Genomic DNA, 113,896 nt, shown 5'->3' on the forward strand with positions numbered 1-113,896 from the left:
CAGTGCCGTCCAGCGTGCTTCCCAATCAATCAGTTTAGCTGTAGGGAAGGTAAAGGTCAGCTCGCAACCCCAGCGCTGATAGCGGAAAGTAGTGGGCCTAAAGCTATCGCGTGTATCGGCCAGCACCGCCAGGCTCACCACATCTACCCCGTAACGATCACGTAGTCGGTATTGGTAAGTATACATTCGCTCAGCAAAGGCTTCCTCCGGCTCACCCTGTACCTCAACGTGGATCAGCACCCACGTTTCACTGCCGTTCCGTGCATAGACCTTGATCAGCTTATCGGCGTAACGCCTGCCACTGTTGGCATCCGCCGTGATCTGCTGTAACTCCTTGTCGAGAAAGCTGAAGCCTTTCGACCAATCCACTTGTTCATGAATGTCTGGGAACAACAGATCCAAAAATTCCTGGAAATACCCTTCCAGCGCCATCTTCCAAGGACTGTCGTGGTCGGCAGGTCGGGACGTATCCGCTTCGCTCATGCAAGCTCCTATTTCACTACTCAAATGCTAGCACAGTGACACTTTTCAAGCGCTACTCCCCTTTATGCTCTCGCTTGCTACGTCAACAAAAGAGAGCTCTCCTGGTGAGAGACAGCCGCGTGGCTAACTCAATCTTTCTTGGTAAGTTGCTCTCTCAACTGCTTGGGCACTTGCTTAATGATCAAGCGATCCTGGGCAGCGTCGTACTCAATGCTTGAACCGAGCAGATGGGAGTCAAAACTAATCGAGACGCCGCCCGCACGCCCGGTGAAGCGGCGGAACTGGCTCAAGGTGCGCTTATCGGGGGGGATTTCCGGCGAGAGCCCGTAATCGGCGTTGCGGATATGCTCGTAAAACGCTTTGGGCTGCTGTTCGTTGACCAAGCCGGAAAGCTCATCCAGGGTCATCGGTTCGCCCCGACGCAGCTGTTCATTGGCGTAGTCCACTAGCGTGTCGGTTTTTTCACGGCTCACTTCGTCGTCGTAATCCTCTTTCTCGACGTAGTCGCTAAACGCTTTTAGCAGCGTGCGGGTTTCTGCCGGGGCATCCACTCCTTCTTCCATACCCAGCAATGCAACCAATCCTTCAGCGAGTTTTTTGCCACCACGATCTTTTAGGAATGAAACATACTGCGCACTCGGGGCATCGCTCTGCCACTGGGTAAGATTGATGCGCGCGGCCAGCGTCAGCTGGCTGGTATTGAGCTGTGCGGCGGGCACCGCGTGGTGCTCAGCATTAATGCCAATACCTTCGCGCTGGTGCACCAAAGCTATCAACAGGGTTTCCGTATCGCCCTGGCGCTGGTGGCTGATCACTAGGTAACCACTGACTGACAGCTGCTCTTGAAGCTGCTTGGTCAGCCGTTCGGCCAGTGCCATAGAGAGCTCAGCAAAGCTCTGTTCACCGGCAAGGTAAGCGCGCAGCCACACCGCAAGCGGCCCTGCTGATTCGCCCTCGTCGGCAAAGCGCCCCCAGCCTTTGGGCTTGGTGTTGTAGGTGTCGTTCAGCGCACCCACTAGGCTTGTCATTACCGGGTCATCGCTGGGAGCCGCCTGTTCTTGGGGCGCAGCGGTTAGGGTTAGGCGCTCACCGTCTAGCGTCGGGTCAAGGCGGTGCACAATACTTTGCAGTAGTGGCATAAGGGTCTGCTAGCATCCAGAAGTTAAACGTAAATTAGGGTTTAAGGCGGTAACCGGTGCGAAAAATCCAGCCAATCGTGGCCAAGCAAGCGACCAGGAACAGGGTGATCATGCCAACGCTGGCCGCTAGGCTAACATCGCTAATACCGTAAAAGCTCCAGCGAAAGCCGCTCACTAGGTACACCACAGGATTGGCTAAGGTGATGGTTTGCCAAAACGGCGGCAGCATATCAATAGAGTAGAAGCTGCCGCCCAAAAAGGTCAGCGGCGTGATCACCAACAGCGGCACCAGCTGTAGCCGGTCAAAGCCATCCGCCCATATACCAATGATAAAGCCGAGCAGGCTAAAGGTGACCGCCGTTAGCACGAGGAAGAAGAGCATCCAAAATGGATGAGCAATCTCCAGCGGCACAAAGAAGTTTGAGGTCGCCAGGATAATCAGCCCCAGCAGTATCGATTTTGAAGCTGCCGCGCCCACGTAGCCAATCACAATCTCTAAATGTGAAATAGGCGCTGAAAGCAGCTCATAGATACTGCCGGAAAACTTCGGGAAAAAGATACCGAAGGAGGCGTTGGAAACGCTTTGCGTCAGCAGCATTAGCATAATCAGACCCGGCACGATAAAGGCGCCGTAGCTAACCCCATTGACCTCACTGATTCGCGAGCCGATCGCGGCACCGAACACAACAAAATAGAGCGATGTGGAGATGACGGGCGAGACAATGCTCTGCAGTAACGTGCGGCGCGTACGGGCCATTTCGGCCATATAGATGGCGCGAACGGGGTGAAGGTTCATGCGCGCTCCTTAACCAAATCGACAAAAATATCTTCAAGCGAGCTTTGCCGAGTATTGAGATCTTTAAAGGTGACCCCTTCCCGCTCCAGCGCAGTTAAAAACTCTGAAATCGCGTGACCGTCCTCTTCCTGGCTGCCATCGTAGGTATAAATCAATTCAAACCCTTCAGCGGCTAAGCTCAGTTCAAAGCGTTGTAGGTTCGCAGGTATCTCTGTCAGCGGGCTGTGTAAGTTCAGTGTTAGCTGCTTGCTGCCCAACTTGCTCATCAAGGCGGCTTTCTCTTCTACCAGCACCAGTTCACCGCGATTAATGACGCCGATGCGGTCGGCCATCTCTTCGGCTTCTTCGATGTAGTGGGTGGTCAATATGATCGTCACGCCGTTATCGCGCAGTTGGCGCACGACATCCCACATCTCACGGCGCAGTTCAACGTCGACCCCGGCGGTGGGCTCATCCAGAAATAGAATGCGCGGCTCATGGGAGAGCGCTTTGGCGATCAACACACGGCGTTTCATGCCGCCCGAGAGCGTCATTAGCCGGTTGTTGCGCTTATCCCAGAGCGCCAGCGACTTGAGCACTTTCTCGATATGCGCAGGATTAGGCGCTTTGCCAAACAGACCACGGCTGAAACTGACGGTGTTCCAGACGGTTTCAAACGCTTCGTTGGTCAGCTCTTGGGGCACCAATCCAATGCGTTCACGGGCCTGGCGGTAGTGGGTAATATTATCGAACCCATCGACCATGACATGGCCTGCGGTGGGATTGACCAAGCCACACACCACGCTAATCAGCGTGGTTTTGCCTGCTCCGTTGGGGCCGAGCAGGGCAAAGATTTCACCACGCTGAATCGTTAAATCAATGTGGGTTAACGCCTGAAAGCCACCTTCGTAGGTTTTGTTCAGGGCGTTAATGGTAATAATCGGGTCGTTCAAGGCGTACTCCTCACACCGCGGTTGAACAACCGCGGTGCTTGACGGCCTTTTAGGCAGAATTAAGTGCGGCTGGTGACTTCGAGCAGGTGATAACCAAACTGGGTTTTCACCGGGCCGTGCACTTGGCCGACCTCGTCATTGAAGACGACCTTATCGAACTCAGGCACCATTTGGCCGGGGCCAAAGCTGCCGAGGTCGCCGCCTTGGCGGCTGGAGGGGCAGCTGGAGTGCTCTTTGGCGACTTCAGCAAAGTCACGGCCGTTTTCGATTTCTTTCTTGAGTGCTAGGCACTGCTCTTCGCTGCTGACTAAAATGTGGCGGGCGCTGGCTTGTGTCATAAGTTGCTCCTGACTAAGTAGGTTCTGAGGGTCATTCGGGGCGGTAGTTTATCACGGCTTACCCAGGGCTCCGCTATAACGCAACGCTTCACCGACACTGGCCAAGGCGCGTTCGTGCGCGTTTACCGCTACGGGCCCGCGAGCACAGCTAACGATCACCCATGGCCCTTCGGTGGTTGTCTCAACGTTGGCACGCTCGGCAATACCGGCATCGCAACTGCGCCGCTGCTGAGTGCCGGTTTTATGGGCAAAGTTTATGCCTTCCCCTAGGCCCGCTTTAAGACGCCGCTTACCAGAACTGGTTCGCTGCATCACCGCTAACAGCGTTTGCCGCTGCTCGGCGCTTAAGTCATCTGTGCCGCCGTGCAGGCTAGCTAGAAGGTCGCCAAAAGCGCGTAAGGTGCCCACGTTTTCGCCGGTGGCTTCGTAGGCATCAAACGCATGGTCGTAATCGGGCTGGGTAAAGGATTCTGTGCTAACGCCTAGCGCGCGGGCCAACGCCTGGGCACGCTGGCTTACCGCATGCTGGCGCAGAGCGATAAAATCCATTCCACCAAGCGCGCGCGCATCAGGGTGAAGCTCGCCATAAACACCCTGGCGCACACCGACCAATTTTGAGATAGGCCCGATCTCGTCAGGGTTGCCGCCGCTTGCCGCGATCATGGTACGAGCGCGCTCGTTGACGGCATCCAGCCCCACTCGATCAATCAACATATCGGTAGCGGTGTTATCGCTGACGGTGATCATCTGCTCCATCAAGTAACGGATGGAGATAGGCGTACCGGGGTCGTGCCAATTGGTGGGGCCCGCGCCATCGACAAAGTCACTCTGGGCAAGCATTAGCCGCTCATCCAGCGTCAGGGTGCCTGCCTGACGTTCGGCCAGCACTTGCGCCGCCACCGGTATTTTAATCAGCGAGGCTAAATACCAAGGGGCATCGGCACGCCAGGAAAACCCTTCACCACTGGCGAGATTTTGTACATAAACGCCGAGCTCGCCCTCAAATACACCTTCAATGGCCTTTAAGCGCGCGGTTAAATCGCCCTGCCAGGCGCTCTGCTTATCGACTTCATAGTACCAATTTGTATTGTACCCATCTGCATAAATAGGGAGCGCAACCAGCAGCGCTACTGCCATTAGTCCACATTGTATCCAGTGTCGCAAATCGTAAGCTCCAGCAGTTATTAATCGCTCTTAACGGTGATTCGTCATCCAGCGGGTCATCCAAATCCACGCCGCGGCGCCAAGTATCAACAGCCCGCCCACGCCAAGCGCCTGTGGATAGGTGTACATTCCCTCGCCTTCCCACAAAAAGCGCAGTACTAAGAAGATCATCACAATATGGAAAATGAATGCTTTCAGAGCATCGGAACCGACAATCGTCAGCGGCCTTAATACCTTGGCTGCTTTGGCGCCTCCGGCTAACGCCAGGGCTAACAGCACCAAGGCGCCGCCTAAGCTAAACAGCATGAACTCAAGCCCCGGCGGATGCTTACCGACATTGTTGGCCACGGCGAGCATCGCCGCGTGCACATCACCATTGGAAAACGCCAGCGCATAAAATGCTGCTACCATTAGCGCGCCCAGTCCTAACAGCGTGAGTACTAAGCGACGGCGAGTGGTCGGTTCAAAATAGCAGCGAAGTAGTGCTTCACCGATAAGCAGCCCGATTAGAATCATCGGTGCGCGGCTGATCTGCCCCCAGGCATAGTGGTCTTCATGATCCACCAGCAGCGCTTTCAGAATATCGTTGCCACCAAACGTAAGACTCTGCAGCCAGACGGTCAGCGCGGTTAACGCACCAATCGTTGCGAGTCGACTCCAGAGCGGTGCCCGCGCCCATAGCGGTAACATCAGCGGCACCCAAAGCAGCGCAATGGCATAGAAACCTAAGATTTCGACCCAAATCGCAAAGCGCCCATAGAGCAAGGCATCGACGATCTCGTTAGGTGGGTAGTAGGGAAGCATTTCAAAGATAGTCAGCGCCTTGTACCAAAACCATACTTCTACGGCGCGGAGCCAGAGTTTGAGCCGTCGTTTAGGCCAGTCTTCGCTCTGAGTGTGAGCAAGAAATGCCACTGCCAGCGCAATGCCAAACACTATAATAAACAGCGAAGAGGAGAACTTGGTCAGAAAATGAATCGGCACCATTCCCCAATCAGGCACATTACGAATACCGACGAGACCACTGACAGCATGGCTTACGATCATCAAGCCAATGGCTAAGCCACGCGCCAAATCAATCGCTTCTATACGGCCTTCCGCTTTGGGCAGTTGGGGCTTGTCTGTCCATTTCAGAGGCATCCAATTCAGCGGCATCGAAACATCCTTGTGAGGGAGCAATCAATAAAGTGTTATGCAAATGGATGCTCAACACCACTGCTGTTTTAAACTATCAACGCACGCTGATTAAAAATATTGATGGCCTACACAAAGATGCCCCGCAATTGGCGGGGCATATTCCGACTCATCCTTGAGCCCGAGAAAAGTTATTCCTTAAAGATTGCAATTACCAGCCGGAATCATCCTCCTCTTCATCGGTGGCGGGTACTTCTTGCTCCTCTTCCTCTTCTTCGTAAGTGAATTCTTCCTCTTCCTCTTCGTACTCAGTACCTGCATCCTGACCTTTATCCTGCTCAGTGTCGTAGCTGTTGTAGGTACCTTCACCTTCCTGCATCGGCTCTTCCTGCGGGGTAGGCTCTTGCTCTTCGCCACTGCCTTCCATTTCGGCAAAAGCTAACGGGCTGGTCAGTAGACCAAATGATACACCTAGGATGCCAAGCTTCTTGAGAGAGTCCGTCTTCATCATGATACTGCTCCTATATAGCTTTACTGCTTTAACGTTGGTGCGAGCATTGCACCTCGGCTTTAGAGTTAAGAGCGCCAGTTCATCCTACCTGTCACGCTCTCCCTCTTAACGTTGCAGCGCCCGTGCCACCTCTCCCCAATAGCAAATAAAAATCATTGTTAAACAATTGCTTATATGCCTCAATAGACCAACAACTTCATGATTTTATTAACAAAAACTAGCACCATGCTGTTTAAAAGAGGCACATGATCCCCGATTGAGCAGGTAATCGGGGCAATATAACGACTTACTCATAAGCTATTTCTTCAAGCTCTTTCCCGCACGTTTCTTTGACGAAGTAGATAACAAAGAAGACAGGGGCAATGGCACTGATCGCATAGAAGGCGTAAGCACCAATCGCGCAGCCCAGCAGCATCAACGCCACATTGAAACCAGTGCCTGCGCTATCGAAGTTAAAAGAGGCCTGTAGGCTACTAAGTCGTTTGATAGCTAAACTGACACGTCATCGAGGTTGCCTGGTCAGAGGCCAGTTCAACTAACCCCTCGGTTAAAGATGAGACGCTATGGTGGGCATCTACCACATGGCTTACGGGCTCGAAACAGAAAAAATCCGCTTGAGCATGGGGAGAGAAAACCAGATAGCGGGACATGGTGGGTACAGTAGTGAGCTCAAGTTCCACACCGCGAGCTGGCCATTCTATTCGTGCTTGGCCTTTCCAACCGGTAAAGAGGTTGTCGATTAAGCGTTCGGGTAGCGCTTTCCCATTACTGAAGTTCCAGGTGGACTCCGGTGTCAGGCGGTGCCATTCACGTGGCAGTTGCTCTTTATCAACCTCCCAAACGCCTTCCGCTAGCGCTGTAATCCGAGTATCGCCAGTGCGGGGAAACCAAGGATGGAGGCCCAAGCCATAAGGTGCAGGTTGGTCGCCTAAATGCGTCACGCTAAGGGCTACTTCCAACCGGCTATCTATCAGGCGATAGCTCAACTCAGCGTGATAATCAAAAGGAGGCTGTTCATTAGAACGCAGTTCAAGCTGCAGTGTGCGCGCACTTTGTGACACGACCTGCCAAGACCGCTGCCAGCCATCGCCATGAATGGGCAACGGCTCATTCTCAAGGTTTTTCACAAGGGGATAATATTGCCCACGCCACTCAAAGCCACCCTTCGCAATCCGGTTTGACCACGGTATCAATGGGTACATCGCCAGTTGATTCGGATCTCGTTCATCAATGCTACCTGGGCGCATAAGCGCCACGACTCCTGCCTGCGTCAATGCATCAAAACGTACTACTGAGCCTCCCACTTCCGGGTTCACTACTAAACGCAGCAGGGCATTTTCTAGGGTGATCGTCGTCATTTTTTACTGCTCCTAGACAATACTCTAGCGACTGTGTGGACGCTTTTGTACCACGTCATCAGGCACTCGCTTTCCATCGGCATCAAACGCGTGGAGTTGGGCCTGCTGGGGAGTGATAAATAGCGTATCGCCATGGCTAAGATCGACATCGCCAGAAAGGCGGACAGTGAGCGGGCCGGTCTGCTCGCTATCCACATAGGCGAAAGCGTCAGCGCCCAGCTTCTCGATGAATCGCACACGCCCTTTCCACTCGCCCTGCTCGCTGCTCACCTCTAGATGCTCGGGCCGTATGCCTAGAGTGTTGGCTCCGTAAGCCGCCGCTAGGGCACCTTCGATCAAATTCATTTTCGGCGAGCCAATAAAACCCGCCACAAACAGCGTTTCGGGGCGTTGATAAAGCACCATGGGCTTGCCCATTTGCTCGATCTTCCCGGCGTTCATCACCACAATGCAGTCGGCCAGTGTCATCGCCTCTACCTGGTCGTGGGTGACATACACCATGGTGGTCTCGAGCCGCTGATGCAGTTCGGCCAACTCGACCCGCATGCGGTTGCGTAACGAAGCGTCCAGATTAGAGAGCGGCTCGTCGAACAGAAATACGCCGGGGCTGCGAACAATGGCACGACCAATGGCCACCCGCTGGCGCTGCCCACCGGATAACTCGGCGGGTTTACGCTCGAGCAGATCCTCAAGGTTGAGCAAGCGTGCAGCCTCGGCCACTTTGGCTTCCCGCTCTTTGGTGGGTACTTTTGCCAGCCGCATGCCGAAGTCGATATTGCGAGCGACCGTCATGTGCGGGTAAAGCGCGTAGGACTGGAAAACCATGGCAATGTCCCGGTCACTCGGCTCGGCAGTGGTAACGTCTTCCCCGCCGATAGTGATCGAGCCCTGAGTGACGGTCTCCAGGCCCGCAATCATGCGCAGCAAAGTGGATTTTCCGCAGCCAGAAGGCCCAACCAGCACGGTGAAAGAGCCATCTTCGATATGCAGATTTAAATCAGGGATTACCGTGGTTTTGCCATGAAACGTCTTTTCGATGTCGCGTAGTGTTACTTCAGCCATGAGCTTATCTCGTCTCTGAAAGAGGGGCGCGGCGATAGCAAAACGCCTGGAAATCGGCGGGGGTGCCACGTCCACTAATGTCGTGGGCGGCCATACCTAGAAAATTGCCAGTGAAATAGCCGTGGGCGCGGCCGCTGCCTTCGTCGGAAAGCAGGCCAGCATCTAACGCTGGCCCAATCAGTTGCCAGGGCTGATCTCCCTCGGCATAGCGAAAGCGCAGCTCGCGGGCGTGGATATCCAGCCCAAGCCGAATAGTGGCATCAGGTTCAATGCGAATGCCTTGTTCAGCGATACTCAAGTTCCCGTTCGGCCAATCATCCAGGCAACTGATAATGCTGAGCACCTTGTCGCCTGCATCGTTCAAGGTCACCGCTAAATAGTGGAACTTGAAGCGGTTGTAGTAGGCGATAAGCCCGGCAAACTGCTGAATATCCTCGGGTTCAAAGGTGAGTGTCGTTTCGGCACTGCAGTGAATGCTGTCCTGACGGCGCGCCACTAGCGCCTGCTCAAACCAGGAACCTACCGATTCACGGCCAAAAAGACGTAAGTAGCCGGGTCGTTCGGTAAGCGAAAAGAGCCGTTCCGGGTAGGGGGTACGCAGCCACTGAAACACATCAGGCAGCGTTGCTGATTTGAAATCGTAGTGCTCCGCATGAACAGGCGGCTTCTGCGTCACCCCACTCATCGCTACCTTTACCGCTGGTGCATTGTCCTCATCAGCGAGCCGTAGCCAGCCATCTTCACCCCACTCCACGCGCTGAATAGCAGTCTCGCGCCCCATCGGCGATAGCCGGGTGCCTAGCAAGGGGCGGCTGCATAAATGCACCAGATAAGTATCACCTTCAGGGGAGTCGACCAGATCTGCATGGCCAGCCCGTTGTAGCGGGTTTTCAGGATCATCTCGACTCGTCAGAAGTGGATTGTGGGGATGTACCTCGTAAGGGCCTGTCAGCGTTTTGGAACGCGCCATGGTCACTGCATGCTGGTAACCCGTTCCGCCCTCGGCCACCAAGAGGTGGTACCAACCATCGCGCCAGTAGAGATGCGAACCTTCTGTGAGCTTCATTTCGGTACCGGCAAAAATATTGGTGATGTCCCCCACCAAGCGGCGTTGCTCAGGATCATACTGTTGCAGCACTATTCCGCCGAAACGATCCCGCCCTTCGCGCTGGCGATAGTCCCACTGCAGGTTGATCAGCCACTTGCGGCCGTCAGTATCGTGAAACAGCGAAGGGTCAAAGCCACTTGAATTCAGGTAGACCGGATCGCTCCAGGGCCCGTCGATATGCGGCGCTGTCACCACGTAATTATGGCCATCCTTGAAGTTCCCTTCATAACGCTTCATGTCGGTATAGACCAGCCAGAACAGCCCGTCGGCGTAGCTTAAGCAGGGCGCCCAGATGCCGCATGAGTCCGGATTGCCGCGCATGTCCAACTGGCTGGCACGGCTCAAGGGCCGCGTGACCAGCGTCCAGTTAGCCAAGTCACGGGAGTGATGAATCTGAACACCGGGATACCACTCAAAGGTCGAAGTAGCGAGATAGTAGTCGCCGTCTACCCGACAAATGGAGGGGTCGGGGTTGAACCCGGCCAGAATAGGGTTATGGATGACATCGTTCATTATGGATCCTCCTTTATCCCTTAACCGAGCCGCCGGTCAGGCCAGCCACGATGTACTTCTGGGCGGCGAGAAAGAAGATAACCGCCGGAATGATGGTCAAGGTCACGAAGGCTAGAATCATGTTCCACTGGGTAAGGTACTCCCCTTGGAATTGCATCATGCCCAGTGGCCAGGTGTAGATAGAGCGGTCGTTGAGCACGACTAACGGCAGTAGGAAGTTGTTCCAGCTCTGCACAAAAACAAACACGCCCACGGTGGCCAGAATGGGGGTCGAGAGCGGCAGCGTGAACGACCAGAAGAAGCGTAAATAGCTACACCCATCGACATAGGCCGCTTCAAAAAGCTCTTTGGGCAGTTGGTCGAAGAAGGCCTTAAAAAGCAGGATGGCTAACGACAAACCAAACGCCGTCTGGGGCAGGATCACCGCCCAATAGGTATCCAGCAGGCCCAAATCCCGCACCTTGATAAACAGCGGTAGAATGGCCGCCGCAAAGGGAAACATCAGGCCGAGCAACAGATAGGAGAGGATCATCTTGGCGCCGAAGAAGCGGATCTGCGAAAACACATAAGCCGCTGCGGCCCCCACCACCAGGGTTAAAAACACCGTCATTAACGAGATGAAGAAAGAGTTACCCAAATAGCGCCAGAAATTGCCGTCCAGCAAGATGCCGATGTAATTACCGGCATCCCAACTATCAGGCAGCCACAGCGGATTGGTACGCAGCTCTGAATTCCCCTTGAAGCCACCGAAAAACGCCGCTAACAGGGGGCCAATCACCACGCTCGCGACCACGATCAGAATGATCACGCGCAGGGTGTTCCGGGTAGTGATACTTTTCATGCCTTACTCCCCTTGCCGGTGGTGCGTTGGTAGAAGAAGGCAATGCCGATAGCGAGCACAAACAGCACAACCGCAGCGGCGCTACCAAAGCCAATATTGAGCCGTGAGAGACCGAAGCTGTACAGGTAGGTAACGATGGTATGGGTCGAGTTAGAGGGGCCGCCGTTGGTCATCGGGATGATAATGTCGAAGATCTGTAGCGAACCGATAATGGCAAAGAAACCACTCACCACGATGGCATGCTTAATCAGCGGGATTTGTACAAAAAGCGCCACTTGGCGGGGTTTAGCCCCTTCAAGCTTGGCAGCTTCAACCAGATCCTTGGGCACGCTCTGCAGGGCGGCAATGTAGATCATCATATGGAAGCCAAAGTACTTCCAAACGATCACGGTCATAATCGCCGGAAACGCCCATTGATGGTCGGCCAACACATACACCGACTCCTGGCCCATAGCATGCAACAGCGAACTGGTAATGCCGTAGTCGCCGTCAAAAACAAAGCTCCAGATGAGCCCCGCGGCCACTTCCGCCAAGATGTAAGGCAGGAAAAATACCAGCCTAAACAGGGTATTGGTAGGCGTCTTACGGTACACCAACAGTGCTAACCCCAGTGCCAGGGGCATCTGAATCAACAGCGATACCAGTATCAGTTTGGCGGTATTCCACAGCGCGGTATGAAACACCGAGTGATCGAGCAGGCGCTGATAATTTTGCGAGCCGACAAAGTCACTGGGCGCACCGTAGCCATTCCAGGAAAAGCCGCTGTAATAGACGGCATCCGCTAGCGGCAGAATGACGAACAGCGAAAAAAGGATTAACGCCGGTGGAAGCAGGATTAATAGCGCGGTGAATTTACCGCTCACCAAGCCTTTCTTCACCCGGTCAGCATTCCCTCTCCGCGGCACGGCGGTTCGGTCAAGCGTGGTCATGGCAAACTCCGAGACAGAGCGTGGATGAGCACGGGCGGTAACACGCGTGCTCTTTTAGCGGGCAGATCATCTAAACTGCCAGGCTTCATCAACCTGGGCAGCAGACTCTTCCGGGGTGATCACGCCTTGCGCCAAATCGCCGCTAATGTCGTTGATGGTCGCGCCCACGGACGTTCCCAGCGCTTGATCCAGGAACACTTGGTGGAAGGCAGATTGCGCAAGAATTTCCGCGACACGGCGGGCATAGGGAGTTTCAAGGGCTTCAGCTGAGCCCTCGGCAACCGGCACAAAGATGCCTGTCGCGGCGGCTTTACGCTGGTTGTCTGCATTGAGCAGAAAGCGCAGAAAGTCGACCGCTTCATCGGGCGCATCACGGGTGACAGCAAAACCGTTCATCCCCCCAAAACTCTGTGCGTTGCCCTCACCACCTTCGACCTCTGGAAAAGGGATAAATAGCAAGTCGTCATCCGGGACACCCTCGCCACTGACTGAGCGCTGCTTGGAAGGAAGATAATCCCAGTCACCCATCACGTGGAAGGCGGCCTCACCATCGCCAAACATCCCGCTGGCGCGCTCGTAGGAAGTGGCCATAAAGCCTGACTGAAAAGGATCAAGATCAACAAGCGACTGAAGCATCTCGCCTGCGCGCACAAAGGGTTCGCCGTTAAAGCCGCCGTTATCACCGCTTTTGGCCGCTTCAATGCCGTCGCCACCGGCAAGGCGGGTGACTAAAGAGCCCCAATAGAAGTGCAGCGGCCAGCCATCCTGACCACCGACCACCAACGGCGTTATGCCCTCTTCCCGCAGCGCCACCACGGCGTTTTCAAAATCCTCCCAGGTCGTGATCGCTTGCGCATCCACTCCCGCCTGTTCTGTCAGGGCAGTGTTCGCCCAGATACCCACCACCGTAGCGTAGAGCGGCGCGCCATAGACGCGATCATCGAGGGTAAAAGCGCGCACTGCAGATTCTGGATAGATATTCTGCCAGCCATCGCGCATCGGCTCGCTCAGGTCGCGGACAAATCCCGCATCCACCTGATCGCGCAGCCCCTCACCGCCCCAGGTGTAATAGATATCCGGGCGCTGGCTGGACTGCAGCATGGTGGGCAGGCGCGTTTTGTACGCCTCGTTGGCAAGGTATTCGAATTCGACATCAACGTCAGGGTGCTCCGCTTCATAGGCGGCAACCACTTCCTCGTAGTAGCGCTTTTCGGCGCTGCTGCTTTCAATCCTTAACACCGTCACCGTGGTATCGGCGGCTGCGGTTACTGACCCCAAAGCAGCAACAGCGGCAACAACCAGCGCTAAGTGACGAGGGCGTGAACAGGGCACGTTGTATTTGTTAGATACGTGCATGAAATTCTCCTAATGTTATTTTAAAGCTTGCTGTTGAGTCGTCTCTCAAGCCCAGCCAGCGTCCACCGCCAGCTCCTGACCGGTAATGGCTTGGCTTTCGGCGCTGGCTAAAAACAGCACGGCGGGGGCGATATGTTGGGGCTCAAGGCGAATTTTTAGACACTGGCGCTCTTGAATGGTGATTTCGTCCTCGGGACTAATCCACTTTTCGAGCTGCCGTTCGGTCATCACTGCGCCGGGCACCAGCGTATTGACGCGGATATTGTATTCACCCAGGTCGCGGGCCAGGCTGCGGGTTAAGCCATGCACTGCGGCTTTGGCGGTGACGTAGGCGGGCAGGCCGCCCAGCGCCATTTGTACGCTGACTGAGCCAAAGTTAATGATCGAACCACCGCCCACTTTCATCATCTGTTCAGCCGCCGCCTGGGCGGCAAAGAACATGGGTCGTAGGTTGAGCGACATGCGTTCATCCCAGTAGGCAGCATCGACATCCTGCCAACGGTGACGATCATCGCTTGCGGCATTGTTCACGAGCGTATGGATCGGCCCGACGTTTTGGCCGGTATCGGCGATGACCTTTTGCAGGCTTTCCACATCGCGAATATCGCAGTGGTGGTAAAGCGGTGGCTCCCCGGCTGCGGCACTAAGCTCGGCGACCAACGCCTCGCTGGCTTCGTCGTTGATATCGACAAATACCACCCGTGCGCCCTGATGATGAAAGGCACGGGTCAGCGAAGCACCAATGCCGCTGCCGCCGCCGGTAATAAAGACCACACGCTGCTCAAGGCACCCATAACGCGCTAAGGGCTGGTTCATAGCGGCTCTCTCTTGATGTTGTTGTTATCTCAGGCGGCCGTCTTCACATATCCACCCACTGACCACCGGCGGCGGACGATGCCAGTGCGCGGGTAATAAACGTTAAGCCATCGACACCGTCGGCCACGCCCGGCGTTTGCATGGCCAGCTCATCAGCGTGGTCACCCCGTTGGTGGGCGTGAATTTGCACGGCGAAATCGCGATAGAGCTGGGCAAAGGCTTCGAGATAGCCTTCCGGATGCCCCGGTGGAATTCGTGCAGCCGCCATGGCGGCGTCGCCTAGGCCTGGGCCGTTGCGCGTAAGGATTCGTGAGGGCTCTCCCTGGGGCGAATGGACTAACTGATTGGGCGTTTCCTGGCGCCAGGCAAGGCCACCTTTGCTGCCATAAACGCGAAGCTGCAGCCCGTTTTCGTTGCCCGGCGCGACCTGGCTCGACCACAGCATTCCCCGGGCTCCGCCCTTGAAGCGCAGCAGCATATGGACGTTGTCATCCAACGCTCGCCCTTCGACAAAGGTGTGCATATCGGCGGCGAGTGATTCCAGTTGTAACCCGGTGACATAACGCGCCAGGTGATACGCATGAGTGCCGATATCGCCCAAACAACCTGCCGGGCCGCTGCGTTTGGGATCGGTGCGCCATTCGGCCTGCTTTACGCCGCTCTCTTCCAAGCGGGTGGAGAGCCAATCTTGCGGGTACTCCACCTGGACGACGCGAAGATCACCCAGCTCACCGTTGGCCACCATCTCGCGCGCTTGGCGAACCAATGAGTAGCCGGAGTAGTTATGGGTCAAGCCAAAGAACAATCCCGTCCGTTCCACCAGCTCCGCGAGGGTTTGCGCCTCTTCCAGGGTGATCGTCATCGGCTTGTCGCAGATGACGTGAAAACCCGCTTCCAAAAAGGTGCGCGCTACGTCGAAGTGCACATGGTTGGGGGTCACAATGGCGACCACGTCAATACCATCCGGCCGCTTGCGTTCAGCTTCGGCCATGGTTTGGTAGTCGGGGTAGGCGCGATCGGCGTCCACATGCAGTTCTACGGCGGCGGACCGGCTGCGATCAGGGTCAGAGGCAAAAGCCCCGGCAACCAATTCGTAATGGTCATCCAACCGTGCGGCGATGCGGTGTACGCCGCCGATAAACGCCCCCTTGCCACCGCCGACCATGCCCAGGCGCAGCCGACGCGGCGTGTGGTTTTGATTGCTCATGTCGTATTGCCCTCCGCTGTCGTTGAAATAACGGGATTGAATTAATTGGATTGAATTAATTGAGTCCCAAAATGCGGCGATTGGCAGCGTCGTCAGACCCACCGCTGGCAAAGTCGTCAAACGCCCGCTCGGTGACCTCAATAATGTGATCGCGAATAAAGGTTGCGCCTTCACGGGCGCCGACTTCTGGATGCTTCAAGCAGCACTCCCACTCCAGCACCGCCCAGCCGTGATAGTCGTTAGCCGCCATCCAGGAAAAGATCGACTTGAAGTCGATTTGGCCATCGCCCAGGGAGCGGAAGCGCCCCGCGCGCTCCGTCCACGACTGGTAGCCGGAGTAGACGCCCTGTTTGGGGCTGGGGTTAAACTCGGCGTCCTTAACGTGAAACATCTGAATATGCTCGCGATAGACGTCCAGAAAGCCGCGGTAGTCGAGCTGTTGCAGAATTAGGTGGCTAGGGTCGTAAAGGATGTGGCAGCGCGGGTGGTTACCGACCCGCTCAAGGAACATCTCAAAGGTGATGCCATCGTGCAGGTCTTCGCCAGGATGAATCTCGTAGCAGAGGTTCACACCGGCCTCGTCAAAGGCATCCAGAATCGGGCGCCAGCGTTTCGCCAGCTCGTCAAACGCGGTTTCAACCAAGCCCGCCGGGCGCTGGGGCCAGGGATAGATGAACGGCCACGCCAGCGACCCGGAAAAGGTGCCGTGGTCAGTTAAACCAAGGTTTTGCGACGCCTGGGCGGCCAGCTTTAGCTGTTCGACGGCCCACGCCTGGCGCGCTTTGGGATTACCCCGCACTTCGGGCACCGCAAAGCCATCGAACATCTCATCATAAGCGGGATGCACCGCCACTAACTGGCCCTGAAGGTGGGTGGAAAGTTCGGTGAGTGCTAAGCCGTGCTGGGCCAGAGTGCCTATCACCTCATCACAGTAAGTGCGGCTCTCGGCAGCGCGTTTTAAATCGAATAGGCGGGCATCCCAACTGGGAATTTGCACGCCCTGATAACCCAGCCCCGCCGCCCAGCCAGCAATGCTGTCGAGGCTATTAAAAGGTGCTTCGTCACCGGCGAACTGGGCGAGAAAGAGCGCAGGCCCTTTGATTGTTTTCATAGGACTCTCTCACTATCGTTTGGATTAAGTGCTTGGGTAGGCGCGGGAAGGAGTAATGCTTGTTACCCGCGCCTATTAATCACTACGCAATCAATAAGCGATCAGAACGGCGAGTCGGGGAAGTAGTACTGCTCGGCGTTCTCCTGGGTAATCAGCGGCGAGCCTAGAATGTACTCACCCAATACCGGGCCATTGGAGACAAAGTGCTGTACGGTCAGATCCATGGCGGTGGCAATCATGGCAGGCGGATAGAGTACGTCCACCGGCACCAGCTCATCACCGTCCATCACCCGTTTGATAATGTCCTTCATGCCCGCCCCGCCGACGATAAACAGCTCGTCTTCACGATCCGCTTGGCGCACGGCTTCGATCACCCCTAGCGCGATATCGTCATCCTGGGCCCATACGGCATCAATATTGTCGAAGCGCGATAGGTAGTCCTGCATCACTTCAAAGCCATCGTCGCGGTTCCAGTTGGCGTGCTGCATATCGAGGATGTTGACCTCAGAACCTTCGATCGCCTCTTGGAAGCCTTGCACCCGCTCATCGTCGATCACCGTGGGAATACCGCGCAGCACCACAATGTCGCCCTGATCATCAAGGCGCTCGCGGATATACTCACCGGAGACGCGGCCTAACTCATGGTTATTGCCCGCGACATAGAGATCCTGGATCCCCTCTTCCGTCAGACCACGATCCACCACGGTCACGAACACGCCGGACTCTTTAACCCGGCGCACCGGATCGGTCAGCGGACCAGACTCAAACGGCAGCACCACCAACGCGTCGATGTTGCGCAGCGATACCAAATCCTCCAGATCATTGGCCTGCTCCCCCGCTGTGCCCGCCGTGGAGATAGTGATCTCAATGTCAGGATAGAGCTCCTCGAGGCGTTTTTTGGCCTCCTCGGCGTGGTAGTTAACGCCCCCTGTCCAACCATGGGTGGCGGCGGGAATGGATACACCGATGGTGACCTCCTGAGCAACCGCGGCGCTGGAAAGCCCTATCGCTGAAGTGAGTGCTGCGGTAGTGACGCAGGCCTTCACTGCTGTCTTGATGGTTAGCATGGTGATGCTCCTTTCGTGTTTGTACTTGTTATGTTGCGTGCTGCTTGTCGTTGATGTTGCGCTGATGGCTAGTGAGTTTATGGTCCTGTTTTCCTCCACGATGCACGCTGCAGATAAACCGCCACAATGATGATGATCCCCTGCACCGTGCCGTTGAGATAGTTGGAAATGGCGTCGGTCAAATTGAGAATATTGCCAATCATGGTGAGCATGATGGCGCCCACCACCGTGCCCCAGATGCGTCCATGCCCACCCTTCAACATGGTGCCGCCAATAATCACCGCGGCAATCGCTTCAAGCTCCCATAGCACCCCGGTAGCGCCCGAGGCAGAGCCCAAACGCGGCACATAAATAATCGTTGCCAGCGCCACACACACGCCCTGCAGCATGTAGGTCAGGGTTTTCACGCGATCCACATGAATGGCACTGTATTCGGCAACTTTCTCATTAGAGCCGATGGCAAAGCAGTAGCGACCAAAGCGCGTATAGTTGAGCAAGATGTAGCCAATAACGGCCACTGCCAAAAATACCCACACAGGTATGGTGATGCCCAAAAAGCTGCCGTAGTACACCGGCCGGTAGATATCGCGCACGGCCCAATCCAGCGTCAGCGTTCCGCCATCAGAAAGGTAGGTAACCAGCGAACGATAAATACCCATGGTGCCAAGGGTGACGATAAACGCCTCAATTTTGCCCTTGGTTGTCACGATGCCGTTGATAAAGCCTGCGCAAATCCCCAACAGCAACGAAGCGCCAATCCCCAGCAGTATGGTGGTCCACCCCGCACCGAACTGCTCGACGAGGCTATTCATGAGAATAATCATCACCCCGGCAATAAAAGCCGCCATGGCCCCCACCGAAAGATCCAACCCACCGGCGGTAATTACAAACGTAGCGCCGATGGCGATGATGCCGATAAAGGCACTGCGGGTGAGCATGTTCGAAAGATTATCCAACCCCAGAAAAGCCGGGTTAACCAGCACGCCCAGTAGCCCTAAAGCCACCAGCGCCACAAACGGCCCCCAGGTTTTCAGGTCAACCGCGAAGCCTTTTTGAGTAATCATTTTATTAGCTGCTTTATTAGTCGTTTTGTTATTAGCCATGACGCTGCTCATCGACCCCGACTCCTTTAATACCGGATGCGTACTGCATAATTTCTTGTTCATTAATTTGCTCGCCTTCAAGTACGCCAGTGAGCACGCCTGCGCACATCACCGCCACACGGTGGGAGAGACCGATAAGCTCGCCCATCTCGGAAGAGATCAAAATGACCGAGCAGCCCGACTCGGTTAGCTCGTGGATAAAGTGATAGATCTGGTGCTTGGTGCCCACATCGATACCCCGGGTCGGCTCATTGATAATCACGACTTCCGGGTCAATGGACATCACTTTGGCGAGCAGCAGTTTCTGCTGATTGCCCCCGGAGAGTTCCGAGGCGGTGCGCACTGCCGTCCGCAGGCGGATATCAAAGCGCTCAATGGCCTGCTGAAAGGCCTGCTCTTCACGGCGGCGGTCGATTAATGGGTGGCAGTGAGCACGTAAATTGAGCAGGGTGACGTTGGAGCGCAGATCCATGTTGAGCACCAAGCCTTTGCCCTTGCGGTCCTCGGTGAGATAGGCAATTCGCTGATGCACCGCATCGCGAAGATGGCGCAACACCACCGGCTGCCCGTTGCGCAGCACTTGACCGGCACTTTTTCTGCGTAGGCCCAGCACCGCTTCAATCAATGCCGTTCGCCCGGCGCCGACGATGCCGCCGAATCCCAGCACCTCTCCCCGGCGCAGCGTAAAGCTGGCGTGCTTGACGGCGCCGGGCACCACGAACTCCCGTGCCTCCAGCACCACCGGTGCATCCGCCAAAAGGTGCGTACGCGGGGGATACATCTCGTTAATCTCCCGGCCCACCATCAGTCGCGCCAGCTCTTCCTTGCTGCGCCCCGCCATCGGGCCGCTATCGACCAAATGGCCGTCACGCAGCACCGTCACACGGTCGGCGATCTGCTCAATTTCACGCAGCTTGTGGGAGATATAAAGAATCGCAACGCCACGCTGGCGCAGGCGGGCAATCAGTGCGAACAGCACCTTTACTTCGTTTTCGGTCAGGGTGGCGGTGGGCTCGTCCATAATCAGCACGCGCACATCCCGGGTGATCGCCTTGGCGATCTCCACCATCTGCTGATCAGAGGTGCTGAGGTATTTCACTCGAGCGCGTGGATCGACGTCGGTTTCGAGTTCCGCCAGCGCCTCACGGCTAAGTTCCCGCATGGCTCGCCGATCCAGAAAAAGCCCCCGGCGCAGTTCGCGACCTAAGAAGATGTTCTCTTCCACGCTGAGCTGTTCCGCCAACGCTAGCTCTTGGTGGATCATCACCACACCGTCGGCCTCGGCTTCACCGCTGGAGCGGTAGTGACGCTGGCTGCCCTCCACTAGCACCTCGCCCGAGGTGGGGCGAAGGTAACCCGCCAGAATTTTTACCAAGGTGGATTTACCCGCGCCGTTCTCGCCCAACAGGGCATGCACTTCGCCCGCCTTAAGGTCGAGATCAACGTCGAATAACACTTGGTTTTCGCCAAACGAGCGGCAGAGTTTGCGTGCTGATAAGAGCATGGAGCTACCTGTTGTTACTGTTGTTATTATGCGTTTAAGGCTTACCAATATTATTTGCTGTCGTGCGATGCTTTATTTACTTTAGGTGCTAAAATAAATAAATGCATATGCAACTTAGGTCGCATTTTGCGATTTTTCACCTCGAACAATAACGGCATTTTTTATGGCGCTTCCGTCGACTGATACCAGCCGCTATGACAACACGCTGGCGGTAATCCGTACCCTGCGAGACCAAGGACCGGTTGCACGTGTTGACCTGGGTGCGCTGAATGGCATCAGCTCTGCAACGGTGACCTCCATCAGCGCTGAACTACTCCAGCAGGGGTTGATCACGGAACGGCCACCCGAAACACCCCGTCCCACCGGGCGTGGCCGACCAAAAACCTTGATTGAACTCGACCCTAATGCCGCCTGCGTGGTGTGCATCAAGCTATCGATCAATGAGATTCAGTTGGTGGTGGGCGATTTTTTGGGCCAAGTACGCCATAGCGAGTACCACGCGGTGCCCACCCTGATGTTGAGCGCCGAGGACCTGGAAACGCTGCTGGAAGAGAAGATCAGCGCTATTTGCGCGCAACAGCTAAAGGGATTTCAACGCTTGGCGGGGATCTGTTTGGCAGTGCAGGGGGTTGTCTCGTCGCAAAGCGGTACGATTATCTGGTCTCCCGCTTTAAGCTTTCGTAACGCGCCAATATCGGCACGTCTTGCCGAGCGTTTTCACTGCAGCGTGCTGCTGGAAAACGATGCTAACTGCATCGCCAGCGTACTGGCGGCACAGCCCGCCTATGTAGACTGCCCCAACTTAGTGGTCATTATGCTGGGCTACGGCATCGGGATGTCGGTGCTGATTAACGGCGTGCCTTATCTAGGCGCTAATGGCTCAGCGGCGGAGTTTGGACATAGCAAATACCACCCGGATGGCGCCTTGTGCGCCTGCGGCCGACGAGGCTGCATTGAAGCTTATGCCAGCGACTACGCGCTCTACCGCGCCGCCGCCGACCATTTAAACCTCCCCGCTGGCGATAGCGCCCACCCTTCAGAGCAGCAGATGCAGGCGCTGACCCAGCTGGCGTTGAACGGCGACCCGTCGGCGCAACGCATCTATGCCGAGGCGGGCCGGGCGCTGGGTATCGGTATCGCCAATGTGCTGGCGCTATTCAACCCCGATCTAGTGTTGATTACCGGTTCCGGCGTGCGTGGTTTTGACGCCATGCAAGCCACCATGCACAGCGCCATTGATGAAGCCCTGGTGGCCGAACTGAGAGGCACCACCCGCATCGAAAGCTGCGCCTGGGATCGCGACATGACCTGCATGGGCGGCATCGCCATGGCGCTACACGCTACCGATGGCGAGACGCTGTCGGAGAGTCAGGCCAGCTTCGTCAGTTAATGCGAATGACGCGGCACCTCGGAACCTCGGCAGCCCACCAGGAAGTCGAAGTCGCAGCCTTCGTCGGCTTGAAGCACCCGCTCGATATAGAGCTGTCGATAGCCGCCCTGGCTGGCAATCAGCGTCGAGGCGGCGGTGGGGTCGCTTTCGGCCAGACGCGAAGCCAGCTCTTCGTCACTGACCTCCAGATGCAATCGACCGCTTTCGCAGTCGAGCTCGATCCAGTCGCCGTTACGTACCGCGGCTAGCGGGCCACCGGCGGCGGCTTCAGGTGCCACATGCAGTACCACGGTGCCGTAGGCGGTGCCGCTCATGCGGGCATCGGAAATACGCACCATATCGGTAATGCCTTGGGCGAGGATCTTGGGCGGCAGGCCCATATTGCCCACCTCGGCCATGCCGTGATAACCGCGCGGGCCGCAGTGTTTCATGACCAGAATGTCGTTGGCTTCCACGTCCAGGTCTGGGTCGTTGATGCGCGCCTTGTAGTCGTCGAAGTCCTCAAACACCACCGCACGACCGCGGTGCTGCATCAGCTCAGCTGTTGCCGCCGAGGGCTTGAGCACCGCGCCATTGGGGGCGAGATTGCCCCGAACCACGCAGATGCCGCCGTCCGCGGTGAGCGGGTTATCCAGCTTGCGGATCACTTCGTCGTTATACAGCGGGGCGTCCTGAACGTTTTCCCACAGGGTTTTGCCATTGACGGTTAAGGCGTCCTTGAACGGCAGCCGGTCGGCCTCGCCCAGACGCTTGAGCACCGCAGGCAACCCACCGGCGTAGTAGAACTCCTCCATCAAGAACCGCCCTGAGGGTTGCAAATCGACCACCGTGGGGGTACCGCGGCCCACTCGACTCCAGTCGTCCAGCGTCAGATCCACACCGATGCGCCCGGCAATCGCCTTGAGGTGAATCACCGCGTTGGTGGAGCCGCCAATCGCCGCATTGGTACGGATGGCGTTGTCGAAGGCTTCCTTGGTGAGAATTTTGGAGAGCCGCAGATCTTCATTGACCATCTCGACGATGCGGTTACCCGAGAGGTGCGCCAGCACGTAGCGGCGAGAATCGACTGCCGGAATCGCCGCGTTGTGGGGCAGCGACGTACCCAGCGCTTCGGCCATGCAGGCCATGGTGGAGGCGGTGCCCATGGTGTTGCAGGTGCCCGCTGAACGGGACATACCCGCCTCGGCGGCCATGAAATCGTGCATCGATATTTCGCCTGCCTTGACCTGCTCGGAGAGCTTCCACACCACGGTACCGGAGCCAATGTCCTTACCTTTGTGCTTGCCGTTGAGCATCGGCCCGCCGGTGACCACGATGGTGGGGATGTCGCAGCTTGCCGCGCCCATCAGCAGCGCCGGGGTAGTCTTGTCGCAACCTACCAGCAGTACCACCCCATCCATGGGGTTGCCGCGAATGGCTTCTTCCACGTCCATGCTGGCCAGGTTGCGGGTGAACATGGCCGTGGGGCGCAGATTGGATTCGCCGTTGGAAAAGACCGGAAACTCCACCGGATAGCCGCCCGCCTCCAGGATGCCCTGCTTCACGTGCTCCGCGAGCTTGCGGAAGTGGGCGTTGCAGGGCGTCAGCTCCGACCAAGTGTTGCAGATCCCGATGATAGGCTTACCTTGAAACTCATGATCGGGAATACCCTGATTTTTCATCCAACTGCGGTACATAAAGCCGTTTTTATCAGCCGTACCAAACCATTCAGCGCTGCGTAGTGGACGTTGACGTTGGCCCATGAAGTTAACTCCTTGTTTTAGTTCGGTGACAGCTGACGGCCTAGTGGTATGTGTCGATGGCTGTTTTGAATTTGCACGACACTAAACCACCTTCAAGAGATAGTCGACCATACAAAAGTATATGTTGAACAATTGCTCTTAATGTTCAACATTACCCTCTCCATATGGGTCGCTGACCCCGTTCACCTCCACTTTCTCCACAACAAGAATCTTGAGGAATAGTGCCATGCTCACATCGAAATACAGTTTGCTACTCACTGGCTCAGCGCTGCTGCTAGGCCTTTCAACGGCTCAGGCGGCCGAGTACGAGTGGAAATTTCAGGCGTCAGAAACCTCGGGCGAGCCCAGCTTTAAAATCAAACAGGAATGGGCTGAGAAGATCACGGCGATGACCGATGGCCGTGTTGAGATTGAGGTAATGCCGATTAACGCCGTGGTTGGCCCCACCGAAACGCTCTCGGCGGTCAGTGCTGGTATCCTGCAGGGTCATATGACCGACCCCAGCTACTTCTCTGGCCAGGATCCCGCGTTCGGCATGCTCGGTAACCTTGTTGGCGCTTGGCAGAATCCCTACGACTTCTTGGAGTACATGAAGTACGGCGGCGGCGAAGAGCTGTACAACGAACTAGTCGAACCTTATGGCGCGCATTTGATCAGCGCAGCGACCTTTCCGCTGGAGTCAGTACCCTCCACGGTACCTATCGAATCCATCGCCGATTTTGAAGGGCTTAAGATCCGCGCCCCCCAAGGCATGGTGTACAACATCTTCGAGCGCATTGGCGCCACGCCCGTCAATCTGCCGGGCTCTGAGGTATATACCGGTCTGGAAAAAGGTGTGATCGACGCCGCTGACTCCACGGTGCTCTCCAACAACGACGCCATGGGCCTGCACGCCTTCGCCCCTTACCCGCTTTACCCTGGCTTTCACTCCATGCCAATGATCGCTGTCTCGATCAACAAGGATATCTGGGATGGCCTACCCGAGGAGCTACAAACGACGTTAAATACCGCCTTTGACGGCATGGCCTACGACTTGATTGCCCGCCTCAAAGAGCAGGATATTGAGACACTGCAGCGGCTTCAGGATGACCCAGACGTTCACCCCTTCAACTTGCCCGAAGAAGAGCGTAAGAAATTCCGCACCGCGGCTGAGCAGGAGTGGAAAGAGTGGGCGGGTGAAAATGAGATGACCCAGAAAGTCTATGACTCGGCGACCGCCTTTTTGCGTTCGCGCAATCTGCTCTAACGCTCTGTTCTCAATTTTCTGCTCTCAACTCTGCCTCATTAACCTAACCAACGCATCGCTCGGGAAACATCCCGAGCGATGCGCGTAGAGTCGCGCCATGTCTCAAAAAACGCCTGACAATCAATCTTCTTCGCCGGACACACAGGATCTCCCCGGGATCCTCGAAGCGGTGGAGGAGGTATCTCCCGAACGTAATGCGCTTGACCGATTGATCGCACGTGGCGGCCACGCTGTTTCCTGGTTGGTGCTGGTGGCAATGGGTATCAGCGTCGTCGAAGTTTTTATGCGTTACGGCTTTAACAACCCGACCTCGTGGGTGCACGAAACCGTCGTGTTTCTAATCGCCGTCATCTTTGTGCTGGGCGGACCAGCGGCCATGGCGCGCAATAGTCATATCCGCGTCAAAGTGCTCTACGACAGCGCCGGGCCACGCTTGAAATGCTGGATGGACCGCTTCAACGACCTGCTCACGCTGATTTTCTGCCTGTCAATGAGCTACGCCGCTTTTCATATGTTCTGGGGAGCGTCGCATAACCCGCTTGGCGAATGGTCACTGGAGCGCTCCGGCACCTCTTGGAATCCGCCGTTTCCAGCCATGTTGAAGGGCATGATTCTATTTGCTCTGGCATTAATGACTCTCCAGGCCACCCTGCACCTGTGGCAATCGCTTAAGGCGAAGCCCGCCACCACCACTGAGGAGCCTCGCTGATGGATATCTCAACCGCAACGATCCTCATGGTAGGGGCAATTTTCGCGCTGCTGGTCACCGGTTTGCCGCTGGCGTTCATTACCGGCTTGGTGGCGATGGCGTTCACCTTCGGCTGGTTCGGCGAAGCGGCGCTGCCGCTAGTTACCAGCCGCGTCTATGGTTTTATCACCGAGTATTCGCTGGTAGCGGTGCCCATGTTCGTGTTGATGGCATCGCTGCTGGATCGATCCGGCATCGCTAAAGATCTGTTCAACGCCATGCGCGTTTTCGCTGGCCGCTTGCCGGGCGGCGTTGCTGTGCAAACCATCGTCGTGGCGTTTTTCCTGGCTGCACTCTCGGGCATTATCGGCGGTGAAATCGTACTGCTAGGTATTTTGGCGTTGCCGCAAATGCTGCGTCTCGGCTATGACAAGCATCTCTCCATCGGGGTAGTGTGTGCCGGTGGTGCCCTGGGCACCATGATGCCGCCCTCAATCGTACTGATTATCTACGGTCTGATCGCCAGCGTATCGATTGCTGACCTGTTCGCCGCGGCCGTGACGCCAGCGGTAATTCTGATGGGGTCTTATATTGCCTATGTACTGGTGCGCTGCTTAAAAAATCCAGCCCTAGGGCCGCCGTTAGATAAAAATGCTCAAGATAACCCCTTCGCCACCAAGCTGGACGCGGCGAAAGCCATTTTGCTGCCTGGGCTGATTGCCTTTTTGGTGCTAGGCACTATCTACGGCGGGGTCGCCTCGGTCACCGAAGCGGCAGCCATGGGCGTCTTCGGCGTACTGCTTGCCACCATTATTCGCGGCGAATTCACCCCTGGCATGCTGCATCACAGCCTGGGCCAAACCATGAATACCTGCGGCATGATCATCTGGATCGGCATCGGCGCCGCCGCTCTGGTGGGCGTCTATAACCTGATGGGGGGCAACCGCTTTGTCTCAAGCTTGATTCTGGGGCTTGATGTAGCGCCGATTGTGATTATCCTGGTAATGATGGCGATTATGCTGGTGTTGGGGCTATTCCTCGATTGGATCGGGATTGCCATGCTGGCACTGCCAATCTTTCTGCCCATTGTTATTCAGCTCGGTTTCGACCCGATCTGGTTCGGCATTCTGTTCGCCGTCAATATGCAGGTGTCGTTCTTGTCACCGCCCTTCGGGCCCGCCGCTTTCTACCTTAAAAGCGTGGCACCCCCGGATATCAGCCTGAAGGATATTTACCTATCCGTACTGCCCTTTATGGCTATTCAGCTGTGTGTACTCGCGGCGCTATTGATGTGGCCGCAACTCGCCATCTGGCCGCTTTGATAACGACTACAATAGGTTTCATAAGGAGATCACTATGCGACTGATTCAGTGTGACTACCAAGGCCAAGTTCGCGCCGCGCTGGTAGAGAGTGAACAGCAAGTTAGGCTGCTCGACTGCGACACCTATACGCTCGCCAACCGCGCCATTAACGCTGGTCAGTCACTTAGTGACTCTGTGACCGCCGCGCTGACCGACACGCGTTTGGATTACCAAGCGTTAGTAGACGATAAGCACCTGCTGCCACCATTGACCCATTCCGATCCGGCCCACTGCCTGGTGACCGGCACCGGCCTCACCCACCTAGGCAGTGCCGACACCCGCTCGGCGATGCATGCTAAAGCCCAAGCTGCGGAAGAAGATCTAACCGACTCCATGCGCATGTTTAAGCTGGGGGTGGAAGGCGGCAAACCCAACGCGGGCGAGATCGGCGCGCAACCTGAGTGGTTCTACAAGGGTGATGGCCAGTGTGTGGTAGCGCCTGAAGCAGCGATCCCGTCGCCAGCGTTCGCTCAGGATGCAGGCGAGGAACCCGAACTGGCAGGCCTTTACGTTATTGGCAAGGACGGTCTACCCTGGAGAGTCGGGTACGCGCTGGGCAACGAGTTTTCTGACCATGTCACCGAGCGCTTTAATTATTTATGGCTGGCTCACTCCAAGCTACGCGCCTGCAGCTTTGGGCCCGAGCTATTGATTGGCGAGCTGCCAGCCCATTTAGAAGGCTCCAGCTCGATTCAACGTAACGGCGAGACCGTATGGGAAAAGCCTTTTTTGACCGGCGAAGCCAATATGGCCCACAGTCTGGCCAACCTTGAATACCATCACTTTAAGTACCCAGGTTTCCGGCGCCCTGGCGATATCCACGTACATTTTTTCGGCACTGCTACGCTAAGCTTTGCTGACAACATCAAAGTGCGCGAAGGCGACCGCTTTGAGATCCGTATCAACGAATTTGGCCGGGCTCTGCGTAATCCGCTCCAGGTGGAGGCAGACGCACCGGCGGTTACCGTTCAATCGCTTTGACATAGTCTTTTTAACACAACCGTTTTAATACTATTTTTTAGCACCAGCAGGAGGTTATATGAATTTGGAAGGCAAACTACTAATTGGTCAGCAGGCCATTAGCGGCCAACAGGCTGACATTCAAGCCGTTAACCCCGCCACCGGCGAAACGCTAAGCCCCGCCTACCCTGGCGGCAGCAAAGCCGAAGTCGAGCAGGCCTGCGCGTTAGCCGAGGCAGCATTTGATAGCTATCGCGAAACCGGCCTAGAAGCGCGGGCAACGTTTCTTGAGACGATTGCCGCTGAAATCGAAGGGATCGGTGATGAGTTGGTTGAGCGCGCCATGGCCGAAACCGGCCTGCCCCGCCCGCGCATAGAAGGCGAACGGGGTCGTACCTGTGGCCAGCTTCGTCTGTTCGCCTCAGTAGTACGCGCCGGGGAGTGGCTGGATGTGCGTATCGATCCGGCCATGCCCGATCGTGAGCCGCTACCGCGCGCCGATCTGCGTCAGCGCCATATCGGCCTGGGCCCGGTGGCGGTGTTTGGCGCCAGCAACTTCCCGCTCGCCTTCAGTGTGGCCGGTGGCGATACCGCCTCTGCGCTGGCGGCTGGCTGCCCGGTCGTGGTTAAAGGTCACTCTGCCCACCCCGGCACTTCCGAGCTGGTAGGCCGCGCCATTCAGCGCGCCGTGGCCGCGTGCAAACTGCCTGAGGGCGTCTTCTCACTGCTGTTTGGTTCTGGCAAAGAGATCGGTCAGGCACTGGTTGCTGACCCGCGCATTCAAGCCGTTGGCTTTACCGGTTCACGCAGCGGTGGCACGGCATTGATGGCCACGGCCCAAGCGCGGCCGCAGCCGATCCCGGTCTACGCTGAAATGAGCTCGATCAACCCAGTGTTTCTGCTGCCGGAAGCGCTCAAGGCGCGCGGTAAAGCGATTGCCGAAGGGTTTGTCGGCTCGCTCAACATGGGCGCTGGGCAGTTCTGCACCAACCCTGGGCTGGTCATTGCGGTGGAAGGCCCTGAGCTGGATGCCTTTGTTGCGGCGGCCGGTGAAGCTATTAAGGGTAGTGCAGGCCAAACCATGCTGACACCGGGCATTCATGACGCCTATCAGCAGGGCGTAGGTCGCCTCGCAAGCCATGCTAAAGTAACCGAAGTGGCGCGTGGCCAGGCAGGTGAGACAGCTCACCCCTGCCAAGCGGGCCTATTCGTTACCCAGGCGGAGGCGTTCCTGAGTGACCCCGAGTTACAAGAAGAAGTGTTCGGTTCCACATCGCTGGTCATCGCCTGTGCCGATGCTCAGGAAGTAGCCCGTGTGGCGGCTCAGTTGGAAGGCCAGCTCACCATTACGCTGCAGATGGATGACGGTGACTTGGCGACTGCCAAGCAACTGCTGCCGACGCTAGAGCGCAAAGCGGGACGCATTCTGGCCAACGGCTGGCCGACGGGCGTAGAAGTATGCCACGCCATGGTACACGGCGGCCCTTATCCGGCGACGTCGGATTCACGCACCACCTCGGTGGGCAGCGCGGCGATCTTCCGCTTCCTGCGCCCGGTGTGCTACCAGGCGCTGCCGGAAGGCCTACTGCCTGAGGCGATTCGTGATGGTAACCCGGCTGGCGTATCACGCTTGGTCGATGGTAAGCGTGAATAAACCAGCGTCACTCAAGACGTTACTCAATGAAGGCGTCGGTGGTTTCTCGATGACCGTATAGAAACGCATCGGCGACTTGGCGCAGCGGGGCAACATCCACCTCGCTGCGCCTGTTTGCGACTAGCTCAGCAAAACGTGCATAGAGGCCTTGATACTCGCGCTCTTCGGCTTCCACCACGAGTTCGCCGTCAATCATCAAGCAGCAGCCGCCTTGGGTAAGACTCAAGCGACTGCCATCACTACTCTCGACATGCATATCCCAGGTGGGCGGACCGCTCTGACGAAAGTCAAAGGCTGCCGCAATGGCTGCGCCTTCAGGGTCTGTAAAGGAGAGCTCCGCCGCAATCGGCGTTTGCGCATTGCTCGGCACTAGCAGCCGCGCTTGTTGCAGAAAAAACGGTTGAGGTAGGATTTCGGTCGCAATCGACAGCGCGTTAATACCGGGATCAAACACGCCCATGCCACCAGGCTGCCAGATCCATGCCTGACCCGGATGCCACACCCGCACATCCTCCTTCCACTCGATCTCAACCCGCTGCACCTGACGGTCGGCTAACCACTGCTGTGCGTGCGCTACGCCGGGCGCAAAGCGCGAGTGCCAAGCCGCGAACAGGCTGACGCCTTGTTGCTTAGCGCAGGCAATTAAGTCCTCTACTTCGCTTAACGTCGCCCCTGGCGGTTTTTCCAGCAGCACGTGTTTACCACGCATCAACGCTGCTCGCGCCTGTGAATAGCGCAAATGCGTTGGCGTACAAATGGCGACGGCGGTGATGTCAGGATGTACGTCAAGCATCGCCTCCAGGCCTTGATAAGCGGGTAAATCCGGCAGTGAGGCGTGGGGGTCTGCCGTGGCAACAAGGTGGCAGTTTGGAGTAGCGGCGATTGCCGGTAGGTGTTGGTCGCGAACAATCTTGCCCACGCCCACCAGGCCAAGGGTGAAGTCAGACATACGCTTGCCTTTGTTTTAAGGGAAAAATCGTTTTAATGGAAGAATCGCTTTAACGGAAGAAACGAATCAAGAATCGCTTAACTGAATGTGGCTGAGAGGGGTCAGGGTCAATGCGTGTTATGAGGCAACTCGACACTGCGGCCCAGTGAGCTGGCGCTGTGCTCTAAGCCCAACGCAGCGGCGGTGCCCGCCAATACAGCTTGAGCCGCTAAAAATGCTTCGCGGGGGCGGCGCAGGCGAATGCTCTCCATCAGCTGACGATGACGCTCCAGGCTTTCATCGGGGTCAACGGCATTCTCGTTGGACATGGACACCAGCATAAAGATAGAGGGCCGCAGGATATGCGATAGCTGCGCCCAGACAATATTGTGGGTCGCTTTGAAGATCGCCTCATGGAAGGCAACATCACACTCGCTATGCAGCCGCCGCTCCTCTTCGCAGGTGGCATTGCGCAGGTTCTGCCCCAGCCCTTCAAAGGCTTCTTCGATGGCCACCAGATCACGCGCTTTAGCGCGTTTGGCGGCGGTCATCGCCACATAGGGTTCTACATCCAAACGAAAGGCGAGGATTTCGCGCTGTATTTCCGGATTGGGGGCGGCGTAGCGGGTCAGCCAGTCGGTCACCTGAGCGTCGAGAATATGCCACTCTGAATACTCGCGCACTTTGGAACCATGCCCAGAGATACGCTCGATAATGCCCGCCTCCACCAGTTGGCGCAGGTCGCTGCGCACCGCCGAGCGATTGATCGCAAAGCGTTCACATAGATCCATTTCACGCGGCACAAGGTCGCCGGGATGATAGCGTCCGCCAAAGATCTCCTCGGCGAGGTATTCGGCGATACTGGGGCGAGCGGCTGGCTTGCTGAGAGATGACGTCACTACGTTAAGACCCTATTTCGATTCCTGCCCATCATAACGTACTTGACCGGTCTACTGTTATCGGTGAAGCAGGCTCAAATCCGGCGCGCATTCTTAGTTCAAGTCGCCGTTCATAAAGGCCCTTCGCACTCAGTGTGCCCAGTACCAGAACGCCACCGACCATAGCGATCGGCGCGGGTTGTTCACCTATAATCCACCAAGCTAATAGCGTTCCCACCACCACTTCAAGCAATAGCAGTAGGCCAACTTCGGCAGAGGGTAGATAGAGCGGCCCGCGCTGCAGCAGTGTCACACCGCAGGGCACGATAATCAGGCACAGCAGGATCACGACGGCGAGCTGGTTGGTGGCTGGTAGGCTCGGTTCACTCCCCGCCAGCCAAAACAGCCCCGCCGTGCTGCCGACAATCAGGCCGTTAAACACTAGCATCGGGCTCATATCCACCCCCGGCCGCGTGCGGCAGAGAGTGAAGTTAATGGCCAGGGTGGTTGCTGCCATCAAGGCGAAAGCGTTCCCCACCCACGAGCCGGCTCCCGCATCGTCCAGTGCGATCATCGCAATACCGACCATGCAGAGACAAATCGCCAGCCAAGTACGCCTGGGCAAACGCTCCTTGAGGATAATCCAGGAGAGAACGGCGGCGATAATCGGCGAACTGGCCAGTATCATCAGCACGTTGCCTGCCTTGGTGTACTGGTTGCCCAGCACGAAACCACAGGTGGTCAGGCTGAATAGCAGCGCCACGGCGATGCCGGTCCAGCCACAGCGACGGTAGGCTGCCAGCGTGCCTCGGCCATAGCGCGCCAAGGCAATCAGCAGAAAACCCAGCCCGGAGAGAAAACCGCGCCACATCAGTATTTCCGCATCGGGCAGGTCAGCTACCTTGATCAGCAAGGCATCCGGCGCCATGATTATCGCGCCGCCGCCGGTCAACAGCAGCCCCTGCTGACGATGCGAAAAGGTACTCCAACGACTCATGGGTGGTAACGATTCCTTTAGTGATTGTCTCTAGGCGGATGCCGACGGGCGACATCGCGATACTTGGTGGCGGGTTCCAGGGTCATCCCGCGATCCAGCGGCTCGACCATACTGCGTTGGATCTCTTGCCAAGGAGTCTGGTGGCCGGGGTAGCGGTAGCCACCCTGTTGAGCTAAGCGCTCGCGACGTGCTTCCAGCTCACTGGCTTCAATCAAAAGCTGTACCTCACCACGTTTGAGATCGACCCGCAGCCGATCACCGCTTTCCAGCAGCGCCAGGCCGCCGCCGGTAGCGGCTTCTGGGGAGGCATTAAGAATCGACGGCGAGCCAGAGGTGCCTGACTGGCGGCCATCGCCCAGGCACGGCAGCGATTCGATGCCCTGTTTGATCAGCGCCTCTGGCGGCTGCATGTTGACGACCTCGGCACCGCCGGGGTGGCCAACCGGGCCTGCGCCGCGCATCACCAGAATGGTACGAGCATCAATGTTCAGCGCCGGGTCATCAATGCGGGCGTGGTAATCCTCCGAGCCGTCAAAGACCACGACCTTACCTTCAAAGGCTTCCGGGTCGCTGGGATCATTCAGGAAGCGATCGCGGAAATCCCGGGAGATCACGCTGGTTTTCATCAATGCGGAGTCGAACAGATTGCCCTTGAGATTGAGGAAGCCTGCATGATTCACCAGTGGATCGTTATAACGGCAAATCACGTCGATATCCTGGGTTTCGCGACCCTGTAGGTTATCGCCTATCGAGCGGCCATTCACCGTCAGCGCATCACTGTGCAGTTTACCCGCCGTGTGTAACTCGTGGAGAATCGCGGGAACGCCGCCAGCGCGGTGAAACTCTTCGCATAGGAAAGCACCGGCAGGCATCACATTAGCCAGCAGCGGGATTTCATGGCCCAGACGCTGCCAGTCATCATTATCCAGCTCGATACCCGCATGGCGGGCAATTGCATTGATGTGCACCGGCGCGTTTGAAGAGCCGCCCAGCGCGGAACACGCCACAATCGCGTTTTCAAACGCTTCGCGGGTCAAGATATCCAGCGGGCGCAGGTCTTCCCAGACCATATCGACAATCCGCGTGCCGGTGTCGTAGGCGACCATCGCACGCTCTTTATAGGGCGCGGGAATCACTGCAGAACCGGGCAAGCTCATGCCCAACACTTCCGCCATGGAGTTCATGGTGGAGGCGGTGCCCATGGTATTGCAGTGGCCAATGGAAGGTGCCGAATCGCTGGCGCGGGAAAGGAACTCCGCGTAGTCGATATCGCCCGCTGCCAGGCGCTTACGTAGCTCCCAGATAATCGTGCCCGAACCCACCCGCTCGGCGCCGCGCCAGCCGTTTAGCATCGGCCCACCCGAAAGCACTATCGCGGGAATATTCACCGTTGCCGCTGCCATCAGCGCAGCGGGGGTAGTCTTATCGCAGCCGGTGGTTAATACCACGCCGTCTAACGGGTAGCCGTGGAGCACTTCCACGATGCCCAAATAGGCAAGATTACGATCTAACGCCGCCGTGGGTCGGCGCACGTTCTCATGAATAGGATGCATGGGAAATTCAAACGGCACGCCGCCTGCGGCGCGGATACCGTCTTTCACCCGCTTCACCAAATCAATATGGTGGCGGTTACACGGGGTTAAATCCGAACCCGACTGGCAAATACCAATAATCGGCTTACCGCTGGTCAACTCCTCCAGCGTGATGCCGTAATTGAGATAGCGCTCAATGCACAGCGCCGTGGTACCGGGGTGATCAGGGTTATCGAACCAGTAGCGTGAACGCAGCTGCTCAGGCGTTATGCGTTGAAAATTGGCCATGGGGACACTCCACGCCTAAAGTAAAGGTTGTAAGAACGTTTATAAGAACAGTTTTAAAAACTGCTATAAGAACGAAAGAAAGATTGCCACGAAGGTACGCTTTCTTTATTGCGGCGTCGATACATACAAAAGTATATGTTGAACATATACGAAAAACGTTACACATTCACCTAAGGGTCGCGGTGCTGACGCGTTAAAGCCAGCGCCGCTACCAGACAACAACAACAGCCACCACGCTGTAGCTCGCTTAGAAGACTAGACTCCCTTAGTAAAGCGGCCTACAGCACGCCAGGAGAATGACGATTATGCATCATCTTTGGAAGCGCACTCTGTTAGTGACCGGCGCTACGCTGCTCAGCTCAGGCATGGTTTACGCGCAAACACCCGATCTATCCGACCCGCCGGAGATTGAGGGCGACACCGTAGGTGACCACGGTAGCGTCACGTTACGCATGGGGCTTGGGTTGGCCGAAAGCTCGCCACAATACCTCTCTAGCCAATATTTTGCGGATATTCTTGACGAGCGCAGTGAAGGGCGCATTACCGTTAATATTTTCCCTAATAGCCAGCTTGGCGATGACGTGCAGATGATGGAAATGCTGCAGACCGGTACGCTGGATATGACCTATCCTTCTTCTTCTCCCGCCACGGGCTATGTTGAAGAACTGGCGGTTTTCGACTTACCGTTCTTGCTGCCCACCCGTGAAGCGGCCGTTAAGGCCATGCGCAGCGATGCTGCCCAGGAGATGCTTGACGCGTTCGATGGCACCGGTTTGAAAGCACTAGCGTTCTCTGAAAATGGTTTCCGCCAGCTCTCCAATAGCGCCCGGGAAGTCACTTCACCAGAAGATGTGGCGGGTCTAGATGTTCGCGGCTTGTCGATTCGCACCATGGAAAACCCGGTGCACTTAGCCATTTGGGAAGCGTTGGGCGCCAACCCCACCCCCATGGCATTTGGTGAACTGTTCTCTGCCATGGAGCAGGGCGTAGTGGATGGTCAGGAAAACCCCTGGAGCACCATTCTGACGTCCAATTTCCATGAAGTGCAGGATTATGGCTCCGAAACCCGCCACGTCTATACGCCCTTCATCAAAATGATCTCTCAGCGTACTTGGGACGAACTCGACCCTGAATATCAGGAACTTGTTCAGGAAGCCGCGCTGCAGGCTGCCGATTACGAAATCCAACTTTCCAGCGAGTACGACGACTGGGCGCGGGATCAGCTTGAAGAGCGTGGTATGCAAATCACCCGTCTTAATGACGAGCAGATTGCCGCTTTCCAGGAAGCCGTGCAGCCTGTGTACGAAGAGTGGGCACCGCGCATTGGCGAAGATCTCGTAGCAGAATTCCAAGAGATTGCTGAGTCGACAATGACTGAGTAATGCCATCCCTGCCGCCGAATAAAAAAGGCGGCAGGACTATTTATATGGCTTATAAAGCATTAAGAAGCGTCCGAGAGGCGCTTTTTTAGTTGCATATAAGTGCCGTAGTGACGGTCAAGGTGGCGTCGCATGGCCGCCTCGGCCGCATCCGGGTCGCGGGACTCAATGGCAGCAATGATTTCGGTGTGGGCAGCGGTCGCGGCTTTATCTTCATCTTTTTGCTGCAACACCAGCGCACGGCGATCATCAAGCCATTCGGAAAGCGCCACGTGAATGGCATCGAAGATGGGGTTACGGCCAATGCTGGCCAACACGCCATGGAAGTCATTGTCGGAGCGCTTGAAGCGAGCCTCGTCACCAATCGCATCGCGATTATCCGCCAACGCAGCATGAAGCCTAGCAAGGTCCTCTTCGCTGGCATGGCGAGCCGCATAGCGAGCCAACGAGATCTCGAACATGGCCCGCGCTTCCTGGAAATACTGCTGGCCATCTGGCTTGGAAAGCAGCTGTCTGGTGACGCCAGAAAGCCTGGCCATCACTGCATCGGCGGTGGGACGAATCACCCTGGCGCGTGTGCCACTGTTAATCGCGATAAGCCCAAGCTGTTGCAGGTGGAATAGCGCTTCGCGCACAGCGGGTCGGCCGACACCAAACTGCTCCATCAGCTCCCTCTCTGAAGGCAGTTGATCGTTTTCACTCAGCCGCCCCTCGAGAATCTCGGCCTCAAGCTGTTCGGCGACCTGTTCGGACAGCGTTTTACGCTCGATCCGGTATCTGCTCATAGGCAGTCACCCCTGGTTAACCTGGAATTCGCCGCCATTTTACTGCATTTCTCGTCATTATCCTTCAAACCAGCTGAGAGAGCGGCGTTATTTGGTACTGCTCGGCGATCTCGGCATAGAGTATTTGATTGGCAGAATCAAGCGGAATGCCTTCGGCGTCGCGCTGGGCCTGGCAGCGCCATTCACGATCCCCAGGCGCCATTACCTGGGCATTGGGTGCAGCAGGCTGGGCACGCAGGTCGGCTAGGTACTCGGCCATTCCGTGCGCAAAGGTGCCCGCCTCCACGAACGCATCTGGCTTCATGACCAGGAAGAAATGCCCTACCCCGCGTGGCGTCGACATGTCTGGCCCGCCCATGGGCAGCAGCTTGAAGCCATGCTGCATGCCCGACAGCATCGAACTCAGAACCTCCACGATGCCACCCAATCCCGCGCCCTTGAAGCCGAAGCCGCTGCCGCCCAGCGGCAACAGTGCAGCCACTTCGCTAGGAACGCGGCTTACCTGCCCGGCAGCATCCGCCGCGACTTGATCCGGCAGTTCGCGGCCAATCGCACCGAACTGCTGCACGCGATTCCAGGGCACCGAGCTGGTGGCCATATCCAGCAGGTACGGCGCCTCACCCGCCACCGGCGCCGCAAAGGCGATGGGGTTGGTGCCGTGAAAGGGCTTGGCGCCCTCATGCAGCAGCACAAAAGGGTCCGAATTGCAGAACGCCATGCCGAGATAACCGCGCTCGGCCGCTGCCAACGCATAGCATCCCGCCGCCCCGAAGTGCGACGAGTTGCCCACCGCGACGGCGCCCATCCCCACCGTCTCGGCCATCGCCATTGCGTGCTCCATAGCGGTGTATCCCGCCAAGTGGCCCAACCCGTCATCCGCATCTAAAAAGCCCGTGGCCGCTAGGCGCTGGTTAAACACCATGTTGGGGGCGCCGTTAATACGCCCGCCTTTGAGGGCCTGCAAATAGTGGGGCAACAGCCGTAAACCGTGGCTATCGGTCCCCATCCGCGAAGCAGTGACAAGGGCTCGGGTTACTGCATCCGCTGATGCCTGACCAGCTCCCGTAGCCGCCAACGCGGCTTGCATAAAACGGCTAAGGTCTTCACGGTTCACGCGAAACTCTTGCAACGTACCTGGCAACGTATCACTCATGGGTTAGATACTCCTGGTCTTAATATTAATCCGTTACCGGCACAACCTAGCGATAAATAAGTGTGGGTAGCCACATGGAGATCGCCGGAATAAAGGTCACCAATAGCAGGCAGATGACCAAGGGAATCAGGAACGGCATGGTGCCGCGCATGCAGCGCTCGAAGCTGACGTTAGAGACCCTGGAAAGCACATAAAGCACCATGCCGACCGGCGGGGTTAGCAGCCCTATCATTAAATTGAGCACCATGATCACCCCAAAGTGAACCGGGTCGACGCCCACGGCAACGGCCATGGGCAGCAGCACCGGCACCAGAATAGTGATTGCGGCGATGGTTTCCATAAAACAGCCAACGATAATCAACACGATATTGGCCATCATCAGCACGGCGAACTTGCTGTCAGCAAAGGGGCCCATTAGGGCAATCACGTTCTGGGTGACCTGATTGCTGGTGAGGATCCAGGCAAAAATCGATGCTGAGGAGACAATAAACAGGATGACCGCCGTGGTCTCGATGGTTTCCATACTGACTTTCAGCAGCTTGCGCCAAGTCAACGTGCGGTAAACCACCACGCCCAGAAGCAGCGCATAGAACACCGCCGCTACCGCGGCCTCAGTGGGTGTAAAAGCCCCGGTGATGATCCCGCCAACAATAATGATCGGCGTCATCAGCGATAAGAAAGCCCGTTTGAAGGTATGGCCAAGCACGCGCATCGAGAACACCGCGTCGCGCTGATAGCCGCGCCGACGCGAGATAATAAAGATCATCAGCATCAGCATGGCGCCCATCAGCAGTCCTGGAATCAGCCCCGCTGCGAACAGCTGGCCCACCGAGGCCGAGGCCATCACGCCGTAAATCACCATGGGTAGGCTAGGTGGAATAATCGGGCCGATGGTAGAGGAAGCAGCGGTAATACCTACCGCGAACTCCTCATCGTAGCCAGCGTCTTTCATCGCCTTGACTTCAATCATGCCTAGGCCGCCGGCATCCGCCACAGCAGCCCCCGACATTCCGGAAAACACAATGCTGGCACCAACGTTGACGTGACCCAGGCCACCGCGCATCCAGCCCATTAGGGCCTTGGCGAAATTGAAGATCCGCTCGGTAATGCCGCCGTTGTTCATCAAACTACCGGCAAATATAAAGAACGGAATCGCCAACAGCGGGAAGCTGTCGATGCCGTTGATCATGCGATGGGCCACCACGATATTGGGGACTTGTCCGGTAATCAGCACAAACATCAAGCAGGCGCCCGCTAGGCTGATGGCAATCGGCACGCCCAGCACCAGCATGGTGAATAGCGCGAAAAACAAAAAAGCAAGATGGTAGCCCATCAGCGGTAAGATCACGCAGCCCAACACTGCCAACGCCGCCAGCAGCGGGGACACCAGTGGCGTCTGCCAGCGCATCAAGGAAATTCGGGACATGGGAAACCTCTCAATGAAAATGGCACGACCGGAAACCACCCTTCACGCATCATTGGTACGATCCCGATACTTCAAATAAAGCCGCTGCACGGTGCGAAACGCCATCAGTACAAACGCCCCGCACACGGTGAAATAGATAATGCTCTTGGGTAGGTCGATGGAGACCATCAAACTACTGGTGCGGGATGCCAGTTGGTAAGTCACCCATGCCATCGCTATATAGAAACTAAGACTTACGAGGTTAACGAGCCGCTCCAGCAAAAGGGCTTGCCACGCAGGCATATAATGGTAGAAAAACTCCACCATGATATGGCTGCCATTGCGGGCAGCCATCACGCTACCCATAAAGCCCACTCCGATCAGCAAATAGCGGGCTATCTCCTCAGTCCATCCAATAGAGTCACCCATTACGTAGCGGCTAAAAAATTGGGCAAACACCACTAAAATCAGCGCCCAAAAGAGGATAAGGGTCACCAAATCTTCAATCCGGTAATCACTTAGCCTAAACGGAGCATCATCAAAGGCGGATTCAAAATCGATCATGGGATCGCCGATTGGCGCGTCGTCTTCTCGCGTATCATTCATGGCACCAAGCTCCAGGCACTCCGCCCGATCAAGAGCGGAGTGCTGCTAACCAAGGGTTGGATTACTGGCCGATAGCCTGAAGACGCTCGTAGGTTTCCTCATCCCACGTGGCAGCGTCGCCATTGTGGGCAGGCACTACGGCTTCACGAAAGATGTCGCGATCCACTTCGTTAACCGTGTTGCCCTGCTCCTCGAACCACGCCACCAACTCTTCCTCGGATTTGAGGATATCCTTAGTGTTGTTCTCGGCGGCTTCCTGGAAAACCTCGCGGAATATTTCACGATCCTCTTCGGAGAGCTGGTTCCAACGTGGGCCGCCGACAATAGTGATTAACGAGTCGGTGATATGGCCGGTCAGATTGATGTAATCCTGCACTTCGTGGAAAGCCTTGGCACGAATGGTAGGTAGCGGGTTTTCCTGTGCGTCTACCACGCCTTGTTGCAGTGCTAGATAGACCTCGTCAAAGGCGATGGGGGTGGGGTTTGCGCCAACGGCTTCGGGCATCATCATATACATCGGCGCGTTGGGAACGCGGATCTTCAGGCCTTCCATGTCCGCCGGCTCGTTGATTGCCTCATTGGAAGTGACATGACGCTCGCCATAGTAGTTGAGCGCCAGGGGAACGTTGCCTGTTTGATCCTGATAGCCCTGGGAAATCTCCTTGAATAGGTCACTGTCGGCAAAGGCCTGCCAGTGATCAAAGTCGCGGAACATATAAGCAGCACCGGCAATGCCGATAGGGCCGTAAGCGCGTCCAGCAAACTGTGTGCCGGTATAAATAACGTCCACAGTGCCTAGTTCAAGCCCTTCGTTAATGTCCTCTTCTTTACCTAACGATGAGGCAGGATGCACCTGCATGGTGTAGCGGCCATCGGTTCGTTCCTCGATCTCATCAGCGGCCCATAGCGCCCATTTGTGGAAGGGCTCAGAGGTTTCATAAACGTGGGCGAAGCGCAGATTTTCGGCGGCCTGAGCCGCAGCGGTAAAACCTATGCCTGCAGCGATTAGAGTGGCGGTCAGCAAGCGGGCCATTTTGATATGGCGTTGGCTTTTGTGGCTCATCGTGTACTCCTCACAACCATTGGATTTGTTGTTGGTTATAGTGCGAGTGGCAGTAGCAACGTAACCGATCATAGTGCTATATACGTGTCATACCACCCTATTTCAAACCTAGTTGGTCGCCCACCATTGCGCAACCCTCCCGATAAGGGTTTTCATCATGTTGATGACTACTAAGACGGCGGAGTGAGCTGTTCATGTAAACGCACTAGCAGCTGTGGATCGCCAAAGCCGCCCGCTTTCGTCATCACCCGCCGCCGCGAGTCCCCATCCATACATCCCAGCGCGACCCCTGGCGACCACTCAGCCTCTACGTTGATGTAGCTCACACCCTGCTGCGAGAGCACGGCCATGGCAATATCGCCTCCGGTTAAAAGCAGCAAACTCGATTCCTCGCCTCGCCAAGCAGACGTCATCTCAGCCACGTGGGCAGCCATCGCCTCGGCTACTTGGCTTGCCGTTCGCTCTACATCTTTTCCATCTTCTCCAGGCACCACGGCACAGACACCCATTGCAGAGTGGAGATACGTGTCACCACTGGCCTCAATAACAGCCAAAGCGGGTAAGCGCAGGCGCAGTTGCTGGAGCTGTTCGGCAGCGCGCGGGCTTCTAGATCCTACGGCATAAAGCACATTTTCGACGTTATTTAGCGAGCGAAAAGAAGCATCGGTCGATCCGCAAAGGTTCTTGGCCAGTGCCGTTGCCAGCCCCGCTGCACCCGCCATGGCCCAGTGATTGCCAGCACTCAGCACGCACTGATAGAGCGCTGAAAGCGCCTCATCGCTTTCGGCATCGGCGATGCAGTCTCCGCTAGGGAGCGGAACCTCACGTCCAGATTGATAGCGCTGTAGCGGCAAACCGCTGGCGGCAAATGCCAGATCAATCGGGCCGACCAGGGGCGTAGATCGGGCATCCTTTTGATAGGTGGTATCAGCCAGTGGAGTGCCATCCACCCACACTTCGGCATGACGCACTGTTCGCCCCTGGGCCGGTACGGCGGGTGCCATCAACAGGGGAAAACCAAGCGCTTCTCGCAGTGCCATGCACTCTGCAATTACCTGACCACGCAGGGTCGAATCGACCTTTTTGAACCACTGATGCGGCGCTACTCGCGTGAGCAAACGCACTGTTTCGCTCACCCGAAGCGCTGCCTCCTCGGATGGCAGATGGCGGGATTCGGTATTCACGGCAATGACCTCTGGCCACTGGCCTTGCCATGCCTTCAGTGTTGTTGCTAAAGCCTCCAGGCTGATCACCACGCGGGCATCTGCCCCCCGCGCGGCGAACGGGGCGGCAGTGTCTAGCGCGCCGGAAAGATCATCGGCAATAATTGCCAATCGGCAGCCGTTCATGCCTTGGCGCCACTGGCTAACCGCCGGGCGTAGGCAATGGCTGATCCCATGTTGGTGGCATCGGCTTTGCCCTGCCAGGCAATATCAAAGGCGGTGCCGTGATCCACCGAGGTGCGCTGAAGCGGCAAGCCGAGACTGACATTCACCGTGGTATCAAAAGCAATCAGCTTGACGGGGATATGGCCCTGGTCGTGATACTGGGCAATCACCAAATCGAATTCGCCTTTGGAGGCGCGGTAAAACACCGTATCCGCAGAGATAGGCCCGCTCACATCAAATCCGCGCTCGCGCAAGCGCTCCACCGCTGGAGCGATACAGCGGCTATCTTCGTCGCCAAAAATACCCCCTTCGCCACAGTGGGGGTTGAGGCCTGCCACGGCAATGCGCGGAGCCTTCATGCCCAACGCGAGCAGATGCGCATGCCCCGCCTCAACGGTGGCAATGATGCGTTCGGGGGTCACCCGGTCGATCGCATCGCGTAGTGACACGTGGGTGGAAACATGCAGCGTCGAGAGCGTCTCAGATGCCAGCAGCATGAACGACGAGGGCGCACCGGTCAGCGATGCCAGCATGCCGGTGTGGCCATCGTAATGGTGCCCTGCTTCATGCAGCGCCGCCTTGTTCAGCGGCGCGGTGACAATCACCTGCGCTCTCCCCGCCTGTATCAACTCTACGGCTTTCTGAACGCAGCGAAACGCCATATCACCCGCCCCGGCACTGATTTGACCATCGGGAATGTCAGCACCTTCCGGCATCTCGACCACACCGACCGCCACATGATCCTTACCGCTTTCTGCCTGCTCTAGTGGCACGAATTCAAGCGCGGCACCAATACTCGCCGCTGCCCGGCGATAAATCACCGGGTCACCAATGACCATCGCCGTGGCGCGCTCAGCAGCGGACATGGCACTCAAGGCGCGGCAAATGATCTCCGGGCCAATACCGGCAGGATCGCCCATGGTGATCGCAATGTCATAACAGCGTGGGGAGCTATTCATGGCATTAACTGCCCGCCGTTGACCTCGATGATTTGACCCGTGACATAGCCACTGAGGGTATCGGTCGCCAGAAAAACGTACGCACCCACACACTCTTCCGCCGTGCCTAAACGGCCCATTGGGATCGATGCCCGAGCGGCGTTTAGATGAGCATCGCTGGAGTGGCGATCATGGAAGTCGGTGGCAATCGTACCGGGGGCAACGGCGTTAACGCGGATATTATCTCCCGCCAGCTCCTTAGCCATATTGCGGGTAATCGTACTCACAAAGCCTTTGGCAGAGGCGTACAGGCCAGCACCGCCCCCACCGCCATTGCGCGCGGCAATCGAGGTGGTGTGAATAATATTGCCGCCGCCTGCGCGACGAAAATGCGGCAGCGCCGCCCGGCTGGCCATAATCACTGAACGGACATTGAGATCCATGACCCGGTCATACTGGTCATCGTCCATCTCCTCTAAGCCAACACGGCCCATCATGTCCCCCGCGTTATTGATCAACAGGTCTAAACCGCCCAAACGCTCGGCGGCATCGTCGACGAGTTTTTGGGTTTCGCTGGTGTGGCTAACGTCAGCTTTAAGGGTAAAAGCGTCCCCACCCGCATCGCGAATCGCCTTGGCCACTGCTTCCGCGGGCGCTTCACTGCTGTGATAATGCACCGCGACGTGCGCTCCCAACGCCCCCAACTGTTTCGCCACTGCTGCGCCAATACCCCGGCTGGCACCAGTGATCAGCACGCGTTTACCTTTCCACTCGTCTAACATGAAATTCTCCTTAACACTTTTTGTTTTATGGTGAGAGCTGTGCTTAGCGACACTGTCTTCATCTAGATAGATTTAACTATCGACCCGAAATAGAACGGTGCGCTAGAGTAAGCCATGAACTGGCATACCTGTCATACAACACGACATCTATAACATGATAGGCGATGGCGTGTTTAGCGCCAGTCGCCTACCACTGCTAACAAACTAATTCTAAGAACGAATGGAGAAGCACATGAAGCCACTTTCATCGACGGACACACTTCCCGCCGACCTGGGTAACGCGCTGCTGGTTGGCCGCGTTTGGCTGGAAGGCAGCCATCCCGGCCCTGCGCTAGTGACTGTCAACAACGGTCAGGTGATCGACATTACCGAATTCGGCCCCACCATGGCTGATCTGCTGGAACGCGACGACCTACAAGCGGTAGTGCAGCGGGCGGAAGGCCCCAATCTGTGCAGTGTTGAGGCACTGTTAGAAAACTCTCAGCTACCCCAACCACAAGCGCCCTACCTGCTTGCGCCTTGTGATGTGCAGGCCGTAAAAGCGTGCGGCGTCACCTTTGCTGTCAGCCTGTTAGAGCGAGTGATCGAAGAGCAAGCGGGCGGCGACCCGGCGCGGGCGGTGGAGCTTCGCGACGATTTGCAGGCGCTGATAGGCAAAGATCTTTCTAAAATCAAGCCAGGCTCTGACGAGGCGATGTCGCTGAAAAAGGCACTTCAGGCGCGCGGTGGCTGGTCACAATATATGGAAGTCGGCATCGGCCCCGATGCGGAGGTGTTTACCAAAGCCCAGCCGCTCTCATCAGTAGGCTTTGGCACGCCGGTGGGTTTGCATCCCTCCTCTCAGTGGAATAACCCCGAGCCGGAAATCGTCCTGGCGGTCGATAGCCGCGGCCAGGTGCGCGGCGCCACCTTAGGCAACGACGTCAATCTGCGCGACGTCGAGGGGCGCAGCGCCCTGTTGCTCGGCAAGGCGAAGGATAACAACGCCTCCTGCTCACTCGGCCCGTTTATCCGTCTATTTGACGACCACTTCGATATCGACAGCGTGCGCAATTGCCAGGTATCGCTACGTATCGAGGGTGAAGACGACGACTTCTTGCTCCAGGGCGAGAGCGACATGCGCGAGATTAGCCGCGATCCTCTGGATCTAGTGCAGCAAACCATTGGCGCCCATCACCAATATCCAGACGGTTTTATGCTGTTCCTGGGCACCATGTTCTCGCCGATTCAGGATCGCGACGGGGAAGGCCAGGGGTTTACCCACCACCAGGGTGATCGCGTCACTATCGCCACCCCTTCGCTAGGCGCCTTGGTCAACCGGGTAGGCCGCAGCGATCAGTTACCGCCCTGGACCTACGGCATTCGCGAACTGATGCGCCACTTGGCGCGCCGCTGATACTGACAATCAACACGCCACTCATCGCACCGCCAAGGAGAGCACAATGACAACGATTACTCGCGTCGACATTCAAGACATTCGCTTCCCCACCTCGCGTTCGCTGGATGGCTCGGATGCCATGAATGCTGCGCCAGACTACTCTGCCGCCTACGTCATCCTACACACCGATGACGGCAGCCCAGAGGGGCACGGTTTAACCTTTACCATTGGCCGCGGTAACGAGATCGTGGTCACAGCGCTCCAGTCGCTGGCGCCACTGATTGAAGGTAAAACGCTTTCCTCAATTACCGACAACATGGGCACCTTCTGGCGGGAAATCACTGGTGACAGCCAGCTACGCTGGATTGGCCCCGATAAAGGCGCGATTCACCTGGCGACCGCCGCCATCGTCAACGCCGTGTGGGATATGTGGGCGAAAAAAGAAGGCAAGCCGGTGTGGAAACTGCTGGTGGATATGACGCCGGAACAGCTGGTGCGCTGTCTCGACTTCCGTTTTGTGACGGATGCATTAACGCCAGAAGAAGCGATCTGCCTGCTACGCCGCCAAGCCCCCGGCAAAGCGGCACGAGAAGCCGAAATGCGCAGTGATGGCTACCCCGGCTACACCACCTCCGCAGGCTGGCTGGGTTACAGCGACGAGAAAGTGCGCGGCCTGGCGCGTGAAGCGCTGGCCGAAGGCTGGACGCACTTCAAACAGAAAATTGGCGGCGACATCGAAGAGGACGCCCGCCGTGCAGCGCTGCTGCGCGATGAGATCGGCTGGGACAACGTGCTGATGATGGACGCCAACCAGGTGTGGGAAGTCGACGAGACGATCACCAAAATGCGCCGCCTGGCCGAGTTTGACCCGCTATGGATCGAAGAACCCACCAGCCCTGACGACATTCTCGGCCACGCCGAGATCCGCCACCGTGTGGCACCCATCGGCGTCGCCACCGGCGAGCACTGCCACAACAAGGTGATGTTCAAGCAGTTCTTCCAGGCGGATGCCATCGACTACTGCCAGTTGGATGCCGCACGCTTGGGCGGGCTAAATGAGGTTATCCTCGTGGTGCTGATGGCCGCTAAATTCGGTGTACCGATTTGCCCCCATGGCGGCGGCGTAGGGCTATGCGAATACACTCAACATATCTCGCTATTCGACTACATTGCGGTATCCGGCAGCCTTGAAGGCCGCGTACTGGAGTACGTAGATCACCTTCACGAGCACTTTATCGACCCGGTAGTCATCAACCGTGGCCGCTATCAGGTGCCCGAAGCGCCGGGGTACAGCATTGCCATGCACGCAGAATCCCAAGCACAGCACCGCTTCCCAGAGGGTGCAGCCTGGCAGGAAGAGCGTTAATGACCGACACCACCACCTTTCTAAATGAGTTAACCAGCCTGCTCGGCGAGCGCGGTTTACTGCGTGAACCGGACGCCATGGCGCGCTACGTGAGCGATTGGGCAGGCGATACGCTGGGCATGCCGCTGGCCGTGGCTCGCCCGGCCAATACCGCTGAAGTCGCCGAGGTAGCAAAGCGCTGCTATGCACAAGGTGTCGCGATGACACCCCAGGGCGGCCATAGCGGCTTAGTGGCAGGCGCCTTGCCCGCAGCCAATGGCCAGGAGCTGGTAATCAGCTTAGAGCGCTTAAATAGCGTGCGGGCCATTGATCCGGTCAATTTCACTATCACGGTAGACGCGGGCTGTATCCTTGAAAACGTTAAGCTGGCCGCCTTTGATCATGATTGCGACTTTCCCCTCTCGCTAGGGGCTCAAGGAAGTTGTCAGATTGGCGGTAACATCGCTACCAACGCAGGCGGGCTTAACGTGTTGCGCTACGGCATGATGCGCGAGCTGGTGCTGGGCCTTGAAGTAGTGCTCCCCGACGGACGTATCTGGGAAAGCCTGAATGCGTTGCACAAGGACAATCGCGGTTACGACCTTCAGCAGCTGTTTCTGGGTAGCGAAGGCACCTTGGGCATCGTCACCGGGGCGGTGTTAAAACTATCACCGCGCCCAACCCAAAACCGGACGGCGCTGCTGGGACTGCCCTCCGTTCAGGCGGTGATTGATCTTTATGGTTTGGCGCGCCGGGAGTGCTGCGATCTGCTAACGGCTTTCGAGCTGATTCCCCGCCGCTGTATAGAGCTGGCGATTGAAGCGACGCCAGAGCTACGCGATCCACTTGGAGACGCCTACCCCTGGTACGTGCTGATGGAGGTCGCTGCCACGGGGCCAGTCGATCTGAGTGCCTTGCTGGAAGCGCTGCTGGAAACCGGCATGGAGCGCGAGCTGGTGCTGGATGGCGCGCTAGCCTCTAGCGATACCCAGTCCGCCCAGCTGTGGCAGTTCCGCGAAAGCATGCTGGAAGGCCAACGGCGGCGCGGAGAGCATCTGCGCACCGATATCTCGGTACCCATCTCGGCGATTCCGGACTTCGTGAGCCGGGCAAGCGAGGTGGTGATGGCGGCGTCACCCGAGTGCGACATTATTGCCTACGGCCATGTAGGCGACGGCAATCTGCACTTCAATATCCTACCGCCCACGGCAATGGCGGATAGCGATAAGAAAGCCCATCTGCACGAGCTTGAAGAGCGTCTTTTTGAGGTGCTGGATGACTTCCACGGCAGCATCAGCGCTGAGCATGGCATTGGCCGCACCAAGCAAGCGCCTTATTTGGCGCGGCTATCGCCGATTGAGCGGGAGATGGTCAGCGGCGTTAAAGCGCTATTCGACCCCAAAGGATTGATGAACCCAGGAAGGATTTTGCCTGCTGGGGAGTAATCCCCAGCATGGTTCATCACTATTTGGTTCATTCGTGCTTGAATCGCCCCGCTAGACCGCGCAGCGCATTGGCGTAAAGCAGCGTATCAATCCCGACACCAACGAAGGTACAGCCCGCGGCGAGATAGCCGCGGGCTGCCTGCTCGTCCACCGTGACAATACCCGCTGCCTTGCCCGCAGCGCGTATCTTGTTAATGGCGTCACTAACCGCTTCTGTCACTTCAGGGTGGTTGGCATTGCCGAGATGCCCCATAGACGCCGACAAATCCGCCGGGCCAATAAACACCCCATCGACACCGTCTACTGCAGCGATAGCCTCCAGGTTAGCAAGCGCCTGGGGGCTCTCCACCTGCAGCATAAGGCAGATTTCATCATCAGCGCGGGAGAGGTAATCTTCTGCCTGCCCCCAGCGCGAGGCGCGTGCCAGCACATGACCAACCCCACGAATACCGTGAGGCGGATAGCGTGTGGCCGCCACCAGTTCAGCCGCTTGTTCGGGAGTCTCGACCATGGGGATGAGCAGGTTCTGCACGCCAATATCCAGGTAGCGCTTGATCAGCACCGCATCACCAGTGGGTGGACGTACCACCGGGTGGCTTTGATAGGGGGCCAGCGCCTGCAGCTGAGCAAGCAGGCTAGCTAGATCATTAGGGGAATGTTCCGCATCGATCAATAGCCAGTCGAAGCCCGCCGTGGCGGCAATCTCAGCGGTGTAAGCACTGGTCAAGCCGAGCCAAATTCCTGTTTGGGGTTGGCCCGCCAGTAGCTGTTGCTTAAACGCGTTGTGCGGCATTTTCATACGGGTTCCTTCTGAATTAGTACCCCATGATATCTGGCAGCCAAGTGGCCAACCCTGGCACGGCAATCAACAGCAAAATGGTCGCTATGATCGGCAGCAGGAACGGTAGTATCGCGGTCACCACTTGGCCATAACGCAGCCGTGTAATGCCCACCATTAAAAACAGCACCGTGCCAAATGGCGGCGTAATGACCCCCACCGATAGCGTGATCACCATCACGATACCGAAGTGAACAGGGTCTAATCCGGCGCTTAGCGCTGCGGGCACCACAATGGGGGTAAAAATCAGGATGCTTTCGATCACTGACATAAAGCAGCCGATCAGCAAAAAGAACAGTGCAAAACAGAGTAGCAGCGCAAACATCGGCATATCGATGCTGGCGACCTGACCCGCTAACGCCTGAGGAATGCCCATGCGCACCAGTATCCAGCCATAAAAGCTGGAGACCGCAATAATCAGCAAGATAACTGCACTGAACATCAGCGTGCGACTGAAGGCGTTATAGAGATCCTTCCAATTCAAATCGCGGTAGATCAGTCCACCTAGAATGATCGCGTAGAGCGAGGCAATAGCGCCCGCCTCGGTGGGCGTGAAGAAACCGCCCCAAATACCACCGACGATAATCGCTGGCATCATCAAAGGCAAAATAGCGCGTTTACCGGTGCGGACAACTTCGCAGGCGTCAAAAGGCGTGGGTTTAGGCATCACCACCCTACCGCTGGCAGACAGCAGCACGGTCATTCCCATCAGCAGCAGTGCCATCAAGATACCTGGCAGTAGCCCCGCCATAAACAGCCCACCAATACTCACATTGGCCAGCCAGCCATAAACAACGAGCGCGATACTGGGCGGCAGAATTGGCCCGATTACGCTGGAGGCGGCAGTGATGCCGGTTGAGTAACCCAACTCGTAGCCACGCTCTTTCATCGCCTTGATTTCGATACTACCCAGCCCGGCGGCATCGGCCACCGCGGTGCCCGACATCGTGGCAAAGATAGAGCTGGCCACCACGTTGGCGTGTCCCAAACCACCCTTGGTAAAGCCCACCAGCGCGGTAGCGAAATCGAAAATGCGCGTGGTGGTGGAGCCAATATTCATAATATTGGCGGCCAGGATGAACAGCGGAATCGCCAGCAGGGTAAAGTTATTGAGGGTTTGCACCATGCGCAGCGGGAGTAACTCGACGGGTAGCCCGCCGGCACCGGTGGCGAATAACGCGATAAACGAGGTCACGCCAATGGCGACCACCACGGGCAAGCCAATGGCCATCAGAACTAACAAGCCACCGACGAAAATCAGTAGTTCAGTCATGGTTGTGAGACCTCCTCTTCATGGGACGTTTCCAACCACACCACCGGGCCGCGCAACGTTTGCCAAAAGGCAATGAGTGCCATGCCCACAAAGCTGAAAAAGATGCCGTAATAGAGATAGCTGAAACTGATACTTAACGAGACGGTTTTATTGTTGGCGCTCATGTCCGACATGATCCAAGCCCCCCAGGCGGCCAGTGCAAAAAAGCCGCAGGAGATCAGCGCAGTGAGACGGTACTGGATATTCTTACCCAGCCCAGAAAGCTTATGGCTGAACAGGTCGACCACCAGATGCTCGCTGCGTACCCAGGCGGATAGCGACCCGAAGCCAATCGCGTAAATCGCCAGCATAGACGCCACCTCTTCGGTCCAGGGCATCCCCAGCCCCAGCAGGTCACGGGCAATTACGGCCGCCACGATCAGCAGCAGAATGGCTGCCATAAGCGCCACGCCCACCCCATCGCACAGGCGTGTAACGCCGCGCAGCGTATAGAAAGCAATTCGATCTGGCCCCTTGCTGGGCGCTACCGCGTCTTCCACTGGAGAACTCCTTACCCTGACTGCTTTTTAGTCTTACATGAAAACTTATTTGTAATGAAGAAAAACGACGGCCCGATGGGCCGCCGCAATTTCTGTTCAGCGCGTTTTACTCGCTGTCGTTACCCAGCGCATCTTCACGAACGCCCTCGGCCATGTCAGCCATGACACGATCGATAGCCGGTAACGCTGCCTCGCGGAAAGGCGCAACATCCGGCTCAATGACGGTCATGCCTTCATCCTGCAGGGCTTCCAGATAGAACTCGTCGAGTTCGCGTTCTTGCTCTGAACCATACTGGCGTGCCACCTCAATGGCTTCTTCGATCAGCGCTTGATCTTCCTCTTCTAGACCATCCCACCAGCGAGAACTAGCTACCCAGCTCCACGGAAACTGCACATGGCTGGTCATGATTAGGTAGTCCTGCACTTCCCATAGACGACGGGTATAAGGCGAGGAGAGCGAGTTCTCGTGGCCATCGACCTGGCCGGTCTGCATGGCGAGATAAATCTCTGGTGCCGGTACGTTGACTACCTGAGCCCCAATCTCTTCCCACACTTCCAGCCATACCGGCAGCGAAGGCAGGCGCAGGCGGAAGCCATCCAGATCATCTGGGGTATGTATCTCTTTATTGGCGGTCATGTGGCGGGGCCCGCGATGCTGCAGGCCAAAATATTTCAGGCCGCCCTGGCTTTCTGCTTTCTCGACCAGCGCTTGGCCGGAAGGGCTCTCCATATAGGCGTCGACTTCATCCCAGGTAGTGAACACAAAGGGAACCGTAATAGCGTCGTATTCAGGCGCATACTGTTGACGCCAGTTACCACCGGTTAGGGATAGCTGGGTTTGGCCCAGGTTAAGCAGTTCCAACACGGCATTCTCACCGCCCAGAGAACCCGCTAAAAAGGGGCGAACTTCAAAGCGCCCGGGGGCCTGTTCCTCTAAATATTCCGCAAAGCGTTCCACGGCAGCGCTTTCCGAACCGCCTTCGCTCATGGTGTTGTTGACTTGAATTTCGATGGGGTTAGCTAAAACGAACGGCGCCGTCGTTAGCATTCCTAGGGTAGCCAGCGTGGCAAGCAATTGTTTCCGCATGGGATGACTCTCTACGGTTGTCGTTATTGGGTGTGGTTCTTTATAGCTCCTGTAGGCAAGAGCTTTATGTCGCTTGCCTGATCTTGAAACAAGCAGCCGAAGGGCTCAAATCGACGTTCAAGAAGGATGACTTCGTTAAATACGATGGCTAGAAACGCCGGTATGACGCGCTTTTTAACCGAGGCGCTTGCGGCCATACGACCAAAGATGAATACCTGACCGCCTTCGCTGCTCTTTCAAAAGCCCTCTCAATAGGCTGTGAAGGCATACTTCAGCGCCGCTGCTCAAGGCATTTTGCCACCACAAGATATTTGCCAGCTTTCACGAAGCACGAAGCCATTTGCAGACTTTTGCAATTAGTCCTCGCCCGCCTTCTGGGTAAGGTGGTCTACCAAGTGTCGCGCAGTGACATGCAAAGAGGCGTAGCGGCGCATGCCAATCACCAGCTCACGCTGGGCCCAAGGGTCGCTAAGCGGAATGCTTTTGAGCTGTAAATCCCCCAGATCACGATAGATGGTCTGCTCAGGGAGTACGCCAACGCCCATGCCGTGGTGAATCATCCGGCAAATAGCGTCAAAGCTACGTACCTGAATGCGCATACGCAGCGCTTTGCCTGCCAGGTTAGCTTGTTCATTCAACAGCGATTGCAGCGAGGCGTCCTGCTGTAAGCCAATAAAGTCGAAAGCCAGCGCTTCATTAAAAGCGATGCTTTCACGCTCAGCCAAGGGGTGATCAATGGGCGTCATTAACACGAGTCGGTCATGTCGATAGGAGAGCTGCTGGAGGTCAGGCGCTGCCACATGCCCGGCGAAAATGCCGATATCGGTTAATCCATCACGGACGGCGGCAATGATTTCGCTACTGACTCGCTCCTGAAGGTCGATCTTAATTTCGGGATAAAGCCGGGAGAAAGCGCTGAGATCTTGGGGAAGAAAAGCAATGATCGCCGAGGTATTGGAGTGGATACGCACATGGCCGCGCACGCCTTCGCCGTACTCGCTGAGTTCCGCATGCAGGCGCTCGATGTTATCCATAATGCGCCGGGCATGGTGCAAAAATGCCTGACCCGCAGGCGTGAGCTCCACACCCCGCGGACGGCGATACAGCAGCGTCGTGCCGACCAGCGCTTCCAGGTCGCTTATTCGCTTGCTCACTGCAGCGAGTGCTAAGTGCTCTCGCTCGGCAGCGGCGGTCAGGCGGCCTTCATCCGCTACGGAAATAAACAGTTTGAGGGTGACAAAATCGAAGCGGCGCATGACACATGACTCCCATAAGACAGGCGGATTATGCTAACGCACACCTTCGCTAACCACGAACCCTTTGTTACCGATTGCCTAATTGTCGCCCTGGATCGGCTCACGCATGCTGACAATAAATGATGATAACGACAAATAGAGGAAAGCCTTAATGAATGCTCCCGAAGCCCGCCAGCTTCCGCTCCAAGGCTTGAAAGTGCTTGAGCTTGGTCAACTGATTGCGGGGCCTTTCGCCACCAAACTGCTGGGGGAATTCGGTGCCGATGTGATCAAAATCGAACCGCCAGGCACCGGCGACCCACTTCGCAAATGGCGAATGATAGAGGATGGCACCTCGCTTTGGTGGCACGTCCAGACCCGTAACAAGCGCTCGGTGGCGCTGGACTTGCGCAGTGAAGAGGGCCAAAAGCTGGTGCGCCAACTCGCCGCCGAGGCGGACGTGGTAGTGGAGAACTTCCGCCCCGGCACGCTAGACAACTGGGGGCTGGGCTGGGAAGCACTCTCCAAACTCAACCCTCGGCTGATCATGGTGCATATTTCCGGCTATGGGCAAACCGGGCCTTACCGCGATAAGCCCGGTTTTGGCGTGATTGGTGAAGCCATGGGCGGGCTGCGCTACCTCACCGGCCAACCGGGCGAGCCTTCGGTGCGCGTTGGCGTGAGTATTGGTGATTCACTTTCCGCGCTCTATGCCGTGATTGGTACCTTGCTGGCACTCCAAGAGCGCAACCGCAGTGGCCTGGGCCAAGAGATCGACGTCGCGCTGTATGAGTCGGTGTTTGCGATGATGGAGAGCCTGCTGCCTGAGTTCGATGCCAGCGGCCAGGTTCGCGAACCGAGCGGCAGCGCCCTCCCCGGCATAACCCCTTCAAATGCCTACCGCTGCCAAGGCGGCGATTACGTGCTGATTGCCGGCAATGGCGACAGTATCTTCAAGCGCCTGATGGGCGTGATTGGCCGTGAAGACTTAGCCAACGACCCGGCCCTGGCCCATAACGATGGGCGTAGCCAGCAAGCCGAAATGATTGATGCCGCGATTCAAATGTGGACGGAAGAGCGCCCACGGGATGCCATTTTACAGGCACTGGATGACGCCCGCGTGCCCGCAGGCTACCCCTACACTGCCGAAGATATCGCCTTTGACCCTCACTACTTGGCGCGGGAGATGATTCAAACCTTTACACGGCCTAATGGCGAACCGCTAAAAGTACCCGGCGTATTGCCAAAGCTTAGCGCTACGCCAGGGCGAATCGGCGACGGCGGCCCCACCCTTGGCCAGCATACCGACGACGTGTTGGATGAGCTGGGTATTGATCACGAAACCCGCGCCAAGCTGCGCCAAGTGGGCATTATTTAGGGAGTGTTTTTTATGAAGTTGGTAACACCTTGCCCCACCAAAATCGAGATTAACGAAGTTGCCCCCCGGGACGGCCTGCAGATTGAAGCGCGGTTTGTGCCGACGGAAGAGAAAATCCGCTGGATCGATGCGCTCTCTACCACTGGCCTACGGCGTATTGAAGCAACGTCGTTCACATCGCCTAAAGCGATCCCCAACCTGCGCGATGCCGCTGAAGTGGTGACCGGCATTCAGCGCCGGGAAGGGGTCGATATCACCGTACTGGTGCCCAACGTCAAGGGCACCGAGCGGGCGCTCGCCTGCCAGGTGGATGAGATCAATCTGGTGATGTCGGCCAGCAATAGCCACGGGCTGGCCAATCTGCGCATGACGCCGGAACAGTCGCTAGAGCAGTTCGCGGCGATTGTAGAAGTCAGTAAAGAGAGCGGGGTATTTATCAATGCCTCTCTATCCACGACCTTTGGCTGCCCCTTTGAAGGCGAGGTGCCCGAGGCGCGGGTACTGGAACTTGTTGAAAAGCTGATTGGCCTTGGCATTCAGGGCGTCACACTCTGCGATACCACCGGCATGGCCAACCCTGCCCAGGTCAAACGCCTGTGCGAAACCGTGCTTGAACGCTGGCCGGAAACGCCGTTCACGCTGCACTTCCACAACACGCGCGGAATGGGCTTAGCCAATGCATTGGCGGCTTGGCAGGCGGGTATCAGCCGCTTCGATTCCTCCTTAGGCGGGCTGGGCGGCTGCCCCTTTGCTCCGGGTGCAACGGGCAATGTATGCACCGAGGATCTGGTGCATATGTTTGAGTCCATGGGCGTTGATACTGGCGTCGATCTGGATGCACTGCTGGAGATCGCCGCCACCCTCCCCGACCTTATCGGCCACGATGTGCCGGGGCAGGTGGTAAAAGCCGGGAAATCGACCCGGCGTTATGCGATGCCGCCTAATGCTCAAACCTGAGAGTTAGGCAGGCCCAATCACATGCTTCACTTCAAGGTAAGCACTTAGCCCCCAGGGGCCAAGTTCACGCCCAATGCCGCTACGCTTGAAGCCACCCCAGGCGGTTTCGGGTAGCACCAACTGCTCGCTGTTGTACCAGATGCTGCCAGCCTTGAGCTGGCGGCCGATGCGTTTTGCCCGCTCAGGGTCACCGCTGATCACCGTTGCCGCCAAGCCAAAGCTGCTGTCGTTGGCAAGCTGAATGGCTTCGGCTTCACTTGCCACGCTGCGTGCGCAGAGCACCGGGCCAAAAACCTCTTCTTTCCATAGGCGGCTCTCGAGCGGCACGTCGCGATAAAGCGTGGGTGCCAGGAAGTAGCCCTGGGCAGGCAGCGTGCGGTGTTGACCGTCGCGCACCACCGTAAGACCTTCCTGCGCAGCAATATCCAGATAGCGCTGCACCGCGTCGCGCTGTTTGGCGCTAGTCAGCGGGCCTAAGTCGGTGCCTTCGGCAAGCGGGTCGCCCAGCGTAATCGCATCCATACGCTCTGAAAGCGCAGCGTAGAGTGCTTCTGCTACGTCTTCGTGCACCAATAAACGAGAGGTCGCAGAGCAGATCTGCCCGGCGTTGAAGTAGATGCCGGCCATTACCCAGTCAGCGGCTTGGGCAGGATCAGCGTCTTCCATCACCAGAATCGGAGACTTTCCACCCAGTTCCAGCGATACGCCAGCGGTGCGAGCGCTGGCCGCTTGCATCACCGTTTCGCCTACCCGGTTACTGCCCGTAAAAGAGATTTTATCTATGCCAGGGTGATTTGTGAGCGGTGCACCGATGCCTTCGCCGTCGCCATTGAGCAGGTTCAGCACACCCGCGGGTAGCTCAACCTCTAACGCAATTTCTGCAAGCACTTGCTCGGGTAGCGGCGTCACTTCCGAAGGTTTTAGCACCACCGTACAGCCAGCGGCCAAAGCGGGCGCCAGCTTCCAGGCGCTGGTGACCAGCGGGAAATTCCACGGCGTTATTAATCCCACAACGCCAGCGGGGTCGTGGTAAGTGCGCGCCTCAACGCCCTCCATTTCCACATTAACCAACTCCCCCTGACGGGCATCCAGCGCCTTGGCCTGCTTGGCATAGTAGCGGTAGCAGGCAATCGCATCGTCCAGATCAATACCCGCTTCCGCCAGTGGCTTACCGTTATTGGTCGCCGAAAGCGTCATCAGCGCCTCCCGACGGGCTTCCAGTGCATCGGCAAATCCATCAAGGTAGTTTGCACGTGCGGTACCGCCCAACGCCTGCCAAGCAGGCTGCGCCTGCTGGGCCGCCGTTACGGCGGCGTTTACATCCGCGGCATCCCCCGCAGTAACCTGAGCAATGCGCTCTTCGCGGTAAGGATTCATCACATCGAGCAGTCGAGTGCCCGCTGAAGCGACCCACTGGTTATTGATAAATTGCTTGTTGATAAAGCGATTGTTAATACACTGCTCGCTGAGTGACTGCATGGAAATATCCTAGTCAGAAAATGTGCACGCACGCTGCCAAGCAGCGGCGTCAATTTCGATCAGTAAAGGCCCACTCGCTTCGCGATTGGCGAGCGCCTCGGCAAACTCGGCGGGGCTTTCTACCAGTATGCCGGGGCAACCAAAGCCTTCAGCCAGGGTGAGAAAGTTGGGTGCCTGAATATCCACGCCCAAGCGGGCCACGCCATTAGCATCCATATAGCGACGAATCTCTTCGTAGCCAGCGTTGTGCCAAAGCACAATCACTACGGGCAGGCGCTCTTCTACCGCCGTTGCCATTTCCGAGAGGGTAAACATCACCCCACCATCACCAACGAGAGCCACCACGGGCAGATCAGGCCGTGCCAGTTGGGCACCCAACGCCGCCGGTAGCCCATAGCCCAAGGTGCCGTAACCCGTTGAGGCATTGAAATAGCGCCGGGGTGCTGGCTGACTGACCAAGTGGTTACCGGCATAGACCGGCGCGGTGGAGTCGCCCACCAGAATCGCCTCGGGGAGATAATCAGCCAGGTTTTTATAAAGCGGCACAAAGTCGGCAAAAGCAGGATCGTTTACCAAATTAAGCGCGCCCAACGCTGCGGCGGTTCGCTCAGTGCCTTGACGCTTCAGTGGTTCGGGGAAGTGACCAAGCAGAAGCTCCAAACTTCGCCCTGCATCGCCCACTAGGCCAAGCGTGGTGCACTGATTGCGAACTAGCTGCTCAGGGTCGAGGTCGATACGAATCAGCGTGCCGTTGAGGTGAAAGCCGCCATCAAAAACGACGTCATAATCGGTCTCACCCAACTCGGTACCTATCGCCAGAATCACATCGGCGTTGGCGGCTAGTTCACGAACCGCGGGCAGTGCGGCATTGGCGCCCAAATCCAGCGGGTGGTCGCGGCCTAGCAGCCCTTTGGCATTAATCGTCGTTACCGTCGGGGCATCGAGCTTTTCTACCAATGCTCGCGCTGCTTCCGGCGCTGAAGCGCAGCCTCCGCCCAATAGCACCAGGGGCTGTTTCGCCGCTTGAAGCAAGCGTGCAGCCTCGACCAAGCCTTCTGGATCAGGCACCGCGCGATAAAGCGTAGGCGCTTGCCAACTGGCCGGCACATCCACCGGGGCATTAAACAGATCGATAGGGATTTCAATATGCACCGGGCCTGGGCGCGCGCCGTTGAAAACGGCGAAGGCGCGGGCCAACACCTCGGGCAGTGTATTGGCATCCAACAGGGTGTGGCTAAACCGCGCCACGCCGCTGATCATCTGCTGTTGGCTGGGCAGCTCGTGCAGCCGCCCTTGGCCTAAGCCCAAGGTATCGCGGCGGTTGACGCTGGAGATCACCAGCATGGGGATGGAGTCCGCCAGGGCCTGGCCCATGGCGGTGGCAATGTTAGTCATGCCCGGCCCGGTGATAATCAGGCATACCCCCGGTTGGCCGCTGGCGCGGGCATAGCCGTCGGCCATAAACCCCGCGCCCTGCTCATGGCGCGGGGTTATATGCTGCACATCGCTGCCTTCCAGACCACGATAAAGCTCTATCGTATGCACGCCGGGGATGCCGAACAGGGCGCTCACCCCGTAAGTCTCCCGCAGCAGCCGAATGAGTAGCTCTGCACAGGTCATGGCGGGTTGTTTACGTGCTTCTTCAACGCTCATTACAGTCCCCTTAGAAGAAAAATGTATGGGCCATAAAGGCGATGATGGGCAGCGTAATCGCGGTACGCAGCAGAAAGATGGCCACCAGTTCCCAGAGTTTGATGGGGATTTTCGACTTGAGCAGCAGCGCGCCTATTTCAGACATGTAAATCAGCTGGGTCAGGGAGAGACAGGCAATCACAAAGCGAGTGAGCTCGCTTTCAATATTGGTCGCTAATACCGCCGGTAGGAACATATCGGCAAAACCAACCAGCGTGGCGGGTGCTGCCGCTTCTGCCTCTGGAATACGCAACAGTTCCAGCACCGGTACCATCGGGTAAGAGAGCCATGTAAACAGCGGGGTAAACTCCGCCAGAATGAGCGCCACCGTGCCAATGGCAAACACCAAGGGTAGTAAACCTAGGAAAATATCCATCACGTTGAGCAGCGCCAAACGTGCTAGTTCGCGAGGACCGGGAGCACCAGCGGCGCGATTGGTGGCTTGAATCAAGCTATAGCGGAACAGGCCGACTTTTTCGGTACGTTCTTCGTTTAACTGACAGCCGACCGGCTCATAGTAATCATTGGACTTGCGCGATAGCGGTGGGATTCGCGGCACAATGACCGCAGCGATTAACCCTGCCACCACGACCGTCGTGTAAAACTGCACAAATAGGTGGTTAATATCGACGAAGCTCGTCACTAACAGCGCAAAGGCGATGGATACCACAGAGAAGTTGGTAGCAATGACAGAGGCTTCGCGGCCATTGTAATAGCCCTGCTCATACTGCTGCGTGGTAATGAGCACACCCACGGTACCCGACCCCATCCATGAGGCAGTGGCATCAATGGCGCTGCGTCCCGGCAGGTTAAAAATTATCCGGAACGGCTTGCGTACCATGCTGCCGATAAACTCCATAAAGCCAAACTCGACCAGAAACGGTAGCAACAGCGCGGCAAAGAAGAAGAAGGTTAAGAGCACCGGCGCAAGATCATTGAGCATGACGCCACCGGTAAAGGAGGCAGTGACGAATTCAGGCCCAAACTGGAAATAGGTCATCACCGCAAACAGTGCGCCTATTACGCGCATAGCCAACCACAGCGGCCCAACATGAAACATCTCATGCAACATGCCTTTTTTGGCCCAGGCTGGATCAGCCAGTTTGGCATAAACAGTGATTATCACTGACAGACAAAGCACGACTACCGCGATAGCAGGCAGCGCTGAGCCTAATAGCGTTTGCAAGCCTTCCGCCATGAGGCCCATACCAATATTGATGGTATCGCCAAATTGAAAAGGGACGAGAAACAGCAAAACCCCAATTAAAGAAGGCACTATAAACTTCAGTAAATGCGCCTGGGGGATCGGCCCCGACGAGGTCGGCTCTTCGGTCTTAACGTTGCTATTCGACATAGGGTTCACCTATTGGAAGTGATTATTGGAGGTGGGCTGGCGGCGTCCTGGCAGGAAGTAGACCTTCCTGCCATATGTCTTTTTATTAGCGCCTTATCAGGTCGGCGCCTTTTAAATCAAAACTGTCTTAAGAGCGGCTTAGTCGCCACGCTTCACGCCCGGCAGGACGCAGAGCATTTCATACAGCAGCGTGGCGCCCATCAGTGCGGTGTTGCCGCTGGGGTCGTAGGGCGGGGATACTTCCACCAGATCACAGCCGACAATATTCAGGCCCAAGGCGCCACGAACAATTTCCAATCCCTGAGTAGACGTTAGGCCACCCATCTCTACCGTGCCGGTACCGGGGGCAACGGAGGGATCCAAACCATCAATATCGAAACTGATGTATACCGGAATATCGCCCATCTGTTCGCGCACTTCCTGCATCAACGGCGCTAGCGAGCGGTACCAGCACTCCTCAGCGGGAACAACGCGGAAACCTTGATCGCGGCACCAGTCGAAATCCTCAGCGGCGTAACCAGTACCACGCAGGCCGATTTGCACGACCTTACCGTGGGCCAGCAAGCCCTCTTCCTGAGCACGACGAAACGGCGTGCCGTGGGCAATCGGCTCGCCGAACATATGCTCGTTTACATCGGCATGGGCATCGATATGAATCAATCCCACCGGGCCATGCTTTTTGGCCATGGCGCGTAGAATTGGCAGGGTCAACGTGTGCTCGCCGCCCAGGGTCATCGGAATGCAGTCATGCTTCAGCACGTCGTCGTAGAAAGCGGTGATGATGTCGACACTTTTCGGCAGGTGAAAGGTGTTGATGGGTACGTCGCCAATATCGGCTACCTGGAGGCTTTCAAACGGCGCGGCGCGGGTTGCCATATTGTAGGGGCGCAGCATGCGCGACTCATCGCGGATCTGGCGCGGCCCGAGGCGCGTGCCGGGGCGGTTCGAGGTACCGATATCCATGGGAATGCCGATAAACGCCGCATCTAAACCTTCAGCGGTGTCTTGGGTAGGCAGGCGCATCATGGTGGCGGGGCCTGCAAAGCGCGGCATGGTGTTGCCGCCCAGCGGCTGGTTGAACTCCGACATACACATCTCCTTGGATTTGTTGTGACGATTTAGCCTATGCAACTTTCCTGACTTTCAGCATTAGCTATCTCCTATAGGCGTTGCACAGATCATGCCAAGTCGTAGATCCCTATAAAGCGGTGGGATTACCAGCCAAATGATGCAAAAATGAATCAATTTGACGCTTAATCAATTCATTATTGAATCAAAGATTCAATAATGAATTATTTGAAGGGAGTCGATGGCAGTGAGTGAAATAGACAGACGTGTGCTGCAAACCATTGTAGAGACTGCTAACGATCACTTCTTTATCGTCAGTGGCGATGGACAAATAGTCGATATTAGCCCAGGGGCCGAAGCGGTTTACGGGGTATCACGAGAAGAACTGCTCTCCAGCAGTGTGCAGCAGCTGCAAGCGGCCGGGGTGCTCAAGCCCTCTATCACCATGGAAGTGATGCGCACCCGCCGACCAGCGCAGCTAATGCAGGTCACTGGAACAGGCCGCCGGGTCATCGCCGAAGCTTACCCTGTGTTCGTCAATGGCAAGCTAGAGCGCATTATCAGCCGCTCGCGGGATTTAACCGACTTACAGCTATTGCAGGACGAATACGCGCTGCTGCAAAAACGCTTTAGCGAACACTTAAAACGCAGCCAGGCCGCCCCGGATGCGGAAGAGCAGGCGCTGGATGATGCCCTGGATAACCTGCAGGTGCGCAGCAGCGTCATGCGTGAAATTGCGCTACTGCTCAAGCGGGTCGCCCCGTCAGATGCCAATGTGCTGATGCTGGGTGAATCGGGTGTGGGTAAAACCGCCTTTGCCAAACAGCTACACCGCTGGAGCCAGCGCTGTGACGGGCCGTTTATTGACGTTAACTGCGCGGCGATTCCTGAGAATCTGTTTGAGTCCGAGATGTTTGGCTATCAGCCCGGCGCTTTTAGCGGTGCGGCGCGGCAAGGTAAGGCGGGACTGTTGGAGCAGGCCGAGGGCGGCACGCTGTTTTTGGATGAAATAGGCGAACTGCCGCTGCTAATGCAAACCAAACTGTTAAAGGTCATTCAAGATGGCAGCCTGACTCGGCTGGGTGACACTCGCTCCCGCAAGGTCAACTTTCGCTTGGTTGTGGCCACTAACCAAGACTTGGCTAAACAGGTTGAGGCTGGGCGGTTTCGGTTAGATCTTTACTACCGTCTCAATGTCATCCCGGTCACCCTGCCACCCCTTCGCGACCGCCGGGAGGATATTCCCGACCTTGTCGAAGCGTGTTTAAACCGGCTGAACCAGCGCTATGGGCGGCAAAAAATTCTCGACACCCGCGTTTGGTCAACCCTGATGGGCAGCGAATGGCTGGGCAACGTTCGTGAGTTGGAGAACTGGTTGGAACGGGCTTGGCTTTCCAGCCCCACCGATCAAATCGAGGTGCCTGCCGCTCAACCATATACCGATCAACACCATGCCAGCCTGCCGAGCTCGTCACCAGCAACGTCGATACCCGCGCTTGAGCCTCATGAAACACTTAAGCAGTATATGGCCCGCTTAGAGCGGGAAACGCTTGAGGCGCTGTGCACCACTCACCCCAGTACCTATGCCATCGCCGAGCGGCTGGGCATCAGCCAGTCCAGCGTGGTGCGTAGGCTTCAGCGCTATGGCATTAAAGTCGCCAAATGATTTTCTGCTTGACACAGCGGTTGTCATAAACGATCCATGTAAGTGTCATACAACGGCAACACCTTCAACACAAGCTGAACCAATAACAACCAACAGCCGGTGATGTGTGTGCTATGTCAAACCAATCGCGTATCCGCCTGGAACGCGTCACCAAACGTTGGGACGCGACCGCTGCTGTCGATGATATCTCCTTCGACGTCACGCCTGGGCAATTTGTCATTCTGTTAGGCCCTTCGGGCTGCGGCAAATCTACCACGCTGCGTATGATCGCAGGCTTGGAAGAGGCCAGCGGCGGGCATATCTATATTGGAGAGCGTGATGTGACACGCCTGCCACCCGGTGACCGTGGGCTGAGCATGGTGTTTCAGTCCTATGCACTGTTCCCGCATTTAAGTGTTGCCGACAACATCGTGTTTGGCCTGCGCAGTCGTAAAGTACCCAAAGCCGAACAGCGCGAACGGCTCGCCAAGGTTGCCGAGCTGGTCGATCTCACCGATTACCTGGCCCGCAAACCTGCCCAGCTCTCCGGTGGCCAGCGACAGCGAGTGGCACTGGCGCGCTCAATTATCTCCGAACACCCCATTTGCTTAATGGATGAGCCGCTCTCCAATCTGGATGCGCGGCTGCGAAGCGATATGCGCAGAGAAATCAAAGCGTTGCAAAGTCGCCTAAATATGACGGTGATTTACGTCACCCACGATCAAGTTGAGGCCATGAGTATGGGTGATCGCGTCATTCTGATGCAGCACGGCAAAATCGTGCAGGACGGTACGCCCGACGAACTTTATAACCGCCCCGCCAGCGCCTTTGCCGCAAGCTTTATTGGTAGTCCAGCGATGAATCTGCTGCCGTTGGTGGCCGGTGAGACTGGCGCCGTCATCGAAGGTGAGCCGAGCACGCCGGTGGCGCCAATGGAGGCCGCCGGTGGACACTTGGGCGTGCGCCCAGAAGATATTGAGCTACGGCCAGCGGCGTCGCCAGGCGTACCCGCCAAGGTAGTAAGTGAAGAGTACTTGGGGGCAGATACCATCGCCTATGTCGAGGTGGGCTCGCATACCCTGCGCGTTCGATTAAGCGGCAAACCGCTATTGAGCGGCCAGCCATGTAGTCTCTATTGGGCGTCCAAGAACATACACCTTTTCGATGCTAACGGCCTACGGCGCGATGATATGCCACCAAGCGATTTCGCTCCGCCAATCCGCAGCATTCCTCGTCCACCGGCGGTGGGCTCTTTCCAACACTGATCGCTTTTCAACCTTGATTCAGTCCTGACACTTGTGGAGTCTCTTATGCGTTCGCGGATCCCTTTTGCGATGACGGCCCTGGCAGCGGGCTTGTTGAATGCCGCCCAGGTCAACGCTGATAGCGTCGATCTCACCATGTACTACCCAGTGTCGGTGGGCGGTGCGCTCACCGACGTGGTGGATAATCTGGTAGAGGAGTTCGAAAGCGAACACCCGGATATTAACGTGGAAGCGATTTACGCCGGCAACTACGACGACACTCGCGTACGGGCAATGTCCGCCATCGAGGCTGGCGATACGCCGCAATTGTCAGTTCTTTTTTCAATCGACCTTTATGAGCTGATTGAGCAGAACGCCATTGTGGCCTTCGATGATCTGGTCGAAACCGATGAAGAGCAAGAGTGGCTCGACAGCTTTTACCCTGGTCTGATGGAAAACGGCCAGCTAGATGGCAAAACCTACGGCATTCCCTTCCAGCGCTCCACCATCGTGCTGTTCTGGAACAAAGACGCCTTTGAAGCCGCCGGCCTAGATCCCGAAACGCCCCCTGAGAACTGGGAAGAGATGGCTGAAATGGCCACCACCGTGCGAGAAGCCTCCAATGGCGAGCAGTGGGGTGTGATGGTGCCTTCCACCGGCTACCCCTACTGGATGTTCCAGGCCTTCGCGTTTCAGAACGGCCATCGCCTGATGAGCGAAGATGGTACTGAGGTCTATTTTGACGACCCCGCCGCCGTTGAAGCGCTGGAGTACTGGGTGTCGCTGGCCACCGAGCACGATGCCATGCCCGATGGCACCATCGAATGGGGCACGCTGCGCCAAAACTTTATCGAGCAATCTACGGCGATGATGTGGCACACCACAGGCAACCTAACGGCCGTACGTAGCGAAGCTGATTTTGACTTTGGCGTTGCTATGCTGCCAATGAAAACCCAGCGCGGCAGCCCCACCGGTGGCGGCAACTTCTACATTTTTGAAGATGCCAGCGAAGAAGAGCAACGCGCTGCGATGACCTTTATCCGCTGGATGACCGATCCCGAGCGCGCCGCGGCCTGGTCAATTGAAACCGGCTATATGGGCGTTAGCCCCGCCGCTTATGAAACCGATGCACTGAAAAGCTATGTGGAAGAGTTCGCTCCAGCAGCCGTGGCCCGCGACCAGCTTGAACATGGCACTGCTGAGCTTTCCACGTATCAGGGTGGCCGCGTGCGTCGTGCTTTGGATAACGCCGTACAAGCCGCGTTAACTGGCCAGATGTCACCGGAAGAAGCGCTTAGTCAAGCGCAGCAAGAAGCCGATGGCGTGCTGCGCCGCTACGCTCGCTAATCGTCATATTTATCTCTATTTGCCGGGGCATGCCCCGGCTTTTCCCACTTGCGGTACTTAACCATGTCCTTCACCAACCACCGCAAAATGCAGCTCTACGGTGCGCTTCTGCTGCTGCCCGCCGCCATACTGCTGGCCACCTTCGCTTACCTGCCCACCATCGCCACGGTGATCAACAGTCTGTTTTTACCTGGCTTTCGCGGTGCACCCACCGAGTTCGTGGGGCTTGAAAATTATCAGGTGCTTTTTGATGACCCGACGTTTTGGAAAGTAGCTCGCAACAACTTAATCTACGCCGTCGGTACGATTCCGACTTCTATCGCGCTGGCATTGTGCATGGCGCTATTTGTTAACGGAAAACTGCGTGGGCGCGGCGTTGTCCGCATGGCCTACTTTACGCCGACCATCCTGCCCATGATCGCCGCTGCCAATATTTGGATGTTTTTCTACGCGCCGCAGATTGGCCTATTTAATAAGCTGCTTGGCGCGTTAGGTTTTTCGGGCGTGAACTGGCTCGGCGACCCAAGCGTGGCTCTGGGATCAGTGATCGTAATGTCGGTGTGGAAAGAAGCCGGTTTTTTTATGATTTTCTACCTCGCCGCACTGCAGGGTATTGCGCCTGAACTCAAAGAGGCTTCTGACCTTGAGGGCACCAGCCGCTGGAGCTTTTTCTGGCGGGTTACCTTCCCACTGCTGATGCCCACCACGCTGTTTGTGCTGATTAACGCCTTAATCAATGCGGTCAGAGTCGTCGATCACCTGTTTATTTTGACCAAGGGCGGGCCCAACAACGCGACGAACCTGCTGCTCTATTACGTCTATGAGAACGCGTTTTCGTTTTTTGACCGCACCACCGCCGCCACCATCACGGTGGTTATTCTGCTGGTCCTCGCGGTCGTCGCCACGCTTAAGTTCACGATTCTAGATCGCAGGACGCACTACCAATGAACACGACCACATCCTATGCGCCCCGCTCCCGTTTTTTCTCAATTCCAGCGCTGGAAACGGTGGCCGCGTGGCTGCTGGCGGTTATTTGGATTTTTCCACTGCTGTACGCCTTTTGGGCCGCCTTCCACCCCAGCGAATTTATGGTGAATTTCGAACTTTTCGCCCCGCTCACGCTGGATAACTTCACCAATGCCTGGGCTCAGGCACCTTTTGGACGCTACTACCTGAATACCTTTGCCCTCGTCACTGGCGTTGTATTTGCCCAGTTTGTGGTTTGTACTCTGGCGGCGTTTGCCTTTGCGCGCTTTCCGATTCCCGGTAAAAACGTGCTGTTTATGCTGGTGCTGATTCAGCTGTTCGTATTTCCCGAAGTGCTGATCGTCGAGAATTATCGTATTGCCAGTGAGCTGGGGCTGATCAACACCATTACCGGCATAGGCCTGCCCTACGTCGCCAGCGCTTTTGGTATTTTTCTGCTGCGCCAGACGTTTAAAACCATTCCCCGGGAGCTGGAAGACGCTGCTCGGATCGAAGGCTGCAACTGGATGGAGATCTTATGGAAGGTCTACGTACCGCTGGCCAAGCCGACTTATCTTGCTTATGGGCTGGTTTCGATCAGCCACCACTGGAATAACTTTCTATGGCCATTGGTGGTCACTAACTCGGTGGAAAGCCGTCCGCTAACGGTCGGGCTAGGCGTTTTCTCCGCCCCGGAAACCGGCGTCAACTGGGCAACGGTGAGTGCCGCAACGTTACTGAGTATCGCCCCTTTGCTGGTGGCTTTCCTACTCTTCCAACGCCAGTTTGTGCAGTCGTTCCTGCGCGCCGGGATTCGCTAAGCAAAACCCCGTGAGTTTTCGTGCGACAATTCTCCCTCAAGCACGCGATAAGGAGAGCATTGATGCACGGCGACCCACACCCGGCAGCCCTCAAGGTACTGCAGGAAGTATTCGGCTACGACAGCTTTCGCGGCCCGCAGCAGGCTATCATTGAGCATGTGATCGCCGGAGGCGATGCGCTGGTGCTGATGCCAACCGGCGGGGGCAAGTCGCTGTGCTATCAAATCCCGGCGCTGTTGCGCGAAGGCACCGCGATTGTGGTCTCGCCGCTGATTGCGCTGATGCAGGACCAGGTAGCGGCACTGGAACAGAACGGGGTCAGGGCGGCTTACCTCAACTCCAGCCTCGATTATCACGAGGCGGTCGAGATAGAGAACCGCCTGCGGGCGGGCGAACTGGATCTTTTATATGTCGCGCCCGAGCGGCTGGCCACGCCGCGTATGCAGATGCTTTTGGAGCAGAATCAGATCGCGCTGTTCGCTATTGATGAAGCCCACTGCGTCTCCCAGTGGGGCCACGATTTCCGCCCGGAGTATCGCCAGCTTTCCCATCTGCATCAGCGCTTCCCCCAGGTGCCACGCATCGCCCTCACCGCCACCGCCGATGTGCCCACTCGGCACGACATCATGGAGCATCTGCAGCTCCAGGAAGCGGCGCTTTATAATAGCGGCTTTGACCGGCCCAACATTCGCTACCATATCGCCGAGAATCAGGGTAACGCCAAGGAACAGCTGCTGCGCTTTATCCGCGAGCACCACGACGGCGAGGCGGGCATCGTCTACTGCCTCTCCCGGCGCAAGGTGGAAGAGACCGCCGCCTGGCTGGAGCGTCAGGGGCTGACCGCACTGCCCTACCACGCCGGGCTCCCCGCCGAGCAACGCCAGCAGCATCAGACCCGCTTTTTACGTGAAGATGGGGTGGTCGTGGTCGCCACCATCGCCTTCGGGATGGGCATCGACAAGCCGGACGTGCGCTTTGTCGCTCACCTTAACCTGCCCAAAAGCATTGAAGCCTACTACCAAGAGACCGGTCGCGCCGGGCGTGACGGCCTGCCCGCCGATGCCTGGATGGCCTACGGGCTTCAGGATGTGATTACCTTGCGCCAGATGCAGCAGGGCTCCAGCGCCGCCGACCAGCAAAAGCGCATCGAGCAGCAAAAGCTAGATGCCATGCTGGGGCTGTGTGAAATCATCAGCTGTCGCCGCCAGGCGCTTTTGCACTACTTTGGCGATCACTTGGACGACCCTTGCGGCAATTGCGACAACTGCCTTACCCCACCCGAGACCTGGGATGCCACCGTAGCCGCACAAAAAGCGCTGTCGTGCGTCTACCGCACCGAGCAGCGTTTCGGCGTGACCTATCTCGTGGATGTTCTGCTGGGCAAGCGCAACGAACGTATCACCCGCTTTGGCCATGACCAACTCAGCACCTTCGGCATTGGTCAAGACCTCACGGCCAGCGAATGGAAAGCGCTCTTTCGCCAACTAATTGCCAGCGGCTTTTTGAGCGTGGATATGGAAGGACACGGCGGCATTAAGCTCACTGCCAATGCCAAGCCGGTGCTGCGAGGCGAGCAGAACCTCACCCTGCGCAAGCCAAGCAAAGCAAACCCTGCCCGACGGGGAAGCAAAGGCGCCTCAGCCACTCTGAGCCATGGCGCGCTATGGGAAGCCCTTCGCCAGCACCGCAAGGAACTTGCCGAGGCGCAGGGCGTGCCTGCCTACGTGATCTTCCACGACGCCACCCTGGCCGAACTGGTCGAGCAGAAGCCCCAGAGTATGGAGGCACTGGGCGCGATTTCAGGCATCGGCGCGCGCAAGTTGGCGGATTACGGCGAGGGCTTTCTAGCCGTTATTCTGGCGCATCAGGAAACCGAGCAAAACAGCTGAACCGGCGCGCCCTCAAAAAGCTCAAATGGTCGCTATTTTCAAAAATCGCTCACTTGGTGTAATCTAACCATAAGTGAGGAGGGAAATAGATGGCTATTCAGCACAAAACAGCCGACAAGCGTCGCGAAATGGGGGCCGCAGCGATGCGTACCTACCCCAGCATTTCACACAGCTGGGGGTTAAAAGAGAGTGAAGCCGCTCTTCTATTGGGAGTACCTGATTCCACCTATCGGCGTTGGAAGCAGGCACCAGAGAATGCCCGCCTGGATGCTAATCATCTAGAACGGATGTCGTTGATTCTCGGCATCTACAAAGCACTGCATATACTGTTGCCCAACAAAGAAGCGGCCAACAGTTGGTTGCAGAGATCCAACAGCAACCCTCTTTTCGCCGGTCACTCGCCAATGGAGCGTCTGTTAAATGGGCAAGTCTCAGACCTCTACGTTGTTCGCCAGCATTTAGATGCAGCGCGTGGTGGAGGCCATGCATGACATTCCCGCTGAGCAATGTCACGTGGCGGCCCAGTTACCGCGTTATCCCCTCGCGTTTCCCACCGATTGATTTATTCGAAGGCGTCAATAGCAACGCTGATGACTGGGGCTTACTTAATGAGTTGGAGGGTGAAACCTCCGCAAGGCTTCGTGAGGAAGCGGGAGCCATCCATCTAGTCCGCGATGACGACCGCCGCTACGGCCCCGGCTGGACGCCAATCATGGCTGCCTTCTGCCACTTCCCCGCTACCGGTTCGCGTTTTAGCGATGGCACTTTTGGTGCCTACTACTGCGCACTCACCGAAGCCACCGCCATTGCCGAAACCGTTTACCACGCAGAACGCTTTATGGGGGAATCAAACGAACCGCCCATGATGCTTCAGCAACGTGTTTATCTGTCGGATTTAACAGGCCAACTACTTGATTTACGTGGGCAGGATGCTGCCCAAACGCTTCTCACGACGGATAGCTGGGCAGCCGGGCAAACCTTAGGTAGACAAGCCTGGGAGGAGCAAACGACTGGCATCGTTTACCCAAGCGTTAGGGACCCGGAGGGGGAGTGTGCTGCTGTGCTACGACCTCCCGTGCTCTCTGCGACAAGGCAAGGGCGTCATCTCGGGTATGACTGGGATGGTCAGCGTATCCGCCATGTCTACGAGCTCACGCTATTGGGCTAACAATTAACTTTCGCCCCTATTTTTCGCTCCGTCTCTGACAGTGCTCACCGCGTGCGATCGCAGCGGCATCAAATACGCCGGTATCCAACACCCAGGCAGTGACGAGCTTGGCGGGGGTGACATCAAACGCCGGGTTCCATACCGGGGCATTGTTGGGCGCCCACACGACCTCACCAAACGCGCCTGCGGCGCCGCGCACCTCAGCGGGATCACGCTGTTCAATAGGAATGTCCGCGCCGGTGGCGCAGGCAGGATCTACTGTGGTGTAAGGGGCCACCACATAGAACGGCACCTGGTGGTAGTGAGCGACCACCGCCAGCATATAAGTACCCACTTTATTGGCGAAATCGCCGTTGGCGCAGATACGGTCAGCGCCCACCATTATTTTATCCACCTTGCCTAACGCCATCAGGCTCGCGGCCATACTGTCGGTAATTAACTGGTAGGGAATGCCTAGATCAGCCATTTCCCAGGCGGTTAAGCGACCACCTTGCAGCAGCGGGCGGGTTTCATCCACATACACATGAAGCTCTACGCCGCGCTGTGTGGCCACCGCCAGCGCGCCAATTGCAGTGCCCACGCCTGCGGTGGCCAGCGCCCCGGTGTTGCAGTGGGTGAGCACACGATCCCCCATTTTCAGCAAGTCAGCGCCCCGTTCGGCCATCTGTTGGCACAGCGCACGATCCTCTGCAAACAGCGCGGCGGCGCGCTCGGCTAGAGCATTGGCGCCTTGCTCAAAGCAGGCTTCCATGGCATCCAGGCAGTACATTAGATTGACGGCTGTCGGACGCGTGGCGCGCAGGCGATCGCTAACTTCCTGCCAATCATGTTCTGGATGGCGCGCGGCGTACTGCGCCAGCACGAAAGCAGCGCTCAAACCAATCAGTGGTGCGCCACGAATGGCTAGGTTCTTAACCGCCCCCTGCCACGCCTCGGGAGATTCACAGGGCACCCACTTTTCAGCTTGCGGCAACTGAGTTTGATCCAAGTACTCAAGCGTATCGGCATGGACCCGCAAACTGCGTGACTGAAGTTGAGGCATCGATGGACTCCTTGAGCACTTGATCGGAACAGCTACACGGCTTATCAGCCGCGAAGCTTATCATATAGAATGGCTGCCAATAGAAGAGGCGACGCAGACCTTATGATGACGCTACAAACTGAACTGCTGGCCGCCATTTCATGGGCGGCGCAGCAAGGCTGGACGCCTGCTACCGGCGGTAATTTTTCCGCCCGCACCGAGGCTGGCTACCTAGTCACTGCCTCTGGCCGGGATAAAACCCGCATTCAGGCCGATGACCTATTGCTGTGCGACCTGGATGGCAAGGTACTATCAGGGGATGGTAAGCCGAGCGCTGAGAGCGATCTGCATGCCGCGCTCTACCGCTTAGACGCTTCGATTAACTGCGTGCTCCACACTCACACCGTGGCCAGCACGGTTCTATCGCGGCGCTTTCCAGAGGGTGTCGAGCTAAGCGGCTTTGAAATGCAAAAAGCGCTACAGGGCAACGCTACTCACGACGAGACCATCCATTTGCCCGTCGTGCCCAACTCCCAAAATATGGAAGAACTGGCCGAGCATGTGCGCCTCGGCTGGCCGATGCCCTGGGGCTTTTTGGTCGCAGGGCACGGCATTTATGCCGTGGGTGATAGCATTGCCAGCTGCCGACGCCACTTGGAAGCGATTGAGTTTTTACTAGCCTGTGTTCTTGAAGAGAGTCGCTGGTCTTAAATGAGCAGTCTTTAATGAGTAGCCTTAAATGAGTAATCCAACTGTTCGCGCCATTGTGACCGATATTGAAGGCACCACCACGGACATTAACTTCGTGCATAAGGTGCTGTTTCCCTACGCCCACAATAAGTTACCTGAGTTTCTAAGCGTTAACGCAGAAATCCCAGCCGTCGCCGAGCAGATCGACGCCGTGCGCAGCGAAATGGGTGACCCTGCTGCCACGCTGGAAGCTGTCATTGCTGAGTTGCTGCACTGGATCGAAACCGACCAAAAAGTCACCCCGCTGAAAGCACTGCAGGGCATGGTATGGGCCGACGGCTACCAGCGTGGCGATTTTAAAGGTCACCTATATAGCGATGTAGCACCTGCACTGCGCCAGTGGAAGGAGGCAGGCAAAGCCCTTTACGTTTATTCGTCAGGCTCCGTACAGGCCCAAAAACTGCTCTTTGGCTACAGCGATGAGGGCGATTTAACCCCGCTGTTTAGCGGCTACTTCGATACCCATATTGGTCATAAGCGCGAGGCGACTGCTTATCAGCGTATTGTTGCCGAGCTTGACCTGCCTGCGGATGCGGTGCTGTTCTTGTCGGACGTTGTTGACGAGCTGGATGCCGCCAAGCAGGCGGGCATGCAAACGCTGCAACTGGTACGTGAAGGTACTCAGGCCGGCACCCATCATGCATGCGTCACCCGCTTCGATGAGATCGTTCTGTAACGTTCATCGCCTGTCACTTTTAAGGAGAGTTGTTGATGTCGCAACTAAAAGTATTTGCTGATCCAAACCCGAACGATGCCCTGATCGACACCACTGACGGCGAACAGATGATCACTGAGCTAAATAAGGTGGGCGTGCTGTTTGAGCGCTGGGCAGCGCCGGGCGAGATTGCTGACGATGCCACCCAGGAAGATATCTTGGCGCTTTACCAGGAAGATATTGACCGGGTCAAAGCTAAGGGCGGCTATCAGACCGTGGATGTGCTGCATATGGTGCCCACGCACCCTGAGAAGGACGCCATGCGGCAGAAGTTCTTAAACGAGCATCGCCACCACGAAGATGAAGTGCGTTTCTTCGTTAAAGGCCAGGGGCTGTTCTGCCTGCACATCGATAACAAGGTGTATCAGGTGCTGTGTTCTCGCAATGACCTGATCAGCGTGCCTGCCAACACGCCCCACTGGTTCGATATGGGCCCGGCACCGGAATTCACCGCGCTACGTTTCTTCGACAACGTGGAAGGCTGGGTACCCCACTGGACTGAAAGCGATATCGCCGGGAAGTTCGATCGTTTGGACCAGCTTTAAATAGCTCGGCTATAGGAAAAACTTAGCCTGGGCCGGGACAAACCGTAGCGGGGGTCTTTCGCCATGGATGGCGAAAGTAGCGCCCAGGGATGGGTTCACAGCGCCCCCGTGTAGGTTTGTCCCGGCCCTGCCTGCTCGTTCTAACTCTCCTATAAACCGTTTACAACACCTCTTGCTGGTTATACGCCTTAGCTAAATCCACCAGCGCGTTCAGGGCACAGTAGGCTTCCGGCTCCATGATCAGCGTTTGTCCCATCAGCACATTGCGCGCTTCAAGCTTGGCGCGTAACGCGGTGTCTTTAATCTCTTCGAAGTCGGCGTTGTGGGCCAGCGATAACACCCGGCGGTGCATTTCGATGCCACAGTAGGCCAGCGCATCCAGGCGGATCTCTTCAAGCAGCGCATCGCAGGCGTCGTCGGCACTATTGCCTTGCTCTTCAAACAGCGACTTGGGAAATAGAATGCCAGTCCGCTCGGTTTGCCAAAGGTGGCGAAATTCCGCATCAAAACGGGTAAAGCAGGCTTCGATCACCTCCAATATCCACGCCTGATAAGCCTCAAGCTCATCTTCTAGGCGATGAGCGGGCTGGCTGAAATAAGCCATTAGGAAGTTGGCCACCGCCATGCCCAAGTCAAAGGCCATTGGACCGTATTGGGAGAACTCAGGGTCAATGACCCGCACGTCAGTATCCGTGGCCATAATCGAGCCAGAGTGCAGATCACCGTGCAGCATGGTTTCGGTGTTCGAGGTGAACTTCATCAACAACCGCTGCACCTTGGCTTTCAGACGCGCATTGCGGCGCAGCTCGTCCACCACCGGTGAAAGTTCCGGGGTGTGGTGGTTCATTTCGGCGCCGTAATAGGGGTCGGTAAACACCAGCGACTCGGTGATGGCGGGAATCGCCACATTGCCTGAGAACAATCCTACGTCCGCTTTTTTCTCCGGGCTGCTCAGCGAAAGCTCCGAGCCACGAAATGCCGTGCGTGCGCAGAATTGGCCGATGGTTTCGCCAAGCTGGGCAACTCGCTCACCGTTGATTAACTTGCGGCGCAAAATCGTGTGCGGGTGAAGGTACTCCATCACAAACAGCGCCTGGGGTTTGTCGAAGTAGTACACCTCGGGGGCAATGCCGGGCGCACGCTTGGCTTGGCGAACCAGCGCATAATATTCAAAGTGGGCGCGATAAATCGGTAGCGGCCAGCTTTCGCCCACCATGCGTACATAGGGAAGCGCCTGCTTAACCACGACACTGCCTAAGTCACCGGAGACGATAAACACTAGGTTGAGGTTGCCGTCACCCACCTCAAGAATGTCCCAGCTAGTGGGTTCTCCGCCCACTCGACTCGCCACCGCCTCAACCCCTCCCAGCCGTTGGGATAGAGTGTCGACGCCGAGCGCGCGGTAATGTTGGTCAATCTCCACAGGCCAATCCTCACCAAAACGTTGCATATATTCAGGCCCGAATAGGGGGCTTTAAGACGTTTATTATCAGAGAGTAACGTTTAAAAGTTAATAAGGGGACTATCGTCATCGTTATTAATGGTGATCCCAATAGGGCCGTTCGCCAATCTCCGCGAACAAATACTCTAAAAAGGCGGCCACTTTCTGCGAGCGCAGGCGGTTTTCGGGGTAGATAGCATGGATTCCTTCTCGCGTCGCTTCGCCTAGGGCTTCATAGGTTTCCAAAATGGGCGTTAGGCCGCCATCGCGCAGCGCATCGAATAGCAACCATGTGGGAAATAGCACAATACCTTGACCTTGCAGAGCGGCTTCCACAAGACTCTCGGCATTGTTGCTATGCAAATTGCCTTTTACCGAATAACGCTGCGCTTGAGGATTGCCAGCCCCTTGGAAATACCAAGGCTGAATACCGCGTGTTCCTTTATAGACTAAGCAGTTATGGTCACTCAATTGTGCAGGATGGTGGGGCTCGCCGCACCGCGTTAAATACGCGGGGGAAGCGCAGGCGACAAAGCGCTGGGTCGCGAGTTGCCGGGCCACTAGGCTTGAATCCCCCAGCGATCCCACCCGTATTACGACATCGGCGCCCTCTTGTACCGGGTCGATAAAGGCATCGCTCAACGTTAGCTCTACCTCCACGGCCGGGTTTGCCTGCTGAAAACTAGCCAATAAAGGCGCGATATGCCGACGCCCAAACGCCACAGGTGCATTAAGACGCAACAATCCCTGCGGTTGCTTAGCGCCGCTGATTACCTGCTCGGTAGCGTCATCCAAGCTTTCTAATATGCTTCTTACCTCCCGATAATAGCGCTCCCCGGCATCGGTGAGCCTTACCGCTCGCGTATGACGGTAGAGCAATCGCTGGCCTAGCGAACGCTCCAACCCTGCAATATGCCGCGAGACCGAAGAGGCCGGCAAATCGAAGTAGCGCGCGGCTTCAGCAAAGCTGCCACTTGAGGCCACTCGCACAAAAAGGCGTAACGCTAACAGGCGAAGCGAGTTGTCCAAAATGCAATAGTCCTTTGCTGTTTTGACGCATTGTAGCAATAACGCTAACTCTCTACAGTACGCGCTTCTTTTACTTAGCGGAGCCACCTATGCGTCACGCACTTATTCTGCTCGGCGTGCTAATTGCCGGGATGGGGCTATCGGTCGAAGCCGGCTTGCTAGGCCCGCTTGGCGAGCAGGTTGGACACTTATCGGCCACCTTGTCGATTTTTATGGTGGGCGCGCTACTGCTCTCACTAGCACTGGTGTTTGCGCCTAAACGACAGCTGGGAGCCCTTTTTAAGCAGCCGCGCTGGCTACTGACGGGCGGCATCTTAGGCCCGGTCTACGTCATTGTGTTAACGCTTGCGACGCCGCTGGTAGGTGTTGGAATGACGATGGTGGGGATTTTGTGCGGCCAGGTAGCGGCCAGCGTCGCTATCGACCACTTTGGCTGGCTGGGAAGCGAACAACGTAAAGTCGATGGCTACCGTATTGGCGCCTTGGCGATGATTCTTGCCGCCCTGTGGTTAATGTAACGGCTAACGTATTCAGGAGCTAAACCATGTTACTCCCTCTTATCTTTATCTTACTGCTCGTCGGCGGTGCGGTACTGGCAGCTCAGTCCTCCATCAATGGCCGTTTGGGTGCAAAAGCAGGCGTCATCGAGAGTTCTTGGCTGACCTTTGTGATCGGCGCCGTCCTAACCTTTTTATTGATGTTCTTTTTTGAGCCAGCACAGCAAGCGACGCTCTTCAGCGTACCCAAATGGCAGCTAACCGGCGCCCTGTTTGGCGTGGTCTATATGTTGGCAATTGTGTTTGCCGTACCCCGAGTAGGCACCGCAGCGGCCACGGTAGCGGTCATTTCTGGCCAACTGTTGATGAGCCTGCTGATTGATCATTTCGGCTGGTTAAGCAATGCCGTGCGACCGTTAGATGCGTCACGCTACATTGCGATGGCGCTGCTCATCGGTGCTATCGGCTTAATCTATCTAAGTCACCAGCAGCGTCATCGTCGACTGGCAAGCCAGCCAAGTTAGTTATTCAGGCTCACCACTTTAACGTAGCTGGCTATCTTTGCTGCCGCGGCGATTATAGCCACTAAAGCTCGACTGCTTTTTATCTAGTTCACTCTGGCATTCCACGCAGAGCCGAACGCCTGGAATTGCCTTGCGGCGCGCTTCGGGAATGGGTTCGCCACACTCCTCACAAGTCTCAAGACTTTCGCCGCGAGGCAATTGGCTACGCGCACGCTGCACCGCATCCTCCAGCGTGCTCTCCATCTGCTCTTGTTCGGCGCCATCTTTCGCCCATCCTCCTGCCATCATCGCGCTCCTCGCTAAGGTAAAACTCTTTTTAGCATAGCAGCTAGGCGGGCGGATCGTTTTGCTCACCGTCCTCAAATACCTCAGGGTATTTGCGTTTGGCGCGCGCCAGCCGAATGATGGTAATGATATTGGTGACCACAATCAGCCCTTCGGCAATAGTACCGCCGATGGTGCCAATCAGCAGGTTGTTCAGCATCCATGCTAGGGCAGCCAGCCCCAGAAAAACCCGCATGGCAATGCCGCGCATTAGAAACATGCCAACGGTTCCCAGCACCATGGCCGTCACCGGCAGCATATCCACCCAGCTTTGCCATGTGAGGGCTGCGGCGATACTGCTGGCCAGCAAGACACCCGCCATCACGGCTTTACTTCCCAGGTAACGGCGAGCCAATACAATCCTTACTATCACCAGCACCGTTAGCGCAGCCGCTGTCCAGCTCTCGAAAAAGACAAATTGCAGCGCAAACGCCACATTGGCAGAAATCAGTAACACCAGTAGGCGATCATCGTTTTTGCTGGCAAAGGCCACTACACATATCACCAGGGCCACCAAACCACAGAGCTGACCAGCCAGGGCACTATGGCTTAGGTTGTCTAGCATTTATAACGCTCCTCTTTTGCACGCCTTCGTTTGCCCCATACTGTCACAGTTAGCGTTCGTCCTAACCCAGAAACCGAACGCCTTGGGCAGCCAACGGGCTGCGTAGTTTGTCTGGCAGCGGCACATCGGTCACTACCGCATCGTAATCCCCCAACTGTCCCGCGGCGCAGCGTAGTGGCAGGTCAAACTTGGTTTTATCCAGCACCAGCACACGATAACCGGCATGGGCTAATAGCGCCTCGCGCGCCATCACTTCGTCGTCGTTGTAGTCATAAAGCTGGCCATGGCTATCCATTCCCCCCACCGAAACAATCCCCACGTCGGCACGGTAGCGCTGAAAAAATCGCCAGGCATCGCCGCCAATCACATCCTGGTCACGACGACGCACTCGCCCACCGGCCACCACTAACTCACACTTCAACTGGCACAGCTTAATCAGCGCATGCAGGTTATTGGTCATGATATGCAGACCTTGCTTATCACTCAGCGCATCGGCCAACTGTTCAACCGTAGTGCCCGTGCCTAAAAAAAGTGCTTGATGATTCTGTACCAAGCTCGCTGCACGCGCCGCAATCTGCCGTTTACCCGCCACATTGACAATCTGACGCTGGTCGTAGCCGATGTTTTCCTGCTCGGGAAACGGCAGCACCTCACCTTGGCGGCGCAGCACCAAGCCCTTATCAGCCAGGTGGCGAATATCTCCACGCAGGGTTTGCACAGAAACCCCAAACTCATCTGCCAGGCTGTCTACCGACTGGCGCCCTTGTGAGTGGATCCGCTGCAATAGCTGTTGTCGACGTTCGAACTGGCGCATAGCCCCTCTCGGCACAACGAAAGCAAAAAGTGCGGTAAACGAAAGCCATAAAATGTTGAACGAAAGCATAGTGTCACTTTGTTGTAAGCAGATGACAGTAGCTTAGGTGGGGTTCACTCACTGGAGGTTTACCCATGTTGAAGCGCCCCCTGTTATCTATTCCAACATCTGCCCTGACGGCTGCCGTTGCGGTAGCCAGCTTTTCCCTGTCGGCCCAGGTAGCGGCGAACGAAACGCTAACGCTCTATACCAGCCAGCCCAATAGCGACGCCCAACAGACCGTTGATGCCTTCGAGGCCGCCTATCCCGACATTGAAGTGGAGTGGGTACGCGACGGTACCACGCGCTTGATGACCCGGCTGCGCTCAGAGCTTGCGGCCGGGGTGAGCAACCCCGACGTACTGCTGATTGCCGACAGCATGACCATGGAATCACTCAAGCAAGAGGGTCATTTACAGCCTTACCTCAGCGATGAGCGCCAAGCCTATGACGCTGACCTGTATGACCCAGAAGGCTACTACTACGGCACCAAGCTGATCACCACAGGGATTGTCTATAACACCGGCGCCGAGCATCAGCCGCAAAGTTGGCAAGATCTGCTGGGGCCTGACTACGAAGGGTTGGTCACCATGCCCAGCCCGCTCTACTCCGGCGCTGCGCTGATTCATATGGCGGCGATTAGCGCTAATTCAGAACTAGGCGCCGAATACTACGACTCTCTGAAAGCCAATCGCACCGAAGCACAGGGCGGCAATGGTGGCGTCTTTAACGCCGTGGCTGCAGGTACCAAGCCCTACGGCATCGTGGTGGACTTCCTACCAATTCGTGAAGCCGCCAAAGGCTCGCCGGTCGAATTCGTGTTCCCGGAAGAAGGCGTGAGCGCGGTGACCGAACCAGTCGCCATTTTGGAAGGTTCTGAGAATGTCGATGCTGCGCAGAAGTTTGTTGATTTTGTGCTTTCCCAGCAAGGCCAGGAGCTGGTCAGCCAGCAGGGCTATCTGCCTGCCCACAACGACGTTGCTCCACCGGAAGGCTTCCCCGAGCGCGATAGCATTACCCTGATGCCGGTTGATACCGAGCAGGCATTGGCGCAGGAAGAAGAACTCAAACAGCGTTTTAGCGACCTCTTCGGCGGGTAACCATGACGCCCGCTCTCAACTATGACAACAAGTACGGCAGCCAGCATCGCTGGCTGCTTTCAAGCCTGCTGATCGCCATTGTGCTGCTCAGCCTGGCGCCCAGCCTGCGCCTGCTGATTGAAGCATTGAGCGACCTTACCCAAGGCCGCCAGTCCCCCCTGTGGCAGGTGCTCAATAGCGCCAGCACTTGGCGGGCACTCTGGCATAGCCTGTATACCTCGGGGCTCGGCATGCTGATCGCTCTGGTGCTGGGCAGTCTATTCGCCTTTGCCATCACGCTCACCAATGTGCGCGGAAAAGCGTGGCTGGTGTTCTGCTTTATGCTGCCGATGATGATTCCGCCGCAGGTCACCGCTTTGAGCTGGTTGCAGCTATTCGGCCCGGCCAGCCCCCTACTGAAAAGTATTGGCATGGCACCGCCGCTAGGTAGCCCGCAACCACTCTACTCCGCTGAAGGCGTCGCCTTATTACTGGGTATCCAGAGCGCACCACTGGTGTTTCTGGCCCTGCGCACCAGCCTGCTTTCGCTGCCCCGTGAGCTTATTGAAGCCGCCCGCATTAGCGGCGCCAAACAGACCCAGGTATGGGGTCACATTATTCTACCCGTGACCCGTAGTGGCATGATTGCCGGGGGCGCGATGGCGTTTATCTCGAGTCTCGGCAACTTTGGCATTCCCGCCATGCTGGGTATTCCTGCAGGCTATTACGTGCTGCCCACGCTGATCTACCAGCGTATGGCCAACTTCGGCACCGGGGTGCTGGCAGAAATGGCCGCCCTGTCGCTGCTGATTGGGTTATTGGCGCTAGCCGGGGTGGCGCTGCAGCAACAGCTTATGAACCGTAGCCGCTTCGGGCTGGGCGGCCATAGTGGACGCTCCCACGATTTCACCCTGGGCCGCTGGCGTCCTCTGGTCACCGCTACATTAGTCGGGATCTTATTGATCATCCTGGTCGCGCCGCTGCTCGCCCTGGTCATCAGTTCGCTAGTGCCCGCCATGGGCGTTCCGTTAAACGCCGAGACCGCCACCCTGAACGCTTACGCCGAAGTGGTCGGCCGCCAAGGCGCCACATGGCGGGCGGTCAACAATAGCCTACTCCTTGCAGGTAGCGCGGCAGGGGTGCTGATGCTGCTGAGCCTACCATTGGCTTACCGACTGCAGCGCCTGCCGGAACGCTGGCGGGGCGTGGTACTCAGCGCTATCGAAATACCCTATGCGCTTCCTGGCGTGGTATTGGCCATTGCTTGCATCCTGCTATTTGTCCGCCCGCTGCCGATTATCAACGTAGCGCTATACGACACCCTGGGACTGATTTTTATCGCCTATCTGGCGCGGTTTTTGGTGGTTTGCGTCAAACCCGTCGCCGCCAGCCTGGCGCAGCTGGATCCTTCCCTTGAAGAGGCGGCTCAGCTCGCGGGTGCAGGCCCCTGGAGCCGTCTTGGCGGCATCATCTTGCCGCTGGTCGCGCCCGCGCTGTTCGCAGGCGGCTTGCTGGTGTTCTTGCTGGCGGTCAACGAACTGACCGTGTCAGCGCTGCTCTGGAGCGCCGGAAATGAAACTCTCGGCGTGCTGATTTTCAATCTCGATGAAGGTGGCGAAAGCGTGCTGGCCTCAGCGGTATCAGTGCTGGTGGTGATCATGGTCGCTTCACTGATGCTGACACTCAGCTTGCTGGCACCGCGTTTACCCAAAGGAGTCATCCCATGGCAGGGCTAACGATCGATCGTGTCACCAAACGCTTTGGCGAGCAGACGGCAGTCGATGCACTGTCGCTGACGATCAACCCAGGCGAGTTTGTCGCCCTGCTCGGCCCCAGCGGCTGTGGCAAAACTACCATGCTACGCATGCTGGCAGGTTTTGAGACGATCAACGACGGCAGCATTCAATTAGGCAATCGCACCCTGGCCAGTGCCGATACCCATATGCCTCCAGAGCAGCGCAATATGGCCATGGTGTTCCAGTCCTATGCGCTATGGCCGCATATGAGCGTGGCGGACAACGTGGGCTACCCGGTCAAACTGCGAGGCCTGCGCGGGGCGGCGTATCACCAAAAGGTGCAGCAGGCCCTTGCCCTGGTGGAGCTCGATGCCTACGCCGACCGCATGCCCCAGGCCCTTAGCGGTGGCCAACGCCAGCGCGTCGCCCTGGCGCGCTGCCTGGTCAGCGACCCGTCGGTGGTACTGCTGGATGAGCCACTGGCCAACCTTGATCGCCACCTACGCGCCACCATGGAGCAAAGCTTCCGCGATTTTCACCAGCGAACTGGCGCCACGCTGGTCTATGTCACTCACGACCAGACCGAAGCCATGGCGCTGGCAGACAAAATCGCCGTAATGAAAGCGGGCAAACTGGTTCAGTGGGGAGCCCCTGAAACCCTTTACAGGCAACCGCGCACCGCCTGGGTAGCGGGATTTATCGGTCAGGGCAGCCAATTAAAAGTTGCCGCTGGCAATCCTGGAAAATTGCTTGAGGGCTCCTCCTTGATGCGTGGTCTGAACGCTATCGAGTCCGAGCGCACTCAAACGGTACTGGTGCGCCCAGAGCATATTCAGATCAGCACGACGCCCTCTTCCTCAGCGGCTCCTACTCATAGCCAGCTTGCCGCTCAGGTAGAAAGCGTAATTTTTCGCGGCGAGCGCTATGAGCTCACACTGCGCTTGCCCAGTGGCGAAACCCTGCTGGCCTACCATCACAGCCCCCCTGACCTGGGTAGTCAGGTTGCCGTCGACCTTCATCAGGGCTGGTGTCTGGAGCCCGATCAATGAGTGTCCATATTGAGATTCTCAGTGGTTTAGGCGCCAAAGGGCCAGCGGCGATAGTCGTGGAGGCTCAGGGAAAACGCCTGCTGCTAGATGCAGGCGGCGCGCTCCACCCGGATGACACCATCTCCTGGGCGAACAACCTGGATATCGACGCAGTGCTGATTAGCCACGACCATATTGATCATATCGGCGGCGTGGCCGAGTTAGCCGAGAACGTGCCGCTTTATTGCACGCCGCTGGTAGCTAAATCATTGCCCAAGAACCGGCTATGGCACCCCCTGCCAGAACGCGGCTCGATAGAGGTGGAAGGTATTACCGTCACCACCGGTCAAGCAGGGCACTCGTTAGGCGGTGTTTGGCTGCATTTAGCGGTGGAAGGGGGTGTTTTCTACAGCGGCGATGCCTGCTTTGAATCGTTGGTGTTTCCGTTTGATACACCACCAACAGCGCGTCTTGCGCTGCTGGATGCCTCCTACGGCAGTTTTGATCAACCCCAACCTGCGTGCATTCAAGCAATCAGCAAACACTTTACCCAGCCTTTGGCATTTCCCGTGCCTGCCACCGGCCGTGCATTGGAAATGGCGCTGTGGCTGCTTGAGGAAGCTAAATCACGAGGGTTAACGCTCGCGATTGATGCGGAGATACGCGCCAACCTCACCGCCCTGCTGGCAATGCCAGCCGCCCTGCGTCGCCCAGGTATTGATGCTGCAATCAACAATGTGTTGGCACGACAAAATGATGAAAATGCCACGCTGCGGCTGATAAGTGATCACGATGACTCCCCCCAACAGTGGCCCGAACACCGGCTACTGCATACCGGTTACTTAACGCCTGAACGTCAAGTTCAGCTAGCGGCAGGGGAAATAAGCTGGCAACGCTGGAATGTGCATCTGCGCGCCTCGCATCTGGTGGCGCTAGCCGATCAGATGGACGCCTCTCAAGTGGTGCCACTATTTACCCAGCTTAGAGATAACGAATTAAAGGCGTGGCAAGGTCTTCTAGGCAATCGCCTTTACACTTCCCAGCGCTTCAAAACTGATTCCCGTACAAACCACTTTTCCTCTTTAAGGAGTTTTGCATGTCCGCAGTGATTGTCGATGTCGACGGCACCTTAGCCGAATTTCATCCTCACCAAGTTAGCGACTGGGTGCTCGGTAGCCAAAAACAGTGGGAGCCCTTCTTTGCCCATATGGCCGAAGCACCTGTGATTGAAGCGATCGCCAAGCTGGTCAACATTCTTAAGGCGCAGGGTCAGCAGATCGTGATTTGCAGCGGTCGGCCGGACAGCCACCGTGAGCATACCCTGCGCTGGCTTGAGCGGCATAGTATCCCCTTTGATGCCATGTACCTACGCCCAGAAGGCGATGACCATGTGGATGATGAAACAGTGAAAGAGGCGCTTCTAGAACGTATGCGCAGCGACGGTTTTGCGCCTTGGCTAGTGCTGGATGACCGCGACGCCGTAGTCGCCCAATGGCGCGCGCTTGGATTAACCTGCCTCCAGTGCGCGCCGGGGGATTTTTAAGCGTTTGCCAGGCTGGTTCGGTATTGCCAAACCAGCACTGCCAGGGGCACCAACGCAACGGGAATCAACAGCAAGTTAAGTGTCGCCCAGCCTAAGCCGCTGACCAAGGGCCCAGCGAGCAGCGCAGTGATAGCCGCTGTGCCAAACACTAAAAACTCGTTGGCAGCCTGGGTGCGGGCTTTATCCACCAGGCGATAGCTTTCGGTGAGCAGCCCGGTGGCGGGCAGAAAAGTAAAGTTCCAACCCAGCCCCAGCAACATCAGCGCCACATTGAAACCGGCTAAACTGATACCCAATTGTGCGACTAAAGCACTCGCCACCAGTAGCAAGCAACCTGCCACAATGACCCGCTTAGCTCCGAAACGGGTAGCCAAATGCCCGGTAAAGAACGAGGGCAGAAACATCGCCACCACGTGCCACTGAATGGTCATTGAAACGTGGTTAAAGTGGTGTCCGGCTCCCGCCATGGCGAGTGGTGTGGCGGTCATGGCCAGGTTCATCACGCCGTACCCGACCATCGCCGCGCTTACTGCCACAATAAACCCAGGCTGCCGCATTATCTTACCCAGCGGTAGTGCGATGCCTTCGCCATGGGTGCGGGAAGCAGGCGGTAGTTGTGTCCGCATCAACACCACCAAGGCCAACGCGTAGAGCGCGGCTAAACCCACAAAGCTGCCCAGAAACGGCACTTCGCCCAGCTCACGGCTTACTCTTGCCAGCCATGGCCCGGCAAACGCGGCCAGCACACCGCCACCCATTACCAAGCCAATCGCCCGATCACGCATGGGTGCGGGGGCGGCTTCTACCGCAGCAAAGCGATAGAGCTGGCCAAAGCCAATGCCGATACCAATTAACCAAGTTGCCAGTAAAAACAGCCCAAAGCGCTCGCCCATCAGCGCCTGCACGGCGACCAACGCGCCGATCAGACCAACGAGGTTGCCCAGCATGAAACCGCGCTTACGGCCCAACCTTGCCATGATCAACGACGCAGGAATGGTCGCACACATCAGTCCAAGCCACTGGGTGGCAACCGGAGCGGTCGACCAAGACGCGCTTGGGGCTAACGATGCGCCAATCAGTGGCGAGACGGCAATCAGCAAGACATTGCCGGTGACCAGCAGCGCCTGACAGAGTGATAATAAAGTAACGGTCAAAGGCATCAGGCACTCTCCTGCAGACAAGTGGCATGGGAAGACGCAAAACGCTGGCGATAGACTGAAGGTGACACACCGTAGTAGCGTTGAAACTGGCGACGCAACTGCTCCGCGCCGCCCAGTCGCCAGCGTTGCGCGAGCCGCGCAAGAGAGACCGGCTCGCGTTCGCTGAGCAGCGCCAGGCGCGCTTGTTCAAGGCGTAGTTGGGTCAGGTAAGCACCCGGGGTCGTATTTAGGTGGCGTCTAAACAGCCGGGTTAAATGGCGTGGAGAAACCGCCATCAGGTCGGCCATGCTATCAAGCCCATGATCCACACTTGGGTCGGCATGAAGTTGATCCAGTAAGCGACGTAGAGGTCCCGTCGCCTGCTGGTGTCGCAGTATCTCGCTGAACTGCGACTGCCCACCTGGGCGCTGCAGAAATACCACTAACTCACGGGCCACTCGCCCGGCTAGATCAGCACCGTGATCCGCCTCTACCAGCGAAAGCGCCAGATCAATACCCGCCGTGACGCCTGCGCTGGTATAGCGACCGTTGCTTTCGATATACAGCGCATCGGGCTCGACGCTTAGCGCGGGGTACTCCTCAGCCAGTTGTTGTGCATGGCGCCAGTGGGTAGTGACGCGGCAACCATCCAGCAACCCTGCAGCGGCTAACAAAAATGCCCCGGAGCAGATAGAACCTAGCCGCCTCACCTCTGGAGCGACCTCACCAAGCACCTGCTTCACGGTAGCTATCTCACGCTGCTGTATTACGCCACTACCGCCCGCCACCAATAGCGTATCCAGTGGCAGTAAACGAGTAAGTTGCTGGTAGGTGTGGGTAGCATGCACGGCCAGGCCGCCGTTGGTGACAACCGGGCCGACGGCATCGGCAATCAGAGTCAACTGATAGAGCGGCTGGGGGCTTAACGCATTGGCGCTGGCAAACACCTGCCAGGGGCCGCTGACATCCAGCAGTTGGCAGTCGGGGTAGGCAAATAGAGCAACATGGCGAGTCACAGTCTCTCTCCGCTAACGGGGAATCGAAGCATTAGAGAGAGTGTCAGCGCTGCGCCCTATGTCGGCAAGGACGATTACCCCACCGATATGGACATGGGGCTAGGTCAACCCTCAGCGGGCCAAAATTAGCCCGTTCTTTCTAACGGTGCCTCCATACGGCGGACGCTGGAAACGAAGTCACTAAAGCGCTCGCCCTGAATCAGTACATGGTCACTAAGCGCTTGCTGTGCAGCCAAAGGATCACCTTTTTCAATCGCTTCCACGATGGCTTGGTGCTCACTAAGGGAATTATTTACCCGTTGGCGTACCTGTAACTGCAGGCGCCGATAAGGCTTTAAGCGCTGTTTCAGCTGACGCGCTTCGCTGGCCAAAAAGGCATTATGGCTAGCGGTGTAGATACAGTCGTGAAAACCTTCGTTTTCGTAGTAATACTCATCGCTATCACCGGCTAGGGCCGCCGCTTCGCATCGCTGATGGGCTTCACGTAATGCGGCCAGCTCGGGCTCGGTGATTCGGCGAGCCGCTAAACGGCCGCACATGCCTTCAAGTTCGGCCATCACCTCGAACATCTCGATCAACTGATCAATACCCACCTTGGCCACGAAGGTGCCCTTCTTCGGCGAAACGGTGACCAATCCGCTGGCCACCAGCTGCTGAAAAGCTTCACGCACCGGCGTCCGCGAGACCTGAAACTCACGCCCCAAAGCTTCCGGGTCCAGGCGCTCTCCCGGCAAACGGCGGCCATTGATGATGTCATCCTCAAGAGAATCCCTTAATCGCTGAGCGTTGGAGCGCTTGGTGCCCGTCATGTTTTACCTCCATGGATCGCGACTTATTTCAGGCCATTAAACTTGTCATAAAGTTGACATTAGCATATTTAAGCGCTATTGAAATATATATCAGATCTTCTGATAAACATATAAAGCTCATCCAAACACACAACAACAACTGTTGGAGACGCCACATGCAACGCTATTTGATCTCAACTGCCACCGCCCTAGGCCTCGCCATCGCGGCGTCACACGCCTCTGCCGATACCGTACTGCGAGCTTCGCATCAATTCCCCGGTGGTCAAGGGGACGTGCGCGATGAAATGGTGCAAATGATGGCCCGCGAAGTAGCCGATGCAGATGTCGGGCTGACCATTGAAGTCTATCCCGGCCAATCGCTGTTTAAAGCGCGTGAACAGTGGGGCGCCGTCGCCCGTGGTCGTCTGGACATCACTTCTCTACCGCTGGATTACGCTAGCGGCCGCCACCCGGAGTTCTCGGCTACGCTGATGCCGGGATTGGTGCGTAATCAGGAACATGCCCAACGCCTGAATGACTCTGAGTATATGGAGATGATTAAAGAGGTCATTCGCGAAGGCGGCGCTCGGGTACTTGCAGATGCTTGGCTATCGGGCGGTTTTGCCTCTAGCGAGCAGTGCGTTACCTCGCCTGATACCGTCGAGGGTCAGAACTTCCGCGCCGCCGGGCCTGCGTTTGAACAAATGCTGGAAGCAGCCGGTGCCTCCATCGCCTCCATGCCCTCTTCCGAGGTGTATACCGCCATGCAAACCGGCGTGCTGGATGCCGCTAATACCTCATCGATGTCGTTTATCTCCTTTCGGCTTTACGAACAGGTTGAGTGCTTGACCGAGCCCGGCGACTTCGCGCTGTGGTACATGTACGAACCCATTCTTATTTCCGAGCAGGTGTGGCAAGGGCTCAACGAAGAGCAGCAAGCAGCCCTGATGGAAGCGGGTGAAGCCGCCGAGGCGTTCTTTGCGGAAGAGGCCGCCGCCATTGACCAGGAGATGGTCGACCTCTACGAAGAGAATGGCGTGGAAGTAGTCAGCATGAGCGAGGACGACTACAACGCCTGGCTCGATATCGCTAAGGAGACTTCCTACAAAAACTTTGCCGAGAACGTTCCCAACGGACAAGCCATTATCGATGCGGCGCTGGCCGTCGAGTAAGCAACCCATGATCGCCTAATGGCGCGGCCATTCCGCTCGGGATGGCCGTTTTCTACTGATGCTTGCTTAGCTTGGCGAAATAACCAGCTTGACGAGGGAATTATGGCACCTGCAACGACACACAATGCCCTTGCGCGAGGGGGTATCATTGGCGGCTACATTCGCGTCATGGACAAACTCTCGCGGCTTTCCGCCTACTTGGCCTGCGCCCTGTTTATCGCTGGCGTACTCGTGATTTGTCAGATGGTATTTATTCGCTACTTACTGGGAATGAGCACCAGCTGGCAGACTGAATTCACCATCTTCTCAGTAACGGCAGCGATGTTGATGGGCAGCCCCTATGTATTGATGACTGGCGGCCATGTCGCCATCACGATTGTTCCCGATGCGCTAGGCGGTATTACCCGCACTATCATGCGCTTGATCGCGTCGCTGTTTGGGTTAGGTTTTTGTGCCGCGTTGGCGTATGCCAGCTGGGTCTATGTTTTTGAGGCGCTCCACGGCGAGTGGACCACGGGCTCGGTATGGAATCCGCCACTGTGGCCCGCCTTACTGCCTATGGCGGTCGGCGCCACCCTACTTTCGCTGCAGTATATAGCTGAAATTTTGCGTGGGGAGAACTGATTATGGATCCCATCACGTTAGGCATTATCGTTGCCATCGCGCTGATTGCTCTGATGGCCATTGGCACCCCTATCGCTTTCGCCCTGGGCGGTGTATCGCTGCTGGCACTGATCTACGACCGTGGCCTTGCTGAGCTCACCTACTTCGGGGAAACCTTTTTTGACCGCATCGCAGAGTTTGGTTTTGTCGCCATTCCGATGTTTATTTTGATGGGCGCCGCGGTGGCCTCCTCCCCCACCGGGCGTGATCTGTATCGCTCGCTGGATCTGTGGATGGGCAAACTGCCCGGCGGTCTGGCGGTTTCCAATATTGGCGCCTGTTCCATTTTTGCGGCTCTGTCGGGATCATCCCCCGCCACCTGTGCTGCGATTGGCAAAATGGGTATTCCCGAAATGCGCAAGCGCGGCTACCCCGATGGCGTGGCAGCAGGGTGTATTGCCGCGGGCGGTACCCTGGGCATTTTGATTCCGCCGTCGGTCACCATGATCATCTACGGCATTTCCACCGAAACCTCGATTGGTCGGCTGTTTATTGCCGGGGTGGTGCCGGGCTTCATGCTCGCTGGTCTGTTCATGATCTGGACCATGATCGCCTGCAAGATGGCCGGTGGATACAACAACCCTATGGCCGAGTCCGTCGAACGGCTAAAAGAGAATGTTAAGCAGAATGTCGATAGCAACCTGAAAGCATTAGTGCGGGTTCTCCCTTTCTTAGGCGTGGTCGCGGGCATCCTGTTTGCGCTTTATGGCGGGGTGGCCACACCTTCCGAGGCGGCGGGCGTTGGCGCGTTTCTATGCTTAGCGCTAGCGATCCTCATCTACCGCATGTGGCAGTTGGGGCCCATCAAGCTGATCATGCGCGACTCGCTGCGTGAAAGCGTGATGATCATGTTGGTGATCGCCACCGCCGAGGTATTTGCCTACGCACTCTCCTCCATGTTCATCACCCAAACCGTAGCGGCTGCGATTGCCGGACTGGAGATTAACCGCTGGGCGCTGATGGGGGTGATCAACCTCTTTTTGCTAGTGGCTGGCTTCTTCCTGCCGCCCGTGGCCGTGATCGTGATGACTGCCCCGATCTTGTTGCCCATCATCCTCGCGGCCAACTTCGACCCGTACTGGTTTGCGGTGATCCTGACCATCAACCTGGAGATTGGCCTGATTACACCGCCGGTGGGTCTCAACCTGTTCATTATTAAAGGCATCGCGCCGGATATCTCGCTGCGCGACATTCTGATGGGGAGCTTGCCCTACGCGCTGTGCATGGTGCTGGGTATCTTGTTGCTGTGCCTTTTCCCAGGCATCGCGCTTTGGCTACCTAACTTGATCATGAGTTAAGGAGTTCGACCATGAACATGATGTTTTTGCAGGAGTTGTTTAACAACATCACCCAGCGTGATGCCTTGTTGCGCCGCCGCCATCCCGAGACAGAGACGCCCGACCATCAGCAGTTGGTCAAAGCGTGCCACAAGCTGCTGGAAAGCGATGGCGAAGCCTCCAGCATTGCGCTGGCAAGCCGTGCTTTAGCGATTTACCAGCGGCTCCCGGCAACTGAAAAAAACAGTTTCTTTATCCGTTTAATAACAGACTTTGCCGCCGACCCAGGCCCTATTGATGCGGCCTATACGGCGTATCGGCAAGCCCGCGACAACCCCACTTTACAGCGGCTATTTGAAGCCAGCGAACCTAGGCGCCAGGAACTTTTCCGGCGTTTAAACCTGGCCAGCGATGGTACCTATGAGTTGGTTAAAATGCGTGAAGATCTGCTGGCATTGCTGCGTGAGCAGCCTGAACTGAAGGCCATTGACGACGATTTTGCTCACCTGTTCGGCTCCTGGTTCAATCGCGGCTTTTTGATGCTCAAGCGCATTGATTGGAATACCCCCGCTTCGATTCTTGAGAAGATCATCCGCTACGAGGCGGTACACGAAATTCAGGACTGGGACGATCTACGTCGGCGGCTGGATGCACGTGATCGCCGCTGTTTCGCCTTTTTCCACCCAGCGATTGGCGACGAGCCGTTGATCTTCGTGGAAGTCGCCCTGCACAAGGGACTGCCCAGCCGTATTCAGCCTATTTTATCGGGAGAGAGGGCGGGCGAAAGTAGCGCTAAAAAAGCTATCGACGAACCTGAAGACGCTGATACCGCGGCGTTCTTTGGTATCAGCAATTGCCAGACCGGTCTGCGCGGCATCTCCTTTGGTAACTTTTTGATCAAGCAAGTGGTGCAAGAACTCTCTCAGGAACTGCCGCAGCTGAAATACTTCGTCACTCTCTCGCCGGTGCCCGGCTTTGCCCAGTGGTTACAAGAACAACGTAATGATGAGCAGCTTCCTGAGTCACTGCGTAAGTCACTCAAAGGACTTGAAACGCCGGGGTGGCATCAAGACAAAACCCGTGAGGAGCCATTGAAAGCCGCGATTCGCCCGTTGGCGGCGCGCTACTTAGCCGAGGAGAAGAACCGCCACGGCCTGCCGCTGAACCCGGTGGCCCGTTTCCACCTTGGTAATGGGGCCGAACTCCACCGTATCAATTGGCTGGGCGATATCTCCGAGAAGGGCTTTAACCAGGCCGCAGGCTTGATGGTCAACTACCTGTACGTGCTGGACGATATCGAACGCAACCACGAAAACTATACCGCCAAGGGCACCGTTGCCTGCTCCAATGAGGTGCGCGACCTCGCTCGACGCGCCCGCAAGCTGGCCAAGGGAGAGACCACCAAATGAGCCACAATCTATTTGAAACCTTTGCTGCCAAAATGCGTGAGCGCGCAGAGGCCGATTTTATTACTACCCGCGATGGCCGCCGCTACAGTTACACCGATGCACTGAGCATAAGCGCGAAACTTGCCGGTGCGTTGACTGAGCTGGGCGTTAAGCAAGGCGACCGTGTCGCTGTGCAGGTGGACAAAAGCCCTGAAGCGATACTGCTTTATTTGGCCTGCCTGCGCATTGGCGGGGTCTACTTGCCCCTTAACACCGGCTATACCGGCGATGAAATCCGCTACTTTTTGAACGATGCCGAGCCTGCGTTGTTTGTCTGCCGACCCAAGATAGAAGAGGAAGCGCGAGCGCTTGCCGCTGAAACCGGCTGCCCGGCCGTGGCCACTCTAGGCAGCGCCGCCGATGGCAGCCTGATGGAAGCTACCAGCGCAGCAACGCCACGGGAGGATATCGTGGCACTGGGCGAACGCGATCTGGCCGCCATTCTTTACACATCCGGCACCACCGGGCGCTCCAAAGGCGCCATGCTGACGCACAAGAACCTCGCCTCCAATGCTGAAACCTTGGTAACAGCCTGGCACTTCAGCGCCGATGACCGGCTAATCCACGCGCTGCCGATCTTCCATACCCACGGTCTGTTTGTTGCCTGCAATGTCACTCTGATGGCAGGCGCCAGCATGCTGTTCCTGCCGAAGTTTGATGCCGATGTCATTTTTAAAGAGTTGCCCCGTGGCACTGTGATGATGGGCGTTCCTACCTTCTATACGCGCTTGGTTCAGGATGAGCGCCTGACGCCTGACGTTACCGCCAACATGCGGCTGTTCGTCTCCGGCTCTGCCCCGCTCACCGCCGAGACCCACGAGGCGTTTGAAGCCAAAACCGATCATGCAATTCTTGAGCGCTACGGCATGACCGAAACCAATATGAACCTCTCCAACCCATATGAAGGCGCCCGCCGAGCAGGCACCGTGGGTATGCCGCTACCTGGCGTGGAGATGCGTATTACCAACCGCGAAACCGGCGAAGAAGTGCCTTCGGGTGAAATTGGCATGCTGCAGATTCGCGGCCCGAATGTGTTTATTGGCTACTGGCGGATGCCCGAAAAGACCCGCGAGGAGCTGTTAGACGATGGCTTTTTCATTACTGGCGATCTCGCCATGGTCGACGAGCAAGGCTATGTGCATATTGTGGGTCGCGACAAAGACCTGGTGATTTCCGGCGGCTACAACGTCTACCCCAAAGAGGTCGAGCAGGTGATCGACGAGCTCGACCAAGTCGCTGAATCCGCGGTCATCGGCCTGCCCCATCCTGACTTTGGTGAGGGAGTGACCGCTGTGGTCGTGCGCCAGCAAGGAGCTCTTGATGATCAGCTTAATGAAGATAAGGTGATCAGCCATCTAGACGGTCGGCTAGCCAAGTATAAGCAGCCCAAACGGGTCTTCTTTGTCGATGAACTACCCCGCAACACCATGGGCAAAGTGCAAAAAAACGAGCTGCGCAAGCAGTTTAACGACACCTATCGCACGCCATAGTCGCCCGTCCTGCCAGCATACTCTTGCCATCCTTTTGCCCCGCGGCGTGCGGGGCTTTTACCAGCGCTTTGCTGGGAAAAGGAACCATTTGCTCTACTAAGTGTTAAGGTGAAACTACTTAACGAACGATGGAGCAAATCACCTTGACTACGCCTACCGTCACAAGCGGCATCACTGCCAGCGAACTATATAAGTTAGTCAGCCAGCCAGCCTCCGCCAGCAGCGAAAACGCGACCTATGAGTGGCCCGAAGCGACCATTAGCCTGGATGAGACCAATCAGACGCTGATCTGGGAGCTTAACGACTACGGCAACTTGCCGATTACCCTCTCGCGCAGCGAAAATGAGTGGATCGCGATGGCGCCTATTGTTGCCGTTGCTAACGTTAATAATACCGCTGAGTTAAATGAAGTGCTGTTGCGTCAGGGTATTTCGTTACCGCTGGCTTCCGTGGGTATCGTCGAGATCGACGGTCACGACTTTTATGTGGCTTACGGACAGCTGTTTGGCGACTCCAAGCTTGAGTCAATTTGCGCTGAGCTACACGCCACCGCTGGCGCTGCTATGGAAGTGGCTGAACTGATTCAAACGCACTTTGCCTAACGTTTATCCATTGTTCGTCTATTCTCCAAATCACCGTTATCCATTAGTGTCACCGCCCAGGTGACGTATAAGCGAGATTACTTATGTTAAGCAAAATTATGACCGCCCTGCGCGGCAAAGCGAATGAAACGGGTCAAACAGTGGTTGATTCCCAGGCACTGCGTATTTTAGACCAGGAGATTCGCGACTCAGAAAATCACCTTAGCCAGTCTAAAACCGAACTGACCCGACTGATGGGCCAACGCCAGCTGAACAGCAATAAAGCGGACACGCTGGAAAGCAAAATTGCCGAGCTGGAAAAAAGCGCAGAAGCTGCGCTGGATAAAGGCGAGGAAGCACTGGCGGTGGAAGTCGCTGAGCGCATGGTAGCGTTGCAGGATGACCTGGAAGCAGAGCGTGCGATTGTTAGCGAGTACGATGCCAGCATTGAAAAACTGCGCGGCGCGATTCGCGGCACCGACAACCAGCTTCGCCAGCTCAAGCAGCAGGTGAGCGTGGTAAAAGCCACCGAGTCAGCGCAAAAAGCCCAATCTGCCGTGGCATCACGCCACTCAGGCCAGAACAGCGCGATGAGCAGCGCCATGGAGTCACTGGAGCGCATTAAAGAGCGCCAGCAGCTCAATTCGGCGCAAATGCACGCGGCCGATGAAATGGCGGCTGAGGAGAGCGGCAGCTCGCTGGAAGCCCGCCTGAAAGCAGCCGGTGTGGGCGGTCAGGAGCGCAAGGCAGACGACGTGTTAGCACGCCTGAAAGCGAAGAAAAATGCCGCACAAGAGTAAATTCAGCGTTTAAATTTATTAGGGAGCCAGGCCATGTTTAACACCCTCAAGGCACTTTTTCGCGCGACCACGGAAAAGCCGCCCGAGCCGAATACAGGCCGCCCGGTGGCCACGGGCCTGCCTATGGGTGTCAGTCAGGAAGATCTTGAAGGCTTGCGGCTGGATGGTCGCGTCAATATTAAGCTGATCGGCCTGCGCGCCCATGCCGATGCACTGTTTCGCTGGGACGACGATGCCTACCACCATATTGCCGCCGTCGGGCATGTCGATCTAGGCCAGGGGGCGCACCTCGTGCGTTTCTATCTGGATAACGATACGTGGCTGCAGGCCAATATTGAAAACGGTCAGGTGCTTGAATATAAGCTGTTCGACTTTTACCGTGTTGCCCATCTTTCAGATGCTGAATTTGATGGTGTGATTAACGGTGAAGATAAACAGCCCGACAGCATCGGTGCTCAAACCGTCGCGCTCACCTCCACCACTGATGAGCCACGCGTCTGTAATTATCAGCGGGTATGGGGAAATAGCGACAGCCTCTGGTCGCCACCGGTGGTTTTCGAAGAGCAAGTGATGACCACCGAGAGTATTGCTGCACGCCACGTGACCCATCACGCGATGCTTTATGAACGTACCATACAAGGCACTGAGCGTATGGAGTACCTGCTGATAAGCGCTGAAAATGATGACGAAGGCAGCTTTATGGTGGTGCATAACGTGGGGGTAGACGTGGCCTCCGTCGATATTGACGCTATGTAATCGTTACCGCCTTTATTTAAAACGTTTTATCTACTACAAAAGGAAACCGCCACCATGGTGAACTACCTGTACGGCTTGCCGTCATTTATCGCCTATCTAGTGACGGCGATTGTACTGCTCGCCGCTTTTATGTACTGCTACAGCCGCATTACGCCTCATCACGAGTGGACACTAATTCGCGAAGGTAACGCTGCCGCCGCTTCTGCCTACGGCGGCTCAATTCTGGGTTTTACGATTCCGCTTTATAGTGCGATGGCACACTCAATCAATTTTATCGATTTTGTGCTTTGGGGCGTCGTCGCCTTTATCGTTCAGTTAGCCACCTTCTTTGGCGTTAAGCTGTTTTTGCGCAAACAGGGTGAAAGCCTGTCTCAGCACATCACCGAAGGCCATCAAGCCTACGGCATTTTAATGGCCAGTGTGGCCGTGGCAGTCGGCTTGCTCAACGCCGCTTCGATGACGTGGTAAAGGAGAGCCCGCATGTCTAAACAGGATCACACTCCCCATTTGCCCCGCCGCAAACGCAGCGGGCGTTTAACGCTGGCGATGATGGGCGCCAGCGCCTTTGGCCTTACCGCCTGTGGCCAGCCGCCCCAGGAAGAGCAGATCACCGAGATCGAATTTGACGAGCCGCGCAGCTTTGAAAGCGTGGAAGCCTGCGTCGCGGAGAATGTCTATACCCGTAGCGCCTGCGAAGATGCCTATGAAGCGTCACTGGAAGCGGTGCCACGCTATAGCACCCTGGAAGAGTGCGAAGCTGAGAATGGTGAAGGCGCTTGCACCGCGCCAACCGAAGAGCAGTCTCAAGCAGCGACGGGGAGCACCGGTGGCAGTTGGTTCATGCCGGCCATGATGGGTTATATGGTTGGCAGCATGATGTCCAACACCAACCGTGGTCGCTCTTTCGAGCGGGTTTATCAGGAGCCGGTATACCGCAACCGTCAAAACCAGGGCAACTGGAATACGGCGACCAATCAGGCGACTCAGCGGGTAAGCCAGCGTAACGATGCCATGCGTAACTCGGTAGCGACCTCTCAGCGTCGGGGCTTTGGCTCTCGCTCTTCGGCCCGGGGCGGCTGGGGCTCCTAGCTATCACCGGATACCGACATGCTGCGAATTGATATCCCTGAACGGAAAGAGTGGAAAGCCCTGGCTCACGAGCTGGGCTTTCATTTTCATACCATCGACGGCGAGCCTTACTGGAAAGAAGACGCCTACTACCAGTTCACCATGGAGCAGGTAGAGCGGGATATTGAAGGCCCTACAGAGGCGGTGCATGAGATGTGTATGGAGTTGGTAGATAAGGTCTGCCACTCCAATGCCTTAATGCAGCGGTTAGCACTGCCAGAACATATGTGGGACAGCATCCACAATTCGTGGAAGTCGGGCCAACCGCACCTCTACGGACGAATGGATTTTGCCTATTCAGGCGATGGCCCGGCGAAACTGCTGGAGCTCAACTACGACACTCCTACCTCGCTCTACGAAGCGGGCTTTTTTCAGTGGGTATGGCTTGAGCAAGCCATCGCGCAAGGTATCCTGCCGCGCCACGCAGATCAGTACAACTCGATCCAAGAGCGGCTGATCAATGCCATGGCCCACCTTGGTGATCGCATCGAGGCGCGCACGCTCTACTTCTCCTGCATCAAAGATAACGCCGAAGAGCGTGCCACCGTGCACTACTTGCAGGATGTCGCAGTGCAGGCGGGGCTCAAAGCACCGTTTATCTACACCGAAGATATTGGCCTGCGGCCCGGTGCCGAGCATTTTGTTGATCTGGATAATCAACCCATCCACGCACTGTTCAAACTCTACCCGTGGGAAGAGATGGCTGACGATGCGTTTGGCGAGTACATCCCACAGCTAAATACCCACTGGTTTGAGCCGCCCTGGAAAGCGATTCTGTCCAACAAGGGCATTCTCCCCCTGCTATGGGAGCACTTTGAGGGTCACCCCAACCTGCTACCGGCGTTTTTCGAGGATGCCAATAGCCCGCCGCTACCAGCTGGCTGGGTGCGTAAGCCATTCTTCTCCCGGGAAGGCAGCAACGTTGAGTTGATCACACCAACCGGCCATCGCGAGGCCGTAGACGGCCCCTACACTGACAGCCCCTGGATTCGCCAGGCCTATCACCCCATGCCCCGCTTTGGTAACAACCACGCGTTAATTGGCAGTTGGGTCGTGGGCGACCGCGCCTGTGGCATGGGTATTCGCGAAGACGTTGGCCGCATCACCAAAGACTCCTCCTGCTTTGTGCCCCACGCGATTGTTTAAGACGCCCTTACTCAACCCGCCAGCCATAAGCAACTGATGGCATCGCCCTCGGCTATGTCGCTATTGACCGGGATCACCGCAAAGGCATCAGCGTTGATACACGACGAAAGCACGCCAGAATTCTGGTCCTCAAAGGCCATCGCCGTCACGCCACGGGGCGTAAATTTCAGCGTCACGCGCATATAGTGTTCGCGTGGGCCAGTGGAGGTGGCGAACCCAGCGCTGGCGGTAATCGTCGGTAGTGTTCTCAGCGCAGCGCAGCTAAGCATTGCCCCCAGCAATGGGCGCAAAAATAGCCAAGCACCGACAAACCCCGATACCGGATTCCCTGGCAAGCCAACAAACCGCGCCTGGCTGCCATCATCGCGAGGCAAGCGACCCAGTGCTAGCGGCTTTCCGGGACGAATTGCCAGTTTCCACATATCGAGTTGGCCAATCGCTTCCAGCGCAGCTTTGACGTGATCCTCTTCGCCGACACTCACACCGCCGGTGGTGACCACCAAGTCTGTTTCAGCAGCGGCAGCCGTTAACAGTGCCACCGTGCGGGCATAGTCATCCGGCACGCTAACGGTACTTACTACCTCGGCGCCAAAGTTCTCCAACAGACGTTTAAGCATTGGCCGGTTGGAGTTATAGAGCTGACCCGGCTTTAACGGCGTGCCCGGATCGATAATCTCGTCACCGGTCGAAAGCAGCGCCACACGGGGCCGTCGACGCACACTGACTTGGGTAATCCCCTGGCCCGCCAAGTGACCCAATGCCGCCGCTTCGAGCCGCTCACCGGCATTTAGCAGTACACTGCCCTGGCGCACATCGCGGCCGCGGTGGCGGACATTATCACCTGCGGGAATATCTGCGGGCATCAGTGCGCGTTCGCCATCAACCTCGACGCGCTCTTGCATCACTACGCAGTCAGCCCCCGAAGGAATCTCACCACCAGTAAAAATCCGTGCACAGCTGCCGGGCGCAAGCGCTTGAGCCTGCGTACCTGCAGCAATACGTTGGCTCACCGGCAGCCACTGCCCAGCATCGGCGGCGCGCAAGGCGTAGCCGTCCATCGCGCTGTTATCAAACGGCGGCACATCCAGCTGTGCTGTCACTGCTTCGGCCAGCACACGTCCACCGGCGGCTTCCAGTGAAACGCTCTCGGCACTTAGCGCGCTGACGTCTGCCAGTAGCGCTTCAAGCGCGGCTGAAATTGGCTGTAAATCAGCCATGTTGCCCCCGGCCTGGGATGACCAGGTTGGCGAAGTTGCAGGGCTTATGTCGGCTATCCAACTGCTCGGCCAGAATGCCGTCCCAGCCGGTGCGGCAGGCGCCGGTGGAGCCGGGCAAGCAGAACACCACCGTGGCGTTGGCTAAGCCACCGAGGCAGCGGCTTTGAATAGTGGAGCTGCCAATTTCATCACCGCTGAGTTGGCGAAAACGCTCACCAAAGCCTTCGATCCGCTTGTCCAGCAACACCGAGATGGCTTCGGGGGTGGAGTCGCGGCCGGTGAAACCGGTGCCGCCGGTGGTGATCACCACCTGCACGTTTGAGTCGGCTATCCAGTTCGCTACTACCGCACGAATGCGGTAAACGTCATCAGGCACGATACGTTTTTCAGCGAGCGTATGACCCGCGCTGGTGAGGCGTTCCACGAGCGCTTGACCACTGCGATCGGTTTCTTCGGTACGGGTATCAGAAACCGTGAGTACAGCAATAGAGAGGGGCACCATCGGTTCCATGTCGTTACCCTTTCGCTTTTTTTTGTGCTTGGCGAGCCTCTAACGCCGCCAGTTGCTCTGGTGTCGCTTTTCCTTGGTAGTGCTCTTTCCACTCGCTGTAAGGCATGCCGTAAACGTACTCGCGGGCCTCTTCATAGCTGAGGGTTTCATCACGTGCTTCAGCCGCGGTAACCAACCATTTAGATAAACAATTGCGGCAAAAGTCGGCCAGGATCATCAGGTCGATATTCTGGACATCTTTATTATCGTCCAGGTGCTCAAGCAAGCGCCGAAACGCGGCGGCTTCGATTTCCGTGCGTGTAGATTGATCCAACTCATTCATCGCTGACATAACCGTTCCTCTCATAAAGTGGCTGCGGGTTACTAAATAACTTAAGGCGCAGCATAACAAAAGACACCGCCGGAAGGCGGTGTCGAAAGTCTCAATAAACGTTTATCAGCTGGTTCGAGGCGCCGACGGTTCACTACTACCGCTAGATGACTTTCGAGCCGCCACCTCTTCTTCCGATAGCGTTTGATCCTTGACCTCGTCGTACCACAGGTTGTGATGCTCTTTAGCCCAGGTTTCATCCACGTAGCCCGTGGTCATACCCTCTAGCGCGCCTTCGGTACCCAGCGTGCCGATATAGATATGGCCTAAGGAGATGGCGGTGAGTCCTAGCGCACCGACTGCGTGGATAATGTTAGCCCACTGCATGGTGTCGCGCCCCTGATTGAAGTTGGGGAAGTCGAGCACAAAGCCACTGGCGATGACGAGAATACCGACCGTCGCCAATATCCAGTACCACGCCTTCTCCCCACCGTTGGCAAAACCCGCATCCACATGCTTTTTGCCAATCATGCCGCCGCCTTTCTTAAACCACACCCAGTCGTGCTTTTTGGGAATGTTCTCTTTGATCAAACTAACCAGCAGTATGACGAGCAGAATGCCAAAGATCGGCCCTAGGTAGTTGTGCAGCACTTTCGTGGCCGCAATCATCCACGCCCAAATTCCATCGCCAAACAGCGGGCGGAACACGAACTTGCCAAATAGCAGCGTCATCCCGGTCAGCGCCAGAATGATAAAAAGTGTCGCTACCGTCCAGTGCAGTGCGCGTTTCATTAGCGTCCAGCGCAATAGCAGGCGACCCCTGCGCGGTGCTTCAAGCTCCTTACGGCCCACAATGAAGTAGAACAGAGCGATCAGCGCCGCCATACCAAATACCGCAATCAATCCAAACGGCGATACCCAGCGGTTACGAATCTCCCGCCAGGTTTCACCGCTTGAGTTGATCAGGCTGTAGTTGCTTTCATAGCGCGAATCGCGGTAGTTGGGGCCAGTCTCACCACTACGTACCTGACGCCACTGGTCAGCGGTAATGCCGGGGGCAGCGGTGGTCATTTCGCGATCAGGGTCTGCTTGAGCTACTGCCACTTGCGTAAAGCCGAGGCTTAGCACCAAAGCCAGCGCCACCAACATAAAACGCCAAATGCCCAGGGCGAGCCCTTTACCTGAGCTTGGCACCCCACCGGGTGCCTGTGCAGTCAACAGGTTCATGACACGCCTCCTTACCCTTTATGGGCAGCATCATAGGCTAGGTTGTCGGCGCTGGCCTGGGGATTGTTGGACCAACCGCCATCTTTATGGCCACGGTGTACAACGCGCTGGCGGAAGATATCGGCAACGTCTTGGGCATCACCGGCAAGCAGCGCTTTGGTAGAGCACATTTCTGCACATAGCGGCAGTTTGCCTTCGGCAATGCGGTTAGAACCGTACTTCTCGTACTCTTCTTCTTTGCTTTCGGCCGGGCCGCCCGCGCAGAAGGTACATTTGTCCATCTTGCCGCGCTCGCCGAACGCATCCTGCTGGGGAAACTGCGGGGCGCCAAACGGGCAGGCGTAGAGGCAGTAGCCACAACCGATGCAGAGGTCTTTATCGTGCAGCACGATGCCATCGTCCGTTTTATAGAAACAGTCGGTGGGGCACACCGCCATGCAGGGGGCGTCGTCACAGTGCATACAAGCGACGGAAATGGACATTTCATCCGCTTCGCCATCATTCAGTGTCACCACGCGGCGGCGCTGGATACCCCACTCGACATCGTTGGCATTTTTACAGGCGGTGACGCAGCCGTTGCATTCAATGCAGCGTTCTGCGTCACACATAAATTTCATTTGAGCCATGGTGTTCTCCTCATGCCGGTGCGGGATGGCTCCCGCACCGCCGTACTGTCAGGTCGGTCGCGTCTTTTTTTTCTAGACTCAGGCGCGCTCAATGCGGCAAATGGTGCACTTGGTCTCTTGCATCAGTGTCACCGGATCGTAGCCGTAGGTGGTGGCGGTGTTAGCCGCTTCACCGATGATGTACGGGTCAGACCCATCCGGGTAACGGTCGCGCAGGCTTTCGCCCTGGAACATGCCGCCAAAGTGGAACGGCATAAACGCGACATTACGATCGACGCGAGGCGTGACCAGCGCTTTAACTTTCACCCGGCCCCCTTCAGCCCCTTCAACCCAGACATCGTCGCCATCCTTGATGCTGAGGTCGTTGGCGTCCGCCGGATTGATCTCGACAAACATCTCCTGCTGCAGCTCGGCAAGCCACGACATGGAGCGCGTCTCCTCACCGCCCCCTTCGTACTCAACCAGACGCCCGGAGGTGAGAATCATCGGATACTCGTCGGTGTTGTCGCGATCCTGAATGGTTTTGTACATGGTCGGCAGGCGCATGATCGAGTCAAAGTCCTCCCAAGTAGGGAAGCGTTCAACCAGATCGCGCCGCGTGGTGTAAAGCGGCTCACGGTGCTTCGGCACTTGGTCGGGGAAGGTCCAGACCACAGCGCGGGCCTTGGCGTTGCCGTAGGGCGCACAACCATGCTCAATCGTGACACGCTGGATACCGCCGGAGAGGTCGGTTTTCCAGTTTTTGCCTTCCGCCGCCTGCTTCTCTTCGGCAGTCAGGTCGTCCCACCAACCCAGATCCTTGAGCAGTTGGTCGTTGAACTCCGGGTAGCCGTCGTCGATATCGCCGCCGACAGGCGCTGAACCTTCCGCCAACAGGTTGATGCCGTCACGCTCAATACCGAAACGAGCACGGAAGCCCATGCCACCTTCCATCACAGGAACGCTGGTATCGTAAAGGTTGGGCGAACCCGGATGACGAAACTCCGGCGTACCCCAGCAGGGCCACGGCAAGCCGTAGTAATCCCCGTCCGCCGGGCCACCCTCTGCGCGCAAGTTCTCGAAGCTGAAGGTGTGCCAGTTTTTCTGGTGCTCTTTGAGGCGTTCAGGGCTTTGCCCGGTATAGCCTACCGTCCACATGCCGCGGTTGATTTCACGCAGAATATCGTCGATCAACGGCTCGTCGCCGTTCATCTGGTAGTTTTTCACCAGCTCATTACCAATGCCCAGTTTGCGGGCAAACAGGTACATGATTTCGTGGTCGGGCTTGGACTCAAACAGCGGCTCAATCACGCGGTCGCGCCACTGAATCGAGCGGTTGGTGGCGGTGACACTGCCGGTCGTTTCAAACTGGGTGGCCGCTGGCAGCAAATAAACGCCATCGGTACGGTCGTGCATGACGGAAGCGACGGTGGGATAAGGGTCAACGATGACCATCATCTCCAGCTTCTGCATCGCTTTTTGCATTTCCACACCGCGGGTTTGGGAGTTAACCGCATGGCCCCAGTAGAACATCGCTTTCAGCGCGGTGCGCTGGGAGATGTTTTCATCATCCTCAAGTACGCCATCGACCCAACGCGACACGGTAATACCAGGGCTGTACATGGGCTTACCATCGGCGTATTCGGTATCGTCATAGCGGCCTTTAATCCACTCGTAGTCGACATCCCATACTTGCGCCCAGTGTTGCCATGCGCCTTCCGCCAAGCCGTAGTAGCCCGGCAGCGAGTCACAGCCAAGGCCAAGGTCAGTAGCACCCTGCACGTTATCGTGGCCACGCAGGATGTTGGCGCCGCCGCCAGCGACACCAATATTGCCCAACGCCAGCTCCAGAATGCAGTAAGCGCGGGTGTTGTTGTTGCCGGTGGTATGTTGGGTACCGCCCATACACCAGACGACACAGCCCGGGCGGTTGTCGGAGAGACGTTTGGCGACATCGTACATCTCGGCTTCGGGGACACCGGTGACTTCTTCGACGACGCTGGGCGGGAAGTTGGCGACTTCGGCACGCACTTCATCCATCCCGTAAACGCGCTGGTTGATGTACTCGTTATCTTCCCAGCCGTTCTCGAAAATGTGCCACAGCAGGCCCCAGATATACGCCACATCTGAGCCAGGACGCAGACGCACGTATTTATTGGCTTTGGCGGCAGTACGGGTAAAGCGCGGGTCGACCACGATGATGTCGCAATTATTGCGCTCTTTGGCGATCAAGAAATGCTGCATCGCCACCGGGTGGGCTTCACTAGGATTAGAACCGATAAACAGCATCGACTTACTGTTATGCATGTCATTGAGCGAGTTGGTCATCGCCCCGTAACCCCAAGTATTCGCCACGCCTGCCACGGTGGTGGAGTGGCAGATACGCGCCTGGTGGTCGGTGTTGTTAGTGCCCCACAGCGAAGCAAGCTTGCGCATCAAGTACGCCTGCTCGTTACTAAACTTCGCAGAGCCCAACCAGTAAACGCTGTCCGGGCCGTGTTCTTCGCGCAGCTCAAGCAGTTTGTCGCCAATTTCGTTAATGGCGTCATCCCAGCTCATGCGCTCCCACTCACCGGCCACCAGTTTCATCGGGTACTTAAGGCGCCGCGTGGAGTGACCGTGCTGGCGCAGCGAAGCGCCTTTTGCGCAGTGTGCGCCGCGGTTGATAGGGTGGTCAAAAGCAGGTTCTTGCTTGGTCCAAATGCCCTCTTGAACTTCGGCATAAACGCCACAACCCACCGAACAGTGGGAGCAAATGGTGCGCTTGGTCTCTACCGGAGAGTCCAGTACCGGTGTTTTGTCCGCGGCTTCAGAGCGCTGCATCATCGGCGCCCCCATGAAGCCGACAGCGGCCACGCCGCCTGTGGCTGCACCGGTGCGCTTAAGGAATTGACGGCGGGAAATTCCCAGTCCAGAGGCCTTGGGGGTGTCTGTTTTGCGAGTTAAACGCATGGCAAATCTCCTGGCATTCCGCCGTCAGTCACGCAACGAGGCGTAGTAAGCGCGGACGTGGTCGGTCTCACGGTAGTTAGCCGTTTGTTTTTCGTTTTTCACTGGGGCAGTGTCAGCCTGTGCCAGGGTGACATGACCGACTGCCGCTGCAGCGCCAGCAGCGGCGGTTCCCAACCCAACGGTTTTCATAAAACGGCGGCGCTCAGGATTGTGTGACGGGTGCATGGGTTTCTCCTCTTGCATGCCTTTATAGCGGGTCTTTTTATGCTGTTTTTTGATTTTTACTGATTTTTTTATGGAGCCTGCGTTAAGGCTCAACAATACGCACCGGCGTATGACCCGCATCAACACTCAAGCGAGCCTCCTCACTCTCCATAAAAGCGCCACCCAACTGCCCCAGCGCTGCATAGAAAGCGGTGTCTACCTGCCCCAGGTCGGCAAAACAGCTGGCCGCCCAAGGGGCTAAATGTTGGCTAAAGAAATAGGCCTGCTCGTGACTAGCTGAGTCAATCAGCATTGCCATCACTTCGCATAGTGCCGCCAAGTGATCTTCTGGGTCACGGTTATGTTCACTGCGCACAAAGCCGAGCACCTTCAAATCCTTACGCAGCGCCACCAGCGCCGCTTCCATCAATTCGCCATTGCGGTACCAAGAAGCATACGGCACCACCTCACCCTGAATGACGCCGACCAGGAGGCGGAAGTGAGCACGCTGCAGTCCCTCGACGTCGGTGTTCTTGGCGGCGGCTGCCAGCGCATGCCAACACTCGGCCAAACGGCTACCGTCTTGTTCGATGTCCAGTTCAGCCAACCAATCTAGCAACTCAGCATCCGGAGTCCGGCGTAATAATGTGGCCAATAGCCGGTAAATATCGGCACGTAGCGCATCCGCTTCTTTCAGCGTGGGCAGTGCATCCGTCATCGGCTTATACCTTCAGTTGCGCGTCGGAATCGCGAATCATGGTTTTCCAGACATCCTTAACGCGGCAGTCTTCACACATTTCCAGACGAATCATCGCTTCGCCAGCAAAGTAGGGGTGGTTGACCAGCTTCTCTTTAATAGTAGCTACCGTGCTGACAGTAGCAAACGGCTTGCCGCAGTTGATGCATTCAAAGGCTGCTTCTTCGTAACAAATATGGCGCGTTTCGCGAGCCTCCGAGGCCAAGAAGCCGGGCATCAGTGTAATTGCATCTTCGGGGCAGGCTTGTTCACACAAGCCGCACTGCACACAATCCGCCTCAAGGAAACTCAGCGCGGGCGTTTTGCCACCCGACTTGAGCGCGGGGGTTGGGCAGTTGCTGACACAGGCGTGGCACAGCGTGCAGGCATCGCGATCCACCTGAATGGCGCCGTAGGCAGCGCCCACCGGCATAGCAACCCGCTCGTTGCTGGGGTTACCCAACTCTGCTAACCGTGCCAGCACGCGGTTCAAGCGTGCCCGCTTTTCGGGCTCAGGTAGACTAAGCGGCGCCTCAGTCAGTGGAGTAAGCGCCGGAAGCGCGTCGCGAGCGGCGTGGTCGGCTACCTCAATCAGCGTCACACGAGCGCGGTCATGGCCCAGCGCTTCCAGCAAGGCATGCGCCTGGGCGACTTGATCAGTCAAAAAGGTACTCAAGCGGACAGGCATATCAGGGTGCAGCTGGATACGCACTTCAGCGGCACCGGCAGCCAGGGCGGTTAGCCACTGGTCGTGGCCTGCGGCTCCCAGCTCTTCTAACGGTGCGTCGATGATATGGCCTGCGGGCACTACACCCGCAGCCCGCTCGGCATCTTGTGAGTCATGGGTAATAAAACGCAGCACCGGCACCTGACCACCGGCTTCACGGTAGGCTGCCAGCCAAGCGGATAGGGTGTCTTGCTGGCGGCGCGTTTCCGGTAGACGAAATTCGATAGCGCCCGTAGGACAAGCGCTGGTGCAGCTGCCTACGCCTTGGCAGAGGAAAGGATCAATCTCTATATGGGACTCAATCCGCCCCTGAATGCTGGAGATGGCATCCGCCGGGCAAACATCCAAACAGCGGGTACAGCCAATGTTGCCGCTGGTGGAGTGCGCACATAAATCACTGTTGACTTGAAAATAGCGCGGCTTATCGAATTCGCCCACTAGCCCCACAAAATCGTCGAGGATATCGCTGCGCTGCTCAACGTCCTGCCACTGCAGTACTACATAGCCTGGAGGCGGCAGCTCCCAGCGCTGGGTATGCGAAGTTGGAGCAAGATCGAGGATTAAGTCAAAACCGTCGCGCTCAATCAGTGCACGAGCAATATCCAGCGAAGCATCTTCATCGTCAAGTTGAACGTTAAAGGCGCCCAGATAGCCATTGATACGCAATTGGCTGAGCTGCCGCTGGGTCAGCGTCTGGGTGACCAGCGGTTCGCTAGACCCGAGAGGATCGTCAGTATCGTTTCCTGGGCTGTTCGCGTCAGATTCAATGACAAGTAGCGTCAGCGATGCCAAGCCGCGCCCCTGTAGAGCGCGAGCGGCAGGATGAACGTCGGCTTCGGTGCCTATTAACAGCGCATGACCACGGCTGTGATAGGTCACATTGGCAGGCGTTAGGTTAGCTGGCCACGAGATACGTCGGCGTACCGTTTCCCGAGCCTCGGCATTGCGCTGGTCGTCTATCGACGCCAGTTGGATTCGTTGGTTCATGCGCTCTCACGGTCAGGGAATCATTCTTATTATATTTTTGAGTTATATATTTAACTATTGTGGCATAACAATGCGTTGAAGCTAAGTTCAGCCTATGTGCAATGCTGATATTTGCCAACCTAATTACCGTCAACGCTGCCAACGCTAGCAACTAAATCAATGCTCAACTTATTGATTTCTATATGCTAAGGAATAATGTCATAATTTGGTATGAGTGTCAGATAAATAATCAGACTGGTCGTCTAGTGAAGTCTCTTTTACAACGTTGTTACTGGCCGTGCAAGGTGCGGTGTGCTCTTCGTCTGCAGCTGTCGATGGCTCACTGGCGGCCACTTCAGCCGGAGACTCGGTGCTGCCCTCGTCTACTGGCTTATCAAGCGCCTCTTCCACTTTATGCGTCCAGCGGCGCAGTTTACCGGCGAGATCTGCCGCCATCGGTTTCAACAGCTTATTGTAGTCGGCGTCGTAGTCATCCAAGCCATCGCGCACGTTGTAGTTACCGGTGGCCCATAGGCGTTTTAATGCTTGTCGGCGTAAAGGGCCACTAACGCCCGGCGCCATATACGCACTGAAATCGCTGCCTGCTTCCAGCGTGTCAGGGTCTGGCAAGGTGTGGTCGAGACTGCCGGGGTCTGGCTCCTCAGCTGGCGTTACCAGGGGTTGTTCATTTTCAGTGTTAGGTTGCTCGGCCTCATTATGAAGCACTGCCTCCTGGTCAGCAGATGCCTCATCTAAGGGCTTAGTATCTGGTGAAGAGGACGCCGACGCGTCCTCTTCTTTTTGCACATGGCGCTTTAGTCGCGACCAGCGTTCCAGGCGACTCATTACGGCTGCTCCTTGGAGGGCGTGTCTTTGGCGCGCCCAGCCCCTTTGCGTTTTTTCTTGCGCATTTCCATTGGCGCTTCCCCATGGCGTGCCAGATAACTCTCGAGCCAGACCTGAATGGCCATTGGCATCGGTGCTTCGAGCACCTGTTGCTCGCCATCCATCCAACCAGCCGCAACGTCCTGGCTAGCGGTAATCGCATCCGGCTGGGGTGTTTGTCCGGTAAAGCCTGCTCGCACAAACAGTCGCGGAGTAGTCGACGTTAGATTGAAACGATAGGCAGCACGCTCGGTCATCGACAGCTGCAGGTTAAGGACATTATCACCCTGATCGCCCAGCGTTAGCTCAGCAATGCGCCACTGTGTCAGTGTAAAACGCTTCACCTGCTTGGGCTCAGCTACCAAGGTAATACTGATAGGGCGTAGGTTATCGCTCATATTTTAAAAACCCTGCACCTTGCATGGATGACATGTGGAAAAATAGCACTTAGAAAATAGTACTTAGAAAAATCGCACTTATAAGGATAGCGCTTGAATGGGTAGACAAGTAAGCATCCCCAGCGCCATCATCGTCAACCCTGTCGTTTTGCGAGAACTATTTCGCGAGGATTACCATGCCCGCCCTTCAGCCTGCCCTTCAGATAAGCCGAGCCCGCTTACCGGCCACCACCGAGATCAGCATCGTTGATGAATATGGCGATGCGCGTCAGCAGGCCATCGCCGCTGAACGAGCACTCACCGTGTATCTCAACAAACGTGAAATCGTCACGCTGATGACGCTGGGCGATGACCCTGAAGCGCTGGTGGTGGGCTATCTACGCAACCAGGGGCTACTGCGTGCCGCGGCTGATTTAGCCGCCGTGCAGGTCGATTGGGACGTAGAAGCCGCGGTCGTCATTACACGCCACTTGCCCGAGGACTTAGAGGCGCGCTTAAGCACTCGCACGGTGACGACCGGCTGCGGCCAGGGCACGGTCTTTGGTAAACTACTTGATCAAACCGCTCTGACGGCGCTTCCCGATACGCAGTTAGCACAGTCCACGCTCTATCAACTGCTGCAAAATCTCAACGCTTATAATGAGACCTACCGCAGCGCGGGCGCCGTTCACGGCTGTGCGCTTTGCCGCCAAACCGAGGTGCTCGACTTTGTTGAAGACGTGGGGCGGCACAATGCGGTGGATACCCTGGCCGGGCGCCAATGGTTGCAACAAGCCGACAGCGCCGATGCCGATATTTTCTATACCACTGGGCGACTGACATCTGAGATGGTACTCAAAGTGGCGCAAATGGGCATTAGCGTGCTGGTTTCGCGCTCCGGTGTTACCCAAAAAGGCGTCGAGCTGGCTGAACGCTTCGGCGTGATGCTGATTGCCCGCGCCAAAGGCCGCCACTTTCAGGCGATTAATACTCAGAATCGCTTGGCGCTGGATGCGATACCTAATCGACCATCCCAGGCCCGTTCATCTAAAGAGGCAAGCTCATGATTCCCACTCACGAACTCACCGGCATGATTCTCGCGGGCGGCGAAGGTCGCAGAATGGGTGGCCGGGATAAAGGGCTTGAGCCGTTCGCGGGCCTGCCATTAGTCGGCCATGTCGTAAAACGCCTTGAAGGCCAAGTAGCCGAGCTGCTGATTAACGCCAACCGCAATGCTGACGCCTACCGCTTCTTCGCCGATCGCGTGATTGCCGATGAAGAAGGCGGCTTTAAAGGCCCACTGATGGGTATTTACAGCGGCCTACGCGCGGCAAAAACGCCTTGGTTACTAGTCGCCCCCTGCGACTCCCCCGCCCTGCCTGACGATCTAGTCGCGCGCATGGTGGCAGGGATTGGCGATCATGATATCGCCGTGGCCTTTGACGGCGAACGGCTGCATCCAGTGGTTGCCCTGCTACGCACTTCGCTGGCAGATGATTTGGCCGCCACGCTTGCCGAAGGCGAACGCAAGATTGACCGTTGGTACGCCCGCCATGCGTGGTGCAAGGTCGATATGTCGGACTGTCCCGATGCGTTTGCCAATCTTAATACTGAGGAAGAGAAGCTGCGTTTGGAAAGTCTGCTGGCAGCCGCCTCAGGGAAGGTGTCGACATGACGCTTTCCTGCTTTGACCTTGGTGAGCAGATGCTTAGCGTGGATGAAGCGCGCCAAGCACTCGCCACTTTGATTGAACGCCCGCTGGGCAGCGAACAGATTCCGCTGGCGCAGGCTCACGGCCGCCGGTTGGCCACAGCCATTCAGGCCCCCATTAATGTGCCGCAAAATACCAATGCGGCCATGGATGGCGTAGCGCTCGCCTTGGCTAAAGAAGGTGTTGGGGCCAAGCAAACCCATTGGCCGCTGGCCGGTGAGGTGTTGGCCGGGCAGTATCGCAGCGAATTAGTGCCTGCCGGTCACTGTGTGCGCATCACCACCGGCGCCCCGCTGCCGCCGGGCACCGATACCGTGGTGATGAGTGAACAGCTGCGCGAACCGTTAGATGATAAGCCTGCGCATGTGATCATTGAGTCGCCCGAGCTTCTCAAGCACGGCCAACATGTTCGCCAGGCCGGTGAAGATATTGCCACTGGCGATACGGCGCTACCTGCGGGAGCAAGGCTCGATGCCGCCTCGATGGGACTGTTAGCGTCATTGGGTTATGCAGAGGTTAGCGTGTGCCAGCGCCCCAGGGTGGCGATTTTTTCCACCGGCAATGAAGTCACGCCCCCTGGCGAACCACTACCCAAGGCCGGCATTTACGATGCTAACCGCTTCACGCTGATCGGCTTACTCACCGAGCAGGGGGCCGAGGTGATCGATCTGGGCATTCTGCCGGATGACTTAAACGCGACCCAAACGGCGCTTAAGCAAGCCGCCGAACAGAGCGATCTAGTGATCACCAGCGGCGGCGTGTCAGTGGGTCAGGCCGACTTTACTCGCGCTGCACTGGAACAACTGGGCCGCCTGGCTTTTTGGCGCGTGGCACTGCGCCCAGGGCGCCCCATGGCCTGCGGCTGGCTGGGCGAATCGCGCACCCCATTTGTCGGTTTGCCCGGCAACCCGGTCGCTGTCATGGTAACCTTTGGACAGTTTGTGACACCGCTGCTGGACCGCCTTCATGGGCAGCCCATGGCGCCACCCCATCGCCTGCATGCAATCGCCGATAACCTGTTAAAAAGTCGCTTAAAGCGTACTGACTTTATTCGCGGCGTTTACCATACTGATGAGAATGGACAGCTACACGTGCGCAGTACCGGCGCTCAGGGTTCGGGTATTTTAACCTCGATGGTGGCTGCTAACTGTTTGATTGAGCTTGCCGATGACCAAGACGGCGCACAATTAGGTGAGGTAGTCAGCATACAACCACTAACGGGATGGCTATGACCCAGCAACTAATCGACGACTTTGGCCGGCGCATTAGCTATGTGCGTATCTCGGTCACCGATCGCTGCGACTTCCGCTGCGTGTACTGCATGAGCGAGGAGATGACATTTCTGCCCCGCGCCCAGGTACTCACGCTGGAAGAGATCGCCATGGTGGCCCGCGCCTTCACCGAGCTCGGCGTGGAAAAAATCCGCCTGACCGGCGGCGAGCCATTGGTGCGCCGGGGCATTGAACAATTGGTCGATGAAATCGGCTCGATGCCAGGTCTTAACGATTTCACCATGACCACCAACGGCGCCAGCCTGCGCAAATACGCCAAGCAGCTTTACGCCGGCGGTTTACGACGGCTAAATATCAGCCTGGATTCGCTGGATGCCGAACGCTTCAAGCAACTCACCCGCACCGGTGATTTAGCCAAAGTCATCGACGGTATTCATGCCGCTCAGGAAGCAGGCTTTAAGCGTATCAAGCTTAACGCGGTGATCTTGAAGGGGCGTAATGATGACGAAGTCATTGATCTGGTCACTTTTGCCCGCCGGGAAGGCCTCGATATTAGCTTTATCGAAGAGATGCCGCTGGGCGATGTTTCCGATCATTCGCGAGCGGAAACCTTCTACTCCAGCGATGACGTTCAGACGCTGATTGAATCACGCTACCCGCTGATCCCCACGACCGAAACCACCCCAGGGCCCTCGCGCTACTTCAGGATGGCGGATAGCGACAGCCGGGTGGGGTTTATCTCACCGCATAGCCACAACTTTTGCGATACCTGCAACCGGGTGCGGGTGACTGTGGAAGGCCGCCTGCTGCTTTGTTTAGGCAATGAACACTCGGTGGATCTGCGTGCCGTGCTGCGCCGTCATCCCGGCAATATGCAGGCGCTGAAAGAGGCGATTATCAATGCCCTGCCGCTAAAGCCTGAGCGCCACCACTTCACCACCGATGGTGATGTTCAGGTAGTACGCTTTATGAACATGACAGGGGGCTAGGCATTGGAGGGGGCGGCAAAAACAGCCAACACAAAAGTACCGGTGCATATCATTACCGGCTTTTTAGGTAGCGGCAAAACCACGCTTATCCACAGCCTGATTGAGCAGAAGCCTGTGGATGAAAAATGGGCCATCCTGGTCAATGAATTCGGCCAGATCGGCATCGATCAAGCGATGTTTGACGCGCGTGACGATGTCGTCATCAAAGGCCTGCCCGGCGGCTGCCTGTGCTGCCAGCTCGCCTTTGTGCTGCAGGCGGCGCTGGTCAATTTGCTCTCACGCAGCAAACCTGACCGTGTCATCATCGAGCCATCCGGCCTTGGCCACCCAGCAGGCCTGCTGGATCTACTGCGTGGTGACGCCTTCTGTGAGGTAGTCGAGGTACACGATATTATTGCTACTCTCGACCCACGCCGAATGGATGACGCCCGAGCAAGGCAACACGATACCTTCCGCGATCAGCTCGACATGGCTGATGCCGTGGCGCTCACCATGCTCGACCAGAGCACGCCCGAACAGCTCAGCGCCGCCCACGCCTTTGTGGCGCAGCACTGGCCACCTCGCAAATGGGTACAGGAAGCCCCGCAAGGCGCGCTACCGATAGCGTTGTTGACCCAGAGTGGGCATACCGCTGCGAGTGATATCAGCATGCCCGCAAGCCACCAACAGCTGGCCGCCGCCCCCAGCCTGGAAGGCACATTTTTTGATTTTCCGCCTCCGCCCGGCAAACCGCAGCGTGAAACCGGCACCTCACTGGGCTACACCAGCACGGGGTTACGCTGGCACCCAAGTGAACGTTTCGAGCTGGATCGCCTAGCCGCCTATTTGGGAGAACTGCCTCGGGAGGCGCGTATTAAAGGGGTATTTCATACCAATCACGGGTGGAAACGCCTTAACCGCGCCGATGGCTCAATGAGTATCGAAAGCAGCGCGTGGCGGCAGGATTCTCGCCTGGAAGTTATTCTCCCTGCCGCTCTGACCTCTCCCAATATGGAATTTGATGAATTTCTAACCACATGAGTTAACGACCTAGTATTTGTGCTTCAAACGCCTCAATTTCCATAGGGTGCCCAAACAGATAACCTTGGTAAGCGCGACAGTCATGCGCTAAAAGCCATGCCTGCTGCGCTTCTGTTTCTACGCCTTCAGCAATGACTTCTAAGTTAAGACTCTCCGCAAGCGCGATAGTACTCTCTACAATCGCTGCATTGGCTTGGCTTTCAAGCACCTGCTGAACAAACGATTGATCGATTTTTAGCTGATCCAACGGCAACTGAGCTAAATACGCCAGCGACGAGTAGCCGGTGCCAAAGTCATCCAGCGAAAAGCGTACCCCTTTCGCTTTTAGGCTAAGCATCTTATCTCGGGCATAATCACGCGCTTCCACAAACAGCGATTCTGTGACTTCCAACTTTAAGCGATGAAGCGGGGCCTGGGTACGCGCAAACACTCCGTCGACGCGCTGTAAAAAATCTTTATCACGGAACTGCATCGGGCTGATATTAACCGATATCGTCAACTGACTTAGCCGGGGATGCTGCGCCCAACGTGCCAATTGGTAGCAAGCATCTTCCAATACCCACTCACCCACCTCGTTAATCAGTTCTGTACTTTCCAGCAGCGGAATAAACTCACCAGGCGACACCAAGCCCCGCTCTGGATGCAGCCAGCGCAGCAATACTTCCACGCCGGTGATAGTGCCTTGGTGATTAACTTGGGGCTGGTAGTAGAGTTGCCACTGTTGATTGGCCAGTGCATGCCGTAAGTCTGCTTCTAACTTTACGTGTGCTAATAGCGCGGCCTGCATAGCGGGGTCAAAAAAGCACACTGTATGGCGGCCAGTGCTTTTTGCTTGAAAGAGAGCCATGTCCACTTGCTGCAGATAATCATCAACATTGTGCTCACTGCTCGCCATGATCGTAATACCAATACTGCCCGTAATCGTGACGCTCTCCTCGGCCAGTACGACGGGCTCAGCAAGTACTGCCAGCAATTTATTGGCGATTCGTTCAGCAAGCTGGGACGTTTGCCCATGATTACTATCAACACCCTCAATTAATACCGCAAACTCATCGCCTCCCAGCCGCGCTAACGTATCCGTATCTCGCAGCATTTGGCTCATTCGCCGCGCCAAACCTTGTAATAACTGGTCGCCCGTATAATGCCCTAGGGTGTCATTAATTTGTTTGAAGTTATCGATATCAATAAATAACAGTGCGCCGCAACGCTGATGGCGCTGGAGTTCTTTGAGTGCTGCGCCCATGCGGTCCATAAACAGGCGCCGGTTAGCGAGCCCGGTTAACGGGTCATAAAACGCCAGTTGATGAATTTCCTGCTCAGCAGCTTTGCGCTCGCTGATATCACTCATCGTGGCGACGTAGTTCGTAAGCACACCGTCTGTGTCGTATA

At 56.8% G+C, this 113,896-nt stretch carries 109 protein-coding genes and 1 pseudogene (2 of these 110 cut by a window edge); 46 read left to right on the top strand and 64 right to left on the bottom strand.

Annotation, left to right across the window (positions count from 1 at the left end; all coding sequences use genetic code 11):
- From Q3Y66_RS16530 to Q3Y66_RS16630, 21 genes and pseudogenes are all read right to left on the bottom strand, one after another.
- Nucleotides 1–483 carry the 5' portion of a hypothetical protein gene (locus Q3Y66_RS16530; RefSeq protein ID WP_008959454.1) on the bottom strand. Its footprint begins 480 nt before the window's first position, so the window shows 483 of its 963 coding nt (coding positions 1–483); its start codon is at nt 481–483; its stop codon lies beyond the left edge, outside the window.
- Nucleotides 484–611: 128 nt separating this feature from the next.
- The gene (locus tag Q3Y66_RS16535; protein WP_008959453.1) at nt 612–1,622 is read right to left on the bottom strand and encodes a nucleoid-associated protein; all 1,011 of its coding nucleotides are present in this window, start codon (nt 1,620–1,622) and stop codon (nt 612–614) included.
- 34 nt (nt 1,623–1,656) lie between these two features.
- Nucleotides 1,657–2,418, bottom strand: a complete 762-nt coding sequence (locus tag Q3Y66_RS16540) for an ABC transporter permease (protein WP_008959452.1) — start codon at nt 2,416–2,418, stop codon at nt 1,657–1,659.
- Nucleotides 2,415–3,350, bottom strand: a complete 936-nt coding sequence (locus tag Q3Y66_RS16545; RefSeq protein WP_008959451.1) for an ABC transporter ATP-binding protein — start codon at nt 3,348–3,350, stop codon at nt 2,415–2,417. Before Q3Y66_RS16545 ends, Q3Y66_RS16540 begins: the two co-directional genes overlap by 4 nt.
- A 59-nt stretch (nt 3,351–3,409) precedes the next feature.
- Nucleotides 3,410–3,697 (bottom strand): annotated as a pseudogene (locus tag Q3Y66_RS16550) (peptidylprolyl isomerase); the annotation flags it as partial.
- A 42-nt stretch (nt 3,698–3,739) separates the two neighbouring features.
- A complete protein-coding gene (locus Q3Y66_RS16555) occupies nt 3,740–4,825 on the bottom strand; it encodes a serine hydrolase (RefSeq protein WP_008959449.1) in 1,086 nt (361 codons plus the stop codon).
- A 57-nt stretch (nt 4,826–4,882) separates the two neighbouring features.
- On the bottom strand, nt 4,883–6,007 hold the full coding sequence (opgC, locus tag Q3Y66_RS16560) for an OpgC domain-containing protein (protein WP_008959448.1): 1,125 nt from the start codon (nt 6,005–6,007) through the stop codon (nt 4,883–4,885).
- 190 nt (nt 6,008–6,197) lie between these two features.
- A complete protein-coding gene (locus Q3Y66_RS16565) occupies nt 6,198–6,497 on the bottom strand; it encodes a hypothetical protein (RefSeq protein ID WP_008959446.1) in 300 nt (99 codons plus the stop codon).
- A 286-nt stretch (nt 6,498–6,783) separates the two neighbouring features.
- A complete protein-coding gene (locus tag Q3Y66_RS16570) occupies nt 6,784–6,921 on the bottom strand; it encodes a hypothetical protein (protein WP_193365462.1) in 138 nt (45 codons plus the stop codon).
- Nucleotides 6,922–6,970: 49 nt separating this feature from the next.
- Nucleotides 6,971–7,855, bottom strand: a complete 885-nt coding sequence (locus Q3Y66_RS16575; RefSeq protein ID WP_008959444.1) for an aldose 1-epimerase — start codon at nt 7,853–7,855, stop codon at nt 6,971–6,973.
- Nucleotides 7,856–7,879: 24 nt separating this feature from the next.
- Nucleotides 7,880–8,917 (bottom strand): ABC transporter ATP-binding protein, encoded by a 1,038-nt coding sequence (locus Q3Y66_RS16580; protein WP_008959443.1) that lies wholly within the window; start codon nt 8,915–8,917, stop codon nt 7,880–7,882.
- A 4-nt stretch (nt 8,918–8,921) separates the two neighbouring features.
- Nucleotides 8,922–10,538, bottom strand: coding sequence for a glycoside hydrolase family 43 protein (locus tag Q3Y66_RS16585; protein WP_008959442.1), 1,617 nt, complete (start codon nt 10,536–10,538; stop codon nt 8,922–8,924).
- Nucleotides 10,539–10,551: 13 nt separating this feature from the next.
- Entirely contained in the window at nt 10,552–11,379 is an 828-nt protein-coding gene (locus Q3Y66_RS16590; protein ID WP_008959441.1) for a carbohydrate ABC transporter permease, read from the bottom strand.
- Nucleotides 11,376–12,308, bottom strand: coding sequence for a carbohydrate ABC transporter permease (locus Q3Y66_RS16595; protein ID WP_008959440.1), 933 nt, complete (start codon nt 12,306–12,308; stop codon nt 11,376–11,378). The genes Q3Y66_RS16590 and Q3Y66_RS16595 overlap by 4 nt, the downstream gene beginning before the upstream one ends.
- A 66-nt stretch (nt 12,309–12,374) precedes the next feature.
- Nucleotides 12,375–13,664 carry an ABC transporter substrate-binding protein gene (locus tag Q3Y66_RS16600; protein WP_008959439.1) on the bottom strand — a complete coding sequence of 430 codons (1,290 nt, stop codon included), beginning with the start codon at nt 13,662–13,664 and terminating at the stop codon, nt 12,375–12,377.
- A gap of 45 nt (nt 13,665–13,709) precedes the next feature.
- Nucleotides 13,710–14,480: an SDR family NAD(P)-dependent oxidoreductase gene (locus Q3Y66_RS16605; RefSeq protein WP_008959438.1), complete on the bottom strand. Its 771-nt coding sequence runs from the start codon at nt 14,478–14,480 to the stop codon at nt 13,710–13,712.
- A gap of 43 nt (nt 14,481–14,523) precedes the next feature.
- On the bottom strand, nt 14,524–15,687 hold the full coding sequence (locus Q3Y66_RS16610; protein WP_008959437.1) for a Gfo/Idh/MocA family protein: 1,164 nt from the start codon (nt 15,685–15,687) through the stop codon (nt 14,524–14,526).
- 55 nt (nt 15,688–15,742) lie between these two features.
- On the bottom strand, nt 15,743–16,798 hold the full coding sequence (locus tag Q3Y66_RS16615; RefSeq protein WP_008959436.1) for a sugar phosphate isomerase/epimerase: 1,056 nt from the start codon (nt 16,796–16,798) through the stop codon (nt 15,743–15,745).
- A gap of 101 nt (nt 16,799–16,899) precedes the next feature.
- Complete coding sequence (locus tag Q3Y66_RS16620) at nt 16,900–17,865, bottom strand: ABC transporter substrate-binding protein (protein WP_008959435.1); 966 nt, start codon at nt 17,863–17,865, stop codon at nt 16,900–16,902.
- A gap of 77 nt (nt 17,866–17,942) precedes the next feature.
- A complete protein-coding gene (locus Q3Y66_RS16625; RefSeq protein ID WP_035587327.1) occupies nt 17,943–18,968 on the bottom strand; it encodes an ABC transporter permease in 1,026 nt (341 codons plus the stop codon).
- Nucleotides 18,961–20,472, bottom strand: a complete 1,512-nt coding sequence (locus Q3Y66_RS16630) for a sugar ABC transporter ATP-binding protein (protein ID WP_008959433.1) — start codon at nt 20,470–20,472, stop codon at nt 18,961–18,963. The genes Q3Y66_RS16625 and Q3Y66_RS16630 overlap by 8 nt, the downstream gene beginning before the upstream one ends.
- Before the next feature lie 163 nt (nt 20,473–20,635).
- Here Q3Y66_RS16630 and Q3Y66_RS16635 point away from each other — a divergent pair, with 163 nt between their 5' ends.
- A complete protein-coding gene (locus Q3Y66_RS16635; RefSeq protein ID WP_008959432.1) occupies nt 20,636–21,862 on the top strand; it encodes an ROK family transcriptional regulator in 1,227 nt (408 codons plus the stop codon).
- Here the strand turns inward: Q3Y66_RS16635 and Q3Y66_RS16640 are convergent.
- Nucleotides 21,859–23,604 carry an IlvD/Edd family dehydratase gene (locus tag Q3Y66_RS16640; RefSeq protein WP_008959431.1) on the bottom strand — a complete coding sequence of 582 codons (1,746 nt, stop codon included), beginning with the start codon at nt 23,602–23,604 and terminating at the stop codon, nt 21,859–21,861. The two genes, Q3Y66_RS16635 and Q3Y66_RS16640, sit on opposite strands and share 4 nt — an antisense overlap.
- Nucleotides 23,605–23,830: 226 nt before the next feature.
- Here Q3Y66_RS16640 and Q3Y66_RS16645 point away from each other — a divergent pair, with 226 nt between their 5' ends.
- From Q3Y66_RS16645 to Q3Y66_RS16665, 5 genes are all read left to right on the top strand, one after another.
- Complete coding sequence (locus Q3Y66_RS16645) at nt 23,831–24,850, top strand: TRAP transporter substrate-binding protein (RefSeq protein WP_008959430.1); 1,020 nt, start codon at nt 23,831–23,833, stop codon at nt 24,848–24,850.
- Nucleotides 24,851–24,947: 97 nt separating this feature from the next.
- On the top strand, nt 24,948–25,559 hold the full coding sequence (locus Q3Y66_RS16650; RefSeq protein WP_008959429.1) for a TRAP transporter small permease subunit: 612 nt from the start codon (nt 24,948–24,950) through the stop codon (nt 25,557–25,559).
- Nucleotides 25,559–26,860, top strand: coding sequence for a TRAP transporter large permease subunit (locus Q3Y66_RS16655; RefSeq protein ID WP_008959428.1), 1,302 nt, complete (start codon nt 25,559–25,561; stop codon nt 26,858–26,860). The genes Q3Y66_RS16650 and Q3Y66_RS16655 overlap by 1 nt, the downstream gene beginning before the upstream one ends.
- Before the next feature lie 34 nt (nt 26,861–26,894).
- Nucleotides 26,895–27,881 carry an AraD1 family protein gene (gene araD1 / locus Q3Y66_RS16660; protein WP_008959427.1) on the top strand — a complete coding sequence of 329 codons (987 nt, stop codon included), beginning with the start codon at nt 26,895–26,897 and terminating at the stop codon, nt 27,879–27,881.
- Between the two features lie 58 nt (nt 27,882–27,939).
- Entirely contained in the window at nt 27,940–29,514 is a 1,575-nt protein-coding gene (locus Q3Y66_RS16665; RefSeq protein WP_008959426.1) for an aldehyde dehydrogenase (NADP(+)), read from the top strand.
- Nucleotides 29,515–29,533: 19 nt separating this feature from the next.
- Here the strand turns inward: Q3Y66_RS16665 and Q3Y66_RS16670 are convergent, their stop codons facing one another.
- The 4 genes from Q3Y66_RS16670 to Q3Y66_RS16685 form a co-directional block, all read right to left on the bottom strand.
- Entirely contained in the window at nt 29,534–30,463 is a 930-nt protein-coding gene (locus Q3Y66_RS16670; RefSeq protein WP_008959425.1) for a Gfo/Idh/MocA family protein, read from the bottom strand.
- A 107-nt stretch (nt 30,464–30,570) separates the two neighbouring features.
- Nucleotides 30,571–31,341 (bottom strand): FadR/GntR family transcriptional regulator, encoded by a 771-nt coding sequence (locus Q3Y66_RS16675; RefSeq protein WP_008959424.1) that lies wholly within the window; start codon nt 31,339–31,341, stop codon nt 30,571–30,573.
- A gap of 31 nt (nt 31,342–31,372) precedes the next feature.
- Nucleotides 31,373–32,317, bottom strand: a complete 945-nt coding sequence (locus Q3Y66_RS16680; RefSeq protein ID WP_008959423.1) for a DMT family transporter — start codon at nt 32,315–32,317, stop codon at nt 31,373–31,375.
- A gap of 17 nt (nt 32,318–32,334) precedes the next feature.
- Nucleotides 32,335–34,137 (bottom strand): IlvD/Edd family dehydratase, encoded by a 1,803-nt coding sequence (locus Q3Y66_RS16685; protein ID WP_008959422.1) that lies wholly within the window; start codon nt 34,135–34,137, stop codon nt 32,335–32,337.
- A gap of 305 nt (nt 34,138–34,442) precedes the next feature.
- Here Q3Y66_RS16685 and Q3Y66_RS16690 point away from each other — a divergent pair, with 305 nt between their 5' ends.
- On the top strand, nt 34,443–35,519 hold the full coding sequence (locus Q3Y66_RS16690; protein WP_008959421.1) for a TRAP transporter substrate-binding protein: 1,077 nt from the start codon (nt 34,443–34,445) through the stop codon (nt 35,517–35,519).
- A 59-nt stretch (nt 35,520–35,578) separates the two neighbouring features.
- Here Q3Y66_RS16690 and nanR read toward each other — a convergent pair whose 3' ends face one another.
- The 8 genes from nanR to Q3Y66_RS16730 all read right to left on the bottom strand — a co-directional run bounded on the left by nanR (nt 35,579) and on the right by Q3Y66_RS16730 (nt 43,636).
- Nucleotides 35,579–36,301, bottom strand: coding sequence for a transcriptional regulator NanR (gene nanR / locus Q3Y66_RS16695; RefSeq protein WP_008959420.1), 723 nt, complete (start codon nt 36,299–36,301; stop codon nt 35,579–35,581).
- 64 nt (nt 36,302–36,365) lie between these two features.
- Complete coding sequence (locus tag Q3Y66_RS16700; RefSeq protein ID WP_008959419.1) at nt 36,366–37,454, bottom strand: Ldh family oxidoreductase; 1,089 nt, start codon at nt 37,452–37,454, stop codon at nt 36,366–36,368.
- A gap of 46 nt (nt 37,455–37,500) precedes the next feature.
- Nucleotides 37,501–38,880, bottom strand: a complete 1,380-nt coding sequence (locus Q3Y66_RS16705) for a TRAP transporter large permease (protein WP_008959418.1) — start codon at nt 38,878–38,880, stop codon at nt 37,501–37,503.
- A 42-nt stretch (nt 38,881–38,922) separates the two neighbouring features.
- A complete protein-coding gene (locus Q3Y66_RS16710; protein WP_008959417.1) occupies nt 38,923–39,465 on the bottom strand; it encodes a TRAP transporter small permease in 543 nt (180 codons plus the stop codon).
- Between the two features lie 61 nt (nt 39,466–39,526).
- The gene (locus Q3Y66_RS16715; RefSeq protein ID WP_008959416.1) at nt 39,527–40,528 is read right to left on the bottom strand and encodes a sialic acid TRAP transporter substrate-binding protein SiaP; all 1,002 of its coding nucleotides are present in this window, start codon (nt 40,526–40,528) and stop codon (nt 39,527–39,529) included.
- Nucleotides 40,529–40,698: 170 nt separating this feature from the next.
- Nucleotides 40,699–41,877 carry a four-carbon acid sugar kinase family protein gene (locus tag Q3Y66_RS16720; protein WP_008959415.1) on the bottom strand — a complete coding sequence of 393 codons (1,179 nt, stop codon included), beginning with the start codon at nt 41,875–41,877 and terminating at the stop codon, nt 40,699–40,701.
- Nucleotides 41,874–42,875, bottom strand: coding sequence for a 4-hydroxythreonine-4-phosphate dehydrogenase PdxA (gene pdxA / locus Q3Y66_RS16725; protein WP_008959414.1), 1,002 nt, complete (start codon nt 42,873–42,875; stop codon nt 41,874–41,876). The genes Q3Y66_RS16720 and pdxA overlap by 4 nt, the downstream gene beginning before the upstream one ends.
- Entirely contained in the window at nt 42,872–43,636 is a 765-nt protein-coding gene (locus Q3Y66_RS16730; RefSeq protein ID WP_008959413.1) for an SDR family NAD(P)-dependent oxidoreductase, read from the bottom strand. The genes pdxA and Q3Y66_RS16730 overlap by 4 nt, the downstream gene beginning before the upstream one ends.
- Before the next feature lie 232 nt (nt 43,637–43,868).
- Between Q3Y66_RS16730 and Q3Y66_RS16735 the strand changes: the two genes are divergently transcribed.
- Genes Q3Y66_RS16735 through Q3Y66_RS16745 form a run of 3 tightly spaced genes read left to right on the top strand, consistent with a single transcriptional unit; the run spans nt 43,869 to nt 47,804 of the window.
- Nucleotides 43,869–45,032, top strand: a complete 1,164-nt coding sequence (locus tag Q3Y66_RS16735) for a fumarylacetoacetate hydrolase family protein (protein WP_008959412.1) — start codon at nt 43,869–43,871, stop codon at nt 45,030–45,032.
- 46 nt (nt 45,033–45,078) lie between these two features.
- Nucleotides 45,079–46,380, top strand: a complete 1,302-nt coding sequence (locus Q3Y66_RS16740; protein WP_008959411.1) for an L-fuconate dehydratase — start codon at nt 45,079–45,081, stop codon at nt 46,378–46,380.
- Nucleotides 46,380–47,804 (top strand): FAD-binding oxidoreductase, encoded by a 1,425-nt coding sequence (locus tag Q3Y66_RS16745; protein WP_008959410.1) that lies wholly within the window; start codon nt 46,380–46,382, stop codon nt 47,802–47,804. Before Q3Y66_RS16740 ends, Q3Y66_RS16745 begins: the two co-directional genes overlap by 1 nt.
- Nucleotides 47,805–47,832: 28 nt before the next feature.
- Here the strand turns inward: Q3Y66_RS16745 and hpaI are convergent, their stop codons facing one another.
- The 5 genes from hpaI to Q3Y66_RS16770 form a co-directional block, all read right to left on the bottom strand.
- Nucleotides 47,833–48,603, bottom strand: a complete 771-nt coding sequence (hpaI, locus tag Q3Y66_RS16750) for a 4-hydroxy-2-oxoheptanedioate aldolase (protein ID WP_008959409.1) — start codon at nt 48,601–48,603, stop codon at nt 47,833–47,835.
- A gap of 16 nt (nt 48,604–48,619) precedes the next feature.
- Nucleotides 48,620–49,915, bottom strand: coding sequence for a TRAP transporter large permease (locus tag Q3Y66_RS16755; protein ID WP_008959408.1), 1,296 nt, complete (start codon nt 49,913–49,915; stop codon nt 48,620–48,622).
- A complete protein-coding gene (locus Q3Y66_RS16760) occupies nt 49,912–50,454 on the bottom strand; it encodes a TRAP transporter small permease (protein ID WP_008959407.1) in 543 nt (180 codons plus the stop codon). Before Q3Y66_RS16760 ends, Q3Y66_RS16755 begins: the two co-directional genes overlap by 4 nt.
- Before the next feature lie 106 nt (nt 50,455–50,560).
- On the bottom strand, nt 50,561–51,541 hold the full coding sequence (locus Q3Y66_RS16765; protein ID WP_008959406.1) for a TRAP transporter substrate-binding protein: 981 nt from the start codon (nt 51,539–51,541) through the stop codon (nt 50,561–50,563).
- A 356-nt stretch (nt 51,542–51,897) separates the two neighbouring features.
- Nucleotides 51,898–52,797 (bottom strand): LysR family transcriptional regulator, encoded by a 900-nt coding sequence (locus Q3Y66_RS16770; RefSeq protein WP_008959404.1) that lies wholly within the window; start codon nt 52,795–52,797, stop codon nt 51,898–51,900.
- 151 nt (nt 52,798–52,948) lie between these two features.
- Here Q3Y66_RS16770 and Q3Y66_RS16775 point away from each other — a divergent pair, with 151 nt between their 5' ends.
- Both Q3Y66_RS16775 and Q3Y66_RS16780 read left to right on the top strand, forming a co-directional pair.
- Nucleotides 52,949–54,154 carry a CaiB/BaiF CoA-transferase family protein gene (locus Q3Y66_RS16775; RefSeq protein WP_008959403.1) on the top strand — a complete coding sequence of 402 codons (1,206 nt, stop codon included), beginning with the start codon at nt 52,949–52,951 and terminating at the stop codon, nt 54,152–54,154.
- 12 nt (nt 54,155–54,166) lie between these two features.
- Complete coding sequence (locus tag Q3Y66_RS16780; protein ID WP_008959402.1) at nt 54,167–55,111, top strand: hydroxymethylglutaryl-CoA lyase; 945 nt, start codon at nt 54,167–54,169, stop codon at nt 55,109–55,111.
- A gap of 3 nt (nt 55,112–55,114) precedes the next feature.
- Here Q3Y66_RS16780 and Q3Y66_RS16785 read toward each other — a convergent pair whose 3' ends face one another.
- The 4 genes from Q3Y66_RS16785 to speB all read right to left on the bottom strand — a co-directional run bounded on the left by Q3Y66_RS16785 (nt 55,115) and on the right by speB (nt 60,725).
- A complete protein-coding gene (locus Q3Y66_RS16785; protein WP_008959401.1) occupies nt 55,115–56,590 on the bottom strand; it encodes an aldehyde dehydrogenase family protein in 1,476 nt (491 codons plus the stop codon).
- Between the two features lie 9 nt (nt 56,591–56,599).
- Nucleotides 56,600–58,243 carry a 5-guanidino-2-oxopentanoate decarboxylase gene (locus tag Q3Y66_RS16790; protein ID WP_008959400.1) on the bottom strand — a complete coding sequence of 548 codons (1,644 nt, stop codon included), beginning with the start codon at nt 58,241–58,243 and terminating at the stop codon, nt 56,600–56,602.
- Between the two features lie 10 nt (nt 58,244–58,253).
- Entirely contained in the window at nt 58,254–59,636 is a 1,383-nt protein-coding gene (locus tag Q3Y66_RS16795) for a YjiH family protein (protein ID WP_008959399.1), read from the bottom strand.
- A gap of 138 nt (nt 59,637–59,774) precedes the next feature.
- Nucleotides 59,775–60,725, bottom strand: a complete 951-nt coding sequence (gene speB, locus Q3Y66_RS16800) for an agmatinase (protein WP_008959398.1) — start codon at nt 60,723–60,725, stop codon at nt 59,775–59,777.
- A gap of 226 nt (nt 60,726–60,951) precedes the next feature.
- Between speB and Q3Y66_RS16805 the strand changes: the two genes are divergently transcribed.
- From Q3Y66_RS16805 to Q3Y66_RS16840, 8 genes are all read left to right on the top strand, one after another.
- Nucleotides 60,952–62,370 carry a sigma-54-dependent Fis family transcriptional regulator gene (locus Q3Y66_RS16805; protein WP_139041591.1) on the top strand — a complete coding sequence of 473 codons (1,419 nt, stop codon included), beginning with the start codon at nt 60,952–60,954 and terminating at the stop codon, nt 62,368–62,370.
- Between the two features lie 113 nt (nt 62,371–62,483).
- Nucleotides 62,484–63,614, top strand: a complete 1,131-nt coding sequence (locus Q3Y66_RS16810; protein ID WP_008959396.1) for an ABC transporter ATP-binding protein — start codon at nt 62,484–62,486, stop codon at nt 63,612–63,614.
- A gap of 45 nt (nt 63,615–63,659) precedes the next feature.
- The gene (locus Q3Y66_RS16815; RefSeq protein ID WP_008959395.1) at nt 63,660–64,940 is read left to right on the top strand and encodes an ABC transporter substrate-binding protein; all 1,281 of its coding nucleotides are present in this window, start codon (nt 63,660–63,662) and stop codon (nt 64,938–64,940) included.
- A gap of 63 nt (nt 64,941–65,003) precedes the next feature.
- On the top strand, nt 65,004–65,888 hold the full coding sequence (locus Q3Y66_RS16820; protein WP_008959394.1) for a carbohydrate ABC transporter permease: 885 nt from the start codon (nt 65,004–65,006) through the stop codon (nt 65,886–65,888).
- Complete coding sequence (locus Q3Y66_RS16825; protein WP_008959393.1) at nt 65,885–66,727, top strand: carbohydrate ABC transporter permease; 843 nt, start codon at nt 65,885–65,887, stop codon at nt 66,725–66,727. The genes Q3Y66_RS16820 and Q3Y66_RS16825 overlap by 4 nt, the downstream gene beginning before the upstream one ends.
- Nucleotides 66,728–66,789: 62 nt before the next feature.
- Entirely contained in the window at nt 66,790–68,616 is a 1,827-nt protein-coding gene (gene recQ, locus Q3Y66_RS16830; protein ID WP_008959392.1) for a DNA helicase RecQ, read from the top strand.
- Nucleotides 68,617–68,705: 89 nt separating this feature from the next.
- Entirely contained in the window at nt 68,706–69,107 is a 402-nt protein-coding gene (locus tag Q3Y66_RS16835) for an MbcA/ParS/Xre antitoxin family protein (RefSeq protein ID WP_008959391.1), read from the top strand.
- The gene (locus tag Q3Y66_RS16840; RefSeq protein ID WP_008959390.1) at nt 69,104–69,784 is read left to right on the top strand and encodes an RES family NAD+ phosphorylase; all 681 of its coding nucleotides are present in this window, start codon (nt 69,104–69,106) and stop codon (nt 69,782–69,784) included. The genes Q3Y66_RS16835 and Q3Y66_RS16840 overlap by 4 nt, the downstream gene beginning before the upstream one ends.
- Before the next feature lie 16 nt (nt 69,785–69,800).
- On the opposite strand, the gene mtnA is transcribed toward Q3Y66_RS16840, so the two are convergent.
- Nucleotides 69,801–70,826, bottom strand: coding sequence for an S-methyl-5-thioribose-1-phosphate isomerase (gene mtnA / locus Q3Y66_RS16845; protein ID WP_008959389.1), 1,026 nt, complete (start codon nt 70,824–70,826; stop codon nt 69,801–69,803).
- Nucleotides 70,827–70,928: 102 nt separating this feature from the next.
- Between mtnA and mtnB the strand changes: the two genes are divergently transcribed.
- The 3 genes from mtnB to Q3Y66_RS16860 are packed head-to-tail and all read left to right on the top strand — an operon-like array spanning nt 70,929 to nt 72,815.
- The gene (gene mtnB / locus Q3Y66_RS16850; protein ID WP_008959388.1) at nt 70,929–71,516 is read left to right on the top strand and encodes a methylthioribulose 1-phosphate dehydratase; all 588 of its coding nucleotides are present in this window, start codon (nt 70,929–70,931) and stop codon (nt 71,514–71,516) included.
- Nucleotides 71,517–71,544: 28 nt separating this feature from the next.
- Nucleotides 71,545–72,231 (top strand): acireductone synthase, encoded by a 687-nt coding sequence (gene mtnC, locus Q3Y66_RS16855; protein WP_008959387.1) that lies wholly within the window; start codon nt 71,545–71,547, stop codon nt 72,229–72,231.
- 35 nt (nt 72,232–72,266) lie between these two features.
- Nucleotides 72,267–72,815 carry an acireductone dioxygenase gene (locus tag Q3Y66_RS16860; RefSeq protein ID WP_008959386.1) on the top strand — a complete coding sequence of 183 codons (549 nt, stop codon included), beginning with the start codon at nt 72,267–72,269 and terminating at the stop codon, nt 72,813–72,815.
- A gap of 160 nt (nt 72,816–72,975) precedes the next feature.
- On the opposite strand, the gene mtnK is transcribed toward Q3Y66_RS16860, so the two are convergent.
- Entirely contained in the window at nt 72,976–74,265 is a 1,290-nt protein-coding gene (gene mtnK, locus Q3Y66_RS16865) for an S-methyl-5-thioribose kinase (RefSeq protein ID WP_008959385.1), read from the bottom strand.
- An 87-nt stretch (nt 74,266–74,352) separates the two neighbouring features.
- Complete coding sequence (locus tag Q3Y66_RS16870) at nt 74,353–75,285, bottom strand: LysR family transcriptional regulator (protein ID WP_008959384.1); 933 nt, start codon at nt 75,283–75,285, stop codon at nt 74,353–74,355.
- Between the two features lie 89 nt (nt 75,286–75,374).
- On the opposite strand from Q3Y66_RS16870, the gene Q3Y66_RS16875 reads away from it, so the two are divergent.
- The gene (locus Q3Y66_RS16875) at nt 75,375–75,803 is read left to right on the top strand and encodes a DMT family transporter (RefSeq protein ID WP_008959383.1); all 429 of its coding nucleotides are present in this window, start codon (nt 75,375–75,377) and stop codon (nt 75,801–75,803) included.
- Nucleotides 75,804–75,829: 26 nt separating this feature from the next.
- Nucleotides 75,830–76,306 carry a DMT family transporter gene (locus tag Q3Y66_RS16880; RefSeq protein WP_008959382.1) on the top strand — a complete coding sequence of 159 codons (477 nt, stop codon included), beginning with the start codon at nt 75,830–75,832 and terminating at the stop codon, nt 76,304–76,306.
- A gap of 18 nt (nt 76,307–76,324) precedes the next feature.
- On the opposite strand, the gene Q3Y66_RS16885 is transcribed toward Q3Y66_RS16880, so the two are convergent.
- The 3 genes from Q3Y66_RS16885 to Q3Y66_RS16895 all read right to left on the bottom strand — a co-directional run bounded on the left by Q3Y66_RS16885 (nt 76,325) and on the right by Q3Y66_RS16895 (nt 78,009).
- Nucleotides 76,325–76,591, bottom strand: a complete 267-nt coding sequence (locus Q3Y66_RS16885; protein ID WP_008959381.1) for a DksA/TraR family C4-type zinc finger protein — start codon at nt 76,589–76,591, stop codon at nt 76,325–76,327.
- Between the two features lie 43 nt (nt 76,592–76,634).
- The gene (locus Q3Y66_RS16890; protein WP_008959380.1) at nt 76,635–77,195 is read right to left on the bottom strand and encodes a YgjV family protein; all 561 of its coding nucleotides are present in this window, start codon (nt 77,193–77,195) and stop codon (nt 76,635–76,637) included.
- A 61-nt stretch (nt 77,196–77,256) separates the two neighbouring features.
- On the bottom strand, nt 77,257–78,009 hold the full coding sequence (locus Q3Y66_RS16895) for a DeoR/GlpR family DNA-binding transcription regulator (RefSeq protein WP_035587321.1): 753 nt from the start codon (nt 78,007–78,009) through the stop codon (nt 77,257–77,259).
- 134 nt (nt 78,010–78,143) lie between these two features.
- On the opposite strand from Q3Y66_RS16895, the gene Q3Y66_RS16900 reads away from it, so the two are divergent.
- Genes Q3Y66_RS16900 through Q3Y66_RS16920 form a run of 5 tightly spaced genes read left to right on the top strand, consistent with a single transcriptional unit; the run spans nt 78,144 to nt 83,434 of the window.
- The gene (locus Q3Y66_RS16900; protein ID WP_008959378.1) at nt 78,144–79,148 is read left to right on the top strand and encodes an ABC transporter substrate-binding protein; all 1,005 of its coding nucleotides are present in this window, start codon (nt 78,144–78,146) and stop codon (nt 79,146–79,148) included.
- A gap of 2 nt (nt 79,149–79,150) precedes the next feature.
- Nucleotides 79,151–80,863, top strand: coding sequence for an iron ABC transporter permease (locus Q3Y66_RS16905; protein ID WP_008959377.1), 1,713 nt, complete (start codon nt 79,151–79,153; stop codon nt 80,861–80,863).
- Nucleotides 80,851–81,912: an ABC transporter ATP-binding protein gene (locus Q3Y66_RS16910; RefSeq protein WP_008959376.1), complete on the top strand. Its 1,062-nt coding sequence runs from the start codon at nt 80,851–80,853 to the stop codon at nt 81,910–81,912. The genes Q3Y66_RS16905 and Q3Y66_RS16910 overlap by 13 nt, the downstream gene beginning before the upstream one ends.
- The gene (locus Q3Y66_RS16915) at nt 81,909–83,000 is read left to right on the top strand and encodes an MBL fold metallo-hydrolase (protein WP_008959375.1); all 1,092 of its coding nucleotides are present in this window, start codon (nt 81,909–81,911) and stop codon (nt 82,998–83,000) included. Before Q3Y66_RS16910 ends, Q3Y66_RS16915 begins: the two co-directional genes overlap by 4 nt.
- Nucleotides 82,988–83,434 carry an HAD family acid phosphatase gene (locus Q3Y66_RS16920; RefSeq protein WP_008959374.1) on the top strand — a complete coding sequence of 149 codons (447 nt, stop codon included), beginning with the start codon at nt 82,988–82,990 and terminating at the stop codon, nt 83,432–83,434. The genes Q3Y66_RS16915 and Q3Y66_RS16920 overlap by 13 nt, the downstream gene beginning before the upstream one ends.
- On the opposite strand, the gene Q3Y66_RS16925 is transcribed toward Q3Y66_RS16920, so the two are convergent.
- From Q3Y66_RS16925 to Q3Y66_RS16935, 3 genes are all read right to left on the bottom strand, one after another.
- Entirely contained in the window at nt 83,431–84,594 is a 1,164-nt protein-coding gene (locus tag Q3Y66_RS16925) for an MFS transporter (protein WP_008959373.1), read from the bottom strand. The genes Q3Y66_RS16920 and Q3Y66_RS16925 overlap by 4 nt on opposite strands.
- Nucleotides 84,594–85,589 carry a GlxA family transcriptional regulator gene (locus Q3Y66_RS16930; RefSeq protein WP_008959372.1) on the bottom strand — a complete coding sequence of 332 codons (996 nt, stop codon included), beginning with the start codon at nt 85,587–85,589 and terminating at the stop codon, nt 84,594–84,596. The genes Q3Y66_RS16925 and Q3Y66_RS16930 overlap by 1 nt, the downstream gene beginning before the upstream one ends.
- A 125-nt stretch (nt 85,590–85,714) precedes the next feature.
- Nucleotides 85,715–86,398 (bottom strand): GntR family transcriptional regulator, encoded by a 684-nt coding sequence (locus Q3Y66_RS16935; RefSeq protein WP_008959371.1) that lies wholly within the window; start codon nt 86,396–86,398, stop codon nt 85,715–85,717.
- Nucleotides 86,399–86,553: 155 nt separating this feature from the next.
- Here Q3Y66_RS16935 and dctP point away from each other — a divergent pair, with 155 nt between their 5' ends.
- The 11 genes from dctP to Q3Y66_RS16990 all read left to right on the top strand — a co-directional run bounded on the left by dctP (nt 86,554) and on the right by Q3Y66_RS16990 (nt 96,838).
- Nucleotides 86,554–87,549, top strand: a complete 996-nt coding sequence (dctP, locus tag Q3Y66_RS16940; protein ID WP_008959370.1) for a TRAP transporter substrate-binding protein DctP — start codon at nt 86,554–86,556, stop codon at nt 87,547–87,549.
- 102 nt (nt 87,550–87,651) lie between these two features.
- Complete coding sequence (locus Q3Y66_RS16945) at nt 87,652–88,173, top strand: TRAP transporter small permease subunit (protein WP_008959369.1); 522 nt, start codon at nt 87,652–87,654, stop codon at nt 88,171–88,173.
- A gap of 2 nt (nt 88,174–88,175) precedes the next feature.
- Nucleotides 88,176–89,510: a TRAP transporter large permease gene (locus Q3Y66_RS16950; RefSeq protein WP_008959368.1), complete on the top strand. Its 1,335-nt coding sequence runs from the start codon at nt 88,176–88,178 to the stop codon at nt 89,508–89,510.
- Nucleotides 89,511–89,521: 11 nt separating this feature from the next.
- Nucleotides 89,522–90,898 (top strand): malonyl-CoA decarboxylase, encoded by a 1,377-nt coding sequence (locus Q3Y66_RS16955; protein ID WP_008959367.1) that lies wholly within the window; start codon nt 89,522–89,524, stop codon nt 90,896–90,898.
- A complete protein-coding gene (locus tag Q3Y66_RS16960; protein ID WP_008959366.1) occupies nt 90,895–92,427 on the top strand; it encodes a malonyl-CoA synthase in 1,533 nt (510 codons plus the stop codon). Before Q3Y66_RS16955 ends, Q3Y66_RS16960 begins: the two co-directional genes overlap by 4 nt.
- 143 nt (nt 92,428–92,570) lie before the next feature.
- Entirely contained in the window at nt 92,571–93,029 is a 459-nt protein-coding gene (locus Q3Y66_RS16965; protein WP_238528583.1) for a DUF2170 family protein, read from the top strand.
- A gap of 83 nt (nt 93,030–93,112) precedes the next feature.
- Nucleotides 93,113–93,808, top strand: a complete 696-nt coding sequence (locus tag Q3Y66_RS16970) for a PspA/IM30 family protein (protein WP_008959364.1) — start codon at nt 93,113–93,115, stop codon at nt 93,806–93,808.
- Between the two features lie 33 nt (nt 93,809–93,841).
- Complete coding sequence (locus Q3Y66_RS16975; RefSeq protein WP_008959363.1) at nt 93,842–94,564, top strand: DUF2491 family protein; 723 nt, start codon at nt 93,842–93,844, stop codon at nt 94,562–94,564.
- A 54-nt stretch (nt 94,565–94,618) separates the two neighbouring features.
- On the top strand, nt 94,619–95,032 hold the full coding sequence (locus Q3Y66_RS16980; protein ID WP_008959362.1) for a DUF350 domain-containing protein: 414 nt from the start codon (nt 94,619–94,621) through the stop codon (nt 95,030–95,032).
- Between the two features lie 12 nt (nt 95,033–95,044).
- Entirely contained in the window at nt 95,045–95,653 is a 609-nt protein-coding gene (locus tag Q3Y66_RS16985) for a DUF1190 domain-containing protein (protein WP_008959361.1), read from the top strand.
- An 18-nt stretch (nt 95,654–95,671) separates the two neighbouring features.
- On the top strand, nt 95,672–96,838 hold the full coding sequence (locus Q3Y66_RS16990) for a glutathionylspermidine synthase family protein (RefSeq protein ID WP_008959360.1): 1,167 nt from the start codon (nt 95,672–95,674) through the stop codon (nt 96,836–96,838).
- Between the two features lie 11 nt (nt 96,839–96,849).
- Here the strand turns inward: Q3Y66_RS16990 and glp (Q3Y66_RS16995) are convergent, their stop codons facing one another.
- The 11 genes from glp (Q3Y66_RS16995) to Q3Y66_RS17045 all read right to left on the bottom strand — a co-directional run bounded on the left by glp (Q3Y66_RS16995) (nt 96,850) and on the right by Q3Y66_RS17045 (nt 107,576).
- Entirely contained in the window at nt 96,850–98,055 is a 1,206-nt protein-coding gene (gene glp, locus Q3Y66_RS16995; protein WP_008959359.1) for a gephyrin-like molybdotransferase Glp, read from the bottom strand.
- Nucleotides 98,048–98,566: a molybdenum cofactor biosynthesis protein B gene (gene moaB, locus Q3Y66_RS17000; RefSeq protein ID WP_008959358.1), complete on the bottom strand. Its 519-nt coding sequence runs from the start codon at nt 98,564–98,566 to the stop codon at nt 98,048–98,050. Before moaB ends, glp (Q3Y66_RS16995) begins: the two co-directional genes overlap by 8 nt.
- Nucleotides 98,567–98,570: 4 nt before the next feature.
- A complete protein-coding gene (locus Q3Y66_RS17005; RefSeq protein WP_008959357.1) occupies nt 98,571–98,897 on the bottom strand; it encodes a DUF1244 domain-containing protein in 327 nt (108 codons plus the stop codon).
- Between the two features lie 105 nt (nt 98,898–99,002).
- Nucleotides 99,003–100,103 (bottom strand): formate dehydrogenase subunit gamma, encoded by a 1,101-nt coding sequence (locus Q3Y66_RS17010; RefSeq protein WP_008959356.1) that lies wholly within the window; start codon nt 100,101–100,103, stop codon nt 99,003–99,005.
- 11 nt (nt 100,104–100,114) lie between these two features.
- The gene (gene fdh3B / locus Q3Y66_RS17015) at nt 100,115–100,729 is read right to left on the bottom strand and encodes a formate dehydrogenase FDH3 subunit beta (RefSeq protein ID WP_008959355.1); all 615 of its coding nucleotides are present in this window, start codon (nt 100,727–100,729) and stop codon (nt 100,115–100,117) included.
- Between the two features lie 78 nt (nt 100,730–100,807).
- A complete protein-coding gene (locus Q3Y66_RS17020) occupies nt 100,808–103,660 on the bottom strand; it encodes a molybdopterin-dependent oxidoreductase (protein ID WP_008959354.1) in 2,853 nt (950 codons plus the stop codon).
- A gap of 24 nt (nt 103,661–103,684) precedes the next feature.
- Entirely contained in the window at nt 103,685–103,885 is a 201-nt protein-coding gene (locus tag Q3Y66_RS17025; protein WP_008959353.1) for a twin-arginine translocation signal domain-containing protein, read from the bottom strand.
- Nucleotides 103,886–103,967: 82 nt separating this feature from the next.
- Nucleotides 103,968–104,582 (bottom strand): molecular chaperone, encoded by a 615-nt coding sequence (locus Q3Y66_RS17030; RefSeq protein ID WP_008959352.1) that lies wholly within the window; start codon nt 104,580–104,582, stop codon nt 103,968–103,970.
- Nucleotides 104,583–104,586: 4 nt separating this feature from the next.
- A complete protein-coding gene (locus Q3Y66_RS17035) occupies nt 104,587–106,314 on the bottom strand; it encodes a 4Fe-4S dicluster domain-containing protein (protein WP_008959351.1) in 1,728 nt (575 codons plus the stop codon).
- Between the two features lie 198 nt (nt 106,315–106,512).
- Nucleotides 106,513–107,139, bottom strand: a complete 627-nt coding sequence (locus tag Q3Y66_RS17040) for a DUF3306 domain-containing protein (RefSeq protein ID WP_008959350.1) — start codon at nt 107,137–107,139, stop codon at nt 106,513–106,515.
- Nucleotides 107,139–107,576, bottom strand: a complete 438-nt coding sequence (locus tag Q3Y66_RS17045) for a DUF3305 domain-containing protein (RefSeq protein WP_008959349.1) — start codon at nt 107,574–107,576, stop codon at nt 107,139–107,141. Before Q3Y66_RS17045 ends, Q3Y66_RS17040 begins: the two co-directional genes overlap by 1 nt.
- A gap of 176 nt (nt 107,577–107,752) precedes the next feature.
- Here Q3Y66_RS17045 and Q3Y66_RS17050 point away from each other — a divergent pair, with 176 nt between their 5' ends.
- Genes Q3Y66_RS17050 through Q3Y66_RS17070 form a run of 5 tightly spaced genes read left to right on the top strand, consistent with a single transcriptional unit; the run spans nt 107,753 to nt 112,507 of the window.
- Nucleotides 107,753–108,622 carry a formate dehydrogenase accessory sulfurtransferase FdhD gene (locus Q3Y66_RS17050; RefSeq protein WP_008959348.1) on the top strand — a complete coding sequence of 290 codons (870 nt, stop codon included), beginning with the start codon at nt 107,753–107,755 and terminating at the stop codon, nt 108,620–108,622.
- Nucleotides 108,619–109,230, top strand: coding sequence for a molybdenum cofactor guanylyltransferase MobA (gene mobA, locus Q3Y66_RS17055; RefSeq protein ID WP_008959347.1), 612 nt, complete (start codon nt 108,619–108,621; stop codon nt 109,228–109,230). The genes Q3Y66_RS17050 and mobA overlap by 4 nt, the downstream gene beginning before the upstream one ends.
- Entirely contained in the window at nt 109,227–110,498 is a 1,272-nt protein-coding gene (gene glp, locus Q3Y66_RS17060; protein ID WP_008959346.1) for a gephyrin-like molybdotransferase Glp, read from the top strand. Before mobA ends, glp (Q3Y66_RS17060) begins: the two co-directional genes overlap by 4 nt.
- Entirely contained in the window at nt 110,495–111,487 is a 993-nt protein-coding gene (gene moaA / locus Q3Y66_RS17065; RefSeq protein WP_008959345.1) for a GTP 3',8-cyclase MoaA, read from the top strand. Before glp (Q3Y66_RS17060) ends, moaA begins: the two co-directional genes overlap by 4 nt.
- 42 nt (nt 111,488–111,529) lie before the next feature.
- Entirely contained in the window at nt 111,530–112,507 is a 978-nt protein-coding gene (locus tag Q3Y66_RS17070; protein ID WP_303319507.1) for a GTP-binding protein, read from the top strand.
- 1 nt (nt 112,508) lies between these two features.
- Here Q3Y66_RS17070 and Q3Y66_RS17075 read toward each other — a convergent pair whose 3' ends face one another.
- Nucleotides 112,509–113,896 carry the 3' portion of an EAL domain-containing protein gene (locus Q3Y66_RS17075; RefSeq protein WP_008959343.1) on the bottom strand. Its footprint extends 1,321 nt past the window's final position, so 1,388 of the gene's 2,709 nt are visible here — the last part of the coding sequence; its start codon lies off the right edge, out of view; the stop codon is at nt 112,509–112,511.

The sequence above is a fragment of the Halomonas sp. HAL1 genome, assembly GCF_030544485.1.
Taxonomy (GTDB): Bacteria; Pseudomonadota; Gammaproteobacteria; order Pseudomonadales; family Halomonadaceae; genus Vreelandella; species Vreelandella arctica.

What these genes read in the sequence shown, in the direction of transcription:
- glp (WP_008959359.1), bottom strand. Translation starts at nt 98,055, where the DNA reads ATGGCTGATTTACAGCCAATTTCAGCCGCGCTTGAAGCGCTACTGGCA.
- Q3Y66_RS16955 (WP_008959367.1), top strand. Translation starts at nt 89,522, where the DNA reads ATGAACATGATGTTTTTGCAGGAGTTGTTTAACAACATCACCCAGCGT.
- mtnC (WP_008959387.1), top strand. Translation starts at nt 71,545, where the DNA reads ATGAGTAATCCAACTGTTCGCGCCATTGTGACCGATATTGAAGGCACC.
- Q3Y66_RS16565 (WP_008959446.1), bottom strand. Translation starts at nt 6,497, where the DNA reads ATGATGAAGACGGACTCTCTCAAGAAGCTTGGCATCCTAGGTGTATCA.
- Q3Y66_RS16780 (WP_008959402.1), top strand. Translation starts at nt 54,167, where the DNA reads ATGAAGTTGGTAACACCTTGCCCCACCAAAATCGAGATTAACGAAGTT.
- Q3Y66_RS16875 (WP_008959383.1), top strand. Translation starts at nt 75,375, where the DNA reads ATGCGTCACGCACTTATTCTGCTCGGCGTGCTAATTGCCGGGATGGGG.
- opgC (WP_008959448.1), bottom strand. Translation starts at nt 6,007, where the DNA reads ATGCCGCTGAATTGGATGCCTCTGAAATGGACAGACAAGCCCCAACTG.
- Q3Y66_RS16755 (WP_008959408.1), bottom strand. Translation starts at nt 49,915, where the DNA reads ATGACTGAACTACTGATTTTCGTCGGTGGCTTGTTAGTTCTGATGGCC.
- Q3Y66_RS16980 (WP_008959362.1), top strand. Translation starts at nt 94,619, where the DNA reads ATGGTGAACTACCTGTACGGCTTGCCGTCATTTATCGCCTATCTAGTG.
- Q3Y66_RS16985 (WP_008959361.1), top strand. Translation starts at nt 95,045, where the DNA reads ATGTCTAAACAGGATCACACTCCCCATTTGCCCCGCCGCAAACGCAGC.
- Q3Y66_RS16890 (WP_008959380.1), bottom strand. Translation starts at nt 77,195, where the DNA reads ATGCTAGACAACCTAAGCCATAGTGCCCTGGCTGGTCAGCTCTGTGGT.
- Q3Y66_RS17040 (WP_008959350.1), bottom strand. Translation starts at nt 107,139, where the DNA reads ATGAGTCGCCTGGAACGCTGGTCGCGACTAAAGCGCCATGTGCAAAAA.
- Q3Y66_RS16555 (WP_008959449.1), bottom strand. Translation starts at nt 4,825, where the DNA reads ATGGCAGTAGCGCTGCTGGTTGCGCTCCCTATTTATGCAGATGGGTAC.
- speB (WP_008959398.1), bottom strand. Translation starts at nt 60,725, where the DNA reads ATGTCGGAGTTCAACCAGCCGCTGGGCGGCAACACCATGCCGCGCTTT.
- nanR (WP_008959420.1), bottom strand. Translation starts at nt 36,301, where the DNA reads ATGAGCAGATACCGGATCGAGCGTAAAACGCTGTCCGAACAGGTCGCC.
- Q3Y66_RS16945 (WP_008959369.1), top strand. Translation starts at nt 87,652, where the DNA reads ATGGCACCTGCAACGACACACAATGCCCTTGCGCGAGGGGGTATCATT.
- Q3Y66_RS16665 (WP_008959426.1), top strand. Translation starts at nt 27,940, where the DNA reads ATGAATTTGGAAGGCAAACTACTAATTGGTCAGCAGGCCATTAGCGGC.
- Q3Y66_RS16615 (WP_008959436.1), bottom strand. Translation starts at nt 16,798, where the DNA reads ATGAAAACAATCAAAGGGCCTGCGCTCTTTCTCGCCCAGTTCGCCGGT.
- Q3Y66_RS16795 (WP_008959399.1), bottom strand. Translation starts at nt 59,636, where the DNA reads ATGTCGAATAGCAACGTTAAGACCGAAGAGCCGACCTCGTCGGGGCCG.
- Q3Y66_RS16950 (WP_008959368.1), top strand. Translation starts at nt 88,176, where the DNA reads ATGGATCCCATCACGTTAGGCATTATCGTTGCCATCGCGCTGATTGCT.
- Q3Y66_RS16975 (WP_008959363.1), top strand. Translation starts at nt 93,842, where the DNA reads ATGTTTAACACCCTCAAGGCACTTTTTCGCGCGACCACGGAAAAGCCG.
- Q3Y66_RS16820 (WP_008959394.1), top strand. Translation starts at nt 65,004, where the DNA reads ATGTCCTTCACCAACCACCGCAAAATGCAGCTCTACGGTGCGCTTCTG.
- Q3Y66_RS16670 (WP_008959425.1), bottom strand. Translation starts at nt 30,463, where the DNA reads ATGTCTGACTTCACCCTTGGCCTGGTGGGCGTGGGCAAGATTGTTCGC.
- Q3Y66_RS16595 (WP_008959440.1), bottom strand. Translation starts at nt 12,308, where the DNA reads ATGACCACGCTTGACCGAACCGCCGTGCCGCGGAGAGGGAATGCTGAC.
- mtnK (WP_008959385.1), bottom strand. Translation starts at nt 74,265, where the DNA reads ATGCAACGTTTTGGTGAGGATTGGCCTGTGGAGATTGACCAACATTAC.
- Q3Y66_RS16815 (WP_008959395.1), top strand. Translation starts at nt 63,660, where the DNA reads ATGCGTTCGCGGATCCCTTTTGCGATGACGGCCCTGGCAGCGGGCTTG.
- Q3Y66_RS16710 (WP_008959417.1), bottom strand. Translation starts at nt 39,465, where the DNA reads ATGAATGATACGCGAGAAGACGACGCGCCAATCGGCGATCCCATGATC.
- Q3Y66_RS16640 (WP_008959431.1), bottom strand. Translation starts at nt 23,604, where the DNA reads ATGGGCCAACGTCAACGTCCACTACGCAGCGCTGAATGGTTTGGTACG.
- Q3Y66_RS16735 (WP_008959412.1), top strand. Translation starts at nt 43,869, where the DNA reads ATGAAGCCACTTTCATCGACGGACACACTTCCCGCCGACCTGGGTAAC.
- Q3Y66_RS16625 (WP_035587327.1), bottom strand. Translation starts at nt 18,968, where the DNA reads ATGGCTAATAACAAAACGACTAATAAAGCAGCTAATAAAATGATTACT.
- Q3Y66_RS16600 (WP_008959439.1), bottom strand. Translation starts at nt 13,664, where the DNA reads ATGCACGTATCTAACAAATACAACGTGCCCTGTTCACGCCCTCGTCAC.
- Q3Y66_RS16575 (WP_008959444.1), bottom strand. Translation starts at nt 7,855, where the DNA reads ATGACGACGATCACCCTAGAAAATGCCCTGCTGCGTTTAGTAGTGAAC.
- mobA (WP_008959347.1), top strand. Translation starts at nt 108,619, where the DNA reads ATGATTCCCACTCACGAACTCACCGGCATGATTCTCGCGGGCGGCGAA.
- hpaI (WP_008959409.1), bottom strand. Translation starts at nt 48,603, where the DNA reads ATGAAAATGCCGCACAACGCGTTTAAGCAACAGCTACTGGCGGGCCAA.
- Q3Y66_RS16580 (WP_008959443.1), bottom strand. Translation starts at nt 8,917, where the DNA reads ATGGCTGAAGTAACACTACGCGACATCGAAAAGACGTTTCATGGCAAA.
- Q3Y66_RS16635 (WP_008959432.1), top strand. Translation starts at nt 20,636, where the DNA reads ATGGCGCTTCCGTCGACTGATACCAGCCGCTATGACAACACGCTGGCG.
- Q3Y66_RS17020 (WP_008959354.1), bottom strand. Translation starts at nt 103,660, where the DNA reads ATGCGTTTAACTCGCAAAACAGACACCCCCAAGGCCTCTGGACTGGGA.
- recQ (WP_008959392.1), top strand. Translation starts at nt 66,790, where the DNA reads ATGCACGGCGACCCACACCCGGCAGCCCTCAAGGTACTGCAGGAAGTA.
- Q3Y66_RS16860 (WP_008959386.1), top strand. Translation starts at nt 72,267, where the DNA reads ATGTCGCAACTAAAAGTATTTGCTGATCCAAACCCGAACGATGCCCTG.
- glp (WP_008959346.1), top strand. Translation starts at nt 109,227, where the DNA reads ATGACGCTTTCCTGCTTTGACCTTGGTGAGCAGATGCTTAGCGTGGAT.
- Q3Y66_RS16690 (WP_008959421.1), top strand. Translation starts at nt 34,443, where the DNA reads ATGCATCATCTTTGGAAGCGCACTCTGTTAGTGACCGGCGCTACGCTG.
- Q3Y66_RS16770 (WP_008959404.1), bottom strand. Translation starts at nt 52,797, where the DNA reads ATGCGCCGCTTCGATTTTGTCACCCTCAAACTGTTTATTTCCGTAGCG.
- Q3Y66_RS16885 (WP_008959381.1), bottom strand. Translation starts at nt 76,591, where the DNA reads ATGGCAGGAGGATGGGCGAAAGATGGCGCCGAACAAGAGCAGATGGAG.
- Q3Y66_RS16630 (WP_008959433.1), bottom strand. Translation starts at nt 20,472, where the DNA reads ATGCTCTTATCAGCACGCAAACTCTGCCGCTCGTTTGGCGAAAACCAA.
- Q3Y66_RS17050 (WP_008959348.1), top strand. Translation starts at nt 107,753, where the DNA reads ATGCCCGCCCTTCAGCCTGCCCTTCAGATAAGCCGAGCCCGCTTACCG.
- Q3Y66_RS16590 (WP_008959441.1), bottom strand. Translation starts at nt 11,379, where the DNA reads ATGAAAAGTATCACTACCCGGAACACCCTGCGCGTGATCATTCTGATC.
- Q3Y66_RS16645 (WP_008959430.1), top strand. Translation starts at nt 23,831, where the DNA reads ATGCTCACATCGAAATACAGTTTGCTACTCACTGGCTCAGCGCTGCTG.
- pdxA (WP_008959414.1), bottom strand. Translation starts at nt 42,875, where the DNA reads ATGAATAGCTCCCCACGCTGTTATGACATTGCGATCACCATGGGCGAT.
- Q3Y66_RS16935 (WP_008959371.1), bottom strand. Translation starts at nt 86,398, where the DNA reads ATGACGGGCACCAAGCGCTCCAACGCTCAGCGATTAAGGGATTCTCTT.
- Q3Y66_RS16535 (WP_008959453.1), bottom strand. Translation starts at nt 1,622, where the DNA reads ATGCCACTACTGCAAAGTATTGTGCACCGCCTTGACCCGACGCTAGAC.
- Q3Y66_RS16840 (WP_008959390.1), top strand. Translation starts at nt 69,104, where the DNA reads ATGACATTCCCGCTGAGCAATGTCACGTGGCGGCCCAGTTACCGCGTT.
- Q3Y66_RS17035 (WP_008959351.1), bottom strand. Translation starts at nt 106,314, where the DNA reads ATGAACCAACGAATCCAACTGGCGTCGATAGACGACCAGCGCAATGCC.
- Q3Y66_RS17030 (WP_008959352.1), bottom strand. Translation starts at nt 104,582, where the DNA reads ATGACGGATGCACTGCCCACGCTGAAAGAAGCGGATGCGCTACGTGCC.
- Q3Y66_RS16745 (WP_008959410.1), top strand. Translation starts at nt 46,380, where the DNA reads ATGACCGACACCACCACCTTTCTAAATGAGTTAACCAGCCTGCTCGGC.
- Q3Y66_RS16880 (WP_008959382.1), top strand. Translation starts at nt 75,830, where the DNA reads ATGTTACTCCCTCTTATCTTTATCTTACTGCTCGTCGGCGGTGCGGTA.
- moaB (WP_008959358.1), bottom strand. Translation starts at nt 98,566, where the DNA reads ATGGAACCGATGGTGCCCCTCTCTATTGCTGTACTCACGGTTTCTGAT.
- moaA (WP_008959345.1), top strand. Translation starts at nt 110,495, where the DNA reads ATGACCCAGCAACTAATCGACGACTTTGGCCGGCGCATTAGCTATGTG.
- Q3Y66_RS16835 (WP_008959391.1), top strand. Translation starts at nt 68,706, where the DNA reads ATGGCTATTCAGCACAAAACAGCCGACAAGCGTCGCGAAATGGGGGCC.
- Q3Y66_RS16960 (WP_008959366.1), top strand. Translation starts at nt 90,895, where the DNA reads ATGAGCCACAATCTATTTGAAACCTTTGCTGCCAAAATGCGTGAGCGC.
- Q3Y66_RS16775 (WP_008959403.1), top strand. Translation starts at nt 52,949, where the DNA reads ATGAATGCTCCCGAAGCCCGCCAGCTTCCGCTCCAAGGCTTGAAAGTG.
- Q3Y66_RS16925 (WP_008959373.1), bottom strand. Translation starts at nt 84,594, where the DNA reads ATGCCTTTGACCGTTACTTTATTATCACTCTGTCAGGCGCTGCTGGTC.
- Q3Y66_RS17025 (WP_008959353.1), bottom strand. Translation starts at nt 103,885, where the DNA reads ATGCACCCGTCACACAATCCTGAGCGCCGCCGTTTTATGAAAACCGTT.
- Q3Y66_RS16605 (WP_008959438.1), bottom strand. Translation starts at nt 14,480, where the DNA reads ATGAACCAGCCCTTAGCGCGTTATGGGTGCCTTGAGCAGCGTGTGGTC.
- Q3Y66_RS16655 (WP_008959428.1), top strand. Translation starts at nt 25,559, where the DNA reads ATGGATATCTCAACCGCAACGATCCTCATGGTAGGGGCAATTTTCGCG.
- mtnA (WP_008959389.1), bottom strand. Translation starts at nt 70,826, where the DNA reads ATGCCTCAACTTCAGTCACGCAGTTTGCGGGTCCATGCCGATACGCTT.
- Q3Y66_RS16680 (WP_008959423.1), bottom strand. Translation starts at nt 32,317, where the DNA reads ATGAGTCGTTGGAGTACCTTTTCGCATCGTCAGCAGGGGCTGCTGTTG.
- dctP (WP_008959370.1), top strand. Translation starts at nt 86,554, where the DNA reads ATGCAACGCTATTTGATCTCAACTGCCACCGCCCTAGGCCTCGCCATC.
- Q3Y66_RS16990 (WP_008959360.1), top strand. Translation starts at nt 95,672, where the DNA reads ATGCTGCGAATTGATATCCCTGAACGGAAAGAGTGGAAAGCCCTGGCT.
- Q3Y66_RS16585 (WP_008959442.1), bottom strand. Translation starts at nt 10,538, where the DNA reads ATGAACGATGTCATCCATAACCCTATTCTGGCCGGGTTCAACCCCGAC.
- Q3Y66_RS17010 (WP_008959356.1), bottom strand. Translation starts at nt 100,103, where the DNA reads ATGAACCTGTTGACTGCACAGGCACCCGGTGGGGTGCCAAGCTCAGGT.
- Q3Y66_RS16730 (WP_008959413.1), bottom strand. Translation starts at nt 43,636, where the DNA reads ATGTTAGACGAGTGGAAAGGTAAACGCGTGCTGATCACTGGTGCCAGC.
- Q3Y66_RS16900 (WP_008959378.1), top strand. Translation starts at nt 78,144, where the DNA reads ATGTTGAAGCGCCCCCTGTTATCTATTCCAACATCTGCCCTGACGGCT.
- Q3Y66_RS16610 (WP_008959437.1), bottom strand. Translation starts at nt 15,687, where the DNA reads ATGAGCAATCAAAACCACACGCCGCGTCGGCTGCGCCTGGGCATGGTC.
- Q3Y66_RS16920 (WP_008959374.1), top strand. Translation starts at nt 82,988, where the DNA reads ATGTCCGCAGTGATTGTCGATGTCGACGGCACCTTAGCCGAATTTCAT.
- fdh3B (WP_008959355.1), bottom strand. Translation starts at nt 100,729, where the DNA reads ATGGCTCAAATGAAATTTATGTGTGACGCAGAACGCTGCATTGAATGC.
- Q3Y66_RS16620 (WP_008959435.1), bottom strand. Translation starts at nt 17,865, where the DNA reads ATGCTAACCATCAAGACAGCAGTGAAGGCCTGCGTCACTACCGCAGCA.
- Q3Y66_RS17045 (WP_008959349.1), bottom strand. Translation starts at nt 107,576, where the DNA reads ATGAGCGATAACCTACGCCCTATCAGTATTACCTTGGTAGCTGAGCCC.
- Q3Y66_RS16915 (WP_008959375.1), top strand. Translation starts at nt 81,909, where the DNA reads ATGAGTGTCCATATTGAGATTCTCAGTGGTTTAGGCGCCAAAGGGCCA.
- Q3Y66_RS16720 (WP_008959415.1), bottom strand. Translation starts at nt 41,877, where the DNA reads ATGAACGGCTGCCGATTGGCAATTATTGCCGATGATCTTTCCGGCGCG.
- Q3Y66_RS16790 (WP_008959400.1), bottom strand. Translation starts at nt 58,243, where the DNA reads ATGAGCGTTGAAGAAGCACGTAAACAACCCGCCATGACCTGTGCAGAG.
- Q3Y66_RS16685 (WP_008959422.1), bottom strand. Translation starts at nt 34,137, where the DNA reads ATGGCCAATTTTCAACGCATAACGCCTGAGCAGCTGCGTTCACGCTAC.
- Q3Y66_RS16970 (WP_008959364.1), top strand. Translation starts at nt 93,113, where the DNA reads ATGTTAAGCAAAATTATGACCGCCCTGCGCGGCAAAGCGAATGAAACG.
- Q3Y66_RS16910 (WP_008959376.1), top strand. Translation starts at nt 80,851, where the DNA reads ATGGCAGGGCTAACGATCGATCGTGTCACCAAACGCTTTGGCGAGCAG.
- Q3Y66_RS16700 (WP_008959419.1), bottom strand. Translation starts at nt 37,454, where the DNA reads ATGAGTGATACGTTGCCAGGTACGTTGCAAGAGTTTCGCGTGAACCGT.
- Q3Y66_RS16715 (WP_008959416.1), bottom strand. Translation starts at nt 40,528, where the DNA reads ATGAGCCACAAAAGCCAACGCCATATCAAAATGGCCCGCTTGCTGACC.
- Q3Y66_RS16765 (WP_008959406.1), bottom strand. Translation starts at nt 51,541, where the DNA reads ATGCGGAAACAATTGCTTGCCACGCTGGCTACCCTAGGAATGCTAACG.
- Q3Y66_RS16825 (WP_008959393.1), top strand. Translation starts at nt 65,885, where the DNA reads ATGAACACGACCACATCCTATGCGCCCCGCTCCCGTTTTTTCTCAATT.
- Q3Y66_RS16785 (WP_008959401.1), bottom strand. Translation starts at nt 56,590, where the DNA reads ATGCAGTCACTCAGCGAGCAGTGTATTAACAATCGCTTTATCAACAAG.
- mtnB (WP_008959388.1), top strand. Translation starts at nt 70,929, where the DNA reads ATGATGACGCTACAAACTGAACTGCTGGCCGCCATTTCATGGGCGGCG.
- Q3Y66_RS16895 (WP_035587321.1), bottom strand. Translation starts at nt 78,009, where the DNA reads ATGCGCCAGTTCGAACGTCGACAACAGCTATTGCAGCGGATCCACTCA.
- Q3Y66_RS16810 (WP_008959396.1), top strand. Translation starts at nt 62,484, where the DNA reads ATGTCAAACCAATCGCGTATCCGCCTGGAACGCGTCACCAAACGTTGG.
- Q3Y66_RS16540 (WP_008959452.1), bottom strand. Translation starts at nt 2,418, where the DNA reads ATGAACCTTCACCCCGTTCGCGCCATCTATATGGCCGAAATGGCCCGT.
- araD1 (WP_008959427.1), top strand. Translation starts at nt 26,895, where the DNA reads ATGCGACTGATTCAGTGTGACTACCAAGGCCAAGTTCGCGCCGCGCTG.
- Q3Y66_RS16740 (WP_008959411.1), top strand. Translation starts at nt 45,079, where the DNA reads ATGACAACGATTACTCGCGTCGACATTCAAGACATTCGCTTCCCCACC.
- Q3Y66_RS16905 (WP_008959377.1), top strand. Translation starts at nt 79,151, where the DNA reads ATGACGCCCGCTCTCAACTATGACAACAAGTACGGCAGCCAGCATCGC.
- Q3Y66_RS17005 (WP_008959357.1), bottom strand. Translation starts at nt 98,897, where the DNA reads ATGTCAGCGATGAATGAGTTGGATCAATCTACACGCACGGAAATCGAA.
- Q3Y66_RS16650 (WP_008959429.1), top strand. Translation starts at nt 24,948, where the DNA reads ATGTCTCAAAAAACGCCTGACAATCAATCTTCTTCGCCGGACACACAG.
- Q3Y66_RS16705 (WP_008959418.1), bottom strand. Translation starts at nt 38,880, where the DNA reads ATGTCCCGAATTTCCTTGATGCGCTGGCAGACGCCACTGGTGTCCCCG.